A 115,343-nucleotide genomic window follows, 5' to 3' on the forward strand; every position below is an offset into this window, starting at 1 on the left:
CACACCCTGCGGGAGGTGGGGTGGCCGCACTTCGCCGACGTGGTTGACGGGCTGACGGCGGGTCGCCGGTCGCCGGTGGCGGGCGGCGGCCCGCGGTGCCAGGGGGGACCACCGCGGGCCGCCGCGGCGCGTCAGTCCGTGAGCTCGAACCGCGCGGCGATCTCCTCGATGAGCGGCAGGTGCTCGTCCCAGGTCGCGCTGCCCATGCCGAGGATGAAGGCGGCGTTGCCGCGCACGGCGAAGTACTCCCGGGTGCGGTAGATGACGGCGCCGCTGCCGTGCCGGGTGAGGAAGTCCAGCGCGACGCCTTGGCGTCCGCCGAACCGGGCCTCGGTGCGCGTGAAGTCGCCGTAGCCGTGGGCCTCCAGTTTCTCCTGGGCGACGTCCGCGACCTTTTCGGCGGTCATGCCCCGGGCCGGGACTTTGAAGACGATCAGGTTCCGGCCGGGCCCGCCGGTGGCCCGCAGGATCTCCGGACCGTTCGCCGGGACGGGCGGCATCGCCTCCCAGCCGGCCGGGACGTGCAGGACGGCGCCGTACGGGACGATGGCCAGGGGCTTCCAAGCAGTGGTGTCGGACATGGTGCGGGCCTCTCGGGTCGGTGCGGTTCTCGCGTCGCCGGAGGTGATACCGGGAAACCGCGGCGCTGCGAACCTCGCATTCGGCGTGCCGCCCGGTATCGGTAACCCGGTGACAGCAGGACGTGGGCCCGACCCGGGGAGACGGAGCACGATGAGCAACCACGAGGTGCGGGAGCGGCTCGTCACCGCGCACGGTCACCTGGTCGAGCGGGAGGTCGCCCGCTACCGCACCTGGCACCTCGACCGCGCGGACCTCCGCCAGTCCGGCATCCTCGGCCTGCTGATCGCCGCCCACCGCTTCGACCCGGACCGCGGCGCACCCTTCGGGGCGTACGCGCACACGTGGGTGCGGAAGGAGATCCAGCGGGCGATCGCGCAGCAGGAGTTCCCGGCCGTCGTCCCCGCCGACCTGGTCGGCCGGACGGTGGCACTGCGCGGCGCCCTCCGGGACAACGCCGACGACCTCGGCCTGGCGGCGGCGGCACTCGGCATCTCGCCGGGCACGGTGGCCGCGCTCCACCGGCAGCTGCGCACGGTCGCGCCGGAGGAGGACGAGGAACCGCCGGCACCCGGCCTCGGCCTCACCGATCCCGAACGCTCGGCCGTGGAACGGGACTTCGCGACCGTCGCCCGCAAGGCCCTGGCACGCCTCGACCGGCGCGAGGCCGACGCGCTCGTCCTGCGCTACGGCCTGGACGGCGAGCCGGAGCGCTCGTTCCGCGAGGTCGGCCGGGCCCTGGGCGTCTCCGGCCACACCGCGAGGGCGCTCGTCACCCGGGCCCAAACGGAGCTCCGACGGCTCCTCGACTGACGCCGGGCGGGACCGGACCGCCAGTCCCGGGCGTCCCCCGAAGGAGCCGCACGGACGGCGCACCCGCGACGGCCGGGGCAGGCTGGCCGCATGAGGGTCGCTCCGGGGCGCGGTGAGGCGCTCATCGCCGGCGTCATGTTCGCCCTGACCATGGTGGCCGGCGCGGTGGACGCGATCACCTACCTCGGGCTCGGGCACGTCTTCGCCGCGCTCGCCACCGGGAACGTGCTGCTGCTCGGCTTCGGGGTGGCGGGTACGGCGGGGACGCCGCTCGCCGCGCCGGCGGCGGCGCTGGGGGCGTTCACGGCCGGGGTGCTGCTGGCCGATCGCGTGATCGTGGGCCGGCTCCGCGAGGGCCGGCGCTGGTTCGTGTCCATGCTGGGCGCCGAGGCCGCGCTCATCGCCGCCGCCGGGGCCTGCACCATCGCCGCCGACGGCGCCGAGCGGCTGCCCACGCACGGGGTGGGCCTCCTCGTCCCGGTCCTGGCGGTCGCGATGGGCTGGCACAGCCGGATCATGGACCAGGCGCGGATCCCGGACATGCCGACGACGGTCCTGCAGACGGCCCTGGTGAAGGCGATCGTGGACACCCTCGCGTTCCGCCCGGCCGTACGGGCGGTGCCCCGGCTGACCCGGATGCGCCGGGTGGCGACGGTGGCGGGCATCCTGCTCGGCGGCGTCGGCGGGACGCTGCTGCTGCGGCTCGGGGCCGGTCCCGGGCTGCTCGCCGTGGCCGGCTTCGAGGCGGCGGTCGTGGCGCTGTACTCGCGTGCTCCCCGCCTCCGGCCCGCCGACGGTGACGTTCCGACGGCGACGGGCTGAGGACTCCTGCCCTGCCCGGGCCGCTCCGTTCGTCCGCGGTAACGATCCGGTGACGGGTGTGCACGGTGCGTGCAGGCGAGGATAGTTGGATGCGCTAATCTGACTAGCCGCCACCGGACCTGACGCCTCATCAGTCACATGTCTGATCGGACGCGACCGGACCAGGCGCATGTGCACCGCAATTCGACCTCCTAGGGACGTGACGTGCATGGCTGACCCCACCGGCTCCGCGGGCTCCACCGGTTCCACCCCCGAGACGATCGAGGTCCACCTCGGCGACGGCACGACCGTCTACGCCGCCGTCCGCGACCCCCGGACGGGACGCGACGACCGGACGGGAAGCGACTCCGGTGACGCCGGCGCCGTCTCCACCGCCGTGCGGCACACCTTCGACCAGGTGCGCGAGACCGTCCAGGCCGTCGGCCAGTGGGCCAAGGACACCGCGGTGAAGTGCGGCGACCCGTCCTCGTTCGAGGTGGAGTTCGGGGTGACGCTCTCCGTCCAGGCCGGGCGGCTGATCGGCGTGCTGGCCGAGGCGGGCGGCGAGGCGAGTCTGAACGTCCGGCTCACCTGGGACCGCGCCGGCTCCGGCACCCCCACCGCCGCGTAGGGCGGCCCGCGTGGTCCTGAGAGCCGGCGGCCCGCACGACCCCGCCGTCTGGCTCGCCGACGGCGCCACGACCTTCCTGGGCAGCGGCTTCTTCGTCGCCCCCGGACTCGTCGTGACCTGCGCCCACGTCGTCCACGGACGCCGGCCGGTCACGGTGCACGGCGCGCTCGGCGCGGAGGAAGTCCTCTCCGTCGACCTGTGGCCGCCCGACCGGCCCGCCGGCAGCGCCTACTACCCCGCGCCCGACCTCGCCGTGCTGCGCACACCCGTCCGCGAGGGGCGGCCGGTCGCCGTCCTCGCCGCGATGGAGGCACCGGCCGGAACGGAGCTCTCCGCGCACGGCTTCACCACGGCCACCCCGGCGGACGGCGTGCAGCCGGACACCGCTCGGCTGACGGTGGCCGGGCTGTCGGGCGGCTTCGTCCGGCTCGTGAACGGGTGGATCCGGAAGGGGCTCAGCGGGAGCATGGTGGTCGCTCCGGGCAGCGGGCAGGTGGTCGGTGTGGTCAAGGGGACCGAGGACGACGGCGACCCGGTGGGTGGGTGGATGACCCCGGTCGGGCAGCTGCGCGCCCTGCTGGACCTGCCGACGGCTGCTGCGTGCCCGGCTGCCGCGAACCGCATGGCGGGCCGCCAGGAGTGGGCCGACGCGCTGTTCCGAATACCGGCGCTGGACGACGAGCGGGTGCGCCACGACCTCGTCCGCCGGATCAACGACACACTCCCCGCCGAGCAGGGCATCCGCCCACGCGGCGACTCGCTAGCCCTGCCCCACCTGGAACTGATCGCCGGCGCCTGCCTGGACAACCTCGCCCCCTGCGACGCGCTCCGCGCCCTGGTCGGGGCGGTCCGACGGCTGGCCGGCGGGCACCGGGCGGTGGGCGACCTGGAGCTCCTGCTCGCGACGAGCTGCGGAGGGGGCACACATGCGGCAGCTTGACGAGCGCGCGGTGCACGTCCTGGCGGCGGCCTTGAAGGAGATCCCGCTGCTGGAGAACGGGGACCGGCGCGCCGATCTGGTGCACAGCATCCGGGAGGCACCCGGGGTCGTGGAGTTCGAGGTCACGTTCGACAATGCGACGCACACGCACCTCACCCGGATCACCCGGTCGTGCATCCGGCACAGCAACGCGCCCGCCGCCCGGCAGGCGCTCTACGAGGAGGCACGGCGTCTCGCCGGCGGCCAACGAGCGGTCTCCTGGCTGCGGTTCTTCAACGCCGTGCTCGATTCGCGGCACCCGGACGGCTTCAAGGAATGGCTGCTGGACAACGGCGGTCTGCTGCTGGCGCAGGGCTGGGGGAGCAGCACGGCGCCCGGGGTACCCGACCCGCTGAGCGAGTTCACGTGGCTGGTGGTCGGCGGGTCGGAGGCGCAGGTCCGGGAATTCTGCGGTTCCATTCCCGGCCTTCCGAGCTCCGTCACGATCGCCATTCCGACGCCCCACGGCGACGAACCGGAGCCCCGGGAGCCGAAAGCGCGGAGCCGCCGCAGGTGGTGGTCGGCCGGCGGCGTCGGCGCGGTCGTTCTCGCGGTGGTGGTCTGGGCGATCGTCTCGGCGGGCGGCGACCGGCCGGCGGTGCCGGTGTCGGTGCGCTGGAACGGTGAGGAGCTCTCATGGAGCGTTGATGGCACGTCCACCCTCTCCACCAAGGTAAATGTTCCCGCCGGCCGCACGCGCGTGGAGATCCCGCTGAACCTGAGCGACAAGAACCCGGACAGCGGCGAGTGTCATGAGACGACCGTGGAGATGACGATCGGCGGCTGGAAGTCGGGCCCCCGGAAGCCGGGCTCGGTGGTGCGGGCGAATGTGCCCGCGAACCAGTCGAGCGTGGACCTGGAACTGACTCTGAGCCCGACGGGCTGCACGTTGTTGGTCAACATCCACACCGTCGACTTCAAGGACTGAAGGGCTTCGCCGTGATCGCCGGACACCGTTTGCGCATGCTCGCCGTGACCGCCGCCGCAGTCCTGCCGCTCGCGCTCGCCGCCTGCTCCTCCGGACCGGAACGGCCGGCGCCGTTCGATCGGACGGTCCGGGTCGGGTTCAAGACGGCGGCCCCCGGCATGTCCGTCCAGGACCCCAACGGCATCTTCCAGGGCTTCGAACCGAGGCTGGTGGCCAAGGTGCTGGGCGACGCGGGCGTGCCCTACTCCTCCGTCCCGCTCTCCGCGCAGACGTGGCAGGACGCCCTGCTGGACGGCAACACCAACCACAACGGCGCCGACGTCGTCGTGGCGGACATCTCCGACACCGCCGAGCGCGAGCAGAACTTCGACCTCGCCGGCCCGTACCTGAAGACGCCGCTCGGCGCCCTCACCCTGGCCGCGCACCCGGTCGCGGTGCAGCGTCAGGAGGACCTGACCCCGCTGCGGGTCTGCACGATCGCGAAGACCACCGCCCGCGCGCTGATCGACAACGAGGTCAAGCCCAAGGTGTCGGTCGACGCCCTCTTCCCCGACGACTGCCTGAAGGCGCTGAACGACGGCACCGCGGACGTCTTCGTCTCCGACTACCTCGTCCTTCGCGGCATGGCCGTCAACGTCAAGGTGAACGGCCAGGCCCCGTACGCGATGGCGGACGGCCGGTTCGGCAAGGTGCAGACGCTGGTCGCCGCGCTGCCCCCGGGGCACACCTCGGCCTGCCAGTGGCTGCGGGGGCGGCTCGACGCGTACGTCAAGAGCCAGGCGTGGGCGACGGAGCTGCGCAGCAACTTCGCCTTCGGCCCCGACGTGTCGGACGACAACCTGCGCCAGGACTTCCAGCCGCTGATCAGCGCCTCGGACAACCTCTGCGCGAAATGACCGGGACGGTCCGCCGGTTCGTCCACGAGTGATCTTCCAACTCACGTACAGTGACGGGGAGGTGGCGGAACGGTGCGAGGAGGGTGCGGCGGCATGGCCGAGGAGAGCATCGCGGACGCGGTGGAGACGGTGCGGCGGTACTACGGGAGCAGCGAGGTCGACGGGTTCTACTCCGCCGTGTGGGGCGGGGAGAACATCCACACCGGCATCTACCTCGACGCCCACGAGCCGGTCGGGACGGCGTCCCGGCGGACGTGCGAACGGGCGGCGGCGAAGGTCGCGCACCGGCTGCGGACCCCGGGGGTCACGGTGCTGGACCTCGGCTCCGGGTACGGCGGGCCGACCCGTTTCCTGGCCGGGACGTTCGGCTGCCGGGTGACGGCGCTCAACATCAGCGAGCCGCAGAACGAGCGCCACCGCCGCACGAACGCGGAGCGCGGGCTCGACGGACTGATCGAGGTCGTGACCGGCTCGTTCCAGGACATCCCGTTCCCCGACGGGCACTTCGACGTCGTGTGGTCGCAGGAGGCGTTCTGCCACAGCCCCGACCGCGACCGCCTGCTGAGCGAGGCGGCCCGCGTCCTGCGGCCGGACGGCGACCTCGTGTTCACCGACGTCATGGCGGCGGACGGCGTCGCGCCCGAGTCGCTGTACGAGGTGGTGGCGCGCCTCCAGGTGGAGAGCCTCGCCACCCCGGGCTACTACGAGAAGCGGCTGCCCGAAGTCGGCCTGAGCGGCGTGGACTTCGACGACCGCAGCGAGCAGCTCCTCACGCACTACGTCCGGCTGGAGGAGGAGACCCGCCGCCAGGCCGACGCCCTGCGCGACCTCGTCGGCCCGGTGTACCTGGAGGGCCTGCTGGAGAACCTCCCCCTGTGGGTGGCCGCCTGCCGAGCGGGCCGCCTGAGCTGGGGCATCTTCCACGCCGGCCGCGACTGACCGCCCGGGCCCGCGGCCGGCCCCGGTGCGGGGACCGGCCGTGGGCGTCGGGGCCTCGGCGACGTGTCAGTGCTCGTCGTCGAGGTGGATGGCCAGGATGTTCGGGGTCGTCTTCGTGAAGTAGGCGCCGTTGGCCACGTAGGCGGTGCCGTCGTGGATCACCAGGGAGGTGGGGTTCTGCAGGCCGTCGTCCTTGCGGACGACGGTGTAGGTGTGGTCGGGGTGGATCCCGGGGTGGACGCGGACCACCTCGTTGCTGCCGTTGAGCGCGGCCAGGAGCTCGTCGCCGTGGCCGGTGAAGGCGAAGTCGTCGACGGTGGACAGGTTGTCCGCCCGGACCTCGGGCCGCCCGGACCGGCCGTCCCGCAGGATCGGGATCCGCACGATCGTGCCATTGACGGAGTTCGAGACCCAGACCGCGTGGTGGTGGAGCTTCAGGCCGTTGGCGCCGAAGCCCTTGGCCGCGAGCAGGGCGTCGTCCGAGAAGACGGTCGGGGTCCCGCCGGTGGTGGGCACCGTCCAGACCCGGCCGAGGGCGCTGTCGCTGATGTAGAGCAGGCCGCTGCGCCCGTCCAGCGCGATGCTGTTGGGCAGACTGTTGTTGGGGAGCTGGGCGACCTGCTCGGGGGTCGTCGTGTGCGGTCGCAGCCGCCAGACGCCGGTCTGGTCCGTGTCGCCGTTCGCGTACAGGAAGAACAGGGTGCCGTCCTGGGCCCGGACCAGGCCCATGGTGACCGGGTGGCCCACGAGCGGCGTGCCGCCCCCGGTGCCGTCCGGCACGGGCATCTGCACCAGGATCCGCACCCGGCCGTCGGTGCCGACCCGGGCCACCTGCTGGGCGAGCGAGAGCGTCACGTCGAAGGAGCCGTCGGGCTCCTGGACGATGTTCTCCGGCGTCTGCTTCAGCTGGTCGCCGTAGGTGAAGCAGGCCACGACGTCGGGCGAGCCGCAGTCCGTCGCCGCCGCGGAGGCGGGCGCGGCCGCGAACGTCGCGAAGGCTCCGGCGGCCAGGGCGAGAGTGGCCGCCCTTGTCGTCAACTTCTTCAAAGCATCCCCCTGAGACGTGCGGTGACCATGTGTCAGGCCACCAGACTCATACGATGATGCTCAAAGTAGCAGCCGTGACTGATGGGAAAGCCGGGAAGGAGCTTTCCTCGCCTGTCAGGAAGCGGGCGGCGCGGGAGGGTAGTTGACGACGTCGCAGGGCGGGGCGACCTCGTCGTCGCTCTGATGTCCGTGGACGCTGCTCGGCCCCGCATGCTCGGAGGCCCCGTCGGCGGAGCCCGGGGTCGTCATGACACCGGCCGCGCCCAGGGCCGCGAACGTGATGGACGCGGCGGAGACGCCCCGTTGCCAGGGAAATCTCAATACCCCTCCTGCGGGTCGCACCGGTCGGGCCACCTCGACTCGGCTTCGGTGGAGCACAAACCGTACTGCCCGCCCCTGGGACCTCGGGTATTCCGGTCCGTTGATCCCTCGATCGGATGATTCCGCGTTCGAGCGGTTCAGGCGGATTCCCGGCCCGCCGCCGCCACGGCGGCAGCGCGGCGCAGCGCCGTCGTGGCGATGGACAGGAACTCCGGTACGGGGTCCGCCTGCGCGCCCTCCGGGACCGCCAGGCAGGTTTCCACCGGCGAGGAGTCGGTGACGGGCAGGTAGCGCAGGTCGGGCCGGGAGTAGGAGCCGGTGATGCTCAGGGGGACGAGGGCGATGCCCTGGCCGGAGGCGATGAGTTCGAACTTCTCGTCCAGGGAGGAGCTCCGCCGCGTCCGGGCGTCGAGGACCGGTTCGCCGGCGAGGTCGGCGGTGGTGAGGCTGGTGCGGTCGGCGAGCGGGTGGGTCGCGGGCAGGCAGGCGACCTTGGTCTCGCGGCCGATCGGGACGGTCCGCAGACCGGTGGCGTCGAAGGGGTGGCGCAGGTAGCCGACGTGCGCGCGGCCGTCGCGCAGCGGCGCGTCCTGTTCCCACCAGCGCAGCGGGAGGACGTCGACCGTCACGTCCGGGTGGCGCGCGCTGAACTCCCGTATCGCCTCGGACACGTGCAGGCCGGGGGAGAAGGCGACGACGAGCCGCCGTTCGCCCCGCGCGGCCTCCTGGACGCGCCGGACGGCGGTGTCCACCGCCGTCGTGATCCGCCGCGCCTCCTCGTACAGCTGCCGCCCGGCCGCCGTCAGCTCGACGCTGCGCGTGGTCCGGGTGAACAGTTCGCAGCCCAACTCCTGCTCGAAAGCCCGGATCTGCCGGCTGAGGACCGGCTGGGTGATGAACAGCTCCCGGGCCGCCCGGCCGAACTGCCCGTGCTCGGCGACCGCGGTGAAGTAGCGGAGTTTGCGCAGATCCAGGTCCATCTCCGCACGCTATCAATGCACTCCCTGCACCGATGCCCGCGCGGCATCAATGCGGACGGAAGGGCATTGGACGGCTGCCGGGACGCTCCGGAGACTCGGATCATGACCGAAATCCGCACCGACACCCACACCGACACCTGCACCGAAATCCGCACCGACATCCGCACCACCGCCCTCGTCATCGGCGCCTCCCGCACCCTCGGCCTCGGGCTCGCCGCCGAACTCCTCCGCCGCGGCTGGGACGTCATCGGCACCGTCCGCGGCGAGCGCCGCACCGGCCTCCACGACCTGGCCGACGCCTCCGGAGGCCGGCTGGCCGTCGAGTCCCTGGAAATGACCGATCCCGACCAGATCGCGGCGCTTCGTGACCGACTGACCACGGTCGGGCGCACCCTCGACCTGCTCTTCGTCAACGCCGCGATCACCCGCGGCGACCTCCCGATCGGGGACGTCCCGACGGACATGTTCACCGAGGTCATGGTGACCAACGCGCTCGCCCCGATGCGCGTCGTGGAGGTGCTCGGCCCGCTGGTCGCACCGGCCGGGACCATCGGCGTCATGTCCTCCGACCAGGGCAGCCTCAGCCTCAACACCGACGGCGGCCAGGACCTGTACCGGGCCAGCAAGTCCGCGCTGAACCAGCTCATGCGCTGCTATGCTGCCCGCCACACCGCCGACGGCCGGACCCTGATCCTCATGGACCCGGGCTGGGTGCGGACCGAACTCGGCGGCCCCGAAGCCGATCTCAGCGTGGAGGAGAGCGTTCCCGGCGTGGCCGGGACGATCGAGCAGCACCGGGGCAAGCCCGGTCTGCACTTCGTCGACCACCAGGGGCAGGCCGTGCCCTGGTGACCGTCGGCGGAGTGGCCCCGCGGCTCGACCCCGGTCGACCACGTTCGGCCACGGACACAACGGCAGCACCGGAACGCAAACTGGAATCCGTCCGCTGTTGGTCCGACGGTCGCGCGTGTTCTCTACACTGGGGCTACCGCAGATCACTGTAGGTGATGGAATCGCCGGCCCTGCCCGGCCCGTCCGCCTCTGAGCGAAAGGCCGTCCGATGGCCCCGCGTCTGTCCGTCGTCGTCCCGATCTACAACGTCGAGCGCTACCTCGAAGAGTGCCTCGACTCGATCGCGGGCCAGTCCTTCGAGGATTTCGAGTGCGTCATGGTCGACGACGGCTCGACCGACGACAGCGCCCTCCTCGCCAAGGCGTACGCCGAGCAGGACCCCCGCTTCCGGCTGGTCCAGCAGACGAACAAGGGCCTCGGCGCCGCCCGCAACACCGGCTGGCGCCACCTCACCCCCGGCACCGAGTACCTGACGTTCGTCGACAGCGACGACACCCTGCCGCCGCACGCCTACCAGCTCATGATCCGCACGCTGGACGACACCGGATCCGACTTCGCCACCGGCAACGCCATGCGCCTGCGCACCAGCGGACTCACCCCCTCGCACGGCCACCGCCGCCCGTTCCGCGAGACCCGGCTGCGCACCCACGTCAGCGAACTGCCCGCGCTCGTCACCGACCGCACCGCCTGGAACAAGGTCTACCGGCGCTCGTTCTTCGACGGCGCGGGCATCCTCTACCCCGAGGGCCTCCTGTACGAGGACGCCCCGGTCAGCGTGCCGCACCACTTCCTCGCCGAGCGCGTCGACGTCATCTCCGAGCCGATCTACCACTGGCGGGTGCGCGAGGACGGCGCGCTGTCCATCACCCAGCGCAAGACCGACCCGCGCGGCCTGATCGACCGGGTCCGCTCGATGGAACTGGTCCGGGAATGGCTGACGGCCCGCCCCGAGCCGCAGTTCGCCGAGCACCTGCGCGCCTACGACCGGAACTGCCTGGTCGAGGAGATCCCGATGTTCTTCTGGTCCCTCCCGGACGGCGACCGCCCCTACTGGGAGGTCTACCAGCGGCACGTGAGCCGGCTGCTCCTGGCCATCGGCTCCGAGCAGCTGGCCGGGCTGAACGCCCAGCTGCGGCTCAAGTACAGCCTGACGCTGGCCGACCGGATGCGGCGCTTCGTGGCCCTCCAGCGCCTGCACCGCATCGTCCGCCGCACCCGCCAGGCCGCGCGCCGCTGAGCCGGGGGCTGGAGGCCGGGGGCCGGGGCCGGGCGTGGCGTGCGTGCTCCGGCCGCGGGCCCGTCCCGCCCGTACGGCGTAGCACCGAGTGTCGGAGGCCGGACGGCCGGGCGCCGGTGCACATAGTGCGGTCATGACCCGCATGCGCATCGCCGCCCTCTGCACCGCGACCCTGCTCGCCTCCACCCTCCACCTGTCGGCCGGGCCCGCGACGGCCGTCGGGCCCGCGCACCCGCAGCACGGGTGCGCCGCCTCGCCCGACCCGGGGAGCGGGCAGGCCGGGAAGGTGCTCGACGCCGTCCGCCGGGCGAAGGAGGAACTCGACCTCAACTCCGTCCTGCTGAAGGTGACGGTGGACGGGCGGGAGGTGGTCACCGGGGCGGTGGGGGAGTCCATGACCGGGGTGCCGGCCACCGCCGACATGCACTTCCGCGTCGGGTCGGTGGCGTTCTCCTACATGGGTGTGGTGCTCCTGCAACTCGTCGAGGAGGGGAAGGTGAGCCTGGACGACCCGGTGTCGCGCTGGCTGCCCGACCTTCCGCACGCCGAGGAGATCACCCTGCGGATGCTCGGCTCCACCACCTCAGGGCTGCACGACTACGTCCCCGACCCCGTCTTCCAGAACGCCTACCTCGCCGACCCGTTCCGGGAGTGGACCGAGGCCGAGCTCGTCGGCGTCTCCACCGCCCACGACCTCTGGTACGCGCCCGGCACCAACTGGAGCTACTCGCACGCCAACTTCATGCTGCTCGGCGAGGCGCTCGCGAAGATCACCGGCGAACCGCTGGACGGACTGCTGCGCCGACGGGTGATGGACCGCCTCGACCTGCGTCAGACCCGCAACGGCTTCACCCCCGACCTGCCGACCCCCGTGCTGCACGGCTTCACCGCGGCGCGCGGCCGCTACGAGGAGGTCACCTTCTGGAACCCGTCCTGGACCGCCGCGCGCGGAGCGGTCCTCTCCAGCGACATCTGCGACCTGGCCCGCTCCGCGCAGGCCATCGGCGCCGGTGAACTGCTCTCGCCCAGCAGCTACCGGACGCAGCTGAACCCGGGGACGGTCGGCCTCGGGCACGCGACCAAGATCTGCCCGGCGGACATCTGCAGGACCAACACGGAGGCCGAGCACTTCGGCCTCGGGGTGTTCGTGCGGAACGGCTGGGTGCTGCAGAACCCGTTCCTGCCCGGGTACGCCGCCGTCCAGGCCTACCTGCCGGACTGCCGCCTCGCGATCGCCGTCGCCACCACCCAGGGCCCCGCGACGACGGACGGCCAGCCGGCGCAGACCATCGCCGCCCGGATCTCGGAGCTCCTGGCCCCGGACCACCCGCTGGCACCCTGAGGCACCCTTCCCAGCCGTCGGCGCCCCCGTGGCCGCTCCTCCGGAGTCGACCGAAGCGAGCGGCCCGGGTGTGCGCCACCACGCCGGAATGTACGCACGACTCCTTCACAAGGCTCCGCCGTCCCGGCCGGGTTCCGCCCCTGCTGAGGCCCGTATTCCGCCTCGTAGCAAGGCTGTGACAAAGGAGTGACAGGGCTGCGCGGACTTCTGTTCGGTTCTCTCATGTCGTGCACGTATGGTCGCCACATGCGAGAGAAGCGGCGGGGAACAGGTGTGAACAAGCTCGGGGCCGGTGTGCGGCTGCTCGGTGTGAGCGGCATAGCCGGGGTGGTCGTGGCGGGCATAGCCCTGCCGGCCGTGGGGGCCGTCGGCCTCGGGGCGCAATCGGCCGCGGACGACTTCCAGAACCTCCCGGACGACTTCAAGACCCCGCCGCTTTCCCAGGCCTCGACGATCTACGACGCGCAGGGCGGCGTGATCGCCACCGTCTACGACCGCGACCGCACGATCGTCCCGGGGGACCAGATCTCCCCGCTGGTGAAGACGGCCCTCGTGGACATCGAGGACAACCGCTACTTCGAGCACGGCGCGATCGACCTCAAGGGCGTCCTCCGGGCCCTGAACAAGAACGCCGCCACGGGCAGCAGCCAGGGCGCCTCCACGCTCACGCAGCAGTACGTGAAGAACGTCTTCGTCGAGGAGGCGGGCGACGACCCGGCGAAGGTCCAGGAGGCGCAGCGGCAGACGGTCGGCCGCAAGATCCAGGAGCTGAAGTACGCGATCAAGGTCGAGGAGACCCTCAGCAAGGACCAGATCCTCACCAACTACCTGAACATCACGTACTTCGGGCAGCACGCCTACGGCATCGAGGCGGCGGCCCACCGCTACTTCGGCGTCCACGCGAAGGACCTCACCCTGCCGCAGGCCGCGCTGCTGGCGGGCCTGGAGCAGTCCCCGAGCGGCTACGACCCGGTGGCCCACCCGGACGACGCCAAGACCCGGCGCGACACCGTGCTGAAGAAGATGGCCGAGTTCGGGCACATCACCAAGGACCAGGAGCAGCAGGCGATCGCGAGCCCGCTGGGGCTGAACATCCAGTCGTCGCCGCAGGGTTGCATCACGGCCAAGCAGGGCGAGGGCTTCTTCTGCGACTACGCGCGCCAGGTGGTGCTGACCGACCCGGCGTTCGGGAAGAACGCGGCCGAGCGGAAGGCGCTGTGGAACCGCGGCGGCCTGCAGATCCGCACCACGCTCGACCCCAAGGCGCAGGCGGCGCTCAACGACTCGGTGACCAAGGGCGTGAACCCGGGCGACCTGGCGGCGACGGCGATGAGCATCGTCCAGCCGGGCACCGGCAAGATCCTCGCGATGGGCCAGAGCCGCCCGTACGGCGTCGACGACTCCAAGCACGAGACCCAGATCAACTACAACGTCGAGAAGTCGATGGGCGGCGGGTCCGGCTTCCAGACCGGGTCGACGTTCAAGCCGATCGTCGCGGCGGCGGCCCTGGAGGCCGGCATCGCGCCGAACCAGAGCTACACCACCGACTACAGCATCCCGTGGCCGGCGATGAAGGACTGCAACGGCGGCAAGTTCCCGTCGACCGAGTCGCTGCACAACGACAGCCCGAACCTCAAGGGCCAGTTCGACATGAAGACGGCGATGGCGCAGTCGGTCAACACCTACTTCGCGAAGCTGGAGGCGGACGCCGGGCTGTGCTCCGTCGCCCAGATGACCAACAAGCTGGGCATCACCGCGCAGGCCGGCGGCGAGAAGCTCCAGGTGGTGCCGTCGATGACGCTGGGCAGCAACTCCCTGACCCCGCTGGAGATGGCGAACGTCTACGCGACGTTCGCCGCGCACGGCACCTACTGCAAGCCGACCGCGATCACCGCGGTGACCGGCCCGGACGGCAAGCAGCTGGCGGTGCCGGACGCGAACTGCACCTCCGTGATGTCCTCGGACACGGCCGACACCGTCACCACGATGCTCAAGGGCGTGGTCGAGGACGGCACCGGCAAGCCGGCCGGTCTCTCCGGCCGCGACAGCGCGGGCAAGACCGGCACCACCAACGGCAGCCGCCAGGTGTGGTTCGTCGGCTACACCCCCGAGATGGCGGGCGCGACGGTCGTCAGTGACACGGCCGTCCAGAAGCCGCTGGACGGGCAGCGGATCGGCGGCCACGTCGTCGACCAGGCCTTCGGCGGCACGCTGGCCGGGCCGATCTGGAGCGGTGCCATGGACGGCGCGCTGAGCGGTGTGCCGGCGGGCACGCTGACGACGGTGCCGCTGCCGTAGCGGCGGAGTGTTTTAGCTGTTGGATCGCCACGGCCCCGCCGCTCGCCCGTACCGGGGGAGCGGCGGGGCCGTTCCGTCTCTTACGCGTGGGTGGCCTCGTAGTCGGGAGCTGCTGCGGCGGCCGGGGCTTCCGGCACCTTCGGGCGCAACGCGTACGTCAGGACGGCCAAGGCAGCGAAGATCCCTGCCGCGACGGCACCGGTGACGTGCAGCGCGGAGGTGAACGCCTCTCGCGCGGTGTGCAGGAGGTCCGCGGCCCGCCCGGCCGGGAGGTGCTCGGCGGCGGCGACCGCGCCCGCGAGGGAGTCGGACGTGCCGTGCGTGCGGGCGCGGTAGACCGCCGCGGCCAGCGCGCCGAGGAGCGCGAAGCCCAGCGAGCCGCCGAAGTAGTTGCCGGTCTCCGACATCGCCGCGGCCGATCCGGCGCGCTCCGGCGGGACGGAACCCATGACGAGCCCGGTGCCGAGCGCGAACAGCGGGCCGGTGCCGAGCGCCAGGACGGCGACGCCGGTGATGACCAGCGGCAGGCTGCCGGGACCGTCCACGACCGTCAGCAGCAGGCCGCCGAGCGCGGAGAGCGCCAGCCCGCCGGCGATCGCGGTCGACCGGCTCACCCGCCGGGCCAGGAGCGGCGAGGCCATCGTGCCCACCGCCACGGCCAGGCCCATCGGCGCGAACAGCACGGCGGACGCGAGCGGCGAGTGGCCGAGGACGCTCTGCAGGTACTGCGTCACCAGCAGGCCCGTCCCGGCCATCGCCACGCCGGCGAACACCAGCGCGACGAGGACGGCCGTGAACGGGCGGCTGCGCAGCAGGCGGAGGTCCAACAGGGGTGCTTCCAGGCGCAGTTGGCGCCGGACGAAAAGCGCGCCGACCACCGCGCCCACGGCCAGGGCCGCAGAAGGCACGGCGGGCGCGCTCCCGACCGCCAGCTGCTTGAGCCCGTAGACCACCAGGAGCACCGCCACCAGCGACAGCCCCACGCCGGCGAGGTCCAGCCGCCCCGACCGGTCGCCGCGGAACTCCGGCAGCAGGAACGGCCCGGTCAGCAGCAGCACCGCCATCGTCGGCACGGCGGCCAGGAACACCGACCCCCACCAGAAGTGCTGGAGCAGGAACCCGGCGAGCACCGGCCCGAGCGCGCCCCCGGCGAACTGGCAGGTCGCCCACACCGCGATGGCCCGCCCGCGCTGCCGCCCGTCCCGGAACAGGTCGGTGATCAGCGCGAGCGTGGACGGCGCCAGCGTCGCCCCGGCGACGCCGAGCAGCGCCCGGACGGCGATCAGCACCAGCGGGTCGGTGGCGTAGGCCGCCACGACCGACAGCACCGCGAACGCCGCGGCGCCGGTGAGCAGCAGCCGCCGGCGGCCGACCCGGTCACCGAGGGTGCCCATCGTGATGACCAGCGCGGCCACCGTGAGCCCGTAGCCGTCGCTGATCCACAGCTGCTGGACGTTGGTGGCGCCCAGGTCCGCGCTCAGCCGCGGGAGCGCGAGCAGCAGCGCCGTCACGTCCATCGCGACCAGCAGGGTGGGCAGCATCAGGACGGCCAGGGCCGCCCAGGGCCGTTCGACTCGCATCTTCGTAACCTCCGGATCTCCGTACGTTGCGCGGGCTGGTCGGAGCCGGGGGAGCGTTCTTGACATCCGCCGGACGCGCGAAGGCCGTGCGACGGGAAAGTCGTGGGAAATTTCTCCGGGAAACGTCCCGAGCGATGTCAAGACGGCGCCGGCGGCTCCGACCAACCGGTCGAGAGGGCCCCGCCGGGGCCCGCGCACCACGAGGAGCACGCGATGAAGTTCGTGATCGGCCTGCACATCAACCCGGCCGTGCTGGACGCGCTGACCGACGAGGAGAAGGCGGCGATCGGTGCCGGCCACGGCCGGTTCATCGAGGCGCTGAAGGAGTCCGGCGAGCTGATCCTCACCCAGGCGCTGGTCGACCCGTCCCAGGCGGCCGTGGTGACCGTCCGGGACGGGCAGCCGGTGGTGACCGACGGCCCGTTCCTGGAGGCCAAGGAGTTCCTCGGCGGCTTCTACCTCGTCGACTGCGAGGACAAGGAGCGCGCGATCGAACTCGCGGCGCAGATCCCCGACGCCGCGATCCCGGGACTGGGGGTCGAGGTGCGCCAGGTCATGTTCTCCGACGGACACTTGGAGGCATGACGCACGGCACGACCCCCGGCAGTTCGCAGGGCATGACGCACGGCACGACCCCCGGAACGACCCCCGGCCGTCCGCACGGCACGGCGGTGCACGAGTTCGAGGACCTGCTGCGTGAGCTCGCGCCGCAGGTCCTCGGCACGCTGGTGCGGCGGCACGGGCAGTTCGAGGGCTGCGAGGACGCCGTGCAGGAGGCCGTCCTCGCCGCCGCCGTGCAGTGGCCGGACGAGGGCGTGCCGGACAACCCGCGCGGCTGGCTGGTGACCGTCGCCTCCCGCCGCCTCGTCGACCGGATGCGCAGCGACCACGCGCGCCGCGAACGCGAGGCGGCGACGGCGTTCGAGGTGCGGCCCGAGGACGTGCCGGACAGCGACGACACGCTCGTCCTGCTGTTCCTGTGCTGCCACCCGACCCTGACCGCGGCCTCCCAGACCGCCCTGACCCTGCGGGCGGTCGGCGGCCTGACCACGGCCGAGATCGCCCGCGCGTTCCTGGTCCCGGAGGCCACGCTCGCGGCCAGGATCAGCCGGGCCAAGCAGCGCATCAAGGCCGCCGGCAGCTCCTTCGCGCTCCCCGAGGGCGAGGAGCGCGAGGAGCGGCTGCGGGTGGTCCTGCACGTCCTCTACCTGATCTTCAACGAGGGCTACACCGCCTCCTCGGGCACCGACCTCGACCGCCCCGACCTCGCCCGCGAGGCGATCCGCCTCACCCGCACGGTGCACGCCCAGCTGCCCGACGACCCCGAGGTCGCCGGTCTGCTCGCCCTGATGCTCCTCACCCACGCCCGCCGCGAGGCCCGTACGACCTCCGCCGGCGACCTGGTCCCCCTCGCCGACCAGGACCGGACGGCCTGGGACCGCACCCTGCTCGACGAGGGCCTCGCCCTCGCCAAGGCGTCCCTGGCCGGTCCCGCCCTCGGCCCGTACCAGCTCCAGTCCGCGATCGCCGCGACGCACGCGGCGGCGGCGACGGCCGAGGAGACCGACTGGCACCAGGTGCACGCGCTTTACCTGATCCTCGAACGCATCGCCCCCAACCCGATGGTCACCCTCAACCGCGCGATCGCCCTCGCCGAAACCGAGGGCCCCGAGGCCGGCCTGGCCCTCCTCGCCACCCTCGACGCCGACCCGAGGATGGCCACCCACCACCGCCTCCTCTCCGTCCGCGCCCACCTCCTGGAACGCACCGGCGACCGGACCGCCGCCCACGACCACTACCGCCGCGCGGCCAGGGCCACGGCGAGCACCGCCGAACAGCGCTACCTGGAGTCGCGGGCGGCGCGGCTGCGGCCGTAGCTCTGCGGCTGTAGCTCTGCGGGCGGCATCGCCCGTTTGAGTGCAATCCGGGCTTCGCGGGCGGTTGGTTGTACCTCGATCCGGCGTGCCGCTCGCGCCGCGGCTTGGGATTGGTTTCGCGGTACTGTGGGTGCCGGTTCCGGTGGTGGTGCCGGCTGGGCTTCAGGGGCGCTTGACCTGCGTGTTTTTGGGGGAGTGACACATGGCCGTCAGTCTCGACAAGGTCGAGCGGAGTGCACCTGCGCTGGTGAGCCTCTACAAGACGGCCGACGCCTCGGTGGAGCGGCGCGGGCTCAGCGGTCAGCGCGTCGCGGTGTACCTGGTGATCGACTACTCCGGTTCGATGAGGCCCTTTTACAAGGACGGCAGTGTCCAGGCGCTCGCCGACCGGGTCCTGGGACTGTCGGCCAATCTGGACGACGACGGGAGCGTGCCGGTCCTCTTCTTCTCCACCGAGGTCGACGCCCAGACCGAGATCACCTTGGAGGACCACGAGGGCCGGATCGACCGGATCGTGGCCGGCCTTGGCCACATGGGCAAGACCAGTTACCACGTGGCGATGGACGCGGTGGTCCGGCACTACCGCGAGAGCGGTGCCACGGCCCCGGCCCTCGTCCTGTTCCAGACGGACGGCGGGCCGATCAACAAGGGCGCGGCGGAAGCACGCCTGTGCGAGGCGGCGAAGCTGCCGATCTTCTGGCAGTTCATCGGCTTCGGCGACCCGGACAGCAGGCAGTTCGACTTCCTGCGGAAGCTTGACGAGTTGGCGGTCCCGGAGAAGCGGCCCATCGACAACGCCGGTTTCTTCCATCTGGGGCGTGATCCACAGGGGATCTCCGACGCGAAGCTGTACGACCTGATGCTCGCCGAGTTCCCCAGCTGGCTCGCGGCCGCCCGGGCCCAGGGCATTGCGCCGGAGGGTCCGGAGCCGCAGGCAACGGCTGCTCCACGCGCCGAGCGCCCGGGGACCCTGCCCGAAAGCCGGGAGCGCCAGGGCCTCTGGGCAGGTCTGACCAAGTGGCTGGGAAGGTGACGCCGCACCGGCCGGCGGCGTGAGCCCGGGTTTGCGGATCGCCCACGCCCACCTGCACGGTCCCGAAGTCCTGGCGCAGACACCGCGGAGCAAGTAACTCGCCGGTAATTGCTGTCGGGGATCTTGGCGATGACGGTCGGCCATGCCCTCGACCTCTCAGTCTCCAAGATCCCCGACCTCGTCACCCGCGATCAGCTCTGCGTCTCCTCGCGGCGTCCGACAGCGGCCGCATCGGGTACGACGAGCAGCTTGCCGGTGGTACGCCGAGCCTCCAGATCGCGGTGGGCCTGGGCGGCCTCGGACAATGCGTAGCGGCCCGTTACGGTGACCTCAAGCGCCTTGGAGCGCACCCACTCGAACACATCGGCGGCCCGTCGGAGCAGTTCGGACCGATCGGCGATGTAGTGCCCGAGGCTGGGCCGGATCAGGGTCAGCGAACCGCCGTGGGCGAGCCGAATCGGATCGAACGGCGGCACGGCACCACTTGCCGCGCCGAAGAGCACGAGATGGCCGCGGGTTCGCAGGCTGGCGAGGCTCGCATCGAAGGTGTGCGCGCCGACGCCGTCGAAGACGACCGGCAGTCCCTGACCGCCGTTGAGCCGCCTCACCTCGGCTGCGAGATCGTCGACTGCGGAGGAAAGGATCACCTCGGCGGCCCCGGCACGCTTCGCCAGCTCGGCCTTCGCCGTGGTCGACGTCGTGCCGATCACCCTGCCGCCGAGTTGGGTGATGAGCTGGGTCAAAAGCAGCCCCATGCCGCCGGCAGCCGCATGCACGAGCACCGTGTCGCCCCCCTGAACCGGGTAGGCGTCCTTGACGAGATAGTGCGCGGTCATGCCTTGGAGGAGCACGGCGGCGGCTGTCTCGAAGCCGATGTCGTCGGGCAGCGGCACCAGCCGGGAGGAGTCCACGACGGCCCGCTCGGCATACGTGCCGGGAATCTCCACCCAACCGACCCGGTCCCCGACCGCGACGTCAGTGACGCCGGGTCCGACTTCGACGACCGTGCCGGCGCCCTCGGCGCCCGGGGTGAAGGGCAGCGGGACGCTGTACCGGCCTTCGCGGTGGTAGACGTCGAGGAAGTTGACCCCGGATGCGGCGACCTCCACGACCGCTTGGCCCGGGCCCGGCGTCGGTTGATCAATATCGACCAGTCGCAGCACCTCGGGACCGCCCACTTCGGACATCTGAATCGCTCGCATGACCCCTCCTGAAACGGGAAACTTCCCTCACCAACTCCACTCGTGGCGATCCTATTTCCACTCGCGGTGAGGTGTCGTAGCCGTCACGTTCAGGTCAGCGACATGAAGCCGGCCGTGCCGCGGCATCTGCCCTGGAGCCCGAGGCTGCGGCCGAGCATCGTTCAGCGTGCCGGCTCAGGAGGCTCGGTGGGCCTGTCGAAGGAGGTATTCCCGTTCATCAACTGCCAGCGCTCAGACCGCCGTCTGAAGACGTTTGATGAACGCTAGGACTTCGGGGCCTGCGCGCCGAGCGTGGACGCACGCGCGGAGAGATCGTGATCCGCATCTGAAGCGGGGCGCGGCATGGATGGGTCGGTCCGCCTGACGGCGGTGGCGGCGGCCGGCTCCGCCGCGGGGGTGGTCAGATCAGGAGCAGGGTCTTGCCCAGGGCGGTTCGGCTTTCGATCGCGGCGTGCGCGTCCGCGGCGTGCTCCAGCGGGAAGGTCTGTCCGATGACCGGCCGGACCCGGCCCGCGACCGCTTCTGCCATCACCTGTTCGGCCCACCGGTGCATCCGCGGCCGGAACCCGTAGAGCTGCTCGATTCCGATCACCTCGACTCCGCGCCTCTGCGCTTCCGCGGGCTCGATCACCGTCACCTGACCGCTGGAGGCGCCGTGCACGGAGAACCGGCCGTGGCGGGCCGTCACCTCGAACGCGGCCCGGCCGATCTCCCCGCCCACGCCGTCGAACACGACGTCGGCTCCCGCGCCGCCGGTCGCCCGGAGGACCTGCTCGGTCCAGTCCGGTGCGGAGTAGTCGACCGCGGCCTCGGCCCCCAGGCTGCGGATCAGGTCGAGCTTCCGTGCCCCGCGGGCGATCCCGATGACCCTGGCCCCGGCTGCCCGAGCCAACTGGACCAGCAGGCTGCCGACGCCGCCGGCCGCCGCCTCGACCAGCACCCACTCCCCGGCAGCGATCCGCGCCCCCTCGACGAGGCCCGTCGCGGTGCTGCCGTCCGTGTGCAAGGCTGCGGCCTCGCGCGGGCCCAGCCCTTCGGGTACCGGGATCAGGCTCTCCGCATCGGCCGCCACCCGCTCGGCGAAGGCACCCGTCGCCCCGGCGTCGGCCAGAACGAGGCGGCCGATCCAGCTCGGATCCGTTCCTTCCCCGGTCGCGCTCACCCGGCCGGCCACCATGCCGCCCGGTACGTACGGCAGGTCGGGTCTGGCGTGCCACCGGTCGACGCCGCGGCGGATCTGCGTCTCGACGAACGTGATGCCCACGACGGACACCTCGACCATCACCTGGCCCGGTCCGACGACCGGCTCCGGTGCCTCGCCCGGAACCAGAACCTCCGGGCCCCCGAAACGCACCGCCTGCACCGCTCGCATGCTGATCACTCTCCTGTCCGGATGACTACGACTCCGACAACGCGGATTTCCTCGACCACGACCGAGGTTCGGCCCCGGTGAAGTTCATGGCCCCAAGGTAGAAGCTCAAGCCGACTTTAGGTCAAGCGCCGGAGTGCGGGACGAAATCCGCGACCCACGCGGGTGTCCACCTCCCTTCATGGCTCTCAAATAGCCGACTGGGAAGTGTTGTTGCTGCGTCGTGCCACCCGTTCGGCGCCTGCGGCCGTGTGTTCGGCCTCCGGATAGACTTCGAAATCCCCGGCCCCCGTGGCACGCACGAAGAGGGTCGAGAGTCCGTCCGTCCGTTGGCGGCCACTTCAGTACCTCGGCGCGATCCCGCGCGGCCACGCCGCGAATCGCGTGCCGCAAGGCGAGCAGAGAGTAGGCATTCGTGAATCACCCTCAGACCGCTTTGTCCGGCGGACTGCTGGTCGTCGGCAGCGCCGCCGCTGTCGACGCTCCTGGAGCGGGTTTGTGTGCCGTCCGTTACGACGGCACCGGCGCCATGAGCCTCGTCCGGATATTGCCGCTGGACCACCCCTCCTATGCGGCTGTCGATCCGATGCACGGGGTCGTCCACGCCGTCCTGGAACGGGCGGTTGGAGGGGTCGTGTCCCTCCGGGTAGATCCCGACACCGGGTTCCAGGGGCCGCCTTTCGTCGCCGCCAGTGGTGGCGCGGGCCCCTGCCACGTCGCGGTCCACCCCAGTGGTTCGCACGTCTTCGCGGCCCACTACGGCGATGGCGCCCTCTCGGTCGTTCCCATCGGCGCCGACGGCATGGTCGCTGCTGCCGGGCCGGTGCAGATCCTCCGGCATCCGGGCCGGGAGGCGTCCGGGGATTTGCTCACGGCCCCGCACGCCCACATGGCGGCTCCCTCGCCGGACGGGCGGTTCCTGCTTTGCACCGATCTCGGTACCGACCGGGTCTACGTCTACGCCTTCGATCCGGACAGCGGCCTGCTCAGCGCCCACCGGACGGTGCAAATGCCGGCGGGCAGAGGCCCCCGGCACCTCGTGTTCCATCCGTCGGGCCGGTACGCCTACGTTCTGAACGAACTCTCCTCGACCCTCACCGTCTGCACCTGGGACGGGCTCTCCGGCCGCCTCGAACCGGTTGCCGAGGTCGAGACCCGACAGGATCCGGGCGCGCCGAACGCCAACTCCGCCGCCGCGGTCCGGCTGTCCGGGGACGGCCGCTTCCTCTACACGACCAACCGAGGCGACGACGCGATCGCGATCCACGCCGTCCACGACGACGGCGCGTCCGTGGAACTGCTCACCGCCGTTCCCTGTGGCGGCACTTGGCCGCGTGACATCGCACTCACCCCTGACGGCCTTCTCCTCTTCTGCGCCAATCAGCGCTCCGGTACGGTCACGGCCTTCCATCGCGACCCGTCCAGCGGCCGCCTGAGCCCGGCGGGGGAGTCCCTGGTGATCACCGAGCCCACGTCCGTCCTGCCGATCGGCGGCTGAGCGGAGGACGCGGGAGGTGCCTGGTGCGGGTGGGACGCGGGGTGCTCCTCAGGACAGGGCGGCCAGCGCCTGCGCGGCGAGCATCTGCTCCAGGGCCAACAGGGCGCGCGGGGTGTGCCGGGTGTCGATGCGGACGGCGTAGATGAAGCGGGTCAGCTCCGGGTCGGCGAGGGGGCGCGCCACGACCCGGGTGCTGCCGCGGGGGAGGGCCAGCTGCGGCATGACGGCGACGCACAGGCCCGCGGCCACGAAGCCGAGCACGGTGTTGAAGTCGTCGCCCTCGTACTCCAGGCGGGCCTGGAAGCCCGGTGTCTTGGCCATCTGGGCGAGCAGTTCCAGGCGCAGCGCCGCCTCCGGAGCGGCTATCCACGTCTCGGAGGCGAGGGTCGCCAGGTCGATGACGTCCCGGTCGGCGAGGTGGTGGTCGGCCGGGACCACCGCCACGACCGGGTCCCGCGCGATCAGCGTCCGGCGCAGTGTCCGTGGCGCCGGCAGGGGGATGAAGTCGTAGTCGTAGCTGAGGGCCAGGTCCATGTCCCCGCGCTTGAGCCGGTTGTAGCTCGCGTCGGGCTCCAGTTGGGAGAGGCTGACCTGCACATCGGGGTACGTCGTGTGGAGCTGTGCGAGCGCTTGCGGGACGATGCCGGTGGCGGCGGAGGCGAACGCGCCGAGCCGGATCCGTCCGGCCGTGCCCGCGCGCATGGCGTCGAGTTCCACGGACGCCGCTGCCAGCGCGCTCCGGACGCGCTGTTCGGCGTCGAGGAGGACCTCGCCGGCCGGGGTGGCGCGCACGGGTCGGCGTTCCAGCACTCTGAGGCCCGTGCGGCGTTCGAGTTCGGCGACCTGTTGGGAGACGGCGGGCGCGCTGTAGCCGAGCTCGCGTGCGGCGGCGTTGAAGGAGCCGTGGCGGACGACGGCTTCGAGGGTGGCGAGCAGGCGGGGGTCGAGGCTCTGCACGGGGTTAAGGCTCACTTATCTGTCGCGAAGACGTCTTTTCTTGTGCTTAAGGGTGAATGGCAGCAGGATTCTTGCTCGCGGCCCGGATGCGCAAGTGCCGGACGCGCAGGCGCCGTATGCACACGTGTCCGCGTCCGGGTCCGCAGCGAACCCTTCTCCCGTCGTCGGGCGCGTCCGTGCGCCCGCAGCGCCGTGCATCCCGTTCTCCGCCGTCCGCCCGTACCCGCGTCGGGCAGGCGGGCGGCGGAGGAGGCGGCCGTCGACGATCGATTCCCAGGCCCTGAAAGGAAGTGGTATGCCCAAGCCACTTGTCGGACTCACCACCTACCTCACCGACGCCCAGTGGGGAGAGTGGGAGTTGCCCGCCGTGCTCCTGCCCGCGGCGTACGCCAGCGCCGTGCAGGCCGCGGGCGGCCGCGCGGTCCTGCTGCCGCCGGATGCTCCCGAGGCCGCGGCCGACGTCGTCGCGCGACTGGACGCGCTCGTCCTCGCCGGCGGTGAGGACCTCGATCCCGCCCTCTACGGAGCGGAACCGCACCCGCGCTCGGGTGCGCCGGTCCGTGAACGCGACCGGTGGGAACTGGCCGTCCTGGCCGCCGGTCTCGCGCGGGACATCCCGGTGCTCGGGGTCTGCCGGGGGATGCAGTTGATGAACGTGCACGCGGGCGGGACATTGGTCCAGCACCTGCCCGACAAGGTGGGGCACGACGGCCACAACGTGCACCCGGGCCACTTCGGCTCGCACGCCGTCACCACCGTCCCGCGCACCCGCGTCGGGGCGCTCCTGCCGGGAACGATCCAGGTCGCCACGCACCACCACCAGGCGGTGGAGCGGCTCGGGGCCGGTCTGGCGGTGGCGGCCCACGCCGCGGACGGAACGGTGGAGGCGGTGGAGAGCACCCGGCACCGCTTCGCCGTCGGCGTGCAGTGGCACCCGGAGATGGCCTTCGATTCGGCGGTGGTGTACGCCCTGGTGGCCGCGGCGCGGTCCAGCGCGGACGCTCGTCCGAGCCGGGCAGAAGATCGGCCGGCGGGCGATCGGGGAGCGGGCAATCGGGGGGCACGCGCCGCGCGGGCGACGGCGCTTGCCGTCGGTCCGGCGCCGACCCCTTGACACCGCTCGGCCACAACCCTCAGGATCGGCCCGTGAACCTGTCAGACAGCCAGACAGCAGGATCGGCCCCCCGCCGCGTGAGCGCGATGGAAGCGGTGTTCGGCCACCTGCGCGGCGCCATCGAGCGCGGCGAGTACGCCGTCGGGGACAAGCTCCCCTCCGAAGCGGAGCTGTGCCGCACCCTGGAGGTCAGCCGGCCCGTGCTGCGGGAGGCCCTCCGCGCCCTCCAGACCATGGGCCTGACCGTCTCCAAGACCGGCAAGGGCACCTTCGTCGTGGCGAACACGGTCGAGGACCCCACGTTCGGCGACTACGCGGCCAGCGACCTCCTGGAGGTGCGCCGGCACGTCGAGATCCCGGTCGCCGGCTACGCGGCGCTGCGCCGCACCCCGGAGGACCTGGACCACCTGGCGCACCTGCTCGACCGGATGGAGCGGGAGACAGACACCACCGCGTGGGTCGCGCTGGACACGGTCTTCCACCTGGCGGTGGCCGAGGCCTCCCGCAACCCGGTCTTCCGCCGGGTGATCGAGGAGATCCGTGACGCACTGGCGCGTCAGTCCACCTTCCTCAACGAACTCGGCGGCCGGCGCGAGCAGTCGAACTGCGAACACCGGGCGATCGTCGAGGCACTGGTCGACGGTTCCGAGCCCGACGCGGTCGCGGCGATGTCCCACCACCTCCACCGCGTCGAGGCGACCCTCACCGACATCGTGCGCCCCGGGCGCGCGGACACTCCCACGGAAGGCAGATCCGAGGCGTGAGCGAGCAGTTCCTCAAGGACGAGAAGCGCCCCACGACCCGTCACGTCGACGCCGGTGACACCGGCTACAGCAAGTCCCTGAAGCCCCGGCACGTCAACATGATCGCCATCGGCGGTGCCATCGGCACCGGCCTGTTCCTCGGCGCGGGCGGACGGCTCGCCGACGCCGGGCCCTCCCTGTTCGTCGCGTACGCCGTCTGCGGCGTCTTCGCCTTCCTCGTCGTGCGCGCGCTCGGCGAGCTCGTCCTGTACCGCCCGTCCTCCGGGGCCTTCGTGTCGTACGCCCGGGAGTTCCTGGGGGAGAAGGGCGCGTACACCGCGGGCTGGATGTACTTCCTCAACTGGGCGACCACCGGCATCGCCGACATCACCGCCGTCGCCACGTACACCCACTACTGGCACCTCTTCTCCAGCGTCCCGCAGTGGGTGATCGCGCTCATAGCCCTGGCCGTGGTGCTGACCGTGAACCTCATCTCGGTGCGGATCTTCGGCGAACTGGAGTTCTGGTTCGCCATCGTCAAGGTCGGCGCGCTGCTGGTGTTCATGGGCATCGCGATCTACCTGCTGGTCACCCGGCACCCGGTCGACGGCGCCGTCCCCGGGCCGTCCCTGATCACCGGCAACGGCGGGATCTTCCCCAACGGCCTGATGCCGATGCTGCTGATCATCCAGGGCGTCGTCTTCGCCTACGCCTCGGTGGAACTCGTCGGCGTGACGGCCGGGGAGACCGAGAACCCCGAGAAGATCATGCCGAAGGCGATCAACTCGATCATGTGGCGCGTCGGCCTGTTCTACGTCGGTTCGGTGCTCCTCCTGTCGATGCTGCTGCCCTGGAACAGGTACAGCTCGGGCCAGAGCCCGTTCGTGACCGTGCTCTCCCACATCGGCGTCCCGGCGGCCGGCGGCGTGATGAACCTGGTGGTCCTCACCGCGGCCATGTCCTCGCTCAACTCCGGCCTCTACTCCACCGGTCGCATCCTGCGCTCCATGGCCGTGAGCGGCTCGGCCCCCAGGTTCACCGCCCGCATGAGCCGCACCCAGGTGCCGTACGGCGGCATCCTGCTGACCAGCGGCATGTGCGTCCTCGGCGTCGGCCTCAACTTCGTGGTCCCCGCCGACGCGTTCGAGATCGTGCTGAACTTCGCGGCGATCGGCATCCTCGCCACCTGGGGCATGATCATGGTCTGCCACTACCTCTTCTGGCGCAAGACCCGCCAGGGCGAACTGACCCGGCCCGGCTACCGCCTGCCCGGCTCGCCGTGGACCGAGCTCGTGACGCTGGCCTTCCTCGTCTCCGTCCTGGTCCTCATGTACGCCGACGGCGGCGCCGGGCGCACCACCGTGCTGTGCCTGCCGCTGATCGCCGGAGCGCTGGTCGCCGGCTGGTACGCGATCCGCGGACGGATCGCGCGCGCTGCCGCCGACTCCGACAGCTGAACCAGGCATCCAGGCAAGGAATCTGACGGCCCGTCATGCCATCGTCGCGGGCCGCCACCCGTCGGCACACCGCTCAGCAGCACCTCCACCACCGAACGAGGACGTCATGTTCAGCAGTCCCCTCGCGGACGCGCCCGCGATCCGCGAGCCCCGCCACGTGCCCGTCGCCCACGTCACCCGGGGCGCAGTGGTCGAGGGCACCCACCACGGCTCCGTCGTCGTCCTCGGCGGCGACGGCGGGGTCCGGTTCCGGCTCGGCGACATCGAGGCCGCCTGCTACCCGCGCTCGGCCCTCAAGCCGGTCCAGGCCGTCGCCATGGTCCGGGCGGGGCTGCCGCTCGACGGCGAACTGCTCGCCCTCGCCATGGGCAGCCACTCCGGCGAGGAGCGCCACCTCGCCGGAGCCCGGCGGATCCTGGACCTCGCCGGCCTCTCCGAGGACGACCTGCGCAACGTGCCGGACCTGCCGTACGACCCGGCCGTGCGCGACACCTGGCTCCGGGAGGGCCGCCCGCCCTCCCGGCTCGCCCAGAACTGCTCGGGCAAGCACGCCGCGATGCTCTACCTCTGCAAGCTCAACGGCTGGCCGCCGGAGGACTACGACGATCCCACCCACCCGCTCCAACGGGTGATCGCCGCGACCGTCGAAGAGCTCACCGGTCAACGCATCGCGCACGTCACCGTGGACGGCTGCGGCACCCCGCTGTTCGCGGTCTCCCTGCACGGCCTCGCGCGCGCCGCCGCCCGCATCGCCACCGGCACGCGCGGCACGCCCGAGTCCCGGGTGGCGGGCGCGCTGCGCGCGCACCCGGAGATGGCCTCCGGCGCCGGACGGGACGTGGCCGCGCTGATGCGCGCGGTGCCCGGACTGCTGGCCAAGGACGGCTTCGAGGGCGTCCAGGTCGCCGCGCTGCCGGACGGTCGGGCCGTCGCCGTGAAGATCGCCGACGGCGCGAACCGGGCACGCGTCCCGGTGGCAGCGGCCGCGCTGGCCCTGGCGGGAGTCGACCCGCGGTTGCTCACCGGGTTCGCCGGGGAGCCGGCGACCGGCGGGGGCCGGCCCGTCGGCGGTGTCCGGCCGGTGGCCGCGCTGGACCCGTCGGCCCTGCTCGCCCCCGCGTGACCCGACCCGCCATTCCCTGAAGAAGAGGACCCGCACACCCATGACCGCCGCCACCCGCAGTGAACACGACCTGCTCGGAGACCGCGACGTCCCCGCCGACGCCTACTGGGGCGTCCACACGCTGCGCGCCACCGAGAACTTCCCCATCACGGGCACGCCCATCTCCGCTTACCCGCACCTGATCGACGCCCTCGCCGCCGTCAAGGAGGCCGCCGCCCTCGCCAACGAGGAACTTGGCCTCCTGGAGCCCGCGAAGGCCGGGGCGATCGTCGCCGCCTGCCGCGAGATCCGGGCTGGCGAGCTGCATGACCAGTTCGTCGTCGACGTCATCCAGGGCGGCGCCGGCACCTCGACCAACATGAACGCCAACGAGGTCGTGGCCAACCGGGCGCTGGAGCTGCTGGGGCACGCCAAGGGCGAGTACCGCCACCTGCACCCCAACGAGCACGTCAACCTCGGCCAGTCCACCAACGACGTCTACCCGACCGCCGTCCGGATCGCGACCGTGTTCGCCGTGCGCGGCCTGCTCGACGCGATGGCCGTCCTCCAGGACGCCTTCGCCCGCAAGGCCGTCGAGTTCCGCGACGTCCTGAAGATGGGCCGCACGCAGCTGCAGGACGCCGTGCCGATGACGCTCGGGCAGGAGTTCTCGACGTTCGCGGTCATGCTCGACGAGGACCGCAGCCGGCTCGCGGAGGCCGTCGAGCTGATCCACGAGATCAACCTCGGCGCCACCGCGATCGGCACGGGCCTCAACGCGCCCGCCGGATACGCCGAGTCCGCCCGCCGCCACCTCGCCGACCTCACCGGGCTGCCCCTCGTCACCGCGGCCAACCTGGTCGAGGCCACGCAGGACTGCGGCGCGTTCGTCCAGATGTCCGGCGTGCTCAAGCGCATCGCCGTCAAGCTGTCGAAGACCTGCAACGACCTGCGACTGCTGTCCTCGGGGCCGCGCGCGGGCCTCGGCGAGATCAACCTGCCGCCGGTGCAGGCCGGTTCGAGCATCATGCCCGGCAAGGTGAACCCGGTCATCCCCGAGGTCGTCAACCAGGTCGCCTTCGAGGTGATCGGCAACGACGTCGCCATCACGATGGCCGCCGAGGGCGGGCAGCTCCAGCTCAACGCCTTCGAACCGATCATCCTGCACTCGCTGTCCGAGTCGATCACCCACCTGCGGGCGGCCTGCCTCACCCTCGCCGAGCGCTGCGTCGTCGGCATCACCGCCAACACCGAGGTGCTGCGCGCGACCGTCGAGAACTCCATCGGCCTGGTGACCGCTCTCAACCCGCACATCGGGTACACGGCGGCGACCGACATCGCCAAGGAGGCCCTCGCCAGCGGCCGGGGCGTGGCCGAGCTCGTCCTGGAGAAGGGACTGCTCCCGGCCGAGAGGCTCAGCGCGCTGCTGCGGCCCGAGGTGATCGCGGGCAGCGGCCTGCCCGTGGCCTGACGGCGGACGCGGCAGGTGGCCGAACGACGCGCCGCCGCACCGGGGTTCCGGTGCGGCGGCGCATCGTGCGCCCATCGTTCGAGCGGGCGCCGTGGTCGTGCCTGCGCACGGTGAGGGTCGGAGCGCGGCCTCCGGATGCTCCTTCGGCCCGGGGCCCGGGAGGAGCGTGGACCCGCACGCGCGTCGGCGGATCGCTGCGAGGGCGGGTCGTGTCCTCCGAGGGCGGTTCCGTGTCCGCCGAGGGCCGGCCCTCACCGTGCCGGGGCGAAGCCTCCCCCGACGGACGCGGAACCGCCCGCCGACTGGGCGTCCACCCGGTAGCTGTCGTTCGCGGAACTGCGGACGCCGGTGGCGTGGTTGTACTGGCCCGCGAACTCGTGCTGGCCGGCGGGCACGGTACGGCCGGGTTTGAGGACCCAGCGGTAGACCAGTGCGCCGCCGGACTCCTGGGCGGTGACGGTGAAGTCGTCGCTCGGCAGGGTCCGCCAGTTGCCGGTGTCGCGCACGTCGCCGGTCTGCGCGATGCGCAGCTCGACGGTGAGCGAGGTGAGCGGTTGGGCGGTCCTGAGGGTCAGGTTGTCCTGGCCCCAGTAGACGGTGCTGTGCGCGTCGATCGATCCCTCCGACCACAGCGGCCCGTTCTGGGCGCGGCTGCTCGCGGACGGGGTCGGGCGCGGACTGGCCGGGGCGCTGGTGGCCGGTGCCGGTGCCGGTGCCGGTGCTTGAGCCGGAGCCGTGGCGGCAGGTGGGGCCGACGGCGTCGGCGACGGCGTGACCGCCGGCGAGGGGGCCGAGGGCGCGGTCGTCGTGGTGTCCGACGGGGGTTGGGTCCGGACGATGCTCGCCACGGCGAAACCGCCGGTGGCCAGGATGCCGGCGGTGGCGAGGCCGGCGAGCGCGGCCTTGGGCCATGACCGCAGGCCCGACCGCGCGCGGTGACGGGCGGCGGGGCCGGCCGCGCCGCGCTGCACCCGGGCCAGCATCCGCGCGCGGTCGGGCTGGTGGGCCTCGGCGGCCTCGCGCAGCTGCCGGGCGATGTGCTCGTTCACCGGTTCCTCCTTCCTGTCGCCAGTTCGCCGACCGCTCGCGCGCCGAGCAGCTGTTGCAGCTCGGCCATTCCCTTCGAGCTCTGACTCTTCACCGTACCGACCGATATGCCGAGCGCCGCCGCGGTGTCCTTCTCCGAGAGGTCGAAGGCGTGGCGCAGCACCACGCAGGCCCGCTTGCGGAACGGCAGCCGGGCGAGCGCCGCGCGGACGTCCAGCACGGCTGCCACGTCCGGTCCGTCGGCCTTCTCCGGGCTGCGGGTCCAGAACAGCAGGACCCGGCGCCGCTCGCGGACCGCGCTGCGGATCCGTGCGCGCGCCATGTTGGCGACCACCCCGCGGGCGTACGCGAGCGGGTGGTCGGCGGCGCGGAGCCGGTCCCAGCGTTGCCACAGGGCGATCAAGGCGTCCGCGGCGAGGTCGTCGGCGGCGTCCGTCTCACCGGTCAGGAGGTGGGCGAGACGGGCGAGTTCGGCGTAGTGGCGTTCGAAGAAGTCGTGGAACTCCGCGGACGCGTCATCGAGGAGCATGTCCCCCGGTCGCCCTCTCCCTGCAATGTGAGCGTTAACAATCGGCATGAGCGTAGCAGTGCCCGTTTCCCGGACGCGGCGGTGGTCGCCCCGGAGGGGCGTCCCCGACGGCTGACGGGCGAGCAGTGCGGTCAATGCCGGGCGAACTGGACTTGGGTCGGCTGGGCGACGTCCGGCCTCACAGCGATCCCGTCGACGGTGAGCTGCTCCCCGTAGATGTCGGTGATCCTGAGAGCGCCGCCGCACCCGCTGCCGTCCGGGGAGAGGAAGTAGTTGTAGTCGGTGCGGGACAGCTGCCGCCAGCCGCCGCCGGTCCTGACCTCCAGGGCCGCCACCGGGTTCCGGTGGCCGATCACCTGGATCCCGCACCACCACTGGCTTGATCCGGTCTTGTACCGGATCGACATCGTGGCGGGTGCCGTGCCGGGGCTCAGCAGCGTCCAGGTGATCGGGAGGCGGCCCACCGACAGGTCCGCGAGCTTGGCGAAGGCCTCGTGGCTCAGGTCGAGCTGCCCGGGTGCGCAGGGCAGGGGGCAGTCATTGACGATCCGCACCGTGATGCTCGTCCCGTTGGCCGCGCGCACGAGCACGTACGCCCCGCACGCGCCGGACGTCTCGTAGTCGGTGTGGTTTATCGCCGCGATCATGAGGTCGCCGGACGGGCCGAACGAGCAGGCGCCGTTGCCGTCGGCGGCGTCGTAGGACGTCGCGACGCCCTGGTAGCTCGCCCCGGGCTTGACCCGTCCGGCCAGGGATGCGGCGGCCGCCGTTGCGGTGCGGGGACTGCCGGCGGCCGACGGCGAGGGGGAGGTCGTGGTGACGGACGGCCGCGGCGAGGCAGTGGCCGACGGCGAAGGGGTGCCGGTGGCCGAGGGCGAGGGTGCGGGGCTGGTGACCGTCGGCACCGCCGTCGAGGGCGTGGTGGTGGCCGGGACGGCGGCGCCCGGCGGGGTGTCGGCCGGGGTGCTCGGCTCGGTGGCCGCGACGGACGCGCCGGCGGGTATCCCGGCGTCGACGACGACGCCCCCGCCGTCCGGCAGGAGTGCGAGGGTCAGGCACACCAGTGCACCGACCGCGATCACTGCCAACGGTATGCCCAGGGCCAGCCGACGGCTGCGGATCGACAGCGGGGCGGCGTGCTTCGTTGCTTTCATTCCCGTCCATTCGGTAGATCGACTCGGCGTCGCACCCACCAGTGGGCACCGGGGACGGAAAGGTTGCCGTGCGGGAGCAATTATTTTTCGGCGCGGGGCACGCTCAGCCCGACGCCCGGACGACCAGCCGGGTGGGGAGTACGACCGACTCGCCGCGTTCCGGGTGCCGCAGCAGCAACTCCATGGCACGGGAACCGAGTTCCTCCACCGGCTGGCGGACCGTGGTCAGCCCCGGCCGGCACCGCGCCGCGAGGGGGGCGTCGTCGAAGCCGATCAGCGCCACGTCCTCGGGCACCCGCAGGCCGTGCCGCCGCAAGGTCCTGAGGGCCCCCGCGGCCATCTGGTCGGAGGCGGCGAACACCGCGTTCAATTCGGGGCGCTGGTCCAGCAGCCGCTGCATCGCGTGCTCGCCGGAGGCGCTGCTGAAGTCGCCGTACGCCACGGCGGGCCGCATCGCGGCCATCGCGGCCATCGCCTGGTGGTAGCCGGTCAGCCGGTCCGCTCCGGCGGCGGTGTCCGGTGGCCCGGCGATGGTGGCCACCGAGCGGCGACCGGACGCGCACAGTCGCCGCACCGCGTCCCTCGCGCCGACGAGGTTGTCCGCGTCGACGAACGCCACCGCGCCCGGCTCCGGCGGCCTGCCCAGCGACACCACGGGCACCCTGGCCGCGTGCAGCAGCCGGGTGAGCGCGGTGTCCCCCCAGGGCCCGACCAGCAGCACGCCGTCGACATGGCCGCCGCACAGGTAGCGCACCAGCGGCGGCCGCCGGGAGCGCCTGGGCACCGTGAAAACGGCCAGCTCCCGCTCGGCGCCCGGGAGGGAGCGCCGCAGCCCGGCCAGCAGACGTACGGGGAAGGCGTCCGCGTGGTACTGCAACGGATCCGCGAACACCACGATGGCGACGACACCGGTCTCCCGGGTCCTGGCCGCCCGCCGGCGGACGTACGCCAACTCGCGCGCTGCGCGTTCCACCCGGGCCGCCACCTCCGAGGAGACCCGGGCGGAACGGTTCAGCACCCGGGAGGCGGTGGCGGTGGAGACGCCGGCGCGACGGGCGACCTCGGCCAGCGTCGGAGCGGGATCGTCATCGTGAATGGGCTCGGGCATGGGGGGCCGTCCTGGATCGGTCCTCGACACGGGAACTGCACCCCCGGACCTGCCGCCCACTCCGGGCCACCGCCCCTGCCAGCTTGGTCGGTTGAACGACCAGCGTCAAGGGATCCGACACCGTCACGCGCAGGGGTCGGGCAGCGCGCCCCGGCGGATCACCTCCGCGTACCACCGGGCACTGTCCTTGGCGGTCCGGGCCTGCGTGGCGTAGTCCACGTAGTACAGGCCGAACCGTTTGCCGTAGCCGTACGCCCACTCGAAGTTGTCCATCAGCGACCAGAGGAAGTAGCCCCGCACGTCCGCGCCGGCGGCGATCGCCCGCCGGACGGCGTCGAGGTGGCCGCGCAGGTAGTCGATGCGCTGCGGGTCGTGCACCGCGCCCTCCGGTGTCGGCCGGTCGTCGAAGGCCGCACCGTTCTCGGTCACCATCAACGGCAGCCCGGGGTGTTCGCGGTGGAGGCGCAGCAGCAGGTCGGACAGGCCGGTCGGGTCGATCGGCCAGCCCATGGCGGTGCGCCGGCCGGGCGCGTGGTGGAAGAGCACGTCGGCACAGCCGGCGAAGGGGGACTGGGCGCCGTCGCCGTGGCCGGCGTCGCTCGCGGCTGCGGAGTCCGGGGCCTTCCCGTCGGGCAGGGCCGAAGCCACCGCGGGGGTGTAGTAGTTGACGCCCAGCAGGTCGATCGGCCGGGCGATCGTGGCCAGGTCGCCGTCGTGGACCAGCGCCGGCCAGTCGACCAGGTGTCCCGTGTCGGCGAGCAGGTCCTCGGGGTAGCCGCCCTTCAGCATCGGTCCGGTGAAGACGCGGTTGCCCACCGCGTCGACCCGCCGGGCGGCCTCGCGGTCCGCGGCGGACTCCGTGAGTGGCCGCACCTCGTGCAGGTTGAGCGACACGGCGATCCGCGCCTCCCGGGGCAGTGCCGTGCGCAGCGCCTCGACCGCGAGGCCGTGGCCGAGGTTGAGGTGGTGGGCCGCGCGCAGGGCGGCCGACCAGTCGGCGCGGCCCGGGGCGTGCACCCCTGAGCCGTAGCCGAGGAAGGCCGAGCACCAGGGTTCGTTGAGGGTGGTCCAGAGGTTCACCCGGTCTCCGAGCGCGTCCGCCACCAGCGCGGCGTAGTCCGCGAAGCGCTCCGCGGTGGCGCGGGCGGGCCAGCCCCCGGCGTCCTCCAACTCCTGTGGCAGGTCCCAGTGGTAGAGCGTGACGGCCGGCTCGATGCCGTGTTCCAGCAGCTCGTCCACCAGGCGCCGGTAGAAGTCCAGGCCCCGTTCGACGGCCGGCCCGCGTCCGGTCGGCTGCACCCGGGGCCAGGACACCGAGAACCGGTAGGCGCCCAGGCCCAGTTCGCTCATCAGCCGGACGTCCTGCCGGTAGCGGTGGTAGTGCTCGGTGGCGCGGTCGCCGGTGTCACCGCCGGCCGTCCGCCCCGGGGTCCGGCTGAAGGTGTCCCAGATCGAGGGTGTCCGCCCGTCCACGTCGACGGCCCCCTCGATCTGGTACGCGGCCGTTGCCGCTCCCCAGAGGAAGCCGGCGGGGAAGGCGCGGACGGAGGTATCGGCCGGAGCTGACTCGGGCCGTGCGGCAGTCATGACTGTGTTCTCCGTTTCGGTGGGAGTGGGCGTCAGTTCTTGACCGCGCCCGCGGTGATGCCGCCGACGACCTGCCTGCCCAGGACGGCGAACACCAGCAGGAGCGGTGCGGTCCCGAGCAGCGAGCCGGTGAGGATGACGGCCTGGTCGGAGTCGTACGATCCGCCGCCGAGGCCGGCCAGCGCGACCTGGACGGTGGGATTGCTCTGGCTCAGCGCGATCAGCGGCCAGAAGAAGTCGTTCCAGGACTGGACGAAGACCAGCATGCCGAGCACGGCCATCCCGGGCCGGGCGATGGGCAGCACCACGCTCCACAGGATCCGCAGGCTGCTCGCGCCGTCCACCCGGGCCGCCTCGACCAGTTCGACCGGCAAGGCCTCCGACAGGAACTGCCGCATGAAGAACACGCCGAACGCGGCCACCAGATTCGGCAGGATCACCGACTGCAGGCGGTCGGTCCAGTGCAGCCGCGCCATGATCTGGTACAGCGGGATGACGCTCAGCTGGGCGGGCACGGTCATCGTCGCCACCACCAGGCTCAGCAGGGCGTTGCGGCCCCGGAACGGCAGCCTGGCGAAGGCGAAGCCGGCCAGCGTCGCGAACAGCACCGTGCTCGCGGTCACGCAGCCCGCGACCACGACCGAGTTGAGCAGCGCCCGGCCCATGTGGACCTGGTTCCACGCGATGTCGAGGTTGTGCCACAGGCTCCCGCCTGGCAGCAGCGGCGGCGGGGTCTGCGCGATCCGGGCGCCGGAGGTCGAGGCGCCGACCAGGGTCCAGTACAGCGGGAAGAGGGAGAGGACGGCGACGACGATCAGCACCGCGTACGTGAGCGGTCCGGCTCCGGTCAGGCCGCGTGCTCCCGCACGCCGCCGCTGGTTGACGGCCATCGGCGCTCAACCCCCGTTCCGGGCGCGGCGGATGCGGACCAGGGCGAGGTTGAGCGCGCCGATGGCCAGCAGGATCAGCAGCATCGTCCAGGCCACGGCGGCGGCCCGGCCGAGGTGGAAGGCGTACCAGCCCTGGTCGTACAGGTACAGCCCGAGGGTCTGGTACTGGTGGGCCGAACCGCCGCTGTGGCCGGTCGCTCCGCCGCCGAACAGCAGCGGCTCGCCGAAGAGCTGGGTGGCCCCGATACCGGAGACCACGACGGTGAACAGGATGGTGGGCCGGATGGACGGCACCGTGACGTGCCGGAACTGCTGCCACCGGCCGGCGCCGTCGAGCGCGGCCGCCTCGTACAGGTCGTGCGGGACGGCCTGCATGGCGGCGAGGTAGATCAGGGCGTTGTAGCCGGTCCAGCGCCAGGTGACGATCGTGGAGACGGCGATCTGGGAGCTCCAGGTGCCGCCCTCCCAGTCGACGCGCCCCAGGCCCAGGTGGCCCAGCAGCCAGTTGATCATCCCGTAGTCCCGCCCGAACAGCAGCGTGAACACCAGGGTGGCCGCCGCGATCGAGGTCGCGTAGGGCGCGAGCATCGCGATCCGGAAGAAGCCCCGGCCGCGCAGGCGGTAGTTGAGGAGGTGCGCCAGGCCGAGGGCCATCAGCAGCTGCGGAACGGTGGACAGCACGCCGATGGTGACGGTGTTGCGCAGGGCGTTCCGGAACAGGTCGTCGTGGAGCAGCCGGGTGTAGTTGCCGAAGCCGCGCCACTGCATCCGGTCGGGCGTCTGGAGGTCGACGCCGTGCAGCGACACCCAGCCCGTGTAGACCAGCGGGAACAGGCCGAACGCCACGAAGCAGACGAAGAACGGCGCGACGTACAGGTAGGGCGAGGCCTTCAGGTCCCACCGGTAGAGCCGGGCGCGCCAGGGGCTGGGCCGTGGGGGAGCGGGGCGTGGCGTGCCCCGGGAGGTGGCCGGGGCGGCCTCGTCGAGCATGGTGGTGACCTCTCTGGGGGAGCGGACCGGGCGAAGGGCGGGAAGCCGGCCGTCAGTCGCCGACCTTGTCGTCGATCTCCTTGACCGCGTTGCTCCACGCCTTGGCGGGGTCGCTCTGGTGCTGCTCGATGCTGAGCAGGGCGCCGTTGGTGAGGGTGTCCTTGACCAGGCCGTCCCACTCGCCGATCACGGTCGGCCGGATGGACTGCGCGGTGGCGGCGTAGATCTGCCCGGTGGGCGTGTCGCCGAAGAAGTCGAGCCTGGCGTTCTGCACCTCCGGCCGGCTCAGCGCCCCGGAGGTGGAGGGCAGGTTGCCGACCGTCGTGAAGACCCTGGCCTGCTGCGCGGGTGCGGTGAGCCAGGCGGCGAGCGCCTCGGCCTCCTTCCGGTGCTTCCCGGCCTTCGGCACGGTGAGGAAGGAGCCGCCCCAGTTGCCGGGGGCCGGGGCGCCGGCGATGTCCCACTTGCCCTTGTTGGCGCTCCCGGACTTGTCGGCGACGATGGCCGTCATCCAGGACGGGCAGGCGACCGTGGCGAACCCGGAGTTGGCGAACGCCTGGTACCACGGTGTGTCGAACTGCTTGAGCCCGGCGCTGATCCCGGCCTGGACCGCACCGGTGGCCAGGGCCCAGGCGCTCTTGACGCTGGGACTGTTCTTGTAGTCCAGGCGGCCGCCTCCGTCGTCGTACTGCGTGGTGCTGGAGGACACCACGGCGTTGAACAGGCCGCCGGCGGAGTCGGTGAAGAAGGTGCCGGCGGGCGCCTTGGCCTGGTACTGCTTGCCGGTCTCGACGAACTTGGCCCAGTCGCCCTGCCAGAGCCTGGCCACCTCTTCGCGGTCGGTGGGCAGCCCGGCCTGCTGGAACAGGTCCTTGCGGTAGCAGATCGCCATCGGACCGATGTCGGTGCCCAGGCCGATCGTGCGGCCGTCCGCCGTGGTGGCCTGCTGCGACTTCCAGGGCAGGAAGGCGTTCTTGTCGACCCCGTCCGCCTTGCCGAGGTCGACGAACCGGTCCGCCTGCTTCTTCACCACCTGGGCGATCCGGCCGACCTCGATCGCCTGGATGTCGTCCAGGCCGCTGCCGGAGGCGAGGTGGGTCTGCAGGGCGGGGTAGTAGTCGGTCTCCTGCTCGACGGTGTGCTCCACGATGGTGATGCCGGGATGCTCCCGCATGTAGGCGTCGAACAGGCCGGCCTGCTTGTAGCCGAACGTGCCGTAGTCGCCGACGGTCAGGGTGATCTCGGCGCCGGAGGCCCCGGTGCCGGTCGAGCCGGAACCCGCGCTGTCGCAGCCGGCGACCAGTACGGCGCTCAGGGCCACGGCCACGGCGATCGGCAGCGGCTTGCGTACGGGGACGATGGCGGCTGCTCTGCCGCCGCGAGTGGTGCCGGGGTTCCGCATGGCCGAATCTCCTTGTCCAGGCTGGTCCATGGCTGCGCCGCGCACGTGTGGCGGCCGGAGGTGCTCGGAGCTGAGTGCGAACGCTGGGTGGGAACGGTGGTGCGAGCGGTGGTGTGCGCGATGGTCCGCACAGGGTGGGAGCGCTCCCACCGCGATGTGGGAAGATTGCTTCGCCGCGCGAGGCGTGTCAAGGGCGTGCATCGGCTCCGTTACCGGACCGTGTCGTCCGACCGTCCTCGCCGCGGTCGCCGTCGTCCGTCGTCCGCCGGGAGAGCGATCATGAGCCGAGCCGCGCAGCAGCAACCCGCTGCCCGCCCCACCCTGGAGGCGGTGGCAGCGCGGGCCGGCGTGGGCCGGGGCACGGTGTCCCGGGTCGTCAACGGCTCGCCCAAGGTGAGCGCCAAGGCCCGCGCGGCGGTCGAGCAGGCCATCGCGGAACTCGGCTACGTCCCCAACCAGGCGGCGCGCTCGCTGGTCACCTCCCGGACCGACGCGGTCGCGCTGGTCATCCCCGAGAGCGTCGCGAAGCTGAGCTCCGAGCCCTACTTCTCCGACATCATCACCGGAGTCTCCGCCGAACTCGGGGAGTCCGACCTGCAGTTGCTCCTGGTGCTGGTCCGCGACGAGCACGAGCGGGAACGGCTGACCCGCTACCTCACCGCCCGCCGGGTGGACGGCGTCCTGCTGGTCTCGGTGCACGAGGACGATCCGCTCCCCGAGCTGCTGGAGCGGCTGGAGCTGCCCGCCGTGCTCAACGGCCGCCGTTCGGCCGAGGAGTCGCTGAGCTACGTGCACGCCGACAACGCGGGTGGCGCCCGAGCGGCCGTCCGGCACCTGCTCTCCCGAGGCAGGACGGCGATCGGGACCGTCACGGGGCCGCTCGACATGGAGGGCGCGGCGGCGCGCCTGGCCGGCTACCGGCAGGCGCTCGCCGAGGCCGGCGTGCCGGCCGACGAGGGGCTCGTCGCCCACGGGGACTTCACCGAGCGCGGCGGACGCGAGGGCATGCGGGAGCTGCTCGCCCGTCGGCCCGGCCTGGACGCGGTGTTCTGCGCTTCGGACCTGATGGCGGCGGGTGCCCTGCAGGTGCTGCGCGAGGCGGGCCGGCGGGTGCCGCAGGACGTCGCCGTGGTCGGTTTCGACGACTCCGTGGTGGCCCGGCACACCGAGCCGCCGCTCACCAGCGTTCGCCAACCGACCGAGGAAATGGGCCGGTTGATGGTTCGGCTGTTGCTCAAGGAGATCGCCGAGCCGGGCCGGTTCCGCCGGCAGACGGTCCTGCCGACGGAACTGGTGGTGCGGGAGTCGGCCTGACTACGGGCCGGCCAGGTGGGTGCGGTAGCCGGCGCCGAAGGCCGTCGGAGTGCCGTCGTAGGCGCTGATCAGCGCCGGTCCGCTGCTGCAGTCCCAGGTGTTCCAGGCCCACGCGAGGTAGGAGACGCCGTGCTGGTCCAGCCACGGCAGCAGGGTGTCCAGGTAGCCGTGCGCGCAGTCGCTCTCGCCCAGTTCTCCGGTCACGACGGGTACGCGGGCCGCCAGCGGGCCGATCTGCGTGTCCCAGCAGGAGCTGCTGCCGCAGGCGTTGAAGTTGTACGAGTGCCAGGACGCGGCCAGGTTGTGCAGGGGATCGGTCGGCTGGTGGGCGGCCCACTGGGTGAGGTCGTTGGCGTACTCCTGGCCGCCCAGCATCAGGACGTTGTCCGCGCCGGTCGAGCGCACCGAGTCGACCATCGCCTGCATGCCGGCGACCTGGAAGCCGATCCCGGGGCAGCTGCCGCCGTCCCGCCAGCAGGCCCAGCCACTGGCCTCGCTCCCGGTGGCGCGGGACGGGTAGGGCTCGTTGAACAGGTCGAAGACGGTCGCGTCGTCGCCCTTGAAGGTCTGCGCCACCGAGGTCCAGAACGGGAGCGCACCGGCGGCGTCCGGCATCGGCTTCTGGCAGGTGGCGTTGGCGTCGGGGCAGCCGGCGGACGGTCCGGTGTACGCTCCGTCGGTCCAGTGCAGGTCCAGGATCGCCACCAGGCCGTTCCGGTGCAGGAGGTCGACGTAGCTCCGCACCGCGCCGATGTAGGCCGGGCCGGCGTAGGCGGGGTCGACGTTGGGACGGCCCAGCCAGCAGTCCTCGTTGAGCGGCACGCGGACGGCGTTGACGCGCCACGACTTCATCGCGGTGACGGACGCCTGGTCGGCCGGGCCGTCGAAGATGCCGTGGCCCTGGACGCACATGAACTCGGCCCCGGAGCGGTTGACCCCGTGCAGGGCGATCGGGGTGCCGTCGGCCTTCGCCAGCGTGCTGCCCGAGACGTGCACGGCCGGTGCCGGCCCGCTCGGCGGTGGCGTGGTGGTCGGTGTGGGAGTCGGTGTGGGAGTGGGGCCCGGTGACGGGCTCGACTGCGGCCCGCAGGGGGTGCCGTTGAGGGTGAAGGTGGTGGGGGCGGTGTTGGGGCCGTTGTAGGAGAAGTTGGCGCTGGTGGTGTAGGTGGCGCCGGGGTTGATGGTGGTGGCGTAGGCGGGGTTGGTGGCGGTGACGGTCTGTCCGGTCTGGGTCCAGGTGCCGTTCCAGCCGTTCTGGAGGGTCTGGTTGCCGGTGTAGGCGTAGGCGAGGGTCCAGCCGTTGACGGGGGTGGTGCCGGTGTCGGTGATGGTGAGGTTGGCGGTGAACCCGCTGCCCCAGTCGTTGACGGCGTAACTCACACCGCAGGAAAGGACGGCGGTGGGGGCGGCCGTCGCGGCGAGGGGGAGTACGGCCAGGGCGGCGCACGCGGCGGTGGCGGCCGCGAGGGCGGCGGTGCGGGGCGGGACGGTCCGGGGCATGCCGAGCTCCTCGGGGGTGGGGGCCGGGGCCGCCGGTGCGGCCCCGGCCGGCGGAGGTCAGCTCGCGGTGCAGGTCAGGGACGGGGCGGCGTTGCCGCCCGAGTAGGTCGCCTGGAAGCCGAAGCTGGTGGTGGCGTTCGGTGCCAGTGCGCCGTTGTAGGCCTGGCTGGTGGCCGTCACCGCCGTGCCGCTCTGGGCGGTGGTGGCGTTCCAACTGTTGGTGACCTGCTGAGTGCCGCCCCAGCTCCATGTGACGGTCCAGGACTTGGTCGCCGTGGCGCCCGTGTTGGCAACGCTCACATTCGCAGTGAAGCCGCTGCCCCAGTCGTTGCCGACCGAGTAGGTCGCGGAGCAGCCGCTGCTGCCGCCGCCACCGCCCGACGTCGCCGTGGTGGCGGTCACCGCGGCGGAGGCGGGGGAGACGTTCCCGGCGGCGTCCTGCGCGGTGACGGTGTACTGGTAGGCGGTGGCGGCGGAGAGTCCGGTGTCGGTGTAGCTGGTGGTCGTCACGGTGGCGACCTTGGTGCCGTTGCGGTACACCGCGTAGCCCGTCACGCCGGCCGGGTCGGTGGAGGCCGTCCAGCTGAGCGACACGCTGCTGCTGGTGGTGCCGGTGACGGTCAGCCCGCTCGGCGCGGTCGGGCCGGTGTTGCCGCCGGTGCTGCCGAACGCCGGGTAGGCGTTCTGCACGAGCTGCCGGAACTGGACGGGGAACCACTGCCCGGCCGGGATGTTGGAACCGGGGATGGCGTCGGTGGGGTAGGTGTTGCCGTTCCCGTCGCTCTGGGTGCCGTTCGGGTCGCAGTGCGGGTCGCCGTGGGGGTGGGCGGCGTCCGGGTAGTCGCCGTCCGACTCGCCCGGCGGCTTGACCCAGAGGAACGCGATGATCGGGTTGCCCGCGCCGTACGGCACGGACTGCGGACGGGCGCCGATGCCCGCGCCGTTGATGTTGCACCAGTCGCCGCGGAAGGGCTTCTGGTCGACCTTGTTGGCCGCGACGTACGCGTCCACCGTGGTGGGGCTGGAGTTGAGCGCCGTGGGCCGGGCGGAGCCGCCCCAGCCGTTGCGCGAGGTGTCGACCAGCATGCCGATGCTGCTCGGGAACCCGTTGGACACCAGGGTGGAGTACATCGCGGTGTCGTAGTGGTACTCGTCGAACGCGGGGTTGTACTGGTAGAAGTTGGCCGACTTGAGCGGCTGCCCGCCGACGGTGAGGTCGGGGTTGGTCAGGAACGGCTCGGCCAGCGGCGTGGTGTTGGCGGTGTCGCTGATGAAGCCGTCGACGCTCGCGAACCCGGCGGTGGTGGCCTGGGCGACCTTCGCGTACTCCTTGCCCGCCGGCACCATGTTGTTGGACCAGCCGAGCCAGCCCGCGTGGCCGATGTCCAGGTAGTTGTACACGTTGGGGATCGCGTGCAGCTTGTTGAGCGTGTACTCGACGCCCGATTCGTAGAACGGGGTGGCCGTGGCGCAGGCCGGCTTGGACTGGTTGGTCACGGCGTTGGGCAGAGAGTCCGGCTCGATGACGGCCGCGATCCGGAGGCCGGCGTACTTCGGGTTGGCCAGGACGGCCGCGATCGGGTCGACGTACTGCGTCTCGTACGTGGTCAACCCGGCTGCGGTGGCGGGGAGTTCGCCGTTGGAGGCGATGGCGGCGCAGTCCCGTCCCGGCAGGTCGTAGACGACGACCTGGAAGACGACCGGCGTGGTGCCGCCCTGCTGCTGGGCCAGTGCGTGGTCCAGGTGGGCCTGGAGGCCGAGGTGGGTGGCGTCGCCGGTGATCGCGCCGATGTGGTCCATCCAGACGGCGGTGGGGTTGGCGGCGACCTGGGATTCCAGAGCGCCCAGGGAGCCGCCGTCGGAGGCGGCCTGGGCCTTGACCTCGGCCGCGTAGTCGGGGTTGAGGTAACCGGTGGCACCGGCGAACGGGTTGGCGACGTGGTCGGCGGCGGCTCGTGCGGGGGTTGCGGGGGCGGCGTGTGCCGAGGCGGCGGCTCCGACGCTCGGCAACAGGCCGGTGGCGCCGAGCAGCGTGGCGGCCGCTGCCGTGCGCAGGCGACGCAGGACGGGGTGGGGCACGTCCGGGTCCTTTCGGAGGATGGGGATTCCTGACGGGCTGACGGGATCGCCGGAATTCGGGTGGGAATGCGCCCACTTGGGGCCGCGGCGATCCCCTCAACATCAAGCCAGGGACCGAGAAACGGCGTCAATAGGCGCGGGAGCGCTCCCATAAGCCGCTGTAACTTACATGCCGTCGGGCCGGGCGGCCCGCTGCCCCCGGCCCGCGTTCCGCGCTGGTCGCCGCCCTGCTCCCGCCCCGCCGGGCCCGCCGGTCCGTGCCGCCGAGCCCGGCGGGCGCTTCCCAAGCCGAGCACACCACCCCACGATGACGCCACACCTCCGTCCGCCGCGCAGCCCCCACCCGCGCGGCGGTACCCCACCCATCTGGAGGACGTACATGCGACGCAAAGCCCTGCGCTTCAGGGGCAACCGGCTCACCATCACCGCGACGGCCACCGCACTCGCCCTGATCGCCGCGGCGGGCGGCTCCCTCACCGTACCCACCGCAGCGGCGGCCACCGGCCTTTCCTGCAACGTGAGTTACGCCGTCGGCAACGACTGGGGCAGCGGCTTCACCGCCAACGTCACCATCACCGACACCGGCACCACCGCCATCAACGGCTGGACCCTCGGCTACTCCTACTCCGGCAACCAGACCCTCCAGAACGGCTGGAACGGCAACTGGACCCAGACCGGACAGACCGTCACCGCCACCAACCCCGCCTACGCCACCACCATCAACCCCGGCGGCGCCTACACCACCAGCGCCAACTTCTCCTACAGCGGCACCAACACCGCCCCCACCACCTTCACCGTCAACGGCACCCCCTGCCGCGGTGCCAACCAGCCACCGACCGTCTCGCTCACCTCTCCCACCGCCGGGCAGACCTTCACCCCGGGCTCCACCGTGACGGTGTCCGCCACTGCGGCCGACGCCGACGGCACCGTGGCGAAGGTCGACTTCTACGCCTCGACCTCGGCCGGCTCCAACACCCTGATCGGCACGGCCACCACCGCGCCGTACAGCATCGACTGGGCGAACGTGGCGGCGGGCGACTACTCCGTCACCGCCGTGGCCACCGACGACGCCGGCGCCACCACGACCTCCACGCCGGTCGCGATCAAGGTGGCCGGGCCGAGCGTCCTGGTCAGCCCGGCCTCGCTCGCCGTCCAGCAGGGGAGCACCGGCACCTTCACGGTCGCGCTCTCCCAGGCGCCGACCGCCACCACCACGGTGACGGTGGCCCGTTCGGGCAGCGACACGGACCTCGGTGTCACGTCCGGTGCCGCTCTGACCTTCACCCCCGGCAACTGGAACGTCCCGCAGACCGTCACCGTCGCGGCCGGCACCGACGCCGGCCAGGTCGGCGGCACCGCCACCTTCACCGCCTCCGCGACCGGCTTCGGCTCCGGTGCCGTCACGGTGACCGAGGCGGCGAAGACCTCGGGCTACGACCAGTACTTCCTGGACCTCTACAGCAAGATCAAGAATCCGGCGAACGGGTACTTCAGCCCGCAGGGCATCCCGTACCACGCGGTGGAGACCCTGATCGTGGAGGCACCCGACTACGGTCACGAGACCACCTCCGAGACCTACAGCTACTGGCTGTGGCTGGAGGCCGACTACGGCCGGGTCACCGGTGACTGGACGGGCTTCAACAACGCCTGGACGAGTCTGGAGACCCATCTGATCCCCAGCCACGCCCAGCAGCCCGGCCAGAGCACCTACAACCCGGCCAAGCCCGGCGAGTACGGTCCCGAGAAGGCGCAGCCGGACCAGTACCCGGCCAAACTGAACGGCAGCGTGCCGGTCGGCACCGACCCGCTCTCCGCCGAGCTGAGCAGCGCCTACGGCAGCGCGGACGTGTACGCCCCGGCCTGGCTGCTGGACGCCGACAACAAGTACGGCTTCGGCCAGTGCGAGGACGGCACCAGCAAGCCCAGCCTGATCAACACCTTCCAGCGCGGCCCGGAGGAGTCGGTCTGGGAGACCGTGCCGCAGCCCGACTGCGACCTCTTCAAGTACGGCAACAGCAGCTCCGGCTTCCTCAGCCTGTTCAACGACGGCGGCGGCAACTACAGCAAGCAGTACAAGTACACCGACGCGCCCGACGCCGACGCCCGGCTGGTCCAGGCCGCCTACTGGGCGGAGCAGTTCGCCAAGACGCAGGGCAAGAGCGCGGCCATCACCGCGACCCTCGCCAAGGCCGCCAAGCTCGGCGACTACCTGCGCTACTCGCTCTACGACAAGTACTTCAAGCAGGCGGGCAACTGCCTCGGCTCCACCACCTGCCCGGGCGGCACCTCCAAGGCGAACGAGCAGCTCGGCCTGCTCACCTGGTACTTCGCCTGGGGCGGGGCGGCCGACGGCAGCTGGTCGTGGCGGATCTCCGGCTCCGCGGCCCACCAGGGCTACCAGAACCCGATGGCCGCCTGGGTGCTCGCCAACGACCCCGGCCTGAAGCCGCTCTCGCCGAGCGGCGCCACCGACTGGGCCGGCAGCCTGGACAAGCAGCTCCAGTTCTTCCAGTGGCTGCAGTCCACCGAGGGCGGCATCGCCGGCGGCGCCACCAACAGCTGGGGCGGGAACTACGGCGACGACGCGGCACCGCCGGCCGGCGACCCGACCTTCTACGGCCTGTACTACGACTGGCAGCCCGAGTACCACGACCCGGCCTCCAACCAGTGGTTCGGGTTCCAGACCTGGTCGATGGAGCGGTTCGCCGAGTACTACTACACCACCGGCGACACCCGGGCGAAGGCCATCCTCGACAAGTGGGTCCCGTGGGCGATGTCCGTCTCCCGGGCCGACCCGGCCACCGGCACCCTGACCACCCCCGACAAGCTCTCCTGGACCGGCGCGCCGGACACCTGGAGCGCCACCGGCCCCGGCGGCAACGCGGGCCTGCACGTCGCCGCGAGCGGCACCGCCACCGATGTCGGCGTGGCCGGTTCGCTCGCCAAGACCCTCTCGTACTACGCGGCCAAGTCCGGCAGCAGCAGCGCCCGGACGTTCGCCCAGAACGTCCTGGACACCCTCCACGCCAAGTACACCGACGGCCTGGGCTACTCGGCCGCCGAGACCCGCACCGACTACAGCCGCTTCACCCAGGCGTACTCGCCGACCACCCACCAGGGCCTGTACGTCCCGCCCGGCTGGACCGGCAGCTACCCGGACGGCACCCGGATCAGCTCGGCGAGCAACACCTTCCTGTCCATCCGCCCCTGGTACACCCGCGACCCGCAGTGGTCCAAGGTGCAGACCTACCTCGACGGCGGTGCCGCGCCGGTCTTCACCTACCACCGGTTCTGGGCCGAGGCGGACATCGCCACCGCCTTCGACACCTTCGCCCAGCTGTTCCCGACGGTGAACCCGGGCAGTTGAGCAGACCCCGGCTCCGGCCCCGGCTCCGCGGGCGTGCGCGGAGCCGGAGCCGGGGCACGACCGTGCCGACCGCCTGGCCGCCGGTTTTCCGAAACATCGTCGAAACTTTCAACCACGTATTGACGGGTCCCGCACACACCGAGTTATCTGGCCACGGGAGCGCATCCCCACCGGGCGCCGTTCTGCCGGACGGCCGCCGCAGCGCTCCTGTTCCCGAACCGACGGTGCCACCGCCGTCATCGCTCGTGCGCCACGACCCGCCGGTATCGCGGGTGTGCGCCTCCCCCTGGAGCGACATTGGAGGGCGTCCATGCCTCTCGGAAAGATCCTGATCAGGCTTCACCACACCTGGGCCGCCGTGGTGGTCATGGCGCTGGTGCTCGCGGCCGGCGTGACGGCCGCGACGCCCCCGGCCACGGCGGCCGGCAGCACGTTGAAGGCGGCGGCGCAGGCGGACGGCCGGTACTTCGGCACCGCCCTGACGGACGGCGACCTCGGGGTCGGCGGTGAAACCGCCGTCGCCGGCGCGCAGTTCGACATGCTGACCCCGGGCAACGAGATGAAGTGGGACACCACCGAGCCGGCTGCCGGCTCGTACGATTTCGGGCCCGGTGACCAGCTCGTGCAGTTCGCCCGGGCACACGGCATGCGGGTGCGCGGCCACAACCTGGTGTGGCAGGACCAACTTCCCTCCTGGGTGTCGAACCTGCCGCTGAGCCAGGTGCGCTCCGCCATGGAGGCGCACATCACCACCGAGGCCACCCACTACAAGGGACAGGTCTACGCCTGGGACGTGATCAACGAGCCGTTCAACGGCGACGGCTCCCTCGTCCCCGACGTGTTCTACCGGGCGATGGGAACGGACTACCTCGCCGACGCGCTGCGTACCGCGCACGCCGCCGACCCCGGGGCGAAGCTCTACATCAACGACTACAACATCGAGGGCGAGAACGCGAAGAGCAACGCCCTGTACATCCTCGCCCAGTCGCTGCTCGCCCAGGGTGTGCCGCTGGGCGGCATCGGGTTGGAGAGCCACTTCATCCTCGGTCAGATCCCCGCCGACATGCAGGCCAACATGCAGCGGTTCGCGAACCTCGGCCTGGACGTGGCCGTCACCGAACTGGACGACCGGATCCAGCTCCCGGCGTCCGGAGCGGCCCTCCAGCAGCAGGGCACCGACTTCGCCGCCGTGGTGCGGGACTGCCTGGCGGTCTCCCGCTGCGTGGGCGTGAGCCAGTGGGGCATCGACGACGCGCATTCGTGGATCCCCGGCACCTTCCCCGGATACGGCGCCGCCACCATGTACGACGACAACGACCAGCCCAAGCCGGCCTACTCCGCGGCGCTCTCCGCCCTCGGCGGATCGAGCACCGGCGGTGGTGGCGGCACGACGGGAGAGTTGCACGCGGTGGGCGCCGGCAAGTGCCTGGACGTGCCGAACAGTTCGACCGCGGCGGGCACCCAGGTGCAGATCTACAGCTGCTGGGGCGGCACCAACCAGATCTGGACGCACACCTCCGCCGACCAGCTGAGCGTCTACGGCGGCGCCGGCCGGATGTGCCTGGACGCCTCCGCACAGGGCACGGGCTCCGGCACGAAGGTGGTCGTCTGGCCGTGCAACGGCCAGGCGAACCAGCAGTGGCACGTGAACACGGACGGCACCGTCACCGGTGTCCAGTCCGGCCTGTGCCTGGACCTGCCCGGCGCCTCCACCGCCGACGGCACCCTGGTTCAGCTGTGGAGCTGCAGCGGCCGCAGCAACCAGCAGTGGACGCTCGGCTGACACCGAACGGGTGCGGCCGGACGGCACCGGGGCTCCGGGACCATCCGGCCGCACTGCGCCCGCGAGTAATCCCCCCGCCCCCACCGAGGGAAGGAAGCACCGTGCGCCGTGCGCTCCCCAAGCTGTCCCTGCTCCTGGCCCCCGCACTCGCCGGCCTGCTGGTTGCGGTCCACCCCGGCACCGCGTACGCCGCCGATCCCACCACCATGACCAGCGGCTTCTACGTCGACCCGGACTCCAGCGCGCAGCAGTGGCTCAACGCCAACCCCGGCGACGGCCGCGCCCCCGCCATCCGGTCGTCGATCGCCGACGTGCCGACGGCGCGTTGGTTCGGCAACTGGAGCGGCACCATCGGGACGGCGACCGGGTCCTTCGTCGGAGCCGCGGCCGCCCGCGGCAAACTGCCGATCCTGGTGGCGTACAACATCCCCGACCGGGACATCTGCGCCGGGCAGTCCGGCGGCGGCGCGGGCTCCGGCGCCGCCTACGCCAGCTGGATCGCCGCGTTCGCCGACGGCATCGGCAACCGGCCGGCGGTGGTCGTCCTCGAACCCGACTCGCTGGGGGACGAGAGCTGCATGACGCAGACTCAGATCTCCGAGCGCAACGCCCTGCTGCGCAACGCCATCGCGCAGTTCAACGCCAAGGCCCGGAACACCTGGGTCTACCTCGATGCCGGCAACCCCGCCTGGTTGAGCGCCGAGACCATGGCCGAGCACCTGGCCGCGGCCGGTGTGCGCGGCGCCCACGGGTTCTCCCTCAACGTGTCCAACGTCTACCCCACCGCACAGAACACGGCGTACGGCGACGCCGTCAACGCGGTCCTCGGGGCGGCGAAGGGGTTCACCAAGCCGTACGTGATCGACACCAGCCGCAACGGCAACGGATCCGACGGCACCTGGTGCAACCCGGCGGGGCGGCGGATCGGCACGCCCACGCGGGCCGGCGGCGGCGCCGAGATGCTGCTGTGGATCAAGGCGCCCGGCGAATCCGACGGCAACTGCGGCACCGGCACCGGATCGACCGCCGGACAGTTCCTGCCGCAGGTCGCCTACAACCTGGTCTACGGCTACTGAGGCGAGGAACCGGCACGACGACGATGCAGGGGAAGCCGCCCCGCCGCGGCTTCCCCTCACGCCGTTATCCGAACAGGCGTCGCTGGATCTCCCGGCGGTAGTCCTCCAGCGTCCGGTCGAGGTGCACCGCCGTGGCGGCGGCCGCCTCGTCGGGCCGGCCGTCGCGGATGGCCCGGTAGATCGCCTCGTGCTCCTCGACCGCGGCCTTGGTGCCTTCGCTGAGCACGTCGTGGATGCCGATGGCGCTGGACTGGCGCTGCAGCCGGCGTGCATCGCGCACGGCGCTGAGCAGGAAGGTGTTGTGCGCGGCGGTGGCCACGGCCGTGTGGAAGTCGTCGTCCGCCTGGTTGAACACGTCGACCTGGCCGTGGACGAACCCGTGCCGGCACTGCTGCATGGCGACCTCGATGGTGCGCAGCTCGGCGGGTGTGGCCCGGGTGGCCGCCAGGCTGCTCGCGGCCGTCTCCTGGACCTTGCGGAACTCGAAATCCCACGGCAGATCCGGCATCCCGCCATCGCGCCTGGTCACGGCTCCGGACGCAGCCCGATTTCCTTGACGAACCACATGGACGAACCACATAGCGGCACCCCGGGATGCCACGTGCTCCGAAGCGCGCGAAGTTCCTGCTGAGGTGAGGAGTCCCACGGCGCAGGCTGCGGTCTGCCGATGAGTGCGGCTCGTTCACGGGGGCCGGTCTTGCCCCGGCCCCGCCGCCGCATACCTGCCCGTGCCGGCGATGCGCGGCGGCGGTCGGAGCTAGGGATCGACGACCCGTATGTGTGCTCCGCCTCCCGGGCCGCCCAGGGGCTGCCGCCTGCGCACGAGGGTTGCCGCCCCTCCCGGAGTCGGGGTGGGACCGAACCGTGGCCGTCGGTCCGCTGGTGCGCGGAGTATTGACAACTCGCACCGACTGAAGGAGATTTCACCTGAACATGTCAGGCGGTCCGAGTGTCTCCACTGCCAATTGTTAGCGTTAACGGGCAGGGGCTCGGCCGCCGGGGCACACACCAGCCCGCTGTGCCCGGCAGGACCGGCTCGGCCGACGTGTGCGCTCGCACGACGGTCAGGACGAGGCTCCGGTTCCCGATCGGTGTGCAGGAAATCCCCCACCCAAGGAGAACGATCCGTCATGCCACGGCTCAAGAAGAGGCTCCGGCTCCGCAAGGTCCTGACGGCTGCCGCATGCATGGTCGTCGGCTCGGCCACGGCCGTCGCCGCCAGTCCCGCGGCTCAGGGCGCCGGGGCGACCACGCTGGGTGCGGCGGCGGCCGGCAGCGGCCGCTACTTCGGCACGGCGGTGGCCGCGGGCAGGCTCGGCGACCCGGCGTACTCCACCATCCTCGACCGGGAGTTCAACACGATCACCCCGGAGAACGAGATGAAGTGGGACACCACCGAACCCTCCCGCGGGTCGTTCAACTTCGGCCCCGCCGACTCGATCGTCGGCCACGCCGCCGCGCACGGCCAGAAGATGCGCGGGCACACCCTGGTCTGGCACTCCCAACTGCCCGGCTGGGTCGGCTCCATCAACGACGCCAACACCCTGCGCAGCGTGATGAACAACCACATCACCACCGAGATGAGCCACTACAAGGGCAAGATCTACGCCTGGGACGTGGTCAACGAGGCCTTCGCCGACGACGGCAGCGGCCGGCACCGCGGCTCGGTGTTCCAGAACGTGCTGGGCGACGGCTTCATCGAGGAGGCCTTCCGCACCGCCCGGAACGTCGACCCCTCGGCCAAGCTCTGCTACAACGACTACAGCATCGAGAACTGGTCCGACTCCAAGACCCAGGGCGTCTACAGGATGGTCAGGGACTTCAAGTCCCGCGGCGTGCCGATCGACTGCGTCGGCTTCCAGAGCCACTTCGGTGCCGGCGGCCCTCCGCCGAGTTTCCGGACCACCCTGTCCAACTTCGCCGCGCTCGGCGTGGACGTCCAGATCACCGAACTCGACATCGCCCAGGCGCCCGCCGGCGCGTACGCCGACACCGTCCGGGACTGCCTCGGCGTCGCCCGCTGTACGGGCATCACCGTGTGGGGCATCCGCGACGGCGACTCCTGGCGCACCGGCGAGAACCCGCTGCTGTTCGACAACAACGGCAACAAGAAGTCCGCCTACGGTGCGGTGCTCGCCGCCCTGGGCGGCGGCAGCGGCGGCACACCCAGTGGGGGCATCACCTCCGGAGCCGCCTACAGCCTGTCCGACGTGGCCGCCGGACGCGTGCTCGACGAGCCCGCGGGACAGAACGGCAACGGCACCCCCCTCCAGATCTGGGACGCCAACGGCGGCGCCGCCAACCAGCAGTGGAGGGCCGACCAGAACGGCGACGGCTCCTACACCTTCACCAACGTCGCCAGCGGCCGGGTCCTGGACGAGCCGGGCGGCCAGACGGGCAACGGGACGAGGCCGCAGGTGTGGGACGCCAACGGCGGCGCCAACCAGCACTGGAGGGCCGGCCAGAACGGCGACGGTTCCTACACCCTGACCAACGTCGCCAGCGGCCGGGCACTGGAGATCCCCGCCGGTCAAACCGCCAACGGCACCGCCGTCCAGATCTGGGACGCCAACGGCGGCGCCAACCAGCACTGGAACTTCCGGTGATCTGAGCCGCGGGGGCGCGCCCGTGCCACCGCCGGGCCCCTGCACCTCGCCCGCACAGCCGTGTGACAGCTCCATCCGTCGACAAAGGAGGTCCCCATGCGCAGACGAAGGTCCAGCCGCAGGCATCCGTCCGTGGTGCTCACCGCCGTGGTCGCGGCCGTGGCGGCGTTGGCGGCCATGCTCGTCGCCGGCACCGCCCAGGCGGCCACCACCGGCGCCTTGCGCGGTGCGGGTTCCGGTCGGTGTCTCGATGTGCAGAACGCGGGCCGGGGTGACGGCACGTCCCTGCAGATCTACGACTGCTCGAACGGGACCAACCAGCTGTGGACGTCGACGTCCGGCAGCCGGCTGACCGTGTACGGCGACAAGTGCCTGGACGTTCCGGGCCACGCCACCACGCCCGGCACCCGGGTGCAGATCTGGGCCTGCACCGGCGCCGCGAACCAGCAGTGGCGGGTGAACTCCGACGGCACGGTGGTCGGAGTGGAGTCCGGGCTGTGCCTGGACGTCACGGGCGCCGGTACGGCCAACGGCACGGCGGTGGAGATCTGGACCTGCAACGGCGGCGGCAACCAGAGCTGGACCGGCCTGTCCGCGTCGACCCCGCCGGGCGGCAACTGCGCCCTGCCGACGACGTACCGCTGGTCGTCGACGGGCGCGTTGGCGCAGCCGGCGAACGGGTGGGCGTCGGTGAAGGACTTCACCGACGTCGTGTACAAGGGCAAGCACCTGGTCTACGCGTCGAACGTGTCGGGTTCGTCGTACGGCTCGATGATGTTCAGTCCCTTCGCGAACTGGTCGGACATGGCCTCCGCCGGCCAGATCGGGATGGGCCAGGCCGCGGTGGCGCCCACGCTGTTCTACTTCGCGCCGAAGAACATCTGGGTGCTGGCGTACCAGTGGGGCCCGTGGCCCTTCATCTACCGCACGTCGAGCGACCCGACCGACCCCAACGGCTGGTCCTCGCCCCAGCCGCTCTTCACCGGCAGCATCCCCAACTCCGGCACCGGTCCGATCGACCAGACCCTGATCGCCGACGGCCAGAACATGTACCTGTTCTTCGCCGGTGACAACGGCAGCATCTACCGGGCGAGCATGCCGATCGGGAACTTCCCGGGCAACTTCGGATCCTCCTACACGACGGTCATGAGCGACACGCAGAGCAACCTCTTCGAGGCGCCGCAGGTCTACAAGGTCCAGGGCCAGAACCAGTACCTCATGATCGTCGAGGCGACGGGGGCGAACGGGCGCTACTTCCGCTCGTTCACGGCCACCAGCCTCAGCGGTTCGTGGACCCCGCAGGCCGTGAGCGAGAACAACCCCTTCGCGGGCAAGGCCAACAGCGGCGCCGGCTGGACCAACGACATCAGCCACGGTGACCTGGTCCGCAACAACCCCGACCAGACCATGACCATCGACCCCTGCAACCTGCAGTTCCTCTACCAGGGCAAGTCCCCCACCGCGAGCGGCCCCTACGACCAACTGCCGTGGCGGCCGGGCCTCCTCACCCTGCAGCGCTGACCCGCCCGACCCCGGGGACCCCGGCCGCGAACCGGCCGGGGTCCTTCCGGTCAGCGACCGGCCCCGCAGGCCCGCAGCGTGGCGGAGAGGGCGGGACGGATCGGGACGAGGAGCTCGACGTTCCGGTCCCGGACGGTGCCCGCCGACTCCGGACCACCGACGCGGGTCGGTTCGTTGGCGCAGACCTCGCGATGGGCGGAGGCCAGGTCCCACAGGCCGAGACCGGCGCCGGGTTCGAGCGGTGCGGCGTGGTCGATCATCGTGGAGCGGACCACCAGGACGTCCGTGCCGACGAGGAGCTCCAGCATCCGTGCCTGGGACGGCCACTCGCACAGGCCGGACGTGATGACGTGCCAGAAGCCGCCGCCACCCGAACGCCTCCTGGGCGTCACCGAGTTGAGGTGCCGGTGACCCGCCAGCCAGAGTGCCACGTTGCCGAAGCGGTGCAGGAGCGCCTCGACCTCGCCGCCGAGTACGCGCGGCAGGTCCGCGTCCGGGTGCGCCGCCTCGTCCGGCCGTTCGGTGGTGTTGTCGAACACGCCCAGCCCGTGGTGCGACGCCAGGACGACCACCCGGTCCTGGAAGCCCGTGCGGACCTCGGCGCCGGCCGCGTCCCGGTAGGAGGAGTGCACCTCGATCAGGCACTGCTCCAGCCAGTCGCGCTGGCGCCTTCCGATGCTTCCGGTGACGTGGCCGGCGGGGTTGGTGGTGTCGAGGACGATCACCCGGACTCCGGGGACCTCGTCGTAGCAGTAGTAGGTGCGGCCCTCGGCGAGGTCGGACTCGCTGAACCCGTGTCCGCGGGGTGTGCCGGGGCTGTCCAGGTGCGCCCGGATGTACTCGGTCTTGTCGATGATCCGCCGGTCCGCTCGCGGCCGGATGGTCATCGTCGGTCCGCCGGCCAGCACCGCCGGGTCCATGAGGTAGGCGTCGGCCGGCGCCCGGGGCAGTGCGGCGGGTGCGGCGACCGGCCGTCGGTCGCCGGTGAGCACGGCCTGGAAGCCCGGTGTGACCGGTGCGCGCCCCTGCGCGAGGCAGTCGTGGTTGCCGAAGCAGGCCAGCCAGTCGACGCCGAAGCCCCGGGCGGGGAACGGCGCGGCCGCCGAGGCCAGCAGGCCCGGCCGGTCCGGGAAGCCGTACCTCTGTTTGTACCGGTCACGCGACTTCGGCTCCGGGTTGTAGTAGTCGCCGGACACGGTGTACGACGGGATCGCCGCGGTGTCGCCGCTCCCGCTGGCGCCGAATGTCGGGTCCACGCTCCCGCCGCCGTGCATCAGCGTCAGGAACTGGCGGAGCTCGTTGCGTTGGGCGTTGTCGGTGTTGTCCCCGGTGGTGAGCACGAACCGGACGGGTGTGCCCGGATCCCTCGCCAGCCTCGCCACGGTGCGGGCCATCGCCTCGAACGCGTGGGTGGAGACGATCTCCTGCGGACGGTACGCCGGTACCATCCTGGACCAGCCACGCCGGTCGGCGTACCGCTGGACGAAGTCGATCCGGCCGGGCGAGGCGATGTCCGCGAGCTGGTGGTCGGTGACGTGCACGAACCGCAGAAGGGAAAGGAGCGGCCCCGTCCGGCGCCCGGTCAGGTCGTCTCGCGTGACGTGCGGTTCACCGGGCGCCGGGGCGAGCCTGCGGTACGCCCGCTCACTGCCGTGGCCGACCACTGCGCCCGGGACGATGGTGGCGTCGAGCGTGGTCACCACGACATCGGTCGGTTCCGACAAGGGAGGTCGGGCTTCCTCATTGGCCTGGGACTCGCCATGGCGGATGAAGTGCAGGGGCAACTGGGCGTCCTCTGTGCTGGGCGGCGATGCACCGAAACGTGAGGTGCCCAAGTCAATCCCGATGAAGTTGAACCGTCAAGCAAATGTTAGCGTTAACGCGCACGGTCGCCGCAAGGCCCCCCTTGAGCGCAGGTGCTACGTGGCAGGGAAGTGGCGGGCGATGAACTCGTTGCGGAACGTGCCCGCCGGATCGAACTCGCCGAGCAGCCTCCGGAAGTCGTCCCAGCGCGGGTACGACTCCCGGATCACCTCGGGCGTGGTGGTGAAGACCTTGCCCCAGTGCGGCCGGGCGGCGAAGGGGGACAGGGCCTCCTCGACCGTCCTGACCGCCTCCGCCACGGCCGCCGCGTCGGGGTGCCAGGTGAAGTGGTAGGCGACGCAGTCGCGTTCGAACGCGGGGCTGAGCCACAGGGCGTCCGCCGCGACCGTGCGGATCTCGCCGATCTGCAGGGCAGGTGAGATCCGGTCCCTGACGGCGTCCAGCGCGTCGAACGCGGCGACGGCGTCGGTGCGGGCGACGAAGTACTCGGACTGCAGCTCGTCGCCGCTGCTCGGCGTGAAGTCCGGTCGGAAGTGGGGGAGCCGGGCGTGCCACCGGCCCGGAAGGCCCAGCTGCGGCGTGCAGGGTTCGGGCGGACACCCCGGCACGGGATGGCGCGGACCGTCGGCGAGCACCGCGCCGAGCCAGGTCCCGGGGGCGTCGGGGCCGCCCCGGCGCTTGAGCCAGACCTGATCGATGCGGTCCGTCCGCCAGCCCGTGAAGAGGCTGACGCTGTACGCGGCCGCCATGATCTCGTCGAACCGCTCGCGCAGCACGGCGGTCGGCAGCCCCTCGTAGACCCACTGCCGGACCTCGAACGCCGGGACCACGTCCAGGGTCAGCCGGGTGACCGCGCCGAGGGCGCCCAGGGCCACGACCGCGCCGGGGAACTCCGCCGCGTCCCGGTCGATCGTCACCAGGGCGCCGTCCGCCGTGACCAGCTCGACGGCTCGGACCGCCGTGGCGAGGCAGCCGTTGGCGACCCCCGAGCCGTGCGTCCCGGTGGCGCACGCGCCGGCGACCGAGATGTGCGGCAGCGACCCGAGGTTGTGCAGCGCGAATCCCGCCCGGTCCAGTACCCCGGCGAGCTCGCCGAACCGCATCGCGGCGCTCACCGTGACCGTGCCGGCCCGCTCGTCCAGGTCGACCACCCGGGGCAGGCCGGCGACGGACACCAAGTCGCCCGTGGTGTCGGCGATCGCGTTGAACGAGTGCCCGGTCCCGAGGATCCGCACGGACCGGCTGCCCGCGACGATCCGCCGCAACTCGTCCACGGAGCGCGGCTCGTGGAACCGCTCGGCGCCGAACGTGATGTTCCCGGCCCAGTTGGTCGCGGCCACGGTCATGGGCGTTGCCTCCTCGGGTCTCGCGAGCGCACAGGTCGTTGGCGTGCCGGTGTGAGCGCGAACAGAGCCGCGCACCGGCGGGCTCGGCAACGGGGCTCAGCAGCGGGTCAACCGCACCGCGAGGCCGTCGTGGGTGTAGAGCGGCGTCGCCCGGTACCCGTCCGCGTCGACGGTGACGCTGCCGAACCTGCCTTGCAGCGTACGCCCGTTGAGCACCGGCAGCACCACGTCGTCGTCCGGTTCGAGGGAGTCCGGCAGCCGCAGGACGAGCTGCGCGTCACCACCGAGCGTCACCCGGCCCGCGACCGTCAGGGCCGGGGCGTGGCAGTGGTGGAGCGTCAGCTCCAGGCGGGTGCCGGCGGCCTGCAGGTAGTCGCCGCGCAGCCGGACGGGTCCCTGTTCGACGTCCACCCGCAGGGTGCCGCCGTGGACCTGCACGTCGCCGCGTCCCAGGGCGTCGCGGGAGCCGGCCGCGAGGACTCCGGCCGCCACCACGGTGGGGCCCGTGTAACGGTTGGTGCCGGTCAGGGTCAGTGTCCCGGTGCCGCGCTTGGTGAGGCCGCCGGGCCCGCCGATGTCGTTGCGCCAGGAGTCGGCCGCGCAGAACCCGCCGTCGGCGGCGTTCAGCTCCACGGTCACGTCCCGCTCGAACGAGCCGTAACCGTCGGCCGCGGCGAACAGGTCGAGCCGGCCCCACATCTCCGGTCCGTCCAGCAGGACGTAGCCGGAGGGCAGGGCGGTGGTGCGCAGCACCTCGCGGCGCTGGGCGGCGTCGAGGTAGGGCAGGCGGGTCTCCAGCAGGACCTCGGCGCCCTTGGGCACGCTCATCGGGACGTTCGGGCCGCTACGGCGCAGGACGTACGTCAGCCGCGGGGTGACCTGCTCGGCGTTCGCCTCGCGGTCGGCGTACGGGTCCTCGGCTGGAGCGCCTCCGTGGGCGAAGGCGTACAGGGTGTCGGGCGTGGTGCCGGTCTTCGACCGGAAGTACGCGGCCGCCTGGCTCCGGGCGGCGGCCTTGAGGGCGGCGTTGCGCGGGTCGGCGAGCGTGGCGGCGGCGAGCGCCGTGGCGAGCGTCCGGCCGCCGATGACGTCGAGCGGGGAGTGCATGCCGGCGGTGATCCGGGTGTGGCTGAGCTCGAAGGCCCGGGTGACCAGCTCCTGGAAGCGCTCGGGCACCGCGTACGCGAGGGCCAGCGCGGCCAGGTGGAAGGCGTTGGTGTGACCGCTCACAAAGCCGCCGTCGTCGACCGCGGAGCTGCCGCGCTGGCGCAGCAGTTGCGCGGCGACGACGACGTCCGTGTCGTAGACCGGGTAGCCGAGGGCGTCGGTGGCGCCGGTGTCGACCACCGCGCTGTCCTCGTTCAGGCGCCAGGGGCGCGGGTACCGGTACGCGTACTTGGCGGGGTTGCCCGAGGCGTACGGTCCGCGGAGCGTGTTGACCAGGGCGACCACCTGCCCCAGCTCCGAGTCGACGGCCCCGGGGCCGAGCGCGGAGCCGGCGGGCGCGTCGGCGGGGACGGCGTCGTCGACCTTCGCGGGCGGGGTGGCGTCGGGCGCCGTGGTGATCGAGGTGACGGCTCGGGCGCCCGTCCGGTACAGGTCGGCGAGCGGGCCGAGGCCGGCGATGACGGCGTAACTCTGGTGCTGGCGGTCGTAGATGAAGGCCTCGCGGGCCTCCGCGTCGGTCCGCTCGGTGGTGACCTGCACGCAGTAGCGCACATTGGCGCGCAGGACGTCGGTGAGCAGCGGTGAGCCGTCGTTCCAGGAAGCGCCGGTGTGCCAGACCCGGTTCATCCCGGTGAGGATGCGTACGGCCGCATTCCCCTCCGGGCTGAGGTCGGCCATGGTGTTGGTCGCGTAGGAGTCGACGAAGGCGGCGCCCTGGGCGGGGCCGGCCGGCGCGGCGGCGGCCTGCTGTGGGGTGGCCAGCAGGCTCAAGGCGGTGGGCCCGGCGAGAATGCCGACCGAGGTGCCGGCGGAGTTCCGCAGGAAGCGGCGGCGGTCCAGGGTGCGGTGATCGTTCACGTTGGTCTTCCTGCGGTGGTGGGCCCGGCGGGCGGAACGGTGCTCGGGAACGACGGGGGTTCCCCGGCCCGGGTGGCGGCCCGGGCCGGGGAAGTGCGGGGTGGTCAGCGACGGGTGAACAGGAAGCCGAGCTTGTCGACCTCGTCGCCGGCGCGTCCGTGGAACCCGGCGATCTGCCAGCCGGCGGGCGCGGTGCGGGTCACGCAGTCCGCGGTGGTGGTGCCGCCGGCCAGGGACCTGCCCAGGTTGGTGCTGAACGAGGCGTAGAAGATGCGGGTGTGACCGTCGCGCGAGCCCTGGCAGAGGGTGGCAGCGCTCACATACTCGCCGCTGCCCAGGGTGAGCGAGGAGGCGGTGCCGCCGGAGCCGCCGTGCGTGAGCGTGGTGCCGTCGGCGAGGGTCAGCCCGACCTGGTCGACCCGGGCGCCGGAGCGCAGGCCGACCGTGCTGACCCGGGCGCCGGGCGCGACGCGGTCGATGTCGTCGTAGAAGTCGCCGTGCGGGCCGCCGAACTGCTCGCTCGCGAGGTAGGCGGGGTTCCGGCTCCAGGTGAAGCCCACGGCGACCGGGTCGTGGTCGGAGAGCATCTTGCCGGAGCCGTCCAGGAAGTCGGTGTGCTTGTTGGCGTACGAGGTCGCGGTGAGCGAGACGAGCGCGCTGCTGCGGTACAGGACCTTGTCGACGATCTCGCAGGTGTCGGTGGGCGCGTTCTGGTCGCACAGCAGCGGGTCGGCGCCGCGGGTCGGCGCCACGCCGCCGCGCTCCAGCTGTACCCACGCGTCGGTGAGTCGGTTGTCGGCGGCGAAGGCGGCGATGGTGTCGTCGGCGCGCGTGTAGCGCGTGTTGGTGTCGCCCATCACCACGACGGCGTTCCCGGCCGAGTGGGTCCTGATGTAGCCGGTGAGCTGCGCCAGGTTGGCGGCGCGGGCGGTCTCGTCGCCGGGGTTCGTGCCCGCGTTCGCGTGGAGGTTGTAGAAGTCCACGTACACGCCCTCGGTCAGCCGGGTCCGCATGAAGGTGAAGCCCTTGGGGGTGAGGCAGTCACCGGAGTCGAGCTGGCAGTCGTTCCACTTGACGCGCTCGAAGTCGTCGGTGTCGTAGGCGAGTCCGGACAGGGTGTTGAGGCCGCTGCCGATGCCCGCCCCGCCGCTGGTGGCCGTGCGGTACGGGTGGGTGTCGGCGGCGTACAGCGCGGCGTGGTAGTTGAAGTCCTCCTCGACGTGCACGACGTCGTACGGCCCGAGCCGCTGCCCGATGGCGGTGGTGCTGCTCTGCCGCTCCGTCGGGGCGCTGTTCACCGGCTGCGGAAGCCCGGCGACGTTGTACGTCAGCACGGAGAACGACCCGCCCCCGGTGTCCGCGTGCGCGGCCGGCGCGCCGGTCAGGCCGCCGAGCGCGGCAGCCGTGCCGAGCGCGCTCACGAGGAGGGAGCGGACGAGGGTGTGGCGGAGGCGGGACTTCGACATCGGTGTGCTCCGATCGGAGTACGGCGACGGGATCCGGTGCCCGGAGCGTATGAGCGAACCATGAGCGCGTCAACCCCGCCGGAACGCTCATGAAACGCCTCTGACCTGTGTATTTACCAGGCCATGACAGGTCTCGCGGGAAAGTTATGTTAGCGTTAACAAGTTGTTCATGGCGGTGCTCGACGAGCCCAGGTGGTTCAACACGAGATCACGCGCCGCATCGACGGCGTGACCCACCGGTCCTGACCCGGACCCTGCGCCGGGTGGAGCGCAACGGGATGATCGTGCGCCGCGTGCTGCCGACCTCGCCGGTCGGGGTCGAATACTCGCTCACCCCACTCGGGCGGTCCCTGCTGGAACCGTCCGGCCAGTTATGCGCCTGGACGGTCGTCCACGCGGACGTGGTCCGGGCGCGCCAGGTGGAGTGCGACCAGCGGGCCCACCGCGGCGAAGGCCAAGGTGTCGCTGCGCCGGGGAAGTTTGGGGAGCTCGGCGGTCTGATCGCGTGTCACCTCCCGCCCAGGGGTGCATCCGCTTGACGACCGGTCAGATGCTTGACGTGGCAGCGTAGGATGCCTGGTATGTCCACAGTTGCCGTGATCGCGGTTGTCGCGCTCGCCCTCCTGCACGTCTACATCCTGGTCCTGGAGATGTTCCTGTGGACCACTCCCCGGGCCCGGGCCTCCTTCGGGACTTCCGAGGAGTTCGCGCTCGGGACCAAGGCGTTGGCCGCCAACCAGGGCCTGTATAACGGCTTCCTGGCGGCCGGGCTGCTTTGGGGTGCGTTCGCCGCCGACCCGGTCGGATTCCAGACGCGGGTGTTCTTCACGTCCTGCGTCGCCGTCGCCGGGGTGTTCGGGGCCGTGACCTCCTCCCGGAAGATCCTGTTCGTGCAGACCGTGCCGGCGCTGATCGTGCTGGTCCTGGTGCTGCTGGCCCGCTGAAATCCCTGCTCACCGAAAGCCCGAATGACCGGTCCACCAAGGGGTGCCTCTACCGAGAGGCACCCCTCGTGCTTTTCGGTTCCTGTCTTCTCACCGGGCTCGGGAAGTGCCTTGTCGGACTTCGCGCATGGGGAAGTCTGCACGGAAAGGACTTCGGGAGGATGACAAACGGGCGGGGAACGACGCCGTGCCCTCATCACGGTGTGTCGCTCCCCACCCGAGCTCTGGGGGGTTAGGAACCGGCCTTGCGCTTGTTGTAGACGTCGAAGCCCACCGCTGCGAGCAGCACCAGGCCCTTGATCACCTGCTGGTAGTCGGTGCCGACACCGACCAGCGACATGCCGTTGTTCAGCACGCCGAGCACCAGGCCACCGATGATCGCGCCCATCACGGTGCCCACGCCGCCGCTGGCGGAGGCGCCGCCGATGAAGGCGGCGGCGATCGCCTCCAGCTCGAAGTTGATGCCGGCCTGCGGGGTGCCGGCGTTGAGCCGCGCGGCGAAGACCAGCCCGGCGAGCGCCGCGAGGACGCCCATGTTGGTGAAGGCGAGGAAGACGACCCGCTTGCTCTTCACCCCGGACAGCTTGGCCGCGGCCTCGTTGCCGCCGATGGCGTAGGTGTGCCGCCCGATGATCGAGTTGCGCATCAGGTAGCCGAAACCGACCAGCAGGGCGCCGAGGATCAGCAGGACGATCGGCACACCGTGGTAGCTGGCCAGCAGCAGGGTGAACACGAGCACGGCCGCCGTGATCACGGCGAGCTTGGCCAGGAACAGCCCGAGCGGAAGCACCTCCAGCCCGTACGAGGCGGTCTGGCGGCGGCCGCGCACCTCCTGGAGGACGGCGACGGCCAGTACCGCGAGGCCCAGCAGCAGGGTGAGGTTGTGGTAGTTGGTGTGCGGGCCGACCTCGGGGAGGAAGCCGCTGCTGATGCTCTGGAAGCCCTTGGGGAACGGCGCGACCGACTGGCCCTGCAGCAGGATCTGGGTGCCGCCGCGGAACAGCAGCATGCCCGCCAGGGTGACGATGAAGGACGGGATGCCGAGGTAGGCGATCCAGAAGCCCTGCCAGGCGCCGGCGAGGGCGCCGACCACCAGCGCGGCCAGCATCGCCACCGGCCACGGCACGTGGTGCTTGACCATCATCACCGCGGCCGCGGCCCCGACGAAGGCGGCCAGCGAACCGACCGAGAGGTCGATGTGCCCGGCGATGATGACGATCATCATCCCGATCGCCAGGATGAGGATGTAGCCGTTCTGCTGGATCAGGTTGGTGATGTTGAGCGGCTGGAGCAGGATGCCGTCCGTCCAGACCTGGAACAGCAGCACGATCAGCGCGAGAGCGACCAGCATGCCGTACTGGCGCACGTTGCCGCGCAGCGCGCGGGCCAGCACGCCGCCGAGGGAGGGGCCGGGACCGGCCTGCGGTGCCTTCGGGGACGAATCCGGGATGATCTCGGTCGGGGCCATGCCTCACACCTGCTCGTTGCTGGATGCGGCGCTCATGGTCATGAGCCGCATGAGGGATTCCTGGGTGGCGTCGGCCCGGGCCACCTCACCGGTGATCCGGCCTTCGGCCATGGTGTAGATCCGGTCGCACAGGCCCAGGAGTTCGGGGAGTTCGGACGAGATGACGAGCACGGCCTTGCCCTCGGCGGCCAGCTCGGCGATGACGGTGTAGATCTCCGCCTTCGCACCGATGTCGATGCCCCGGGTGGGCTCGTCGAGGATGAGGACCTCCGGCTCGGCGAAGATCCACTTGCTGAGGACGACCTTCTGCTGGTTGCCGCCGCTGAGCGTGCCGGTCCGGGTGAACACCGTCGGGGCCTTGATGTTCATGGTGCGCCGGAAGGATTCGGCGACCTTCGCCTCCTCGTGCCGGTCGACCCGGCCGTTCCGGGAGACCTTGCCGAGCGCGCTCAGCGAGATGTTCCGGCTGATGTCGTCGATGAGGTTGAGGCCGAAGTGCTTGCGGTCCTCGGTGACGTACGCGATGCCGTGCCCGATCGCCTCGGGCACCGTCCGGGTGCGGATCTCCCGGCCGTGCAGCAGCACCCGGCCGGCGGCCCACCGCCCGTACGAGCGGCCGAAGACGCTCATCGCCAGTTCGGTGCGGCCGGCGCCCATCAGGCCGGCGATGCCGACGATCTCACCGCGCCGCACGGTCAGCGAGGCGCCGTCCACCACCATCCGCTGCTGGTCGATCGGGTGCCGGACGCTCCAGTCCTCGACCTCGAAGGCGACCTCTCCGATGTCGGGGGTCCGCTCGGGGTAGCGGTGCTCCAGGTCGCGGCCGACCATGCCGCGGATGATCCGGTCCTCGGAGATGCCCCCGGGGCCGATCCCGATGGTCTCGATGGTCCGCCCGTCGCGCAGGATGGTCACGGCGTCCGCGACCCGGGCGATCTCGTTCAGCTTGTGCGAGATGATGATGCAGGAGATGCCCTGGGCCTTGAGTTCGAGGATCAGGTCGAGCAGCTTGCGGCTGTCCTCGTCGTTCAGCGCGGCGGTCGGCTCGTCCAGGATGAGCAGCTTGACCTTCTTGGCCAGGGCCTTGGCGATCTCGACCAGCTGCTGCTTGCCCACACCGAGGTCGGCGACCCTGGTGTGCGGACTCTCGTCCAGGCCGACCTGCCGCAGCAGGTCGGCGGCGTGGGTGAGCGTCCGGTGCCAGCTGATGATGCCCCGGGTGGCGTGCTCGTTGCCCAGGAAGACGTTCTCGGCGATGGACAGGTACGGCACCAGGGCCAGTTCCTGGTGGATGATGACGATGCCGCGCTGCTCGCTGGCCCGGATGTCCTTGAACCGGCAGGGCTCGCCCTCGAAGAGGATCTCGCCCTCGTAGTCGCCGTGCGGGTAGACGCCGCTGAGCACCTTCATCAGGGTGGACTTGCCGGCGCCGTTCTCGCCGCAGACGGCGTGCACCTCGCCCGCGCCGACGGCCAGGTTGACCTCGGAGAGTGCCTTGACGCCGGGGAACGACTTGCTGATCGACCGCATTTCGAGAACGGGTCCAGCCATGGTTGTGCTTCCGTATCGTTCGGGGGCGGTGCGGTGGCCACGGGTTCTCCGGCCCCGCACCGCCGGTCGGGAGCCGGGCCCGCCGGGCGGGCCCGCCGGACTACTTCAGCTGGTCGGCGGTGTACTGGCCGCTGTCCACCAGGACCTGCCGGTAGTTGTCCTTGTCGACGCTCACCGGCTGGAGCAGCTGCGCCGGGACGGTCTTGGCGCCGTTGTCGTACTGGCTGGTGTCGTTGACCTCGGGCTTCCCTCCGGTCAGCACCGCGTCGCCCATCTGGGCGGCGGCCTTGGCCAGCTGGCGGGTGTCCTTGTAGACGGTCTGGGTCTGCTCGCCCGCGATGATCGACTTCACCGAGGCCAGCTCGGCGTCCTGGCCCGTGACGACGGGCAGGGACTTGGCGGTGCCGTAGCCGACGCCCTTGAGCGAGGAGAGGATGCCGATCGAGATGCCGTCGTACGGCGAGAGCACGGCGTCGAGGTGGGCGGAGGTGTAGGCCTTGCTCAGGAGGTTGTCCATCCTGGACTGGGCGAGACCGCCGTCCCAGCGCAGCGTGGCGACCTGGTTGAAGTCGGCCTGGCCGCTCTGCACGACCAGCTTCTTCTGGTCGATGTACGGCTTGAGCACGCTCATCGCGCCGTTGAAGAAGAACGTGGCGTTGTTGTCGTCCGGCGAGCCCGCGAACAGCTCGATGTTGAACGGGCCCTTGCCGTCCTTGAGCCCGAGCTTGTCGACGATGTAGCCGCCCTGGAGGACGCCGACCTTGTAGTTGTCGAAGGTCGCGTAGTAGTCGACGTTCTTCGTGCCGCGGATCAGCCGGTCGTAGGAGATGACCGGGATGTGCGCGTCGGCGGCCTTCTGCAGCACGTTGGTGAGCGAGGAGCCGTCGATGGCGGCGATCACGAGCAGCTTGGCGCCCTTGGTGATCATGTTCTCCACCTGGGAGACCTGGTTCTCCACCACGTTGTCGCCGTACTGGAGGTCGGTCTTGTAGCCCTTGGCCTGGAACTCCTTGACCATGTTGTCGCCGTCGTTGATCCAGCGTTCCGACGACTTGGTCGGCATGGCGATGCCGACGAGACCGCCCTTGGCGTCGCCCTTGCCCGCGCCGTCACCGACGCCGTTGGCGCTCTGGCCACAGGCTGCCAGGGAGAGGGCGAGACCCGCGGCGACGAGGCCCGCTGAAAGCTTCCGCACAGTTCCTCCAGTGATGTTCCGCGACCGGCACGGCGCCGCCCGGCAGCCGGGCGGCCGGGCGCGGTCGAGCGGGAGCCGGCCGGGAGCGGTCCTCGTGCCGAGGGAAGTGGATCCGCAGGGCTCCGGCCTGGCGTGAAATGTAGTGTTAACGCTCACAACGGTGGCGTCAAGGGGCTTCGGATCACCGTTGGATCGCAGTGCCCCGTTGGCCGCTCCGTGTGAACGCCCACCGCTGGAGGGAGAGTTGCCCGGAAGGCCGGGGTGTGAATTTTGGGTGAATGCTTGGTTTCGCGCGGGCCTCAAAGCGGGCCTCAAAAGAGTGCCCGCCTCCCGCCGGCGGACGGGAGGCGGGCACCCGCTCGGAGGGGCGGTCAGCCGGTGGCCAGGGAGAGGCCGTAGGCCTGGAGGATCGGGTTGACCGGCTGGAAGTAGGTCGTGCCGCCGGAGGTGCAGTTGCCGGAGCCGCCGGAGGTGACGCCCTGCGCCTGGCTGCCCGAGATGAACGAGCCGCCGGAGTCGCCGGGCTCGGCGCACACGGTGGTGCGGGTGAGCCCGGAGACGGAGCCCTCGGAGTAGTTGACGGTGGCGTTGTACTGTCGCACGGTGCCGCAGTGCCAGCCCGTGGTGGAGCCCGACCGGCAGACCGAGGAGCCGATGGGGGCGACCGCGGATCCGGAGACCGTCACCGTGCCGCCCGCGTAGTTGTTCACCTGCGGCTGGGCCGTCCAGCTCGAATCGGCCTGGACCCACGAGTAGTCGTTGCCGGGGAACGTCGAGCCCTGGAAGGTGCCGATGGAGGAGCCGTCCGGGGCGGCGGCGCTGGAGCCGGCCTGGCCGCAGTGGCCGGCGCTGACGAAGCCGGGCTGGCCGTTCGAGGTGACCGGGAAGCCGATCGAGCAACGGGCCGCGCTGTCGATGAAGTAGGCGTCGCCGCCGCGCAGGTCCGCCAGCGGCGCGGGGGAGTCGGACGCCGGCTCCACCCGGACGAGGGCGCGGTCGACACCTGCCTCGCGGAGGAACGCCTCGGTGCGGCCGGTGTCGGTGGACTGGACGACGACGGTGTTCGCGGCGACGTCCACGTACCAGAGGGGGGAGGCCTCGGGGGTGGTGCTGCCCGCGGCACGGTCGAGTGCGTCCTTCGCGCCGTCGAGCGCGGCGAGGCTGTGCCGGACGACGGTGGCGCTGCCGCCGTGGGCGGTGATCTCGCGGGCCGCGGAGGCGTCGGTGGTGGCGACGGTGAGGGTGGCGTCGGACCCGCTGACCCAGGCGCCCGCCCAGCGTTCGCCGAGTGCCTGCCGGAGCGCTTGCTGCACCGAGGCGGCGCGGGCTTCGTGGGCGAGTCGGGCGCCGGCCTCCTGGGGGGTGAGGCCGAGGTCGCGCTGGAGTGCCCGGAGCAGGGGTGCGGCGGGCGGGGCCGCACCGCCCTGAGGGGCCGCCAGGGCGGCGGCTATCGCGGTCCCGTTCGCGTGGGCGCCCGCCGGCGCCACGGTGGCGACCAGGGCGACGGCCGTCAGGGAGCACGCGGCAACGGCCGCGCGGAGTCGGAGCATTGGGGTCTCCTCGGAGTGGGGGTTGCCGGAACTCTAAGGTGCGGATGCATACGTTCGGGACATGTCAAAAACCCCCTGCGTCGGCGTTATGGACCTTCCCGGCGGACCGGTGAATTCGACGGGCCGGTGAATTTGACGGCCGGTGAAGGCGGGGCCACGTCGGGTCAGGGCGCCAGGCGGGCCCTTCGTCGCAGCCATGCCGCATACGCCGGATTCAGCGCCGCGGCGTCCGCGTGCACCGCCCTGGCGTGGCCGACCACCTCGTCCGCGAGTCCCCACGTCGGCGAGTACGGCACCCAGCCGATCACCTGGCGCCAGCTCAGCTCCGGCGGATCCAGCGGAACCGTCACCACCCCGTCGGTCGGCGGGAACGTCGCCCGGCACAGGGACACGGCCCGGCCCGTCCGGACGAGGTGGAGGCACGAGGCCGCATCGGCCTCGTAGACCGGCGGGGGCAGGAAGCCCGCCCGCACGCAGGCGGCCGCGAAGCACTCCGTGAAGCAACCGCCCCCGGGCGGCAACGCCCAGCGCTCACCGGCGAGTTGCCCGAGGTCCAGTTCACGTGCCCGCGCCAGCGGATGGTCCTGGGAGAGCACGGCGAACACCGGGTCGACGGCGACCTCCCGCCACTCCAGCCGTTCGTCGCCCATCACCTTCTGGTGCCCGCAGAGCCCGGTCAGCACGAGGTCCAGCCGCCCTTCCACCGCCCGGCTCACCAAGTCCGATGTCGAGCTGGACGATTGGGTGCTCAGCGCCATCTCGGGCCTGGCCGCCGCCAGGCGGTCGACCAGGGCGCCCAGGAGCGGCCCGTGGGTCGCCCCCACGCGCAGGCCGCCCGTCTCGCGCGCCGTGTTCGCGAAGCGGACGGCATCTTCCTGCAGCTGGCGCATGGCGGGCAGGAGCACCTGGCTGCGCTCCAGCACCAGGACGCCCAATGCGGTCGGCCGCACGCCCTCTCTGCCGCGCTCGAAGAGCCGGCCGCCGAGGGCGTTCTCGATGCGTTTCAGCTGGGTGGAAAGCGCCGATTGGGCGAGTCCGAGACGGTCCGCCGCCTTGGTGACGCTGCCGGCATCGCCGATGGCCCGGATCATCCTGAGATGACGAAACTCCAACTCCATGGCCGCAGAACTATACGGCAGTGAAATGGAGGGACGTGAATCCTCCGGGTGAAGATTCGGAGGGCGGGTCCGAGGTCTCAATTCCGGGCCGCTGAGGGGGATTTCAGGAACGCGGCAAGGCTCTTTCGGTCGCCGTCCGGGGGAAGACGGCTGCCATGCCTTTCCAGCCCGGGGGGAATGCGGGATTGGAACTGGCGTGACCGGAAGAGCCCCTGCGTTGTGTCCGCGAACCGATTACATCACGGGCGGGCGGGGATTAATCTCAGAGTTCGATCAGAATCACCTCAGGATTCGATCGGCGGCCGGGTCGGCAATCGAACGGTGAACCGCGCACCGCGTTCGGACGGCTCGATCCGCACGGTGCCGCCGTGGGCGTCGACCAAGGCCGCGACCAGGCTCAGGCCGAGCCCGCTGCCGGGGGCCGCCCCGTGGGGCCCGCTCCCGTCCTCGTGGCCGGCCGGTGAGCCGTGGGCGCGGAAGAAGGGCTCGAAGACGCGGTCATGGAGGGCCGGGGGAATCCCGGGTCCGTCGTCGGCCACGTCGATGCAGGCCCAGTGCGCCTCGTGACGCAGCCTCACCGTCGTGCGAGTGCCCGGAGGTGTGTGATGGTGCACATTGACGAGGAGGTTGCTCAGCACCTGCCGGAGGCGGTGCGGGTCTCCCTGGACCAGGTGACGCCCCTCGTCGATGACGCAGGAGACCGGCCGGTCCGGGTGGCTCACCCGGGTGTCCGCCACCAGCTCGGTGCAGAGTTCGGCCAGGTCGACGGCGACGCGTTCCAGGGGCCGCCGCTCTCCCAGGGTGGAGAACAGCAGCAACTCGTCGACGAGGGCGGTCATCCGATGGGCTTCCGCCTGCACCCTCGCCATGGCCCGGCGGAGGGCCTGGTGGTCGTCCAGCCCGCCGAGGAGGCCCAGTTGGGCGTAGCCGGCGATCGTGGTGAGCGGTGCGCGCAGCTCGTGGCTGACGGTGGCCAGGAGGTCGTGCAGCTCTTCGTCGGGCCGCCTTCCCCGCCGGCCTTCGTCTCCGGACGCTTCGGAAGGCGTCGTCACCGTCACTCCGCTTGCCGGGCGTGGTCGGCGCGGAGCGCGTAACCGACGCCGCGCACCGTGCGTATGAGTGTCTGGCCGGTGTCGCCGAGCTTCCGCCGGAGGTAGTAGATGTACGTCTCCACGACGCCGGTGTCGCGTTCGAAGCCGTGGCCCCAGACGTTGGTGAGGATGTCCGCCTTGGTCACGACTTCCTCGGGGTGCTCCATGAGGTACCGCAGCAGCAGGAATTCCGTGGCCGTCAGCCGGACGGGCACTCCGTGCAGCCAGACGTCGTGGCTCTTGCGGTCGATCTCGACGCCGCCCGCCTTCAGACGGCGCGGGGCGGTGTAGTCGAGTGAACGGCGCAGCAAGGCGTGGAGCCGCGCGGCGACCTCGTTCAGGTCGAAGGGCTTGGTGACGTAGTCGTCACCGCCCAGCGTGAGGCCGTGGATCCTTTCGCCCACCGAGGTCCGTGCACTGAGGAAAACCACGGGGGTCTGCACGTCGGACTTCCGGAGCCGGTCGCAGACTTCGAAGCCGTCCAGATCGGGCAGCAGGACGTCGAGCAGGATGATGTCGTGCATCCGCGCCAGGCCCAGCGTCAGGCATTGCTCGCCGGACGCCACGGCGTGCGGATCGAATCCGAGGAACCGCAAGCCGGTGGTGAGCATGTCCGCGGCTCCGGCGTCGTCCTCCGCGACGAGGACGCGCGGCCGGAATGTGGAAACGGTGGAATACACAGGTGCTGGCCCCAGGGTGCTGTCCGGCGCTGACGGCATCACGCTAGTTGAATGTTAACGCAAACATCCAGCACGCGGGCTCGGCGCTCGCCCCGCGGACACGGCGAAGCCCCCGCCGGGCCTGGGCGGGGGCGTGCCGGGACGCGCGGGGAACGCCGGCAGGTCGGCGGTCCGGGGCAGGCTCAGGAGCGCCTCGCCACGTGTCCGGTGCACAGGCGGTCGGCCGTGATGGCCAGTCGGAAGGGTGCGCGCATGGATGGTTCCTCTCGATCTCTGCCGGCGGGTGGGAGAGCCGGTGGGAGGCGCGGCGAGTCCGCGCGGACGATCAGGTGTACCGGTGTTGGAGTGTGAGCGCTCACATCGCCCAGCGTCAACCACCGTGCAGCTGCTGGCGGATGACGATTCGTCGGTTCACGCCCCGGCTGTGTCGATCGCGCTGGTCTGAATTCGTCGAAACCCTTGACGGGGCTCGGTCGGTGAGGGCACTGTCACCGGTCCAGGAACCCTCCACCTCCCGCCCGGGCTGAAGCGTGTCGCTGCGGGCAGGATTGTTAGCGCTCACTTTCCTGTGGCCGCGCTCAACGATGAGCAGGGAGACCCCATGAATGACAACAACAGGACGACCCGAGGAGGCGGTGCACTGCGCCGCCTCGCCCGAGCCGGGGCGGCCCTCGCCGTCCTCGTCGGCGCCCTGGCCGGCGCCACCGCGACGAGCGGTGTGGCGCAGGCGGCCGCACAGGGCCCGTGCGACCTGTACGCCGCCGGCGGCACGCCCTGCGTTGCCGCGCACAGCACCACCCGCGCGCTGTACTCCGGCTACGGCGGGCCGCTCTACCAGGTCAGGCGTGCATCGGACCAGGCGCTCCGGGACATCGGCGTGCTGGGCACCGGCGGCTACGCCGACGCGGCCGCGCAGGACGCCTTCTGCGCCGGCACCGCCTGCGTGATCACCGTGATCTACGACCAGAGCGGTCGGCGCAACCACCTCACCCAGGCGCCCGGGGGCGGGGCCGCGTCCGGGCCGGACAACCTCGCGGACGCGACCCTGGCGCCCACCACGCTGAACGGTCACCGGGCCTACGGCGTGTACGTGGCGCCGGGCACCGGCTACCGCAACAACCACACCTCGGGCATCGCGACCGGCGACCAGCCCGAGGGGATGTACGCGATCCTGGACGGCACGCACTACAACGGCGGTTGCTGCTTCGACTACGGCAACGCCGAGACGAGCAGCAACGACACCGGCAACGGTCACATGGAGGCCATCTACTTCGGGAACATCAAGGTCTGGGGCTACGGCACCGGTCCGGGCCCCTGGGTGATGGCCGACCTGGAGAACGGCTTGTTCTCCGGGGAGGGCGCGGGCTACAACGCCAACGACCCGACGGTGAACCACCGCTACCTGACGGCCATGGTCAAGGGCGCGCCGAACCAGTGGGCGATCCGCGCCGGTGACGCCCAGTCCGGCGGCCTGTCGACCTTCTACTCCGGACCGCGCCCGAACGTGGCGGGCTACAACCCGATGCACAAGGAGGGCGCGATCATCCTCGGCATCGGCGGCGACAACAGCAAGGGGGCCCGCGGCACCTTCTACGAGGGCGTGATGACCTCGGGCTACCCGTCGGAGGCCACCGAGAACGCCGTCCAGGCCAACATCGTCGCCGCCGGATACGCCAACTCCACGGCCACCACGGGGGCGTTGCGCGGCACCGGCTCGGGCAAGTGCCTGGACGTCCCGAACGCCTCCGCCACGGCCGGGACGCAGGCGCAGATCTACACCTGCTGGGGCGGGGCGAACCAGGCCTGGACGCGCACCGCCGACGGACAGCTCACGGTGAACGTCGCCGGCAGCACGCTGTGCCTGGACGCGTACGGCGGCGGGACGGCCGACGGCACCAAGGCGGTGACCTGGCCCTGCAACGGCGGTGCCAACCAGCAATGGCGCTTCAACGCCGACGGCAGCGTCACCGGCGTCCCGTCCGGCCTGTGCCTGGACGTCGCCGGGGCGGCCGTCACCGATGCCACGGCCGTCCAGCTGTGGACCTGCTGGGGCGGCGACAACCAGAAGTGGACCCTCGGGTAGCACCCACCCGGCCGGGCCCGGGCTCCGCGCACCCCCGGAGCCCGGGCACGGGCTCCTCGCACCTCCGGAGCCCGGGCCCGGCCCCTGTAGGTCCAGGAGGGGCGGGGGAGCGTGGGAAGCGGCGGCCGTGCCGGAGAGGGGCGGGCGTGCGAACGTCCTTGCCCGGGAGCGGTGCGGGTATCGCCGAGTGGCCGATGAGCCCGGCCGAAGCAGTGGAATCGGTGCCGGTCCGCGTCGAGGTCCGCTATGCCGACGGCCGTGTGGCAGCGCTCACCAGCCCGATCGTTCCGGGCTGCGCACGGCTCCGCGCGTTCGGTCACCGAAAGCGACCGGCCGACCCGATAGGGCGACGATCTGCGGCATCTGCCTCCATGGCGGGCTTGTGAGCGCTAACTTGGCAGTATCGGCAGGTGTCGGCGCCCTGAAGGGCTGGTATGAAGGGGAGCCGCCTGTCGAACCGAAGGTGACGGATTGGCCTGGACCTGGTCGCGTACTGTGGTCCAGAGCCGAGGAGGGGACTGCCAGTGGGAACCGACAGCACCGGGACTGAACAGCGCCAGCCCGTGATGGCGGACGTGGCGAAACTGGCGGGTGTCTCCCACCAGACGGTGTCCCGGGTGCTCAACGGCGCCCCGCACGTCCGGCCCGACACCCGGGACCGAGTGCTGGCGGCCATACGGGAGCTGGACTACCGGCCCAACTCGGCCGCTCGCGCGCTGGTCACCCGCCGCTCGCAGACGCTCGGCGTGGTCAGCTTCGACTCGACCCTCTACGGCCCCGCGTCGATGCTGGACGGGATCGAGCGCGCCGCGCGGAGCGCCGGGTACTTCGTGAGCGTGACCAGCCTGCGCTCCCTGGACGGCCGTTCGGTCCAGGAGGCCGTCGACCGGCTGCGCGACCAGGGAGTGGAGGGCGTCGTCGTGATCGCGCCGCAGACCTCCGCCGTCAGCGCGGTGGCCCGGCTCTCCAGTTCCGTGCCGCTCGTCGCCGTCGGGTCGGGCAACCAGACCCAGGTGCCCATGGTGTCGGTGAGCAACCGCTTCGGTGCCGGCGAGGCCACCGGACACCTGCTCGACCTCGGCCACCGCACCGTGCACCACGTGGCGGGGCCGGCCAACTGGCTGGAGAGCCAGGACCGCGAGGAGGGCTGGCGGCTCACGCTGAAGGCCGCCGGGGCCCCCGTGCCGGAGGTGCAACGCGGCGACTGGAGCGCCCGCTCGGGCTACCAGGCCGGTCTGCGGATCGCCGGACTGCACGACGTCACCGCCGTCTTCTGCGCCAACGACCACATGGCCCTCGGCCTGCTGCGCGCCCTGCACGAGGCCGGCCGGTCGGTCCCCGAGGAGATCAGCGTGGTCGGCTTCGACGACATCCCGGAGGCCGCCTACTTCACCCCGCCGCTGACCACCGTGCGGCAGGACTTCGGGGAACTCGGCCGCAAAGCCCTGGAACTCCTCGTCGGGGAACTGGAGGGCGTGGCGCCCTCCCAGACCCATGTGCAGATCGCCCCGGAGATGGTGCTGCGCCATAGCGTCGGCCCCGCCGGGCGCTGGTGATCCGGTAGCCGGAGCGAGGGGCGGCGCACCACGCCGGGGCGCGGTCGTGCGCTCGACCGCCCCTCGGCTCCCGGCACTGCGGATGAAAGCTGCCTTGACAGCGCATATGTTAGCGCTAACAATTCCTGTGAGCGCTAACAAACAGCGCTCCTCAACTCCGCCGGCGGGCAACGACATCGCCTCCGTCCGTCCGCCGACGGTCCTCCTTCCGCCCTCCTCCGACGGAGCCGGCGGAACGGAGCCTGTCGCCGGTGCGCTCCGCCCTGCCCCGGATTTGGACCGCACCGGCGACAGGCGACAACACCACCCTCCCGCACGAAGGATGAGGAAGTGACCGTGATTCCTGCCGCCCGGGACTCGGAGGGATACGTCGTCGGCGTCGACTTCGGCACCCTCTCCGGCCGCGCCGTGGTGGTCCGCGTGCGCGACGGCGAAGAGGTCGGCACCGCCGTCCACGACTACCCGCACGCCGTCATCGAGCGCGAGCTGCCCGGCACCGGCCGGCCGCTCCCGCCCGACTGGGCGCTCCAGCACCCCGCGGACTGGCGGGCCGTGCTGCGCACCGCCGTTCCGGCGGCGCTCGCCGACGCCGGCATCGACGCCGCCCAAGTCATCGGCATCGCCACCGACTTCACCGCCTGCACGGTCCTCCCGGTGCTCGCCGACGGCACCCCCCTGGCGGAGACGGCCGACTGGGCGCCGTACCCGCACGCGTGGCCCAAGCTCTGGAAGCACCACGCCGCCCAGGGCCAGGCGGACCGGATCAACGCCCTGGCGCACGCCCGCGGGGAGAAGTGGATCTCGCGGTACGGCGGCCGGATCTCCGCCGAGTGGCAGTACGCCAAGGCCCTGCAGGTCCTGGAGGAGGACCCGGCCGTCTACGCCGCCTGCGCCCGCTGGATCGAGGCCGCCGACTGGATCGTCTGGCAGCTCACCGGAGCCGAGAGCCGCAACACCTGCACCGCCGGCTACAAGGGCATCCACCAGGACGGCAGCTACCCGAGCGAGGACTACCTCGCCGCGCTCCACCCGGACTTCGCCGACTTCGCCCGCACCCGCCTGGAGCACCCGCTCGCCCCGCTCGGCTCCCGGGTCGGCTCCCTCACCGCACAGGCGGCGCAGTGGACCGGCCTGCCCGAGGGGATCGCCGTGGCGGCGGGCAACGTCGACGCCCACGTCGCCGCGCCCGCCGCACGGGCGGTCGACAACGGCCAGCTCCTCGCCATCATGGGCACGTCCACCTGCCACGTCGTCAACGGCGCCACGCTGGCGGACGTCCCCGGCATGTGCGGCGTCGTCGAGGACGGCATCGTCGCCGGCTCCTACGGCTACGAGGCCGGCCAGAGCGCCGTCGGCGACATCTTCGCCTGGTGGCTGCGCCAGGGCCTGCCCGCCGACTACCTGGCCGAGGCCGAGCGGAACGGCGAGGACCCGCACCAGCTCCTCACCCGCAAGGCCGCCGCCCAACCCGTCGGCGCCCACGGCCTGGTGGCGCTCGACTGGATGAACGGCAACCGCTCCACCCTGGTCGACCACCACCTCTCCGGAGTGATCGCCGGGCTCACCCTGGCCACCCGCCCCGAGGAGATCTACCGCGCCCTGCTGGAGGCCACCGCCTTCGGCACCCGCGTCATCGTCGAGGCCCTGGAGCTGGGCGGCGTCCCCGTCACCGAGTTCGTCGTCACCGGCGGCCTCAAGAAGAACGAACTGCTCATGCAGATCTACGCCGACGTGCTGCGCCGCCCGGTGTCGGTCGCCGAGTCGGAGCAGGGACCGGCACTCGGCTCGGCGATCCACGCCGCCGTCGCCGCCGGGGCCCACCCCGACGTCCGGACCGCGGCCGCCGCCATGGGCCGGGTGCGCACGGCGGCGTACCGGCCGGACCACACCTCCGCCGACGCGTACGACCGGCTCTTCGCCGAGTACCGGGCCCTGCACGACCACTTCGGCCTCGGTGCCGACAAGCTCCTGCACCGCCTGCGCGCCATCCGCAACGCCGCCCTCACCCCATCGAGCGAGGCCCTGTGAACGCGACCACCGACCTCATCCGCCAGCAGGTCAGCGACCTCCACCAGGAACTGGTCCGCTACGGCCTGGTGGTCTGGACGGCGGGCAACGTCTCCGCCCGGATCCCAGGCGAGGACCTGCTGGTGATCAAGCCGAGCGGCGTCCCCTACGACGACCTGTCGGCGCAGAACATGATCGTGTGCGACCTGGACGGCAACGTCGTCGAGGGCGACCACTCGCCCTCCTCCGACACGGCCGCCCACGCCTACGTCTACCGCCACATGCCCGAGGTCGGCGGGGTGGTCCACACCCACTCCACGTTCGCGTGTGCGTGGGCCGCCCGGGGCGAGGCCGTGCCCTGCGTCCTCACCGCCATGGCCGACGAGTTCGGCGCCGAGATCCCGGTCGGCCCCTTCGCGCTGATCGGGGACGACTCGATCGGCCGGGGCATCGTGGACACGCTCAAGGGCCACCGCTCGCCCGCCGTCCTGATGCAGAACCACGGCGTCTTCACCATCGGCAAGGACGCCAAGGCCGCCGTCAAGGCCGCCGTGATGTGCGAGGACGTGGCCCGCACCGTCCACATCTCCCGGCAGCTCGGCGAGCCGCTGCCGATCGCCCAGGCGGACATCGACAGCCTCAATTTCCGCTACCAGAACGTCTACGGCCAGCCCCCGAAGGCCCGGTAAGGAGTCACCCCCATGACGTCACTCGCGGGACGCGAGATCTGGTTCCTGACCGGCAGTCAGGGACTCTACGGCGAGGAGACGCTGCGGCAGGTCGCGGAGCAGTCGCAGCGGATCGCCGGCGCACTGGATGCCGACCCCGGCCTGCCGGTCGAGATCGTCTGGAAGCCCGTCCTCACCGATGCCGCCGCCATCCGCCGCATCTGCCTGGAGGCCAACGCCGAGGACCGGTGCATCGGCCTGATCGCCTGGATGCACACGTTCTCCCCGGCGAAGATGTGGATCGCCGGCCTGGACGCCCTGCAGAAGCCGCTGCTCCACCTGCACACCCAGGCGAACGTCGAACTGCCCTGGCAGTCCATCGACATGGACTTCATGAACCTGAACCAGGCCGCCCACGGCGACCGCGAGTTCGGCTACATCCAGTCCCGCCTCGGCGTCGCCCGCAAGACCGTCGCCGGACACGTCACCGACCCCGCCGTGACCGCCCGGATCGCCTCCTGGGCCCGAGCCGCCGCCGGCCGCGCCGAACTGCGCGGCCTGAAGCTCGCCCGCTTCGGCGACAACATGCGCGACGTCGCCGTGACCGAGGGCGACAAGGTCGAGGCCCAGCTCCGCTTCGGCGTCTCCGTCAACACCTACGGCGTCAACGACCTGGTCGCGGCGGTGGACGCCACGGCCGACGCCGAGGTCACCGAACTCGTCAAGGAGTACGAGGACAGCTACCACCTCGCGGCCGAGCTGCGGGTCGGCGGGGAGCGCCACGAGTCGCTGCGCTACGCGGCGCGGATCGAGCTCGGCCTGCGGGGCTTCCTGGAAGAAGGCGGCTTCAAGGCCTTCACCACCAACTTCGAGGACCTCGGCGGGCTGCGGCAGCTGCCCGGACTGGCCGTGCAGCGGCTGATGGCCGACGGCTACGGCTTCGGCGGCGAGGGCGACTGGAAGACCTCGACGCTGCTGCGCACCCTCAAGGTGACCGCCACCGGCCTGGCCGGCGGCACCTCCTTCATGGAGGACTACACCTACCACCTGGAACCCGGCCACGAGCTGATCCTCGGCGCGCACATGCTGGAGGTCTGCCCGAGCATCGCGGCCACCACCCCGTCCTGCGAGATCCACCCGCTCGGCATCGGCGGACGCGAGGACCCGGTCCGCCTGGTCTTCGACGCCGAGCCCGGCCCCGCGGTCGTGGTCGGCCTCGCCGACCTGGGCGACCGCTTCCGGCTGGTCGCGAACGACGTCGACGTCGTCGAGCCGCCGGCGCCGTTGCCCAACCTGCCCGTGGCCCGCGCCGTCTGGAAGCCGCGTCCGGACCTCCACACGTCCGCCGAGGCGTGGCTGACTGCCGGTGCGCCGCACCACACCGTGCTCTCCGGCGCGCTCGGCACCGAGGAACTGGAGGACCTGGCCGAGATGCTCGGCGTGGAGCTCCTGATGATCGACGAGGACACGTCCATCCGCCGGTTCACGAAGGAGCTCCGCTGGAACCAGGCCTACCACCGCCTGGCCCAGGGGTTCTGACCCGCCGACCCCCCCGCCGCCCGGCGGCCCCGCCGACGACGCCCGCCCGCACGGCGGGCGTCGTCGTCCCCGCACCGCACCGCACCGAACACAATGGAGTAGGACCCGTGCCGAGAGACGCCCTCATATCCCACGGCGAAGTGACGGTGACCCAGGAGCCCGCCGCGGCGCTGCCGGACGGTCGGCGGATCACCCGATGGACCTTCGGGGCGCCCGAGGGCGTGACGGTGGAGGTGCTGAGCCTGGGTGCCCGCCTCCAGGCCGTGCACGCGCCGGACCGGGACGGGCGGCGGTGCAACGTCGTCCTCGGCTGTGAGGACGTCGAGGACCTGCTCGGGGAGGCCGCGTACTTCGGAGCGACGGTCGGCCGCTACGCCAACCGGATCGCGGGCGGGGTCCTGCCCCTCGACGGCACGAGGCACCGGCTGGCGGTCCAGGACGACGGCCACACCCTGCACGGCGGGCCGGACGGCTTCGCCACGCGGCTCTGGGACGGCGTGGCGGTCCGAGAGGGCCGTCGGGCCGGGGTCCGGCTGCGGCTGCACAGCCCTGAGGGCGACCAGGGGTTCCCGGGCGCCCTCACCGCCGAGGTGATGTACCTCCTCGACCCGGCCGGTGACCTCTTCATCGTCTACCGCGCCGCCGCGGACGCGCCGACGGTCGTCAACCTCACGAACCACGCGTACTTCAACCTGGCCGGCGAGGGCTGCGGAACGGTGCTCGACCACCTGCTCCAGGTCGAGGCCGCCGGGTACCTCCCGGTGGACGGGGAACTGATCCCGCTGGGGCCCGTCCTGCCCGTCGCCGGCACGCCGTTCGACCTGCGCGAGTCCCGGACGACCGCGGACCGCGTCGCCGACGGACACCCGCAGATCCGTCGGGCCGGCCAGGGCTTCGACCACACCTGGGTGCTCGGTGGGAGGGGCTTCAGGAAGGCCGCCGTGCTGAGCCACCCGGCCAGTGGCCGCCGGGTCGAGTGCTTCACGATGGAGCCGGGGCTCCAGGTCTACACCGGGAACCACTTCGACGGCTCGCTGATCGGCCGATCCGGCCGCCCGTACCCCGCCTACGCGGGCATCGCGCTGGAGACGCAGCACTTCCCGGACTCGCCCAACCGGCCCGAGTACCCGTCCACCGTGCTGCGTCCGGGGGAGGAGTACGGCTCGATGACGGTCTACCGCTTCCTGTCCGAGTAGGAGGGCCCGGCCAGGAGGGCCCGAGCGGGAGCACCCGGTCGGGTGGTGAACGGGGGCGGTGGGCTCGGCGGAGCCCACCGCCCCTTCGTCAGCGGGCGACGAACACCCGCACGTCCCAGGCGTTCAGGGAGACCGACCCTCCGGACGCCACCGCGGTGCCGTCCAGGACGTCGGTCAGCTCGACGGGCGCCCGGACGTCGGCGGGCTGCCAGCTCCAGTTGTGGACCACGTGGACGCGGCGTCCGTCCGGGGAGGTCCCGGTCGTCGCGGTGACGGAGGCCGGCAGGTCCCGCCAGCCGCTCGCGGGAACCGGAGCCAGCCAGGCGGCCAGCTCCCGGGCGAGGTCGCGGCCGGGCACGGTGCCCACGTAGGTGACCCGGCCCTCGCCGTGGCGGCGGGTGGTGACGGCGGGCCAGCGGCCGAAGTGGGGGTGCTCGTAGCCGGCCAGCACCGTGGCGTCGGTGGCCGTGAGGCCCTCCACCCAGCGGGTGGCGGTGGCGCCCGCCGGTAGCTCCAGCGGACTGCCCGGGGCGGTGCGCAGCGGGAGGTCCGAGGTCAGGTTGCTGAATTCGTCGTACCGGACGCCGGCGGCGGCCGTGAGGCGCGGCGGGGCGGTCTCGTGGCGGGCCCGGGCCTCGTGGTCGGCGTAGCCGGTGCGGGGGCCGAGGACGAGGTGGCCGCCGGCCTCGGCGTAGGCGGCGAGCCGGTCGAGCAGGGAGTCCTCGGCGAGGTGGAGCCCGGGGACGACCAGCACGGGGTGGCGTCGCGCGGCCTCGGCGGGTGCGAGGCCGTCGTGGAACTGTCGGGCGTGCAGGATCCGCACCTGGCGGCCGGCCTCGAACGCGCCGCGGTAGAAGGGGTCGAAGATGCGGTGGTAGGAGGCCGGATCCGGATCGCCGTTCGTCCGCGCCAGCGGCGGGTACTTCTGCATGAGCCATTTGCTGGGCATCGAGTAGACCATCGCGATGTCGGCATCGGGCTCGATCCCGGCGACCAGCGGCCCCGCACTCTCGAACTCGGCTCCGAGCCGGGCGAGTTCGGCGTAGACCCGGCCGGGCTTGCCGCTGTGCGGCAGGATCCCGCCCCAGTACGTCTCGGCGCCGAAGTGCAGGGTGTGCCAGTGCCAGTACTCGATCATCCGCGCACCGCGGGAGACGAGTGCCCAGGCGGCCTGGCGCCACTGGCCGTCGAAGGCCGGCCGGTTCTCCGAAGTGCCGCTGATCGCCTGGGCGTTGGTCTCGGTGACGAGGAACGGTTCCTGGCGCGAGGAGAAGATCCGGTCGGCGCTCTGGTACAGGGCCCACACGCCGGTGGTCTTCCACCACTGCTCGTGGTCGTCGGGCGTGGTGTCGGGCAGTGCGAGGGCGTCCTGCATGTCGTAGTACGGGTTCCCCGCGGTGACGTCCAGGGCGTCGGTGATCTCGTCGTCCTCCATCGCGGGGTGGTTGTAGGCGAGGCAGGTGGTGACGAACTGGTCGGGGCGGGCGTACTCGCGGGTGATCGCGGCCTGCCAGGCGATGAACTCGGTGGTCTGGCGGGCCTGGAACGCCCGCCAGGCGACGTCGTACTGCGGCTGCTGGTTGTCGTCGGGGTGCCACAGGTCGGCCCAGGTGGAGAGCCGGTGCGACCAGTAGACCAGGCCCCACTCCCGGTTGAGGGTCTCCACGTCGCCGTAGGTGTGGCGCAGGTGGTCGACGAACCGCTGGAAGACGCCGTGGTTGTGGGGCAGCCGGAGGCCGGGTTCGTTGTCGACCTGGAAGCCGATGACGGCGGGGTGCGTGGCGTGGCGGCCGAGGATCGCCCGGGTGACGCGTTCGGCGTGGTAGCGGAAGGCGGGGTGGGAGAAGTCGGCCTCCTGGCGGGCGCCCCAGCCCGTGCGCCGACCCGTCGCCCGGTCGCCGGCGATCTCGGGGTACTGCCGGGCCAGCCACGGCGGCACGGCGTAGGTGGGGGTGCCGAGGACGACCGCGATGCCGCGCTCGTGGGCGCCGTCGAGGACGGGGGTCAGCCAGTCGAGCTCGAACCGGCCGTTCTCCGGCTCCCAGGTCGACCAGACGGACTCGCCGACCCGGATGACGGTGAACTTCGCCCCGGCCATCAGGTCGAGGTCTTCCTTGAGCCGTTCGTACGGCTGGTACTCGTGGTAGTAGGCGGCGCCGAACAGCACGCGCGGGGGCAGCGGGAACATGGGTGCACCTCGGAACGTGAGGGCCCCGGCTGCCGGGGGAGGCAGCCGGGGCGGGGAGGAGTGTGGGTCAGGAGGCGGTGCCGGTGACGGTGTCACCGGTCCTGGTGACGGTGTAGGTGACGGTGTCGCCGGTCCAGAAGCGGAAGGTGAATGTCGCCGGGGCGCCGTCCTTGAGGGACTTGACGTAGTCGGGCTTGAGGGTGGTGGTGTTGGCTCCGTAGTCGGCACGGAGGTTGTCGAACGACTGGTACGTGGTCCAGTCGGCCGGGCCGGCGGCGGTGCCGTCGGCGTAGGTGGACTGGACGTTGGCCATCAGGGAGCCGTTGAACCGGGTGGGGATGGTGAGCCCGTCGACGGTTCCGGTGGCGCCGGCCATGGTCGGCTTGTCGTAGGAGCGGACGAAGAGCTTCCACGGGACGCCGTCGGAGTACCGGACTTCGAGGGTGGCGTTGATCCCGGCGGCGCGGTCCCCGGCGAGGCGGGTGAGGGCGTCGGCGGTCAGGGTGAGCTTGTCGCCGTCGAGGGTGTAGTCGAGGTAGGGGATCAGCGGGCGGTCACCCTGCCAGAGGCCCGTGAACCAGAGGCCGTTGCGGTTGAGGGTGATGCTCTGCGCGGCGACGGGGCCGGACTTCGGCACGAAGAGGTTGTCGGTGGAGGCGGTGCCCGAGCGGGTCCGCCAGGAGCTCTGGATCAGGGCCTTCATCTCGGGGACCATCCACTGCATGGTGGAACGGTTCAGGAAGTCGTTGGCGGCGTCCCAGACGGCGGAGGTCATGCCGTTGCGCCGAGCCTCGTAGTTGACGTGCTCGAAGTACTTGAGCATCTCGCCGCGCTCGACCACGCCGGAGTACGGGGAGGTGAGCAGGCCGTACTCGCCGAGGTAGACGGGGATGCCCTTGGCGACGAGGGTGTCGTGCACCCGGGCGAAGCCCTCGGTCAGGAACGACTGGGCCTTGGCGTCGTACGTCGTACCGTTGGCGATGTTCACGCTGAACGGGTACCAGCTGTAGAAGTGCACGGTAGCGACGAGGTTGCGGTCGTTCAGCGAGGCTATCGTGGTGGACAGGTCGTCCAGCCAGTTCTGGGCGAAGTTGGTCTCCTCCGAGGGCAGGACGAGCAGGCGATCCTTGTTCTTGCCACCGGAGTTGCGCACGATGTCGTGGAACGAGGTGTTGAGCTCGCGCAGGTACTGGGTCTTCTGGGCGTCGGTCGCGGCGTCGAACTGCGGCTCGTTGATGCTCTCCATGAGCAGCGTGCGCGGCTCGTCCTTGAACGCGGTGGCGATCTGCTGCCAGGTCGAGTTGAACCGGGCCATGATGGCGTCGTGGTTGGTGGACATGTACTTGATCCACTGCCACGAGTCGTGGTGGACGTTGATCTCGACGTAGAGGCCGTCCTCCAGGGCGAGGTCGACCACCTGCTTGACCCGCTTCATCCACTTCTCGTCGATGGTGTACGGGGCGGTGGCGGACTGGTGCGGGTACCAGGTGACGGGGATGCGGACGCTGCGGAAGCCCTGGGCCTTGAGGCCGTCGAAGGTCGCCTTGGTGGTGAGCGGGTTGCCCCAGGACGTCTCGTCGGGGATCGCGTCGAGGGTGTTGCCGAGGTTCCAGCTGGGCTGCATGTGCGCCACGGCGGCCATCGGGTCGTGCGGGACCTTCACGCGGGTGGCTTCGGTCACCGCCGGGGCCTGGTCGGCGGGCGCGGCGAGCGCGGTGCCGCCGCAGAGGGCGCTGGTGGTGACCAGGGCCACCAGGAGGCCGGCCGTGCGGTGGAGCCGGCGGCTGCGCGGGTGGGTGGTCCGTCGTGTGTCGTTCACGGTGCGTCCCTTTCAGGTGAACGGGTGGGGAATCCCCTGACGGGTGGTCAGGGGAGGGGGAGTCGGTCAGGAGGCGGTGCCGGTGGCGGTGTCACCGGTCCTGGTGACGGTGTAGGTGACGGTGTCGCCGGTCCAGAAGCGGAAGATGAGCGTCGCGGTGGCGCCGTCCTTGAGCGACTTGAGGAAGCCGGCCTTCACGGTGGTGGTGCCGGCGGCGTAGTCGGGGCCGAAGTCGCCGAACGCCTGGTAGGTGGTCCAGGAGGCCGGGCCGGCGGCGGTGCCGTCGGCGTAGGTGGACTGGACGTTGGCCATCAGGGAGCCGTTGAACCGGGTGGGGATGGTGAGCCCGTCGAGTGTCCCGGTGGCGCCGGACATGGCGGGCTTGTCGTAGGAACGGATGTTGAGCTGCCAGGGGGCGCCGCCGGAGTACCGGACTTCGAGGGTGGTGTTGATGCCGGTGGCGCGGTCGCGGGCGAGGCGGGTGAGGGCGTCGGCGGTGAGGGTGAGCTTGTCGCCGTCGAGGGTGTAGTCGATGTTCTGGATGAGGGGGAGCTGACCCTGCCAGAGGCCGGCGAACCAGAGGCCGTTGCGGTTGAGGGTGATGGTCTGCGCGGCGACGGGGCCGGACTTCGGCACGAAGAGGTTGTCGGTGGAGGCGGTGCCCGAGCGGGTGGTCCAGGACGCCTCGATCAGGTTCATCAGGGTCCGGTCCCGCCACTGGAGGGTGGAACGGTCCAGGTAGTTGGCGTCGTCCCAGAGCGCGGTGGTGAAGCCGTTGACCCGGGCCACGTAGTTGACGTGCTCGTAGAACTTCAGCATCTCGCCGTATTCGACGGTGCCCGAGTTGGGCTCGCTGAGCAGGCCGTACTCGCCGACGTAGACGGGGATGCCCTTCTTGACGAAGGTGTCGTGCACCCGGGCGAAGCCTTCGGTCAGGTCCTTCTGGCTGGTGGCGTCGTAAGTGGTGCCGTTGGCGATGTTCACGCTGAACGGGTACCAGCTGTAGTAGTGCACGGTGGCGACCAGGTTGCGGTCGTGCAGCGAGGTCATCGTGGTGGACAGGTCGTCCAGCCAGTGCTGGGCGTTGTTGGTCTCCTCCGAGGGCAGGACGAGCAGGCGGTCCTTGTTCCTGCCGCCGGAGTTGCGGACGATGCGGTGGAAGGAGGTGTTGAGTTCCCGCAGGTACTGGGTCTTCTGGGCGTCGGTGGCGTTGTCGAACTGCGGCTCGTTGATGCTCTCCATGAGCAGCGTGCGCGGCTCGTCCTTGAAGGCGGTGGCGATCTGCTGCCAGGTGGAGTTGAACCGGGCCATGATGGTGTCGTGGTCGGTGGACATGTACTTGATCCACTGCCACGAGTCGTGGTGGACGTTGATCTCGACGTAGAGGCCGTCCTCCAGGGCGAGGTCGACCACCTGCTTGACCCGCTTCATCCACACCGGGTCGATGGTGTACGGGGCGGTGGCGGACTGGTGCGGGGACCAGGTGACGGGGATCCGGACGCTGCGGAAGCCTTCGGACCGGAGACGGTCGAACAGCGCCTTGGTGGTGAGCGGGTTGCCCCAGGACGTCTCGTCGGGGATCGCGTCGAGGGTGTTGCCGAGGTTCCAGCTGGGCTGCATGTGCGCCACGGCGGCCATCGGGTCGTGCGGGACCCTGGCCCCGGCGGCCTCGGCCGCGGACGGGGCCTTGTCGGCGGGTGCGGCGAGCGCGGTGCCGCCGCAGAGGGCTCCGGTGGTGACCAGGGCGACCAGGAGGCCGGCCGTGCGGTGGAGCCGACGGTTGCGCGGGTGGGCGGTCCGTCGTGCGTCGTTCACGGTGCGTCCCTTTCAGGTGAACGGGTGGGGAATCCCCTGACGGGTGGTCAGGGGAGGGGGAGCGGCTCGTAGTCGAAGCGGTCGAAGTGGACGGTGCCGGCGGCGGCGTACATGCCGATGGCCCGGCCGGTGAAGCCGCCGGCCGCCTCGGTGGAGAGGTAGCGCCCGTCGAGGGCGGCGAGCTCGGCGAAGGTGCCGTCGGGCTCCTCGACGCCGAGGACGACGTCGTCGGGGCCGGTGCGCGGGCCGCGTGGCTGCCGCGGGACGACGTCGACACCGAGCACCACGGCTCCGGCGGGCACCGGACGGGAGGCGACCTCGGTGCGGAGCGAGCCGATCCGGGCGAAGACCTTCACCTCGCCGTCGGCCGCCTCGATCTCGTAGTGGTGGTCCTCGTCCATGCGGACGGCGAGGCCGCCGCGGCCGTCGGCGGGGTCGATCAGGGTGCGGGTCCGGCAGCCGAGGTGCTGCTGGCGGCGGCCGACGAACACCACGTCGTTCTCGTCGAGGGAGGCGCCCGCGGCGTGCAGGGTGAGCCAGCCGGAACGTTCCTTCGTGGTGACCAGGTGCTCGGGACGGCTCCGTACCGAGATCCACTGGGGGTGCAGATCGCTCTGGTCGAAGTCGTCCCGGGCCGGAACGGCGGGAGCCGGGTGCAACGGCCAAGCCGGGAGCGGCAGTTCGGGGGCGACCCGGCCGACCACCGGCCAGCCGTCCACCCACTCGACCGGGGCGAGGAAGGTCTCCCGGCCGAGCACGTACCAGGCGGGGGTGCCGCCGCGCGGCCGGACGGCGAGCAGGACCATCCACCAGGAGCCGTCGGGCGCCTGGACGAGATCGGCGTGCCCGGTGTTCTGGATGGGGCTGTCGATGCCGCGATGGGTCAGCACCGGGTTGGACGGGCACGGCTCGAACGGGCCGGAGGGCGAGGTGCCGCGGGCGATGGAGACGGCGTGGCCGCGCTCGGTGCCGCCCTCGGCGATCATCAGGTACCAGTACTCGCCGATCCGGTACAGGTGCGGGGCCTCGGGGGCCATGGCGCCGGGCGCGCCGGACCAGATCCGCTGCGGCTCGCCGATGGTCTCGCCGGTGGCCGGGTCCAGGCGGACCTGGGAGACGCCGGCGACGGTGCACCAGCAGGTGCCGTCCTCGTCCCAGGCGAGGTCCGGGTCGATGCCGTGGACGCCGGGCAGCCGGATCGGGTCGGACCAGGGGCCTGCCGGGTCGGTGGCGGTGAAGAGCAGGTTGCCGTCACCGCTGACGTTGGTGACGATCAGCCAGAAGCGGCCGTCGTGGTGGCGCAGGGTGGGGGCGTAGATCCCGCCGGAGGACGGGGATTCGGGCGGCAGGCGGAGCTGGCTCGGCCGGTCCAGGGCGTTGCCGATCTGGGTCCAGTTGAAGAGGTCGCGGCTGTGGAAGACGGGGATGCCGGGGAAGTACTCGAAGCTGGAGCAGGCGAGGTAGTAGTCGTCGCCCACGCGGCAGACGCTGGGGTCGGGGTGGAAGCCGGGGATCACCGGGTTGGGGAGGGTGCCGGCGGGCTGGGGCTGGTCTGACATGTGGGGTTCCTGTCCTGTGAGGAGGTGGTGGGCGGTGGTGCCCCGGACCCTGGGCCCTGGAGAAGGTCGGGGCCGGGGCACCACCGGCTCAGCGGGTTCAGCCGATCGCGCAGGAGGCGCCGTTGAACCGGAAGCCGGAGGGGTTGGCGTCACTGCTGGACCAGGTGGCCGTGAAGCCCCACTGGACGCTGCCGCCCTGGGGGACGGAGGCGTTGTAGGACACGTTCCCGGCGTTGACGCTCCGGCGGCTCTGCGACACCGAGGCGTTCCAGCTGTTGGTGATGCTGTTGTCGCCGGGGAAGTCGAAGCCGAGGGACCAGCCGTTGACCTGGCCGAGGCTGTTGTTGACGACGGTGACGGAGCCGACCATGGCGCCCTGCCACTCGTTCTTGTTGTAGACGACCCGGCAGGGCGCGCTGGTCGGGTGCATCTGGACGACCGTGATGCCGTAGGCGGGCACGGTCTGGGTGGTCGGACTGCCGGTCTGGGCCGTGCCGATCCCGTGGGCGTTCTTGAGGTAGGAGTGGACGGTCGGGGTGGCGGAGGACGGGGTGAACCCGGTGTAGGACAGGCTCACCGTGGCGTCGTTGTTCGGGTCCTTGTTGATCAGCATGACGTCCACGTCGCCGTTGGCGCGGCGGACGGCGTGCGCGGTGAGCAGCGAGGACGAGCTGGCGGCCTTGACCAGGGTGTCGCCGGGCGCGCCCAGCCTGCTGATCATCTGGATGCCGTAGTAGGCGGGGAAGGGCGTGTTGGCGGCCGGCTCGCAGGGGGAGCCGCTGGAGACCATGCCGCCGTCGTTGTAGTCGGTGGCGCCCTCGACCGTGGTCACCTTCGTGCAGTCGGTGCCGTTGCGCAGGTCCCACCAGTCCACGTTGAACGCGCCGTTCTCCAGCCAGGTGAGGTAGTTGTCCGGGGCGAACAGTCCGTTGGGGGAGGTGTCGAGGTAGGCCTGGGCGTTCGCCTCGGTCACCGCGATGCCGACGTTGGGGGCGTTGGATCCGGCGTACTGGTTGATCAGCGAGCGCACGGCGCCGGTGATGCCGGCGTTCTGGGCCTGCGGCTTGGTGAGCAGGTCGGCCGGGCTGGTGCTGGTGGGGTAGGCGTGCACGATGGCGAAGTCGATCTTCGAGCCGGCGATCGACAGGACGGTGTGGTTCCAGTCCATGGTGTCGCCCGGACCGACCATGCCGTCCGGCCAGTAGCCGGGGGTGGTCAGCACGGCGCCGATCTTGACGCTCGGGTCGGCCGCCTTCATCGCCGAGACGTACTGGAGCACGTTGTTCGCGTAGGTCGTGGCGCTCTTGCTGCTGTGGGTGTCGTACTCCCAGTTGGCGCCGTACTCGCCGTTGCCGTAGGTCTCGTTGCCGATCTCCCAGTACTTGATGCCGTAGCCCTTGGTGACGTTGGCGTACTGGACCCAGGCGGCGGCCTCCTGGGGGGTGCCCGAGCCGTAGTTGGCGGTGATGATCGGCTGCGCTCCGGCGGCGCGCACGGTGCCCATGAAGGCGTCGAAGCCGGTGTTCGGGGCGACGTACGCGCCGCCCTCGGCGGTGCCGGTCTGCCAGTGGTAGACGTCGGAGTGGCTGCCGCCGGGGTAGCGGACGGTGTTGAAACCGGCCGTGCTGAGCAGGCCTGGGGTGGCGGCGGCGTTCATGGCGGCGTCGTAGACCGGGATGTTCACGCCGACGCCGGTGGCGGGAACGGTGGCGAGTTGCAGGGCGGCGTCGACGGACACCGACACGGTGCTCGCGGCGTGGGCGGGTGGCGCGACGGCGGCGATCGCGCCGGTGAGTGCGAGCGACAGGGCCGCCGCGACGGCTATGGCGCGTTCACGGCAGGACTGGACGGGTGATTTCACTTCGTCCCTCCAGGGGTGGGGGTGCGTGGGGTTCGGATGTGGGGATCGAACTCCCGCGTTCTGGACGGTAGGGCCCGGTGCGGCTGCATGGGTCGGGCCCGGACGCGAAGCGTGTTCCGTACGGATGCGGGCCGGCGCGGTGGGGCGCGGGCGGATATCTGAGGCATCGTCAACTCCTATCGACAGGAATACTGGTGAGGCGCAGGACGACGGCGGACGGTGCCGTCGGCAGGGTCAGGGCGAGTTCGGCGGTGTCCGGCTTCCAGGTGGCGCGGGCCTGACTGGACGCCGGGTAGAGCACCTCGACGCGGACCTCAGCGCCGGCCAGGTGGGGCAGGCCGAGGTCCCTGACGACCTCCTCGCCGGATCGCCGCCAGGCGGTGAGGTAGGTGGTGTCGAGGGTGTGCAGGGCCAGGGCGATCCACGGGTCCTCCCAGCCCGGGAGCCCGAGCGGCCAGGCGGGCAGCGCGTGCGGGAGGTCGGCGCGGATCGCCTTGTGGACGGTGACCGCCTCGTGGACCAAGTCACCTGCTTCCTGGGACAGTTCGGTGATCCGGCCGGAGAGGTGGATGCGGCCGAGGAGCGCGTTGGCCATGGTCAGGGCGACTTCGTCGGGGGTGTTCTCGGGCAGCGGGTACGCCCAGACGGCGCCCTGTTCGGGGGTGACGGCGGTGGGGGCCGCCGCCGCGATGGGCGGGTAGAGGAGGAGGTCCTGCTGGTCGCTGGTGGACTGCAGCTGGAGCCGGGAGAGCAGTGCGTGGTCCATCCGCATGCCGCCCGAGGCGCAGTTCTCGACCACGAGGTCCGGGTGCCGGTCCAGGATGCCGTCCAGCCAGGCGAGTTGGGCCCGGTTGTGGTCCAGCAGCCCCGCTGCCGGGGCCTCGCCGGGGTGGGCACTGGTGCCGGACCCAGGGTCGGTGTTGTGGTCGAGCTTGAGGTAGCCGACGCCCCACTCACCGACCAGGCGGTCCACCACCCGGTCCAGATGGGCGCGGGCGGCCGGATGGCGCAGGTCCAGGTGGTACCGGCCCCCGCCCTCCTCCACCCGCCGTCCGTCGCGGCGGAAGAACGCCTCCTCCGGCAGGGACCGGGCGACCGGACTGTTCACCCCGACCGCCTCCGGCTCCAGCCACAGGCCGGGCACCATGCCCCGCTCCCGGATGCGCTCCAGGACCTCGTGGATGCCCTTCGGCCCGGGGAAGCGGGAGGCCGACGGCTCCCAGGCACCGACGGAGCTCCACCAGTTGCCGCCGTCGTCGTACCAGCCGGCGTCGATGACGAAGTACTCCGCGCCGGCCTCGGCGGCGGCGTCGACCAGGGGCAGCAGCTTGGCCGTGGTGGGGTCGCCCATCAGGCAGTTCATGTAGTCGTTGAAGATCACCGGTAGCCGCCGGTGGTCGGGGTGCGGCCGGCGGGTGGCCCGGCGGTACGCGGTGAGGGCGGCGAACGCCGCGTCCGGTCCGCCGTCCGGGCTGAACGCCAGGGCCACGGGCACGGTCCGGAACCCGGCGCCCGGCTCCAGCGGGTGGCGCCAGCCGTGGTCGGCGTCGTTCGGGCCGTACAGCGCCGCGTACGCGGTGTCGTCGCGCACGCCGCACTCCCAGCGCCAGCCGCCGCCGTTGTGCTCGATCTGCCACACCCAGGTACGGCCGGACTCACGGTCGGTCAGGCCGCCCATCGGCAGGTGGCCGCAGCTGGACCACATGCCCTGGCCGGCCACGGCGCGGGTACTGCGGCCGGAGGTGGTGTGGAAGCGGCCACTGCGTTCGGGCGAGGACACGCGCAGCGGCTCGCGCTGCCAGCGGCACTCGGCGAACCACTCGTTCTCCGCCCACAGCAGGTCCGCGTGGTCCAGATCCACCGGGTGGCCCCCGGTGAGGCAGCCAGCCACGAGCGAGGAGACCGACTCCAGGTGCAGCGTGCGCGGTCCCTCGTTGCGCAGCAGCACCTCGCCGCGCAGCACCGGCAGCCCGTCCGGGGAGCGGTAGACCGCCTCGGCGGTCAGACCGCTCTCCGGGTCGTGGAGTTCGACGGTGAGTACGTGCCAGTCGCCGTCCCGGGTCGCCTGGTGCGTGCGGTGGCGTAACCGTCCGCCGAGGGCGCTGTTGACGAGGTGCCGGCCCGACCAGTAGCGGCCGAGATCCGCAGTCGTCACCTCCACCAGCGGCAGCGGTGCGGCCGGGCGCGGGGTGGTGGTCTTCTCGCCGGGTGCGCCGATGCGGACCAGGCGAGGGGTGCCGTGCTCGCCCAGGGCGATCTCCAGCTCCAGGGCGTCGTGCCCCCAGCGGATCGTCTCGTGCGGGTCGGTCATGGTGGCCTTCCTCGGTGGGACGGATCAACGGGCGTTCACGGCTCTGTTAGCGCTCACACGGTGCGCAGCACGGCGCAGCCGCCGGGCGGCAGCTGGTTCACCGGCCGGTCCGTGAGCAGGTCGTGGCCAGGCTGCGGCAGCGTGACGTCCTCGGTGCGGTGGTTGATCAGCAGGTGCCAGCCGCGGCCGTCCGCCGCGTGGCGGGTGACGGCCTCGACGCCGGTCGGCAGGCCCGGCAGCTCCGGGGCGACCCCGGCCTCCGTCAGGAGCCGGCCGACCAGGTCGGCGTAGCCGGCGTCGTCGAGGCGGGTGGAGAGGTACCAGCCGCGGCCGGATCCGAAGGCGTGCCGGGTGAGCGCCGGGCTGCCGGTCAGCATGCCGTGGGTGTAGGCGGCGGCCGCCTCGGCGCCCTCGGTGCGCAGGGACTCGCTCCAGGAGGTGGCCGTCGAGCCGTCGGAGAGCGCGACCTCCTCGTCCTGCCGCAGCGGGCGGTGCTCCTCGACCCGGATGCCCAGCGCCTCGCGCAGCGGTGCGGCCGGGTAGCCGCCGAGCCGGGCATGCATATGCTCGTCGACGACGCCGCTGAAGTGCTGGACGAGCAGGGTGCCGCCGTCGGCGACGTAGCGGCGCAGGTTCTCGGCGCCCGCGTCGGTGAGCAGGAAGAGGGCGGGGGCGAGGACGACCCGGTAGCGGCTCAGGTCGTGCTCGGGGTGGGCGAAGTCGACCGTCACTCCGGCGTCCCACAGCGCACGGTGAGCGCGACGCAGCGCGGGGTAGTAGCCGAGCTCGGCGGACGGGAGGCCGTCGACGTTCGAAGCCCACCAGGCGTCGGAGTCGTGCAGCACGGCGACTTCGGCCCGGACGGTGGAGCCGGTGAGCTCGCCGAGCCGGGCGACGGCCGCTCCGGCCGCCGTGACCTCGCGGAAGGTCCTGCTGTCCGGCCCGGCGTGCGGGACCATCGCTGAGTGCCACGTTTCGGCGCCGGCCCGGGACTGGCGCCACTGGAAGAACAGCGCGCCCTCCGAGCCGCGGGCGATGTGGACGAGCGAGTGGCGAAGGATGTCGCCCGGCTCCTTCGGGAGGACGCGGTCTCCGGCGTAGACGGTGTTGGTGCCCGATTCCATCAGCAGCCAGGGGGCGCCGCCGGCGAAGGAGCGGGCCCGGTCGGCGTCGAAGGCGGCGTGGGCGGGGGCGTCGATGCCGGGTGCGCTGGGGTAGTGGTTGACAGAGACCAGGTCGACCTCGCGGCCGAACGCCCACAGGTCGAGGTTCTGGTAGCCGGGCACCATGAGGTTGGTCGTCACCGGCCGGTCGCTGTGGGCGCGGATCGCGTCGCGCTGCTCGCGGTAGGCGGCGAGGGTCTCGTCGGACCAGAAGCGGCTGTAGTCCAGGAGGTGGCCGGGGTTGTGGTGCCACTGGCTGGTGCGGGGCGGGAGGACCTGCTCCCACGAGGTGTAGTGCTGGCTCCAGAAGGCCGTCCCCCAGGCCTCGTTGAGGGCGTCCAGGGAGCCGTGGCGGGCGCGCAGCCAGACGCGGAACGCGGCGGCGGTGTGGTCGCAGTGGCAGGGGGTGACGTACTCGTTGTGGACGTGCCAGAGGGCGAGTGCGGGGTGGTCGCCGTAGCGTTCGGCGAGGGCGGCGGCGATGCGGCGGGCGGCCTGGCGGTAGGCGGGGGAGGTGAGGCAGTAGGTGTCCCGGCTGCCGTGGGTCAGGCGGGTGCCGTCGGGGCGGACGGTCAGGGAGTCCGGGTGGGCCAGGGTGAACCACGGCGGTGGGGAGGCGGTGGGGGTGGCCAGGTCGACGGCGACGCCGGCCGCGTGGAGCCGGTCGAGGTGGGCGTCGAGCCAGTCGAAGTCGTAGCGGCCCTCTTCGGGCTCCATCAGGGCCCAGGAGAAGACGCCGACGGTGGCGAGGTTGACGCGCGCCCTGCGCATCAGTTCGTCGTCCTGCTTCCACACCTCGGCGTCCCACTGTTCGGGGTTGTAGTCCCCGCCGAAGGCGAGGCCGCCGAGGCGGTCGGTGAGCCGGCGGATGTCCATGGCGAGATGTCCTTCGGTAGGGGCCTCAACTGCGGTGCGGGGCCGGTGCGGTGCTTTCGCGGACGACGAGTTCCGGCGGCATCAGGAGGAGCTGGTCCTTCACTTCGTCGCCGGCGGTGGTCGCGGCGATCCTCGCCATGACCTGGTCGACGGCGACCTGTCCGAGGTCCTTCTTGGGGCTGGTGACGGAGGTGAGGCGGGGTGCGTGCTGCTCGGCCAGGGCGTCGGGGCAGATGGCGATGACGGATGCGTCCTCCGGCACGGTCCGTCCGCTGGCGCGCAGCAGGCTGAGCAGCGGGCCGATCGCGGCCTCGTTCTGGACGACGAACCCGGTGGTTTCCGGGCGGTCCGCGAGGATGCGGGCCAGGGTGCCGGCGGTGCTCTCGTAGGTGCCCTCGCAGGGCCGGTGGAGGAAGCGCAGGCCGCGCCGTTCGGCGCGGGAGCGGAAGCCGTTCAGGGTGCGCTCGGCGTAGCCGGAGTGGCGCCGGTAGACGCCGCTGCTGTAGCCGATGAAGGCGACGTCGCGGTGGCCGAGGTCGGCGAGGTGGTCGGCGCACAGGGCGCCGGCCGTGGCGAAGTCGTGGTCGACGCAGGAGAGTCCGGTGGGGTCGTCGGGCAGGCCGATGAGTGCGGCGGGGATGTCCTCGGCGCGCAGGACCGGGATGCGGTCGTCGTCGAGCCGGACGTCCATGAGGATGACGCCGTCGGCGAGTCCGGTGGCGGCGACCCGGCGGACGCCTTCGGGGCCTTCGTCGTTGGTGAGCAGTAGGACGTCGTAGCCGTGTTCGCGGGCCGCGACGGTCACGGCGATGGCGATCTCCATCATGGTGGGCACGTGCACCTCGGGGTTGAGCGGCACGACCAGGGCGATGATGTGGGAGCGCTTGCCGGCCAGGGCCCGGGCACCCGCGTTGGGGTGGTAGCCGAGGTCCGTGATGGCCCGTTCGATGCGGGCCCTGGTCTCGTCGGAGATCGGGCGCTTGCCGCTGAGGGCGTAGCTGACCGTGCTCGACGAGACGCCGGCCTGCCTGGCTACGTCGGCGAGTGTCACCATCGCTCTGTCCTTCGTGTCGGTTCCGTTGAGGGCGTGTTCCCGGCCCGGTCCCGGTCCGGCGGGGCGCGCCGGACCGGAGCGGACGGCTCAGCCCTTGATCGCTCCGGTGAGGACACCGGTACGCAGGTGCTTCTGCACGAACGGGTACACGATCACCAGTGGTACCAGGGTGAGGACCACGACCGCCATCTGCAGGGAGAGCGGGGCGGTCTGCACGCTGGTGTTCCCGAAGCCCGAGTTGACCGAACCGGGCAGGCCGTTCGCCCGGTTGACGTAGGTGAGCAACACGTACTGGAGAGGCCATTTCTGACTGTCCGTCGGCATGTAGAGCATGACGTTGAAGAAGGAGTTCCAGTACCCGACGGCGTAGAACAGCGCGGTGACGGCGGTGACGGCGCGCGAGGTGGGCAGGACGACCGACCACAGGATGCGCCAGTCCCCGGCGCCGTCCATCCGGGCCGCGTCGATCAGTTCGGAGGAGGTCTCCTGGTAGAAGGCGCGCAGCACCAGGATGTTGAAGACGGAGACCGCGCTCGGCAGGATCAGCGCCCACCACTGGCCGTAGCCGCCGAGGCCGGTGACGACCAGGAAGCTCGGGATCAGGCCGCCGCTGATGAACATCGTGATGATCAGCAGCAGCAGGACGAAGCGGTGCCCGAGGGAGCGCGGCCGGGAGAGGCCGTAGGCGCACAGGATGGAGACGGCCATGGACAGCGCGGTGCCGACCACGGTGATGCCCAGGCTCACCCCCAGCGCGGTGATGATCGTCGGGTCGCCGAGCATCTGGCGGTACGTCTCGGTGGTCAGGCCGTCCGGCCAGATCACCAGGCCGCCGGCCCGGTTGATGGCGCCGGGGGTGGAGAAGCTGGTCAGGACGATGATCCAGAGCGGGACCAGGATGACGGCGAGCGTCCCGCCGAGCGTGAGGCCCTTGGCGGCCTGGCCGACGGCGGTGGGCGGCTCGTCCCAGGGCGGGCGGGCGGAGTTGGCCCGGCGGCGGGCGGCTGCTGTCGCGGTGCGGCGCTTCTCGCCCCGCGAACCCATGGTGAGTGCGTTCGTCATTTGCGGTACAGCCCGTCCTCGCCGAAGGCGTGCGCCAGCTTGTTGGCGCCCCAGATGAGCAGCAGCGAGACCACGCTCTTGAAGAGCCCGGCCGCCGCGCCGTAGCTGTAGCCGCCGGTGGCGATGCCGTAGTAGAAGGAGAAGGTGTCCAGGACGTCCGCGGCCTCGTGGCCGACGGCGTCGCGCTGGACCAGGAACTGCTCGAACCCGACGGACAGGGCGTTGCCGAGCCGCAGGACCAGCATCAGCACGATCACTCCGCGCAGGCCCGGCAGCGTGATATGCCACATCCGCCGCAACCGTCCCGCGCCGTCGGCGGCCGCGGCCTCGTACAGCTCGCTGTTGATCGCGCTCAGCGCCGCGAGGAAGACGATGATCCCCCAGCCCGCTTCCTTCCAGATCGCCTGGGAGGTGACCAGCAGCGCGAAGGTGTGTGGGTTGGTCATGATGTCCCAGGTGCCGATGTCGTGCTGGCGCAGGAACTGGTTGAGCACGCCGGCGCCGCCCAGCATCTGCTGGAAGATCGTGACCGCCAGCACCCACGAGAAGAAGTGCGGCAGGTAGACCACGGACTGGAAGAAGTTGCGGATCCGCTCGCTGATCACCGAGTTGAGCAGCAGGGCCAGGGCGATCGGGACCGGGAAGAACAGGATCAGCTGGACGAAGCTGAGGTACAGCGTGTTCTTCATCGAGGCCCAGAACGCCGGGTCGCCGAACAGCTGCTGGAACTGGTCGAAGCCGACCCATTCGCTGTGCCAGACCCCGACCAGCGGGTCGTACTCCTGGAAGGCGGTGACGATGCCGAAGAGCGGGACGTAGTTGAACACCAGGAGCAGGACGACCGCGGGCACCGTCATCAGCAGGAGGGACTTGTCGCGCCGCAGCCTGGTCCGCCAGTTGAGCCGCGCGGGGCCGGCCGGCTGCTTCGGGGCCGCGGTGCTCACTGGCCGGTGCCGTACTTGTTGAGGACGTTGTCGGTCATCCACTGCTTGAGCCGCTCGCCGGGGCCGGAGCGCCAGCTGGCGATGGCGTCCTGCACCTCGGAGACCTTCTTCTTGCCGTGGTAGCAGTCCTTGATGGTGTCGTTGACGTTCTGCGCGGCCGATGCCTGGGCGATGGCCTGGGGCATGCTGAGGTTCATGCCCCAGAAGGGCGGCTTGGTGAGGTACTTGACGTTGGCGGCCGACCAGCCCGCGTAGTCCTTGGTGATCTGTTCGCCGCCCGGGTTGCTGGTCACGGAGGGGGCGGCGGCCAGGAACTGGTAGCTCGTCACCTGGACGTCCTTCTTCCCCTCCTCCGTGAAGGTCGGCATGCCGTTCACCCGGGTGTGGTGGACGCCCTCGACGCCGAAGTTGACCAGGGTGTACTCGGCCGTGCCGTAGGGGGCGGCGAGGTAGTTCGCGACGGCGAGCAGTTCCTGGATCTGCTCCGGCTTCAGACTGGCGTTGAGGTAGCTGATCATGCTGGCGGCGGCGCCCATGTAGATCACCGGCGTGCCCTTGCCGTCGGCGGTGATGGCGTTGAAGGCGCCGCGCCGGTAGTTCGGGTCCGCGGCGGTGCCGGACTGGTGGTCGGCCAGGTTCCAGGCGCCCAGTCCGCCGCCTCCGACGAGCGTCTTGCCGCTGTAGAAGCGGGTGGCCCCGTTGGCGACGTCGCCGGCGAGCGCGTCGGGGTGCATGGAGCCCGAGGCGGCCAGGCGGTTGTGCCAGTCGAGGGCCTCCAGGAACTCCTGGGTCTCGAACGGGTGGGCCAGCTTGCCGTTGTCGACCCTCCAGTTCATGGGGACGTTCCAGGTGAACTGGTTGTAGGTCCACACGTCGTCGAAGGCCCACACGCCCCGTTTGGCGTCGGTCAGTTCCTTGCCGAGGTTCATCAGGTCGTCGGCGGACTTGATTTGGTCGGCCGTGATGCCCCGGGCCTCGAGGATGTCCCGGCGGTAGAAGGTGGCGCCGGGGATGCCGAAGCTGGTGGAGAAGCAGGGGATCCCGTAGAGCTTGTCGCCCCAGACGCCGTGCTGCCAGGCGCCGGTGGGCAGGGCGGCCAGGTTGGGGTACTTCTTGATGTTGTCGCCGGACAGGTAGGGGGTGAGGTCCGCGAGCTGAGTGCCGACCAGCCCACCGGTGTTGAAGTTGGCGTTCAGCCAGGCCGGCAGGTTGATCCAGTCCGGCAGCTTCTTGGCGGCGGTCATCGTCGGGATGATGGTGTTGTAGTTGATCCCGTCCGTCGGCTTGACGGTCAGGTCGATCCCGAGTGCCTTGTTCATCGCCTGGTAGAAGGAGTTGCCGACCGGCGGGGCCGTGCCCCACAGCGGGGTGACCGCCGTGTAGCTGCCGCCCTTGCCCGGAACGCCGGAGACGCTGGCGGGCGGGGAGGCCGGGTAGGAGAGGTAGGCCGGGTCGGTCGCGGCGTCGCCCGAGCCCTGCACGGGGGCTATGTCCGGCTTGACCGCGTTGGCGTTGGGTACGTAGGTCGGCAGAGCGGCCTTGAGGCCCTCCTTGGTGTTCGCCCCGGCCTTCTTGTCCGAGCCGCCGCCGCAGGCGGACAGCAGGGGCGCCATCGCGGCGGCTCCCGCGACCGTGGCGGCGGTAGTGAGGAAGCTCCTGCGGTTCAACCCGGATCTCATGGTGGCGTAGCCCTCTCCGTCGAAGCGCTTGGATGTTTCGGTGAGACTAACGACGCGTTACCGGTTGGGCAATAGGCTGAACAAATACAAAATCGTTTGTGCCATGGGGAGTTGACAGGCCCGTGGGAGCATGCCAGCGTCGAAACGCTTCGATCATCCGGTCGCCGAGCCGAGCCCGCCCGAAGGGTGTTCCACGTGAGTTCCGTGCCCGTGTCCGCTGCCGGCCTGCCCGGCTTCCGCAATCCCGCGCTCGCCCTGCAGGAGCGTGTCGACGACCTGCTCCAGCGGCTCACACCCGACGAGCGGCTCGCGATGCTGCACCAGTACGCGCCGGCGGTGCCGCGCCTCGGGGTCGGCCCCTTCCGCACCGGCAGCGAGGGCCTGCACGGCGTCTCGTGGCTGGGCGTGGCGACGGTGTTCCCCCAGGCCGTCGGCCTGGGCGCCAGCTGGGACGAGGAGCTGGTGCGCCGGGTGGCCAAGGCGGTCTCCACCGAGCTGCGGGCCTTCCACCACCACCGCCCGCCGGCCGTCGGCGGCCCCGAGCGCGGGGCGAACTCCCTGCAGGCCTGGGCCCCGGTGCTCAACCTGCTGCGCGACCCGCGCTGGGGGCGCAACGAGGAGGGCTACTCCGAGGACCCGGTGCAGACCGCGCGCATCGGCGAGGCGTTCTGCCGGGGTCTGACCGGCGATCACCCGGACTACCTGCGGACCGCCCCGGTGCTCAAGCACTTCCTCGCCTACAACAACGAGGACGACCGTTGCACCACCTCCTCCGGGGTGCGCCCGCGCGTCCTCCAGGAGTACGACCTCGCCGCCTTCCGGCCCGTCGTCGCCTCCGGCGCCGCGACCGGTGCCATGGCCGCCTACAACCTGGTCAACGGCCGCCCGTGCCACGTCAGTCCGCTGATCGAGACGGAGCTGCGCCGCTGGGCCCGGCCGACCGGCCACGAGCTGTTCGTGGTGAGCGACGCCGAGGCGCCGTCCAACCTGGTCGACCCGGAGCACTACTTCGACGACCACGCCGAGTCCCACGCGGCCGCGCTCAGGGCCGGCATCGACAGCTACACCGACCACGGCGAGGACACGGAGACCGTGGTCGGCCGGCTGCGCGAGGCCCTGGAACGCGGCCTGATCGACCAGGACGACGTGGACCGCGCCGTCCGCCGCCAGCTCGAAGTGCGCTTCCGCCTCGGCGAGTTCGACCCCGAGCTGGACCCATACGCCGCCATCGGCCCGGAGGTGATCGACTGCGCCGAGCACCGCGAGCTGGCCCGGCAGGCCGCGACCGAGTCCGTCGTCCTGCTCAAGAACGACGGCATCCTGCCGCTCGACCCCGCCCGCACGCCCCGGATCGCCGTCATCGGCCCGCTCGCCGACGCACTCTTCGAGGACTGGTACAGCGGCACCATGCCGTACCGGGTCGGCGTCGCCACCGGCCTCGGCGCGGCCCTCGCCCCGCACGGCGGCGAGATCGTCCGGGTGGAGGGCAGCGACCGGATCGCCCTGCGCTCGCGCACCACCGGTGACCTGCTCGGCAAGACCTCCTTCGACGTGACCGACTGGGGCGGTGGCGCCTCCACGCTGCGCGCCGTCCACACCGGCCGCTACCTGACCCTGCAGGACGACGAGGGCCTGGCCGCCGACCAGGACGTCATCAAGGCCTGGTTCGTCAAGGAGACCTTCCGGTTCGAACCGGCCGGCGAGGACACCGTGCTGCTGCGCAACGTCTTCACCGGCCGCTACGCCGCCGTGGACCCGACCGACGGCCGGGTGACGGTCACCGCCGAGACCCCGGAGGCCGCCGAGCGCTGGCAGCGCGAGCTGCTGCGCGACGGCCGCGCCGAGGCGCGCGAAGCCGCCGCGACGGCGGACGCCGCCGTCGTCGTCCTCGGCAACCACCCGTTGGTCAACGGCCGCGAGACGGAGGACCGCGCCGACATCCGCCTGCCCGAGGGCCAGGAGGAGCTGCTGCGCGCCGTCGCCGAAGCCCGCCCGGAGACGGCACTGGTGCTGATGAGCAGCTACCCGTTCGCCGCCGACTGGGCCGCAGAGCACCTGCCCGCCGTGGTGTGGACATCCCACGGCGGGCAGGAAACAGGCCACGCGCTGGCCGCCGTCCTGCTCGGCGAGGCCGAGCCCGCCGGCCGTCTGCCGCAGACCTGGTACCGCGGCGACGACCCGCTGCCCGCCCCGCTCGACTACGACATCATCAAGGCCGGCTGGACCTACCAGTACCACCAGGGTGCCACCCTCTACCCCTTCGGCCACGGGCTGTCCTACACCGACATCGCCTACCGCGACCCGCGCCTGTCGCAGCCGTCGATCGGCCCGGACGGCGAGGTCGACCTCACCGTCACCGTGGAGAACCGCGGCCGGCGCGCCGGCAGCGACGTCGTCCAGGTCTACGTCCGCGCCCTGGACGCCCGCTACGCGGCGCCCCGGCTGCGCCTGGCCGACTTCCGCAAGGTCCGCCTGGAGCCGGGGGAGACCCGCGAGCTGACGTTCCGGCTCCCGGCCGAGCGGTTCGCCCACTGGGACGTCGCCACGGGCGCCTTCGCCGTCGACCCCGGCGACTACGAGGTCATCGTGGCGCGGTCGGCCGAGGACGAGGTGCTCGTCACGCCGCTCACCGTGACCGGGGCGGCGCCCGCTGCCCGCGCCGTCGTCGGACGGACCGTCCGGGCCGTCGACTTCGACGACCACACGGACGTCACCATCGTCGATGCCACCCGCGCCGACGGCGACGCCGTCACGCCCGCCGACCCCGGACAGCCCGCGGCGCTCCTGTTCCGCACCTCCGACGTGACGGGGGCCGTCCGGGTCGAGGTCGAGACCGCCCGCGCGGACGACGCGAACGGCACTGCCCGGCTGGAGGTCCGGGCCGACGGCCGGGTGCTGGCCGAGATCGACGTGCCCGTGACCGGCGACCGCTACGCCTGGACGAGCACCACCGCCGAACTCGCCACCCCGCTCGACGGCGTGCAGGACGTGAGCCTGATCCTGCACGGCGACTTCCGGCTCACCGCCTTCCGCTTCGCCGCGGCCGGCTGACGCCTCCCGCCCCACAGACCGGCGGCCCGTCCTGGGGGAAGACGGGCCGCCACCCGTTCCAGCCCGGCTCACGGCCCGGGCATCCCGCTCGCCACACGGGCGCCGACCCGCAGTCACCAGCCACCCGGAGGCGGCCCGCATGTCACTGCTCACACCCCACCACCTGACCTCGAACTCGCAGCACCCGGAGGAATCCCCCATGCCCGTCACCGACTTCGGTGCCGACGAACTCGCCGGCTACCGGCCCGAGTCGACCGCCCCGCAGGACTTCGACGAGTTCTGGCAGCGCACCCTCGCCGAGGCCCGCTCGCACGGCGGGGCCGTCAAGGCCGAACGCGTCACCGCGCAGTACGGACTGCGCACCGTGGAGGTCGACGACGTGCGCTTCCCCGGCTGGAACGGCGAGCCGGTGGCCGCCTGGCTGCTGCGCCCGCGCGGCGTGGACGGGCCGCTGCCGGTCGTCGTCACCTACATGGGCTACTCCGGCGGCCGCGGGCTGCCCACCGAGCACCTGTTCTGGTCCGCCGCCGACTACGCCCAGCTCGTCGTCGACAGCCGGGGCCAGGGCCACGACACCCCGGACCGGGGCATGGGCGACGGCACCCAGTGGGTCGGCGGCTTCATGACCAAGGGCATCGACTCCCCCGAGAACCACTACTACCGGCGGCTGATGACCGACTGCGTGCGCGCGGTCGACGCCGTCGCGCAGCTGCCCGGTCTCGATACCGACCGGATCGTCGTGGCCGGCGGCAGCCAGGGCGGCGGCCTGTCCCTCGCCGTCGCCGGGCTCACCGGGGACCGCGTGGCCGCCGTGATGCCGGACGTACCGTTCCTGTGCCACTACCGCGAGGGCGCGCAGACCTCCCTGGACGGTCCGTACCAGGAGCTCGTCAGCTACCTGCGCTGGCACAGCCGGGAGCGCGTGCAGCCGACCTTCGCCACCCTCGCCTACTTCGACGGCGTCAACTTCGCCCAGCGGGCCACCGCTCCGGCCCTGTTCAGCGTCGGCCTGATGGACCCGATCTGCCCGCCCCGGACGGTCTACGCCGCCTTCAACCACTACGCGGGCGAGGACCGCACCATGACGGTGTGGCCGTTCGCCGACCACGCCGGCGGCTGCGGCTCCAACCCGCCCGTCCAGCTGGCCTGGCTGCGCGAGCACGGGCTGGCGCCGCAGCTGTGAGCGCCGCGCCCTCCGGCGCCGGGACACCCGTGACCTCCCCGGCCTTCCCGGACCTGCCCGCCGGATTCCGCTTCGGCGCCGCCACCGCCGCCTACCAGATCGAAGGCGCCCACGACGAGGACGGCCGCGGCCCCTCCATCTGGGACACCTTCAGCCACACCCCGGGCCGCACCCTCGGCGGCGCCACCGGCGACACCGCCTGCGACCACTACCACCGCTACCCCGAGGACGTCGCCCTGCTGCGGGAGCTCGGCGTCGACGGCTACCGCTTCTCGATCTCCTGGCCGCGCCTCCTGCCCGGCGGCACCGGCCCGGCCAACGCGAAGGGCCTGGACTTCTACGACCGCCTGATCGACGAACTGCTCGCCGCCGGGATCGCGCCCGCCGCCACCCTGTACCACTGGGACCTGCCCCAGGCCCTGGAGGACCGCGGCGGCTGGCGGGCGCGGGAGACCGCCGAGGCGTTCGCCGAGTACGCGGCCCTCGCCGCCGAACGGTACGGCGACCGGGTCGAGCGCTGGATCACTCTCAACGAGCCATTCTGCTCCGCCTTCGTCGGCTACGCCGAGGGCCGGCACGCCCCCGGCGCCCGGGAGGGCCGCGGGGCATTGGGGGCCGCCCACCACCTCCTCGTCGGCCACGGGCTCGCCGTCCGGGCGCTCCGCGCGGCGGGAGCCCGGGAGGTCGGGATCGCGCTCAACCTCGACCGCCTCCACCCCGCCTCCGGCCGGTCCGAGGACCTCGCCGCACTGCGCCGCGCCGAGGTCCTGCACAACGAGGTCTGGACCGAGCCGCTGTTCGCCGGGTGCTACCCCGCGCACGAGGCCGAGACCTGGGGAGGACTCGCGGACGGTCCGTGGCGCCGGCCCGGCGACCTCGAACTGATCGGCGTGCCACTGGACTTCGTCGGCATCAACTTCTACCGCCCGGTCACCGTCGCGGCCGCCCCGCACCGCGAGTCCGACCCCGAACTGCGCACCGCCACGGACATCGGCGTCACCGAACCGAACCCGTACGGCACCCGGCTCACCACCATGGGCTGGCCCGTCGTCCCGTCCGCGTTCACCGAACTGCTCACCGGGCTCCACGCCCGCTACCCGCGGCTCCCGCCGCTCTGGATCACCGAGAACGGCTCCGCGGAGGCCGACGGCATCACCCCCGACGGCCGCGTCCACGACCCGGAGCGGACCGACTACCTGGCCGGCCACCTCGCCGCCGTCGCCGACGCCATCGCGGCCGGGGTCGACGTGCGCGGCTACTACGTCTGGTCGCTGCTGGACAACTTCGAGTGGGCCCGCGGCTACGAGCAACGCTTCGGCCTGGTCCGCGTCGACTACGACACCCTCACCCGCACGCCCAAGGACAGCTACCACTGGTACCGGGGCCTGATCACCGCGCACCGCGCGCGGACGGAGGAAACCGCCCGATGAAGTTCACCGACGGCTACTGGCTGATGCGCCCGGGCGTCACCGCGCGCTACGCCGCCGAGGTCGCCGACGTCCGGACCGGCGAGGACCGGATGACCCTCTACGCGCCCGTCAAACACGTGCGCGGCCGCGGTGACACGCTCAACAGCCCGCTGCTGACCGTCGAGTGCTGGTCCCCGGCCGAGGGCGTGATCGGCGTGCGCACCACCCACCACGCCGGCTCGGTGCGGCGCGGGCCGGAGTTCGCACTGCCCGGCGCCGAACAGGGCAGCGGGAAGGTGCGCCGGGACGGCGACGTCGTGGAGCTCTGCGCCGGCGAACTGACACTGCGGGTGGACACCTCCAAGCCGTGGCAGCTGGAGTTCACCGCCGGCGGGCGGGTCCTGACCTCGGTGGGCGAGCGCGGCACCGGCTTCGTCACCGACGCAGACGGCCGCCACCACATGCTCGGACAACTCGCCCTGGGCGTCGGCGAGCTGGTCTACGGCCTGGGGGAGCGGTTCACCCCGTTCGTCCGCAACGGCCAGGTGGTGGACATCTGGCAGGCGGACGGCGGCACCAGCAGCGAACAGGCCTACAAGAACGTCCCCTTCCACCTCACCAACCGGGGCTACGGGGTGTTCGTCAACCACCCCGGCAGGGTCGGCTACGAGGTCGGCTCCGAGTCCGTCGGGCAGGTCCAGTTCAGCGTCGAGGACCAGTCGCTGGAGTACTTCGTCATCCACGGCCCGACCCCCAAGCTGATCCTGGAGCGCTACACCGCGCTCACCGGCCGCCCCGCGCTGCCCCCGGCCTGGGCGCTGGGCCTGTGGCTGACCACCTCCTTCACCACCGAGTACGACGAGGCCACCGTCAACCGCTTCGTCGGCGGCATGGCCGAGCGCGGCATCCCGCTGAGCGTCTTCCACTTCGACTGCTTCTGGATGCGCGGGTACCAGTGGAGCGACTTCCGCTGGGACCCGGACACCTTCCCGGACCCGGCGGGCATGCTCGCCAGGCTCAAGGAGCAGGGGCTGCACATCTGCCTGTGGATCAACCCGTACATCGCGCAGAAGTCGGAGCTGTTCGCCGAAGGCATGCGCGAGGGCCACCTCGTGCGGCGCCCGGACGGCAGCGTCTGGCAGTGGGACCTGTGGCAGCCGGGCATGGCCCTGGTGGACTTCACCAACCCCGCCGCCCGCGACTGGTACACCGGCAAGCTGCGCGCCCTGCTGGACGTCGGGGTGGACTGCTTCAAGACGGACTTCGGCGAGCGCATCCCCACCGACGTGCTCTGGCACGACGGTTCCGACCCGGAGCTGATGCACAACTACTACACCCACCTGTACAACCAGGCGGTGTTCGAGCTGCTCCGGGAGGAGCGCGGGGAGGGCGAGGCGCTGCTGTTCGCCCGTTCCGCCACCGCCGGCGGCCAGCAGTACCCGGTGCACTGGGGCGGCGACTGCGAGTCGCACTTCAACGCGATGGCGGAGTCGCTGCGCGGGGGCCTCTCCCTCGGCCTGTCCGGCTTCGGCTTCTGGAGCCACGACATCGGCGGCTTCGAGGGCACCCCGACCCCGGCGGTCTTCAAGCGCTGGACCCAGTTCGGCCTGCTCTCCTCGCACAGCCGGCTGCACGGCAGCAAGTCCTACCGGGTGCCGTGGGACTTCGGCGACGAGGCGGTCGAGGTCACCCGCGAGTTCACCCTGCTCAAGCACCGGCTCGCGCCCTACCTCCAGCGCGCGGCGCAGCAGGCCCACGCCACCGGCCTGCCGGTGATGCGGGCGATGGTGCTGGAGTTCCCGGACGACCCGGCCGCCGCCACGCTCGACCGGCAGTACCTGCTCGGCGACGACCTCCTCGTCGCCCCGGTCTTCACCGAGGACGGCACGGTCGAGTACTACGTGCCCGAGGGGACCTGGACCAACGTCCTGACCGGCGATCGGGTCACCGGCCCGCGCTGGGTGCGCGAGCAGCACGGCTTCCACACCCTGCCGCTGCTCGCCCGACCGGACTCCGTCATCCCGCTCGCGGCGGACGACCAGCGCCCGGTGTCTGCCTGGGCGGAAGGCGTCGAACTGCGGGTCCACGCCTTCGCGGACGGCGCCGAGCGCACCGTCGTGATCCCGCGCGGCGACGGCCCCGGCGAGACCGCCCGCTTCCACCTGCGCCGCACCGGCGACCGCCTCAAGGTGACCACCGACAGCCCGCACCCGTGGCAGCTGAGGATCGGCGGCCCGGACGGCGCCCTGCACATCGGCCCGGCAGGCACCCGGGAAGCCGACCTGCCCTACCCGGCCTGACAACGGCCCCAGGACGCGGGTCCCCGCACGCCACCGAACGGGCGAGCGGGGACTCCGCTCCTCCCCGGACCCGGCCACCCCGGACCCGGCCACCCCGGACCCGGGCCACCCCGACCCGGGCCACCCCGGTCCCACCCGACACCCGGAAGCACGCATGGAGAGCCGCACCAAACGCCGCCTGACGCCCGAGTCGCTCGACGCCTTGCTGCGCGACTCGTCCGGCACCGGGTGTCGACTGGAGCACGAGCTGACCGACGGCTGGTTCAACACGCCGACTGGCACGCGGCTTTCACCGCCATCGTCGAGGACCACCTCGCCTTCTGCCGCCGGATGCTCGCCGACACCGACACCGACACCGTCGCCGGGCTCCGGTCGCTGGGACAGCGACGACAGCCACGAGCACCGGCACCTGGACATCCGCCCGCATCCACCCGCCACGTGAACAGAGGAGCCACCCTTGTCCTACAGCATCCGCGCGGGCGCCCTGGAACGGCACACCGCCGCAGAGATCCTCCGTATCGAGCCCTGGGGACCGGACGCCGTCCGGGTGCGGGCCTCGTCCGGGACCGTCGACCCCACCGCCCCCGGCGCGCTGGAGGACCCGCGGCCCGCCCCGCAAGCCGAGATGTCCGTGTCGGACGACGGCAGTGCCCGCCTGGTCAACGGCGGCATTGCCGTCGAGGCCTCGGCGGACGGCCGGCTGAGGTTCGTCGACGCCGCCTCGGGCCGCGAACTCCTCGCCGAGCGAAGCCCGTACGCGCACCATGCCGGCTCCCGCGTCCACGCGGCGGGCGGCCGGACGGAACAGTCCTTCGAGGCGTACGACGGTGAGCGGCTGCACGGGTTGGGGCAGCATCCGCACGGGCGACTGGACCAGAAGGGCTGCGTGATCGACCTCATCCAGACCAACACCGTCGCCGCCGTCCCGTTCCTGCACTCCTCGCGCGGCTACGGACTGCTGTGGAACAACCCCGCCACCGGCCGGGTCGAGCTGGGCGCCGACACCACCCGGTGGACCGCCGACGCCGGCGGGCGCATCGACTACTGGATCACCGCCGGTGACACCCCGGCCCGGATCCTGAACGCCTACACCCTGGCCACCGGCCGTCCGCCCCTGCTGCCCGAATGGGCGTCGGGCTTCTGGCAGTCGAAGCTGCGCTACCGCACCCAGGAGGAACTCCTCGCCGTGGCCCGGGAGTACAAGGAACGCGGACTTCCGCTGTCCGTCATCGTCTGCGACTTCTTCCACTGGCCGAGGATGGGCGACTGGTGCTTCGAAGAGAGCGAGTGGCCCGACCCCGCCGCCATGGTCGAGGAGCTGTCGGACCTCGGAGCGAGGCTCGCCGTCTCGGTGTGGCCCACCGTCGAGCCCGGAAGCGACGCGTACGACGGGCTCCGCTCAGCCGGGCACCTCGTACGGGACACGGGCGGCGGCCTGCTGACCTTCCCGTGGCCGTCCCGGCACAGCGGGCAGGCTCTGATCCGCCCGATGGCGTACTACGACGCCACCCACCCCGGAGCCCGCGCCGCCCTGTGGCAGCGGCTGAACGACAACTACCGCTCACTGGGAGTGGCGTGCTTCTGGCTCGACGCCTGCGAACCCGACGTGCCCCCGGGCCTGGCCGAGCGCGCCGTCTACGCGGCAGGGCCGGCCGCCGTGGCCGCGAACCTCTACCCGCTGGAGCACGCCCGCGCGGTGGCCGACGGCCTGCGCGCGGCGGGCGAGGACCGCCCGCTGTCGCTGGTCCGCTCCGCCTGGGCGGGCAGCCAGAAGCACGGCGCCCTGCTGTGGTCCGGCGACATCCCCACGACATTCGACTCCCTCGGGCGCCAGATCAGGGCGGGGCTGAACGTCGCGATGAGCGGCATCCCCTGGTGGAACACCGACATCGGTGGCTTCTTCGGCGGCGACCCGGACGACCCGGCCTACCGCGAGCTGATGGTCCGGTGGTTCCAGTACGGCACCTTCAGCCCCGTCATGCGGCTGCACGGCGACCGCGCGCCCAACTACCCCGCCTTCGGGACGGACATGACCGGCGGGCCGAACGAGGTCTGGTCGTACGGGGAGGAGGCGTACGGCATCCTCCGCGACCACCTGTTGCTGCGCGAGCGCCTGCGCCCGTACCTGCACGGCCTGTCCGAGGACGCCCACCGCACCGGCGCCCCGCCCATGCGTCCGCTGTTCTTCGACTTCCCCGAGGACGAGCGCGCCTGGGAGGTGGACGACCAGTTCCTGCTCGGCCCCGACCTGCTGGTGGCACCCGTGTACGAGGCGGGCGTCCGGGCCCGCCGGGTGTACCTGCCGTCCGGCACCCGTTGGTGCGACCCGGCCACCGGCGGTGTGCTGGAGGGCGGAACGACGCTCGACGCCGAGGCCCCGCTGGAGCGCATCCCGGTCTTCGTACGAGAAGGCGCCGACGTCGCGGCCCGGCTGACATCCTCTGCGGCCTGAGGAAGGAGAGAACGGTCGTGCAATCCCTCCGCGCGGCGCGGTACGCCTTCGTCGACCTCGTCATCGCCTCCCGGAGGCCGGCGGCTGCGTCCGGGCCTCAAGCACCAACGCCTGGCCGGGCTGGTTGGCCAGGGCCGGGGCGGCCAGGCCGACCTGGGTCAGGAACCGGCCGGTCAGGGTGAGCGCGGACGCCCGTCGTGCCCAGGCGGGCCAGGTGTGCTCTGGGCAGGAGAGCTCGGGCCGCACCCGCAGGGCGTAATGGACCTCGGGGTCCAGGCCCGCGAGGCGTACGGGCGCGCCGTTCTCGGCGACGGAGGTGTCGAGTTGGACGTACACGAAGACGGCGCGGGTCCGGTCCCGCGAGACGACGCCGTGGACCCAGGCGGCCGGGTCGGGGTGGTCGGTGCGGACGACGTCGCCGCCGTGGAGCAGCGGCCGTAGCTGCTTGTAGGCACCGACCCATGAGGTCAGTGCGGTCAGCTCGTCCTGCGACCAGTTCGAGATGTCGGATTCGATGCCCGCGTGACCGAACAGGGCGGTGGCGCAGCGGAAGGCGAGCGTGGTGTCGCGGCGGCTGATGTGGGCGGGGGCGGAGCCGATGTGGGAGCCGATCAGCTCGGGGGGCAGGAGCAGGCCGGTCCAGCGCTGGATGGCCTGGCGTTCGATCGGGTCGATGTTGTCCGATCCCCAGATCCGGTCGGTGCGTTCGAGGATGCCGAGGTCGGCGCGGGCTCCGCCGGAGGAGCAGGACTCGATCTCCAGCCCGGGGTGGCGGCCGCGCAGTTCGTCCAGGAGCCGGTAGACCGCCGTGGTCTGCGCGTGCACACCGGGTCGGCCGTCGTGGACGGCGTCGGCGAGGTCGCGGTTGTGGTCCCACTTGAGGTAGTCGATGCCCACGTCTCGGACGAGGGCGCTGATCCGCTCCAGTAGGTAGGCGTGGGCGTTGTGGTGCGCGACGTCCAGGACGTGCTGGCTGCGCTGCTCGAACGGGAGGCGTTCGGGGTCGGCGAGGAACCAGTCGGGGTGGGCGCGGGCCAGGTCGGAGTCGCGGTTGACCATCTCGGGTTCGACCCAGAGGCCGAACTGCATGCCGAGGCCGTGGACGTGGTCGGCGAGCGGGCGGAGCCCGTCGGGCCACACCTTCTCGTCGACGTACCAGTCGCCGAGGCCGGCCCGGTCGTGGCGGCGGTGCCGGAACCAGCCGTCGTCCACGACGAACCGTTCCACGCCGACCGTTGCCGCGGTGTTCGCAAGGGCGCGTACCTGCTCGGGATCGTGGTCGAAGTAGACCGCCTCCCAGATGTTCATGGTGACCGGCCGGGCGGAGTTCGGGTGCCGGGGTCGGCTCCGGAGCATGTCGTGGAATCCGCGGCTGATCCCGTCCAGGCCCGTGCCGGAGGTCGCGAAGTACACCCACGGGGTTCGGTACGACTCGTGCTCCGCCAACCGGATCTCACCTGCGTCCAGCAGTTCGCCGCCGCCGAGGACCGTCGTCCCGTCGGCCAGCCGCTCCGCGTACTGGACGTGGTTGCCGCTCCAGGCGGGATGCACGCCCCAGACCTCGCCGTGGCGGAAGCCGAAGCCTTCGGTGCCGGCGAGCAGCAACCCGGCGTCGAAGCCGGTGCGGCCGCGACGGCTCTCCCTCGACCACACACCCTGCCGCAGCGGAGCGCGCTGCGGGGAGCGCTCACGGGCCCAGCGGCCCGCGAAGTCCAGCAGTTCCGCGGTGTGGGCGGGCACCGGCAGTACACACGTGAGGACGTCCAGGGTGTAGGTGTCCGTGGCCGTGTTGGTCAGGGTGTGGCGCAGCCGCACCACGCCCTGCTCCGTCATCTGCAGTTCGGTGTCCAGCGCGAGCCTCGCACCGGGGTCCAGGGCCCGCGCACGGAGGGTGCCGCCCCGGCCGTCCTGGGCGCGTACGGCGGCCGGTTCGGCGAGCTCGAAGCGCAGAGGGCGCACCCGGCCGTCGCGGTGCCCGGACAGGGTCGGACGTCCGAACCAGCCCCAGCCCTGCCCCTGGGAGGGCATCAGACTCCCGGCCTGGTGGCGCGAGGTCCGGGCCATGGCGTCGAGCACCTGCGCGGCGTCGCCGGCACGGAAGCCGGGATCGACGCCCCAGTGCAGCACCCGGGGCATCGCGGGTCCGGTGGTGTCGAGCACGAGGGCCGCGTCACCGGCCGACAGCACGACGAGGTTCGCCTCAGTCATCTAGTCCTCGCTCAGGGGAGTCCTGGTCCAGTGCACGACGGGAGCCGGGCTGTACCGTCGCGGCGCGGCAGCTGTGGGACACGGGGGCGATGCGGTCACCGCTGCGGCCGACGAGCCGTGCCCGGCGCGGAAGCGTCCTCGTCCGTCTGGGGCACGGCCGGAGCCGTCCGGTCACGGGCCTGTCCGGTTCCGTCAGGAGCGCGGTCAGCGTTCGCACATGCGCTGGTCCGCCGCGTTCGCCGGTTCGGGCTCCCTTCGCCGGCGGGTTGGTTCCGTGCTCCCGCCGGACGGAGTGCACTCCAAGAGATAGCACGTTCGCCCTCGCGCTGAACATCCCATGGCCGGGAACAGGCGCAGGAGTCACGATGACAGGCCCGTATCTGCAAAGCTGCTCGACAGGCGGCACTGTCAGGAGGAACGGGGGGATGCACCCGCTCCACGGAGGCCTGCATCGCATCCCATGTCCGATCGCCGGCCGGTTCACCTACACCGCACATTCTGACAGTTGATGACGAGTCGTCAGGTTGCAGGGATGCCACGTCCGGGGTCTGCTTCTGTTCCGCCGGGGCACACTCGCCACCTGGGGGTGGGGCTCGGCGGAAAGCGGGGGCCGGGGAGCGGGCTGGACGAGGCCGGCACCCGTCACCGTGGCCCCGAAGGGCGTCATCGCCACCCCGGGGCTGCGGGCGTCGGCGATCCGTTCGAAGAAGAACTCGTGCTTGAGGGAGGAGACGTCGTACTCGTGACCCGGGTACGGCGGGATCAGCTGGGCGGCCTGGAACAGCCGCCGGCCCTCCCGGAGCGCCGTCACTCCTGTCTCGTACGGCGGCTCGTCGCTGTCGTCGGTGGTGGGAGAGGTGCGGCCGGTGCCGTCGTACCTCGCCCAGCCGACGACGGAGGAGTCCAGTGCGGAGCTGGACCGGTAGAGCACCAGCATCTGCTGCGGGGCCGAATCGGTCGTCATGGCGTCTTCTCCTTGGGACGGTTGGAGACCCTGGTCACCCGGTGGTCGAGGTCGTAGCTGTCGTCGCCGGTCAGCGCCCGCCACGGCAGGATGCGGTTGGACCGCTCCGGTCGACCGGTCGCGGCACGGGAAGTCGTTGCAGCTGTCTTGACGTGCCGAGGTGGGCGGGTATTGACTCCGCTCACGTTCAAGATCTCATCTGCCTCCCACTGGGAGGGCTCCCTTCGACCCTGCATTGTTAGCGCTAACACCCTTGGCGAGCTGCACGTCGCCCCCGCCGACTCGGTGGACGGCAACGCCTTCGCATACGGCGAGTTGGAGGCGCATCCTCCGCCGACCTTCCCCGCAGAGAGAAGCACCTGTGCAGGGCTTCTGAAGTCCGACAGGCAAAGGTGGGGCTTCCCCGCCGGCCGATCCCGACTCCTGGCGCGCGCCGCCAGGTAGCACACGTGTCAACGACAACCGAACCGTGTGACAGCTCCATCCCCACAGATAGGACATCTCGATGCGCAGACGAAGTTCCAACCGCAGACCTCTGTCCGTGGTGCTCACCGCCGTGGCTGCGGCCGTGGTGGCGTTGGCGTCGATGCTCGTCGCAGGCCAGGCTCAGGCGGCCACCAGCGGCGCATTGCGCGGTGCGGGTTCCGGTCGGTGTCTCGATGTGCCGAACGCGAGCCAGACCGACGGAACGTTCCTTCAGATCTGGGACTGTTCGGGCGGGACCAACCAGCAGTGGACGTTGACGTCCGGCAACCAGCTGACCGTGTACGGCACCAAGTGCCTGGATGTTCCGGGCCACGCCACCGCGGCCGGCACGCGGGTGGAGATCTGGGCCTGTACCGGCGCCGCGAACCAGCAGTGGCGGGTGAATTCCGACGGGACGGTCGTCGGTGTGGAGTCCGGGCTGTGCCTGGACGTGTCGGGCGGTGGTACGGCCAACGGGACGGCGGTGCAACTCTGGAACTGCGGCGGCACCGGCAACCAGCAGTGGACCGGCCTGTCCGGGACGGGCGCCACGTGTGCTCTCCCGTCGACGTACCGGTGGACCTCGACCGGTCCGCTGGCGGAGCCGGTGAACGGGGGAGCCGCGCTGAAGGACTTCACCGACGTGGTCTACAACGGCAAGCACCTGGTCTACGCGACCTACTCCGACGGAACGTCGTGGAAGTCGATGGGATTCGCTCCCTTCACGAACTGGGCGGACATGGCCTCGGCCACCCAGACCGTCATGTCCTCGTCCGCGGTGGCGCCCCAGCTGTTCTACTTCGCGCCCAAGAACACCTGGGTGCTGGCCTCACTGGGGTGGGGGACCGCCTGGCCCTTCACGTACCGCACGTCCAGCGACCCCACCAACCCCAACGGCTGGTCCGCGCCGCAGGCGCTGTTCACCGGCAGTCTCCCCACCGGCGGCCCGATCGACCCGACCCTGATCGCCGACGACCAGAACATGTACCTGTTCTTCGCCGGTGACAACGGCAGCATCTACCGGGCGAGCATGCCGATCGGGAACTTCCCCGGTAGCTTCGGCTCCTCGTACACCACGGTCATGAGCGACACGGTGCAGAACCTGTTCGAGGCGCCCCAGGTCTACAAGGTCCAGGGCCAGAACCAGTACCTCATGATCGTCGAGGCCCGGGACGTGAACGAGCACCGCTACTTCCGCTCGTTCACCGCCACCAGCCTGAACGGTTCCTGGACTCCGCAGGCCGCCACCGCGAGCGACGCCTTCGCGAGCAAGGCCAACAGCGGTGCCAATTGGACCAATGACATCAGCCACGGTGACCTGGTTCGCAACAACCCCGACCAGACCATGACCATCGACCCATGCAACATGCAGTTCCTCTACCAGGGCAGGAACCCCAACTCGGACGGCACGTCCTACATCCAGCTGCCGTACCGGCCGGGCGTGCTCACCCTGCAGCGCTGACCCGCCCGGTCCGTCTGAGAACCGGTACCCGACGCCTGGAGGAACCCCGGCCGCGCGCCGGTCGGGGTTCCTCGTCCTGGATGCAGGCGGTTCCTGTGCAGCCACTCCACGGAGCCGTTCAGCGGGTGGTCACTTGACGAACGCCTCCGGCGGCCCGTGCCCCTGGCGCTGCGGATCGGCGGCCCGGACGGCGCGCTGAACGTCAGCCCGGCCGGCACCGTGGAGGCGGAGCTGCCCTACCCGGCCTGACGGCGGCCCCAGGACGCGGGTCCCCGCACGCCACAGCACGGGCGTGCGGGGACTCCCGCCCCGGACCCGGCCGCCCCGGACCCGCCCGACACCCGCCCGACACCCGGAAGTCGTCGTCGCGGAGGCGATCTCACGATTGTGTGCGTTAACAACCAGCCATCTTGACGGTGTCTCAGCGTCTGGCCATAGTGAGGGGCGGCGCAGCCCGGCCAGGAACTTCCTCGGCGTCCCGGGTGCGCTCTTTTCCGGCCACTGTTGTTAACGCTAACAATATTGGAACGCCTTCTTCCTTCCCCCACCCGCGAAGGAGTTCGTTCATGACCATACGATCGTGGCTGAGCCGCGCCCGCCGGGCGCTGGCGGCGGTCGGAACGACCGCGGTGCTGGCCGCCGGTCTGCTCGCCGGCACGGGCACCGCTGAGGCCGCGGCCGAGGGGCCGTGCGACGTCTACGCCGGCGGCGGAACGCCGTGCGTCGCGGCGCACAGCACCACCCGTGCGCTGTTCGCCTCCTACGGCGGCCCGCTGTACCAGGTGCAGCGGGCCTCGGACGGCACGTTGCACGACGTCGGGGTACTGTCCGCCGGGGGCATCGCCGACGCCGCGGCACAGGACTCCTTCTGCGCGGCCACCACCTGCACCATCACCCGCGTCTACGACCAGACCGGCGGCGGCAACACCCTGGTTTACCAGGGGCCCGGCGGGACCGGCGGCGCCGACACGGCGGCCGTCGCGAACACGGAGCCGCTGAGCGTGGGCGGCCACAAGGCGTACGCGCTCTCCATCGAACCCGGCAACAGCTACTTCGCCCACAACTCCGCCGGGGGCGTGCCGACCGGCAGCTCGTCCGAAGGCGAGTACATGGTCACCAGCGGCACCCACGTCAACAACGGCTGCTGCTTCGACTACGGCAACACTGAGATCGACCACAAGGCCGACGGCAACGGCGCCATGGACGCGATCAGCTTCGGCACGGAATGCTGGTTCGGCGGCTGCAGCGGAACCGGCCCGTGGGTGCAGGCGGATCTGGAGAACGGCCTGTTCTCCGGTGGCGGCAAGGCGTGGAACCCCCGCCAGGTCCCGCAGACCAGCCGCTTCGTCACCGCGATGCTCAAGAACGACGGCACCAGCCAGATGGCACTCAAGGGCGCCAACGCCGAGTCCGGGAGCCTGACCGAGCTCTACAGCGGTTCGCTGCCCAGCGGATGGAGCCCGATGCGCAAGCAGGGTGCCGTCATCCTCGGCAGCGGCGGCGACTGCTGCCAGACCAACCGCAACGCGAGCGCGGGCACCTTCTACGAGGGGGCGATGGTCAAGGGCTACCCCTCCGACGCCACCGACGCCGCGGTCCAGGCCAACATCGCCGCGGCCGGCTACCGCACCGACGTCACCGCCCCCTTCACACCGGGCGCGAAGGTGTCGCTGCGGGCCACCACCTCCTGCTGCACCGACGACTACCTGCAGCACGACACGAGCGACGACAGGGTCGTGATCGCGCCGGTGACCTCCGGCAGTTCCGCCATCGACAAGGGCGGCGCCACCTGGATCGTCCGGGCCGGCCTGGCCGGCAGTGGCTGCGTCTCCTTCGAGTCGGCCGACATGCCCGGCAGGTACCTCAGGCACTACGCGTTCCAGCTCCTTCTCCAGCCCAACGCGGGCACCAGCCAGTTCGCCGCCGACGCCACCTTCTGCGCGCAGCCCGGGAACAGCGGCACCGGCTACTCCCTGAAGTCCCTCAACTTCCCGGAGAGGTACGTCCGCCACTACCGCTTCGCCGGCTACGTCGCGAGCGACGGCGGCACCGACGCCTGGGACAGCCCTTCGTCGTGGGCCCAGGACACCAGCTGGCTCGTCGCCGTCCCCTGGAGCTGACCAGCAGCCCCCGTGCAGGGGGTCCGGTGCCCACGAGGGCAGGAAGCCGCACCGGACCCGCAGGCGCCAGCGCAACCCGTGCCGTCCGCACA

General features: G+C 71.6%; 82 protein-coding genes and 3 pseudogenes. 42 read left to right on the forward strand and 43 right to left on the reverse strand.

Going from position 1 to position 115,343, the window contains the following annotated elements; genetic code table 11:
* Window positions 1–131 precede the first annotated feature (131 nt).
* A complete protein-coding gene (locus tag ACFVU9_RS09115) occupies window positions 132–581 on the reverse strand; it encodes a hypothetical protein (protein WP_387591455.1) in 450 nt (149 codons plus the stop codon).
* Window positions 582–732: 151 nt separating this feature from the next.
* Between ACFVU9_RS09115 and ACFVU9_RS09120 the strand changes: the two genes are divergently transcribed.
* The 7 genes from ACFVU9_RS09120 to ACFVU9_RS09150 all read left to right on the forward strand — a co-directional run bounded on the left by ACFVU9_RS09120 (window position 733) and on the right by ACFVU9_RS09150 (window position 6,566).
* Complete coding sequence (locus tag ACFVU9_RS09120; RefSeq protein WP_387591458.1) at window positions 733–1,392, forward strand: sigma-70 family RNA polymerase sigma factor; 660 nt, start codon at window positions 733–735, stop codon at window positions 1,390–1,392.
* A 90-nt stretch (window positions 1,393–1,482) separates the two neighbouring features.
* The gene (locus tag ACFVU9_RS09125; protein WP_387591461.1) at window positions 1,483–2,214 is read left to right on the forward strand and encodes a YoaK family protein; all 732 of its coding nucleotides are present in this window, start codon (window positions 1,483–1,485) and stop codon (window positions 2,212–2,214) included.
* Between the two features lie 208 nt (window positions 2,215–2,422).
* The gene (locus ACFVU9_RS09130; RefSeq protein WP_387591464.1) at window positions 2,423–2,824 is read left to right on the forward strand and encodes a CU044_2847 family protein; all 402 of its coding nucleotides are present in this window, start codon (window positions 2,423–2,425) and stop codon (window positions 2,822–2,824) included.
* A gap of 10 nt (window positions 2,825–2,834) precedes the next feature.
* Window positions 2,835–3,764, forward strand: coding sequence for a trypsin-like peptidase domain-containing protein (locus ACFVU9_RS09135; protein ID WP_387591466.1), 930 nt, complete (start codon window positions 2,835–2,837; stop codon window positions 3,762–3,764).
* Complete coding sequence (locus ACFVU9_RS09140; protein WP_387591469.1) at window positions 3,751–4,731, forward strand: hypothetical protein; 981 nt, start codon at window positions 3,751–3,753, stop codon at window positions 4,729–4,731. The genes ACFVU9_RS09135 and ACFVU9_RS09140 overlap by 14 nt, the downstream gene beginning before the upstream one ends.
* 35 nt (window positions 4,732–4,766) lie before the next feature.
* A complete protein-coding gene (locus ACFVU9_RS09145; RefSeq protein WP_387591472.1) occupies window positions 4,767–5,627 on the forward strand; it encodes a substrate-binding periplasmic protein in 861 nt (286 codons plus the stop codon).
* A 93-nt stretch (window positions 5,628–5,720) separates the two neighbouring features.
* Complete coding sequence (locus tag ACFVU9_RS09150) at window positions 5,721–6,566, forward strand: SAM-dependent methyltransferase (RefSeq protein ID WP_387591475.1); 846 nt, start codon at window positions 5,721–5,723, stop codon at window positions 6,564–6,566.
* Window positions 6,567–6,632: 66 nt separating this feature from the next.
* Here ACFVU9_RS09150 and ACFVU9_RS09155 read toward each other — a convergent pair whose 3' ends face one another.
* Both ACFVU9_RS09155 and ACFVU9_RS09160 read right to left on the reverse strand, forming a co-directional pair.
* On the reverse strand, window positions 6,633–7,613 hold the full coding sequence (locus ACFVU9_RS09155; RefSeq protein WP_387591477.1) for a hypothetical protein: 981 nt from the start codon (window positions 7,611–7,613) through the stop codon (window positions 6,633–6,635).
* A 458-nt stretch (window positions 7,614–8,071) separates the two neighbouring features.
* On the reverse strand, window positions 8,072–8,914 hold the full coding sequence (locus ACFVU9_RS09160; protein ID WP_387591481.1) for a LysR family transcriptional regulator: 843 nt from the start codon (window positions 8,912–8,914) through the stop codon (window positions 8,072–8,074).
* Between the two features lie 102 nt (window positions 8,915–9,016).
* Between ACFVU9_RS09160 and ACFVU9_RS09165 the strand changes: the two genes are divergently transcribed.
* From ACFVU9_RS09165 to ACFVU9_RS09180, 4 genes are all read left to right on the forward strand, one after another.
* Complete coding sequence (locus ACFVU9_RS09165; protein ID WP_387591484.1) at window positions 9,017–9,766, forward strand: SDR family oxidoreductase; 750 nt, start codon at window positions 9,017–9,019, stop codon at window positions 9,764–9,766.
* 208 nt (window positions 9,767–9,974) lie between these two features.
* Window positions 9,975–11,003, forward strand: coding sequence for a glycosyltransferase family 2 protein (locus tag ACFVU9_RS09170; protein ID WP_380438323.1), 1,029 nt, complete (start codon window positions 9,975–9,977; stop codon window positions 11,001–11,003).
* A 133-nt stretch (window positions 11,004–11,136) separates the two neighbouring features.
* The gene (locus ACFVU9_RS09175) at window positions 11,137–12,345 is read left to right on the forward strand and encodes a serine hydrolase domain-containing protein (RefSeq protein WP_387591487.1); all 1,209 of its coding nucleotides are present in this window, start codon (window positions 11,137–11,139) and stop codon (window positions 12,343–12,345) included.
* 246 nt (window positions 12,346–12,591) lie between these two features.
* Window positions 12,592–14,643, forward strand: a complete 2,052-nt coding sequence (locus tag ACFVU9_RS09180) for a transglycosylase domain-containing protein (protein WP_380501876.1) — start codon at window positions 12,592–12,594, stop codon at window positions 14,641–14,643.
* Window positions 14,644–14,723: 80 nt separating this feature from the next.
* On the opposite strand, the gene ACFVU9_RS09185 is transcribed toward ACFVU9_RS09180, so the two are convergent.
* On the reverse strand, window positions 14,724–16,223 hold the full coding sequence (locus ACFVU9_RS09185) for an MFS transporter (RefSeq protein ID WP_387591490.1): 1,500 nt from the start codon (window positions 16,221–16,223) through the stop codon (window positions 14,724–14,726).
* A gap of 213 nt (window positions 16,224–16,436) precedes the next feature.
* Between ACFVU9_RS09185 and ACFVU9_RS09190 the strand changes: the two genes are divergently transcribed.
* The 3 genes from ACFVU9_RS09190 to ACFVU9_RS09200 all read left to right on the forward strand — a co-directional run bounded on the left by ACFVU9_RS09190 (window position 16,437) and on the right by ACFVU9_RS09200 (window position 19,133).
* The gene (locus ACFVU9_RS09190; RefSeq protein WP_380438330.1) at window positions 16,437–16,808 is read left to right on the forward strand and encodes a YciI family protein; all 372 of its coding nucleotides are present in this window, start codon (window positions 16,437–16,439) and stop codon (window positions 16,806–16,808) included.
* 32 nt (window positions 16,809–16,840) lie between these two features.
* A complete protein-coding gene (locus ACFVU9_RS09195) occupies window positions 16,841–18,100 on the forward strand; it encodes an RNA polymerase sigma factor (RefSeq protein ID WP_387591685.1) in 1,260 nt (419 codons plus the stop codon).
* A 202-nt stretch (window positions 18,101–18,302) separates the two neighbouring features.
* Window positions 18,303–19,133 carry a vWA domain-containing protein gene (locus ACFVU9_RS09200; RefSeq protein WP_380438332.1) on the forward strand — a complete coding sequence of 277 codons (831 nt, stop codon included), beginning with the start codon at window positions 18,303–18,305 and terminating at the stop codon, window positions 19,131–19,133.
* A 191-nt stretch (window positions 19,134–19,324) separates the two neighbouring features.
* On the opposite strand, the gene ACFVU9_RS09205 is transcribed toward ACFVU9_RS09200, so the two are convergent.
* Both ACFVU9_RS09205 and ACFVU9_RS09210 read right to left on the reverse strand, forming a co-directional pair.
* Window positions 19,325–20,335, reverse strand: a complete 1,011-nt coding sequence (locus tag ACFVU9_RS09205) for a quinone oxidoreductase family protein (protein ID WP_387591494.1) — start codon at window positions 20,333–20,335, stop codon at window positions 19,325–19,327.
* A gap of 400 nt (window positions 20,336–20,735) precedes the next feature.
* Window positions 20,736–21,707, reverse strand: a complete 972-nt coding sequence (locus ACFVU9_RS09210; protein ID WP_387591497.1) for a zinc-binding dehydrogenase — start codon at window positions 21,705–21,707, stop codon at window positions 20,736–20,738.
* Window positions 21,708–22,119: 412 nt separating this feature from the next.
* Here ACFVU9_RS09210 and ACFVU9_RS09215 point away from each other — a divergent pair, with 412 nt between their 5' ends.
* Window positions 22,120–23,202: a lactonase family protein gene (locus ACFVU9_RS09215; RefSeq protein WP_387591500.1), complete on the forward strand. Its 1,083-nt coding sequence runs from the start codon at window positions 22,120–22,122 to the stop codon at window positions 23,200–23,202.
* 48 nt (window positions 23,203–23,250) lie between these two features.
* On the opposite strand, the gene ACFVU9_RS09220 is transcribed toward ACFVU9_RS09215, so the two are convergent.
* Complete coding sequence (locus ACFVU9_RS09220; RefSeq protein WP_387591503.1) at window positions 23,251–24,159, reverse strand: LysR substrate-binding domain-containing protein; 909 nt, start codon at window positions 24,157–24,159, stop codon at window positions 23,251–23,253.
* A gap of 295 nt (window positions 24,160–24,454) precedes the next feature.
* Here ACFVU9_RS09220 and ACFVU9_RS09225 point away from each other — a divergent pair, with 295 nt between their 5' ends.
* The 5 genes from ACFVU9_RS09225 (at window position 24,455) to aspA (ending at window position 30,046) form a co-directional block, all read left to right on the forward strand.
* Window positions 24,455–25,273 (forward strand): gamma-glutamyl-gamma-aminobutyrate hydrolase family protein, encoded by an 819-nt coding sequence (locus ACFVU9_RS09225; RefSeq protein ID WP_387591506.1) that lies wholly within the window; start codon window positions 24,455–24,457, stop codon window positions 25,271–25,273.
* An 86-nt stretch (window positions 25,274–25,359) separates the two neighbouring features.
* Window positions 25,360–26,037, forward strand: a complete 678-nt coding sequence (locus ACFVU9_RS09230) for a FadR/GntR family transcriptional regulator (protein WP_380438452.1) — start codon at window positions 25,360–25,362, stop codon at window positions 26,035–26,037.
* Complete coding sequence (locus ACFVU9_RS09235) at window positions 26,034–27,473, forward strand: amino acid permease (protein WP_387591509.1); 1,440 nt, start codon at window positions 26,034–26,036, stop codon at window positions 27,471–27,473. The genes ACFVU9_RS09230 and ACFVU9_RS09235 overlap by 4 nt, the downstream gene beginning before the upstream one ends.
* A 106-nt stretch (window positions 27,474–27,579) precedes the next feature.
* A complete protein-coding gene (locus ACFVU9_RS09240) occupies window positions 27,580–28,596 on the forward strand; it encodes an asparaginase (protein ID WP_380490281.1) in 1,017 nt (338 codons plus the stop codon).
* Between the two features lie 40 nt (window positions 28,597–28,636).
* Window positions 28,637–30,046, forward strand: coding sequence for an aspartate ammonia-lyase (aspA, locus tag ACFVU9_RS09245; protein WP_387591512.1), 1,410 nt, complete (start codon window positions 28,637–28,639; stop codon window positions 30,044–30,046).
* A gap of 251 nt (window positions 30,047–30,297) precedes the next feature.
* On the opposite strand, the gene ACFVU9_RS09250 is transcribed toward aspA, so the two are convergent.
* The 8 genes from ACFVU9_RS09250 to ACFVU9_RS09285 form a co-directional block, all read right to left on the reverse strand.
* The gene (locus ACFVU9_RS09250) at window positions 30,298–31,095 is read right to left on the reverse strand and encodes a hypothetical protein (protein WP_387591515.1); all 798 of its coding nucleotides are present in this window, start codon (window positions 31,093–31,095) and stop codon (window positions 30,298–30,300) included.
* Window positions 31,092–31,622, reverse strand: a complete 531-nt coding sequence (locus ACFVU9_RS09255; protein WP_387591518.1) for a SigE family RNA polymerase sigma factor — start codon at window positions 31,620–31,622, stop codon at window positions 31,092–31,094. The genes ACFVU9_RS09250 and ACFVU9_RS09255 overlap by 4 nt, the downstream gene beginning before the upstream one ends.
* A 131-nt stretch (window positions 31,623–31,753) precedes the next feature.
* Entirely contained in the window at window positions 31,754–32,776 is a 1,023-nt protein-coding gene (locus ACFVU9_RS09260) for an expansin EXLX1 family cellulose-binding protein (protein ID WP_387591521.1), read from the reverse strand.
* A 103-nt stretch (window positions 32,777–32,879) separates the two neighbouring features.
* Window positions 32,880–33,884: a LacI family DNA-binding transcriptional regulator gene (locus ACFVU9_RS09265; RefSeq protein WP_380438354.1), complete on the reverse strand. Its 1,005-nt coding sequence runs from the start codon at window positions 33,882–33,884 to the stop codon at window positions 32,880–32,882.
* A gap of 123 nt (window positions 33,885–34,007) precedes the next feature.
* Window positions 34,008–35,471 (reverse strand): glycoside hydrolase family 1 protein, encoded by a 1,464-nt coding sequence (locus tag ACFVU9_RS09270; RefSeq protein ID WP_387591525.1) that lies wholly within the window; start codon window positions 35,469–35,471, stop codon window positions 34,008–34,010.
* A gap of 32 nt (window positions 35,472–35,503) precedes the next feature.
* On the reverse strand, window positions 35,504–36,361 hold the full coding sequence (locus ACFVU9_RS09275; RefSeq protein WP_387591527.1) for a carbohydrate ABC transporter permease: 858 nt from the start codon (window positions 36,359–36,361) through the stop codon (window positions 35,504–35,506).
* Between the two features lie 6 nt (window positions 36,362–36,367).
* On the reverse strand, window positions 36,368–37,351 hold the full coding sequence (locus tag ACFVU9_RS09280; RefSeq protein WP_387591529.1) for a carbohydrate ABC transporter permease: 984 nt from the start codon (window positions 37,349–37,351) through the stop codon (window positions 36,368–36,370).
* 52 nt (window positions 37,352–37,403) lie between these two features.
* Window positions 37,404–38,753: an ABC transporter substrate-binding protein gene (locus ACFVU9_RS09285; RefSeq protein ID WP_387591531.1), complete on the reverse strand. Its 1,350-nt coding sequence runs from the start codon at window positions 38,751–38,753 to the stop codon at window positions 37,404–37,406.
* 279 nt (window positions 38,754–39,032) lie between these two features.
* On the opposite strand from ACFVU9_RS09285, the gene ACFVU9_RS09290 reads away from it, so the two are divergent.
* The gene (locus ACFVU9_RS09290; RefSeq protein WP_387591534.1) at window positions 39,033–40,067 is read left to right on the forward strand and encodes a LacI family DNA-binding transcriptional regulator; all 1,035 of its coding nucleotides are present in this window, start codon (window positions 39,033–39,035) and stop codon (window positions 40,065–40,067) included.
* On the opposite strand, the gene ACFVU9_RS09295 is transcribed toward ACFVU9_RS09290, so the two are convergent.
* Together ACFVU9_RS09295 and ACFVU9_RS09300 are read right to left on the reverse strand one after the other, a co-directional pair.
* On the reverse strand, window positions 40,068–41,567 hold the full coding sequence (locus ACFVU9_RS09295) for a cellulase family glycosylhydrolase (protein ID WP_387591537.1): 1,500 nt from the start codon (window positions 41,565–41,567) through the stop codon (window positions 40,068–40,070). It abuts the gene before it with no gap.
* A gap of 57 nt (window positions 41,568–41,624) precedes the next feature.
* Window positions 41,625–43,646, reverse strand: coding sequence for a glycoside hydrolase family 6 protein (locus tag ACFVU9_RS09300; protein WP_387591540.1), 2,022 nt, complete (start codon window positions 43,644–43,646; stop codon window positions 41,625–41,627).
* A gap of 379 nt (window positions 43,647–44,025) precedes the next feature.
* Between ACFVU9_RS09300 and ACFVU9_RS09305 the strand changes: the two genes are divergently transcribed.
* The 3 genes from ACFVU9_RS09305 (at window position 44,026) to ACFVU9_RS09315 (ending at window position 49,872) form a co-directional block, all read left to right on the forward strand.
* The gene (locus ACFVU9_RS09305) at window positions 44,026–47,013 is read left to right on the forward strand and encodes a glycoside hydrolase family 48 protein (RefSeq protein ID WP_387591543.1); all 2,988 of its coding nucleotides are present in this window, start codon (window positions 44,026–44,028) and stop codon (window positions 47,011–47,013) included.
* Between the two features lie 310 nt (window positions 47,014–47,323).
* Window positions 47,324–48,796, forward strand: a complete 1,473-nt coding sequence (locus ACFVU9_RS09310; protein WP_387591546.1) for an endo-1,4-beta-xylanase — start codon at window positions 47,324–47,326, stop codon at window positions 48,794–48,796.
* Between the two features lie 101 nt (window positions 48,797–48,897).
* Window positions 48,898–49,872 (forward strand): glycoside hydrolase family 6 protein, encoded by a 975-nt coding sequence (locus ACFVU9_RS09315; RefSeq protein ID WP_387591549.1) that lies wholly within the window; start codon window positions 48,898–48,900, stop codon window positions 49,870–49,872.
* A 64-nt stretch (window positions 49,873–49,936) separates the two neighbouring features.
* Here ACFVU9_RS09315 and ACFVU9_RS09320 read toward each other — a convergent pair.
* A pseudogene (locus ACFVU9_RS09320) lies at window positions 49,937–50,359 on the reverse strand (FadR/GntR family transcriptional regulator); the annotation flags it as partial.
* A 643-nt stretch (window positions 50,360–51,002) separates the two neighbouring features.
* On the opposite strand from ACFVU9_RS09320, the gene ACFVU9_RS09325 reads away from it, so the two are divergent.
* Both ACFVU9_RS09325 and ACFVU9_RS09330 read left to right on the forward strand, forming a co-directional pair.
* Window positions 51,003–52,478 carry an endo-1,4-beta-xylanase gene (locus ACFVU9_RS09325; protein WP_387591552.1) on the forward strand — a complete coding sequence of 492 codons (1,476 nt, stop codon included), beginning with the start codon at window positions 51,003–51,005 and terminating at the stop codon, window positions 52,476–52,478.
* Window positions 52,479–52,574: 96 nt separating this feature from the next.
* A complete protein-coding gene (locus ACFVU9_RS09330; protein WP_387591555.1) occupies window positions 52,575–53,999 on the forward strand; it encodes a non-reducing end alpha-L-arabinofuranosidase family hydrolase in 1,425 nt (474 codons plus the stop codon).
* Between the two features lie 50 nt (window positions 54,000–54,049).
* Here ACFVU9_RS09330 and ACFVU9_RS09335 read toward each other — a convergent pair whose 3' ends face one another.
* The 4 genes from ACFVU9_RS09335 to ACFVU9_RS09350 form a co-directional block, all read right to left on the reverse strand.
* Window positions 54,050–55,723: a hypothetical protein gene (locus tag ACFVU9_RS09335; RefSeq protein WP_387591558.1), complete on the reverse strand. Its 1,674-nt coding sequence runs from the start codon at window positions 55,721–55,723 to the stop codon at window positions 54,050–54,052.
* Between the two features lie 195 nt (window positions 55,724–55,918).
* Window positions 55,919–57,169, reverse strand: a complete 1,251-nt coding sequence (locus ACFVU9_RS09340; RefSeq protein ID WP_387591561.1) for an FAD-binding protein — start codon at window positions 57,167–57,169, stop codon at window positions 55,919–55,921.
* A gap of 96 nt (window positions 57,170–57,265) precedes the next feature.
* Complete coding sequence (locus tag ACFVU9_RS09345; protein WP_387591564.1) at window positions 57,266–59,194, reverse strand: phosphatase PAP2 family protein; 1,929 nt, start codon at window positions 59,192–59,194, stop codon at window positions 57,266–57,268.
* A gap of 104 nt (window positions 59,195–59,298) precedes the next feature.
* Window positions 59,299–60,660, reverse strand: a complete 1,362-nt coding sequence (locus ACFVU9_RS09350) for a jacalin-like lectin (RefSeq protein WP_387591567.1) — start codon at window positions 60,658–60,660, stop codon at window positions 59,299–59,301.
* A gap of 278 nt (window positions 60,661–60,938) precedes the next feature.
* Here ACFVU9_RS09350 and ACFVU9_RS09355 point away from each other — a divergent pair, with 278 nt between their 5' ends.
* Window positions 60,939–61,199 (forward strand): winged helix-turn-helix transcriptional regulator, encoded by a 261-nt coding sequence (locus ACFVU9_RS09355; protein ID WP_387591689.1) that lies wholly within the window; start codon window positions 60,939–60,941, stop codon window positions 61,197–61,199.
* 42 nt (window positions 61,200–61,241) lie between these two features.
* Window positions 61,242–61,604: a DUF1304 domain-containing protein gene (locus tag ACFVU9_RS09360; RefSeq protein WP_387591570.1), complete on the forward strand. Its 363-nt coding sequence runs from the start codon at window positions 61,242–61,244 to the stop codon at window positions 61,602–61,604.
* 232 nt (window positions 61,605–61,836) lie between these two features.
* Here the strand turns inward: ACFVU9_RS09360 and mmsB are convergent, their stop codons facing one another.
* The 7 genes from mmsB to ACFVU9_RS09395 all read right to left on the reverse strand — a co-directional run bounded on the left by mmsB (window position 61,837) and on the right by ACFVU9_RS09395 (window position 70,296).
* Window positions 61,837–63,072 carry a multiple monosaccharide ABC transporter permease gene (mmsB, locus tag ACFVU9_RS09365; protein ID WP_387591573.1) on the reverse strand — a complete coding sequence of 412 codons (1,236 nt, stop codon included), beginning with the start codon at window positions 63,070–63,072 and terminating at the stop codon, window positions 61,837–61,839.
* A 3-nt stretch (window positions 63,073–63,075) separates the two neighbouring features.
* Window positions 63,076–64,623, reverse strand: coding sequence for a multiple monosaccharide ABC transporter ATP-binding protein (gene mmsA, locus ACFVU9_RS09370; RefSeq protein WP_387591576.1), 1,548 nt, complete (start codon window positions 64,621–64,623; stop codon window positions 63,076–63,078).
* A 100-nt stretch (window positions 64,624–64,723) separates the two neighbouring features.
* On the reverse strand, window positions 64,724–65,818 hold the full coding sequence (gene chvE / locus ACFVU9_RS09375) for a multiple monosaccharide ABC transporter substrate-binding protein (RefSeq protein ID WP_387591579.1): 1,095 nt from the start codon (window positions 65,816–65,818) through the stop codon (window positions 64,724–64,726).
* Window positions 65,819–66,189: 371 nt separating this feature from the next.
* A complete protein-coding gene (locus tag ACFVU9_RS09380; protein WP_387591582.1) occupies window positions 66,190–67,368 on the reverse strand; it encodes a S1 family peptidase in 1,179 nt (392 codons plus the stop codon).
* Between the two features lie 164 nt (window positions 67,369–67,532).
* Window positions 67,533–68,486 carry a LysR family transcriptional regulator gene (locus tag ACFVU9_RS09385; protein ID WP_380438060.1) on the reverse strand — a complete coding sequence of 318 codons (954 nt, stop codon included), beginning with the start codon at window positions 68,484–68,486 and terminating at the stop codon, window positions 67,533–67,535.
* Between the two features lie 284 nt (window positions 68,487–68,770).
* Window positions 68,771–69,538, reverse strand: coding sequence for a sensor histidine kinase (locus ACFVU9_RS09390; RefSeq protein ID WP_387591585.1), 768 nt, complete (start codon window positions 69,536–69,538; stop codon window positions 68,771–68,773).
* A 2-nt stretch (window positions 69,539–69,540) separates the two neighbouring features.
* Window positions 69,541–70,296 (reverse strand): response regulator transcription factor, encoded by a 756-nt coding sequence (locus tag ACFVU9_RS09395; RefSeq protein WP_380500818.1) that lies wholly within the window; start codon window positions 70,294–70,296, stop codon window positions 69,541–69,543.
* A 562-nt stretch (window positions 70,297–70,858) separates the two neighbouring features.
* Between ACFVU9_RS09395 and ACFVU9_RS09400 the strand changes: the two genes are divergently transcribed.
* The 6 genes from ACFVU9_RS09400 to ACFVU9_RS09425 all read left to right on the forward strand — a co-directional run bounded on the left by ACFVU9_RS09400 (window position 70,859) and on the right by ACFVU9_RS09425 (window position 79,306).
* The gene (locus ACFVU9_RS09400; RefSeq protein WP_387591588.1) at window positions 70,859–72,340 is read left to right on the forward strand and encodes an arabinofuranosidase catalytic domain-containing protein; all 1,482 of its coding nucleotides are present in this window, start codon (window positions 70,859–70,861) and stop codon (window positions 72,338–72,340) included.
* Between the two features lie 566 nt (window positions 72,341–72,906).
* Window positions 72,907–73,896, forward strand: coding sequence for a LacI family DNA-binding transcriptional regulator (locus ACFVU9_RS09405; RefSeq protein ID WP_380490445.1), 990 nt, complete (start codon window positions 72,907–72,909; stop codon window positions 73,894–73,896).
* A 330-nt stretch (window positions 73,897–74,226) separates the two neighbouring features.
* Window positions 74,227–75,924: a ribulokinase gene (locus ACFVU9_RS09410; protein WP_387591591.1), complete on the forward strand. Its 1,698-nt coding sequence runs from the start codon at window positions 74,227–74,229 to the stop codon at window positions 75,922–75,924.
* Window positions 75,921–76,592: an L-ribulose-5-phosphate 4-epimerase gene (locus tag ACFVU9_RS09415; protein ID WP_387591594.1), complete on the forward strand. Its 672-nt coding sequence runs from the start codon at window positions 75,921–75,923 to the stop codon at window positions 76,590–76,592. The genes ACFVU9_RS09410 and ACFVU9_RS09415 overlap by 4 nt, the downstream gene beginning before the upstream one ends.
* 12 nt (window positions 76,593–76,604) lie before the next feature.
* Window positions 76,605–78,110: an L-arabinose isomerase gene (gene araA / locus ACFVU9_RS09420; protein WP_387591597.1), complete on the forward strand. Its 1,506-nt coding sequence runs from the start codon at window positions 76,605–76,607 to the stop codon at window positions 78,108–78,110.
* A 107-nt stretch (window positions 78,111–78,217) separates the two neighbouring features.
* The gene (locus ACFVU9_RS09425) at window positions 78,218–79,306 is read left to right on the forward strand and encodes an aldose epimerase family protein (protein ID WP_387591600.1); all 1,089 of its coding nucleotides are present in this window, start codon (window positions 78,218–78,220) and stop codon (window positions 79,304–79,306) included.
* 88 nt (window positions 79,307–79,394) lie between these two features.
* On the opposite strand, the gene ACFVU9_RS09430 is transcribed toward ACFVU9_RS09425, so the two are convergent.
* From ACFVU9_RS09430 to ACFVU9_RS09480, 11 genes are all read right to left on the reverse strand, one after another.
* Window positions 79,395–81,494 (reverse strand): beta-galactosidase, encoded by a 2,100-nt coding sequence (locus ACFVU9_RS09430; RefSeq protein WP_387591603.1) that lies wholly within the window; start codon window positions 81,492–81,494, stop codon window positions 79,395–79,397.
* Window positions 81,495–81,561: 67 nt separating this feature from the next.
* Entirely contained in the window at window positions 81,562–83,313 is a 1,752-nt protein-coding gene (locus tag ACFVU9_RS09435; protein WP_387591606.1) for a cellulase family glycosylhydrolase, read from the reverse strand.
* A gap of 66 nt (window positions 83,314–83,379) precedes the next feature.
* On the reverse strand, window positions 83,380–85,128 hold the full coding sequence (locus tag ACFVU9_RS09440) for a cellulase family glycosylhydrolase (protein ID WP_387591609.1): 1,749 nt from the start codon (window positions 85,126–85,128) through the stop codon (window positions 83,380–83,382).
* Window positions 85,129–85,175: 47 nt separating this feature from the next.
* Window positions 85,176–86,687 (reverse strand): glycoside hydrolase family 43 protein, encoded by a 1,512-nt coding sequence (locus ACFVU9_RS09445; RefSeq protein ID WP_387591612.1) that lies wholly within the window; start codon window positions 86,685–86,687, stop codon window positions 85,176–85,178.
* 97 nt (window positions 86,688–86,784) lie between these two features.
* Window positions 86,785–88,548, reverse strand: a complete 1,764-nt coding sequence (locus ACFVU9_RS09450) for a cellulose binding domain-containing protein (RefSeq protein WP_387591615.1) — start codon at window positions 88,546–88,548, stop codon at window positions 86,785–86,787.
* 169 nt (window positions 88,549–88,717) lie between these two features.
* Window positions 88,718–90,859, reverse strand: a complete 2,142-nt coding sequence (locus ACFVU9_RS09455) for an alpha-galactosidase (protein ID WP_387591618.1) — start codon at window positions 90,857–90,859, stop codon at window positions 88,718–88,720.
* Window positions 90,860–90,912: 53 nt separating this feature from the next.
* Window positions 90,913–92,898, reverse strand: coding sequence for a beta-galactosidase (locus ACFVU9_RS09460; RefSeq protein WP_387591621.1), 1,986 nt, complete (start codon window positions 92,896–92,898; stop codon window positions 90,913–90,915).
* Window positions 92,899–92,923: 25 nt separating this feature from the next.
* Window positions 92,924–93,952 carry a LacI family DNA-binding transcriptional regulator gene (locus ACFVU9_RS09465; protein ID WP_387591624.1) on the reverse strand — a complete coding sequence of 343 codons (1,029 nt, stop codon included), beginning with the start codon at window positions 93,950–93,952 and terminating at the stop codon, window positions 92,924–92,926.
* Between the two features lie 87 nt (window positions 93,953–94,039).
* Window positions 94,040–95,014, reverse strand: coding sequence for a carbohydrate ABC transporter permease (locus ACFVU9_RS09470; protein WP_387591627.1), 975 nt, complete (start codon window positions 95,012–95,014; stop codon window positions 94,040–94,042).
* The gene (locus ACFVU9_RS09475) at window positions 95,011–95,958 is read right to left on the reverse strand and encodes an ABC transporter permease (protein WP_387591630.1); all 948 of its coding nucleotides are present in this window, start codon (window positions 95,956–95,958) and stop codon (window positions 95,011–95,013) included. Before ACFVU9_RS09475 ends, ACFVU9_RS09470 begins: the two co-directional genes overlap by 4 nt.
* Window positions 95,955–97,625, reverse strand: coding sequence for an ABC transporter substrate-binding protein (locus ACFVU9_RS09480; RefSeq protein WP_387591633.1), 1,671 nt, complete (start codon window positions 97,623–97,625; stop codon window positions 95,955–95,957). The genes ACFVU9_RS09475 and ACFVU9_RS09480 overlap by 4 nt, the downstream gene beginning before the upstream one ends.
* 207 nt (window positions 97,626–97,832) lie before the next feature.
* Between ACFVU9_RS09480 and ACFVU9_RS09485 the strand changes: the two genes are divergently transcribed.
* The 6 genes from ACFVU9_RS09485 to ACFVU9_RS09510 all read left to right on the forward strand — a co-directional run bounded on the left by ACFVU9_RS09485 (window position 97,833) and on the right by ACFVU9_RS09510 (window position 108,032).
* Window positions 97,833–100,688, forward strand: coding sequence for a glycoside hydrolase family 3 C-terminal domain-containing protein (locus tag ACFVU9_RS09485; RefSeq protein ID WP_387591636.1), 2,856 nt, complete (start codon window positions 97,833–97,835; stop codon window positions 100,686–100,688).
* A 139-nt stretch (window positions 100,689–100,827) separates the two neighbouring features.
* Window positions 100,828–101,871 (forward strand): acetylxylan esterase, encoded by a 1,044-nt coding sequence (locus tag ACFVU9_RS09490; protein ID WP_387591639.1) that lies wholly within the window; start codon window positions 100,828–100,830, stop codon window positions 101,869–101,871.
* Window positions 101,872–101,900: 29 nt separating this feature from the next.
* On the forward strand, window positions 101,901–103,301 hold the full coding sequence (locus ACFVU9_RS09495) for a GH1 family beta-glucosidase (RefSeq protein ID WP_387591642.1): 1,401 nt from the start codon (window positions 101,901–101,903) through the stop codon (window positions 103,299–103,301).
* On the forward strand, window positions 103,298–105,580 hold the full coding sequence (gene yicI / locus ACFVU9_RS09500) for an alpha-xylosidase (RefSeq protein WP_387591645.1): 2,283 nt from the start codon (window positions 103,298–103,300) through the stop codon (window positions 105,578–105,580). Before ACFVU9_RS09495 ends, yicI begins: the two co-directional genes overlap by 4 nt.
* Before the next feature lie 154 nt (window positions 105,581–105,734).
* Window positions 105,735–106,022, forward strand: a complete 288-nt coding sequence (locus ACFVU9_RS09505; protein ID WP_387591648.1) for a hypothetical protein — start codon at window positions 105,735–105,737, stop codon at window positions 106,020–106,022.
* A gap of 15 nt (window positions 106,023–106,037) precedes the next feature.
* Window positions 106,038–108,032, forward strand: a complete 1,995-nt coding sequence (locus tag ACFVU9_RS09510) for a TIM-barrel domain-containing protein (RefSeq protein ID WP_387591650.1) — start codon at window positions 106,038–106,040, stop codon at window positions 108,030–108,032.
* A 60-nt stretch (window positions 108,033–108,092) separates the two neighbouring features.
* On the opposite strand, the gene ACFVU9_RS09515 is transcribed toward ACFVU9_RS09510, so the two are convergent.
* The 3 genes and pseudogenes from ACFVU9_RS09515 to ACFVU9_RS09525 all read right to left on the reverse strand — a co-directional run.
* Window positions 108,093–110,240 carry an alpha-galactosidase gene (locus tag ACFVU9_RS09515; RefSeq protein WP_387591653.1) on the reverse strand — a complete coding sequence of 716 codons (2,148 nt, stop codon included), beginning with the start codon at window positions 110,238–110,240 and terminating at the stop codon, window positions 108,093–108,095.
* A 688-nt stretch (window positions 110,241–110,928) separates the two neighbouring features.
* A pseudogene (locus ACFVU9_RS09520) lies at window positions 110,929–111,204 on the reverse strand (hypothetical protein); the annotation flags it as partial.
* A pseudogene (locus ACFVU9_RS09525) lies at window positions 111,201–111,326 on the reverse strand (phytanoyl-CoA dioxygenase); the annotation flags it as partial. The pseudogenes ACFVU9_RS09520 and ACFVU9_RS09525, both read right to left, overlap by 4 nt.
* Window positions 111,327–111,709: 383 nt before the next feature.
* On the opposite strand from ACFVU9_RS09525, the gene ACFVU9_RS09530 reads away from it, so the two are divergent.
* Window positions 111,710–113,131 carry a non-reducing end alpha-L-arabinofuranosidase family hydrolase gene (locus ACFVU9_RS09530; RefSeq protein ID WP_387591657.1) on the forward strand — a complete coding sequence of 474 codons (1,422 nt, stop codon included), beginning with the start codon at window positions 111,710–111,712 and terminating at the stop codon, window positions 113,129–113,131.
* A gap of 566 nt (window positions 113,132–113,697) precedes the next feature.
* Complete coding sequence (locus ACFVU9_RS09535; protein ID WP_387591660.1) at window positions 113,698–115,251, forward strand: alpha-L-arabinofuranosidase B; 1,554 nt, start codon at window positions 113,698–113,700, stop codon at window positions 115,249–115,251.
* The last annotated feature ends 92 nt before the right edge of the window (window positions 115,252–115,343 follow it).

The sequence above is a fragment of the Kitasatospora sp. NPDC057936 genome (assembly GCF_042887525.1).
Taxonomy (GTDB): Bacteria; Actinomycetota; Actinomycetes; order Streptomycetales; family Streptomycetaceae; genus Kitasatospora.

Excerpts from the sequence above, each read along its gene's own strand:
- ACFVU9_RS09115 (WP_387591455.1), bottom strand. The coding sequence starts at position 581 with ATGTCCGACACCACTGCTTGGAAGCCCCTGGCCATCGTCCCGTACGGC.
- ACFVU9_RS09120 (WP_387591458.1), top strand. The coding sequence starts at position 733 with ATGAGCAACCACGAGGTGCGGGAGCGGCTCGTCACCGCGCACGGTCAC.
- ACFVU9_RS09125 (WP_387591461.1), top strand. The coding sequence starts at position 1,483 with ATGAGGGTCGCTCCGGGGCGCGGTGAGGCGCTCATCGCCGGCGTCATG.
- ACFVU9_RS09130 (WP_387591464.1), top strand. The coding sequence starts at position 2,423 with ATGGCTGACCCCACCGGCTCCGCGGGCTCCACCGGTTCCACCCCCGAG.
- ACFVU9_RS09140 (WP_387591469.1), top strand. The coding sequence starts at position 3,751 with ATGCGGCAGCTTGACGAGCGCGCGGTGCACGTCCTGGCGGCGGCCTTG.
- ACFVU9_RS09145 (WP_387591472.1), top strand. The coding sequence starts at position 4,767 with ATGCTCGCCGTGACCGCCGCCGCAGTCCTGCCGCTCGCGCTCGCCGCC.
- ACFVU9_RS09150 (WP_387591475.1), top strand. The coding sequence starts at position 5,721 with ATGGCCGAGGAGAGCATCGCGGACGCGGTGGAGACGGTGCGGCGGTAC.
- ACFVU9_RS09160 (WP_387591481.1), bottom strand. The coding sequence starts at position 8,914 with ATGGACCTGGATCTGCGCAAACTCCGCTACTTCACCGCGGTCGCCGAG.
- ACFVU9_RS09165 (WP_387591484.1), top strand. The coding sequence starts at position 9,017 with ATGACCGAAATCCGCACCGACACCCACACCGACACCTGCACCGAAATC.
- ACFVU9_RS09170 (WP_380438323.1), top strand. The coding sequence starts at position 9,975 with ATGGCCCCGCGTCTGTCCGTCGTCGTCCCGATCTACAACGTCGAGCGC.
- ACFVU9_RS09175 (WP_387591487.1), top strand. The coding sequence starts at position 11,137 with ATGACCCGCATGCGCATCGCCGCCCTCTGCACCGCGACCCTGCTCGCC.
- ACFVU9_RS09180 (WP_380501876.1), top strand. The coding sequence starts at position 12,592 with ATGCGAGAGAAGCGGCGGGGAACAGGTGTGAACAAGCTCGGGGCCGGT.
- ACFVU9_RS09185 (WP_387591490.1), bottom strand. The coding sequence starts at position 16,223 with ATGCGAGTCGAACGGCCCTGGGCGGCCCTGGCCGTCCTGATGCTGCCC.
- ACFVU9_RS09190 (WP_380438330.1), top strand. The coding sequence starts at position 16,437 with ATGAAGTTCGTGATCGGCCTGCACATCAACCCGGCCGTGCTGGACGCG.
- ACFVU9_RS09195 (WP_387591685.1), top strand. The coding sequence starts at position 16,841 with ATGACGCACGGCACGACCCCCGGAACGACCCCCGGCCGTCCGCACGGC.
- ACFVU9_RS09200 (WP_380438332.1), top strand. The coding sequence starts at position 18,303 with ATGGCCGTCAGTCTCGACAAGGTCGAGCGGAGTGCACCTGCGCTGGTG.
- ACFVU9_RS09205 (WP_387591494.1), bottom strand. The coding sequence starts at position 20,335 with ATGCGAGCGATTCAGATGTCCGAAGTGGGCGGTCCCGAGGTGCTGCGA.
- ACFVU9_RS09210 (WP_387591497.1), bottom strand. The coding sequence starts at position 21,707 with ATGCGAGCGGTGCAGGCGGTGCGTTTCGGGGGCCCGGAGGTTCTGGTT.
- ACFVU9_RS09225 (WP_387591506.1), top strand. The coding sequence starts at position 24,455 with ATGCCCAAGCCACTTGTCGGACTCACCACCTACCTCACCGACGCCCAG.
- ACFVU9_RS09230 (WP_380438452.1), top strand. The coding sequence starts at position 25,360 with ATGGAAGCGGTGTTCGGCCACCTGCGCGGCGCCATCGAGCGCGGCGAG.
- ACFVU9_RS09240 (WP_380490281.1), top strand. The coding sequence starts at position 27,580 with ATGTTCAGCAGTCCCCTCGCGGACGCGCCCGCGATCCGCGAGCCCCGC.
- aspA (WP_387591512.1), top strand. The coding sequence starts at position 28,637 with ATGACCGCCGCCACCCGCAGTGAACACGACCTGCTCGGAGACCGCGAC.
- ACFVU9_RS09255 (WP_387591518.1), bottom strand. The coding sequence starts at position 31,622 with ATGCTCCTCGATGACGCGTCCGCGGAGTTCCACGACTTCTTCGAACGC.
- ACFVU9_RS09260 (WP_387591521.1), bottom strand. The coding sequence starts at position 32,776 with ATGAAAGCAACGAAGCACGCCGCCCCGCTGTCGATCCGCAGCCGTCGG.
- ACFVU9_RS09265 (WP_380438354.1), bottom strand. The coding sequence starts at position 33,884 with ATGCCCGAGCCCATTCACGATGACGATCCCGCTCCGACGCTGGCCGAG.
- ACFVU9_RS09270 (WP_387591525.1), bottom strand. The coding sequence starts at position 35,471 with ATGACTGCCGCACGGCCCGAGTCAGCTCCGGCCGATACCTCCGTCCGC.
- ACFVU9_RS09275 (WP_387591527.1), bottom strand. The coding sequence starts at position 36,361 with ATGGCCGTCAACCAGCGGCGGCGTGCGGGAGCACGCGGCCTGACCGGA.
- ACFVU9_RS09280 (WP_387591529.1), bottom strand. The coding sequence starts at position 37,351 with ATGCTCGACGAGGCCGCCCCGGCCACCTCCCGGGGCACGCCACGCCCC.
- ACFVU9_RS09285 (WP_387591531.1), bottom strand. The coding sequence starts at position 38,753 with ATGCGGAACCCCGGCACCACTCGCGGCGGCAGAGCAGCCGCCATCGTC.
- ACFVU9_RS09290 (WP_387591534.1), top strand. The coding sequence starts at position 39,033 with ATGAGCCGAGCCGCGCAGCAGCAACCCGCTGCCCGCCCCACCCTGGAG.
- ACFVU9_RS09295 (WP_387591537.1), bottom strand. The coding sequence starts at position 41,567 with ATGCCCCGGACCGTCCCGCCCCGCACCGCCGCCCTCGCGGCCGCCACC.
- ACFVU9_RS09305 (WP_387591543.1), top strand. The coding sequence starts at position 44,026 with ATGCGACGCAAAGCCCTGCGCTTCAGGGGCAACCGGCTCACCATCACC.
- ACFVU9_RS09310 (WP_387591546.1), top strand. The coding sequence starts at position 47,324 with ATGCCTCTCGGAAAGATCCTGATCAGGCTTCACCACACCTGGGCCGCC.
- ACFVU9_RS09325 (WP_387591552.1), top strand. The coding sequence starts at position 51,003 with ATGCCACGGCTCAAGAAGAGGCTCCGGCTCCGCAAGGTCCTGACGGCT.
- ACFVU9_RS09330 (WP_387591555.1), top strand. The coding sequence starts at position 52,575 with ATGCGCAGACGAAGGTCCAGCCGCAGGCATCCGTCCGTGGTGCTCACC.
- ACFVU9_RS09340 (WP_387591561.1), bottom strand. The coding sequence starts at position 57,169 with ATGACCGTGGCCGCGACCAACTGGGCCGGGAACATCACGTTCGGCGCC.
- ACFVU9_RS09350 (WP_387591567.1), bottom strand. The coding sequence starts at position 60,660 with ATGTCGAAGTCCCGCCTCCGCCACACCCTCGTCCGCTCCCTCCTCGTG.
- ACFVU9_RS09355 (WP_387591689.1), top strand. The coding sequence starts at position 60,939 with ATGATCGTGCGCCGCGTGCTGCCGACCTCGCCGGTCGGGGTCGAATAC.
- ACFVU9_RS09360 (WP_387591570.1), top strand. The coding sequence starts at position 61,242 with ATGTCCACAGTTGCCGTGATCGCGGTTGTCGCGCTCGCCCTCCTGCAC.
- mmsB (WP_387591573.1), bottom strand. The coding sequence starts at position 63,072 with ATGGCCCCGACCGAGATCATCCCGGATTCGTCCCCGAAGGCACCGCAG.
- mmsA (WP_387591576.1), bottom strand. The coding sequence starts at position 64,623 with ATGGCTGGACCCGTTCTCGAAATGCGGTCGATCAGCAAGTCGTTCCCC.
- ACFVU9_RS09380 (WP_387591582.1), bottom strand. The coding sequence starts at position 67,368 with ATGCTCCGACTCCGCGCGGCCGTTGCCGCGTGCTCCCTGACGGCCGTC.
- ACFVU9_RS09385 (WP_380438060.1), bottom strand. The coding sequence starts at position 68,486 with ATGGAGTTGGAGTTTCGTCATCTCAGGATGATCCGGGCCATCGGCGAT.
- ACFVU9_RS09395 (WP_380500818.1), bottom strand. The coding sequence starts at position 70,296 with ATGCCGTCAGCGCCGGACAGCACCCTGGGGCCAGCACCTGTGTATTCC.
- ACFVU9_RS09400 (WP_387591588.1), top strand. The coding sequence starts at position 70,859 with ATGAATGACAACAACAGGACGACCCGAGGAGGCGGTGCACTGCGCCGC.
- ACFVU9_RS09405 (WP_380490445.1), top strand. The coding sequence starts at position 72,907 with ATGGCGGACGTGGCGAAACTGGCGGGTGTCTCCCACCAGACGGTGTCC.
- araA (WP_387591597.1), top strand. The coding sequence starts at position 76,605 with ATGACGTCACTCGCGGGACGCGAGATCTGGTTCCTGACCGGCAGTCAG.
- ACFVU9_RS09430 (WP_387591603.1), bottom strand. The coding sequence starts at position 81,494 with ATGTTCCCGCTGCCCCCGCGCGTGCTGTTCGGCGCCGCCTACTACCAC.
- ACFVU9_RS09445 (WP_387591612.1), bottom strand. The coding sequence starts at position 86,687 with ATGTCAGACCAGCCCCAGCCCGCCGGCACCCTCCCCAACCCGGTGATC.
- ACFVU9_RS09455 (WP_387591618.1), bottom strand. The coding sequence starts at position 90,859 with ATGACCGACCCGCACGAGACGATCCGCTGGGGGCACGACGCCCTGGAG.
- ACFVU9_RS09460 (WP_387591621.1), bottom strand. The coding sequence starts at position 92,898 with ATGGACATCCGCCGGCTCACCGACCGCCTCGGCGGCCTCGCCTTCGGC.
- ACFVU9_RS09465 (WP_387591624.1), bottom strand. The coding sequence starts at position 93,952 with ATGGTGACACTCGCCGACGTAGCCAGGCAGGCCGGCGTCTCGTCGAGC.
- ACFVU9_RS09470 (WP_387591627.1), bottom strand. The coding sequence starts at position 95,014 with ATGACGAACGCACTCACCATGGGTTCGCGGGGCGAGAAGCGCCGCACC.
- ACFVU9_RS09490 (WP_387591639.1), top strand. The coding sequence starts at position 100,828 with ATGTCACTGCTCACACCCCACCACCTGACCTCGAACTCGCAGCACCCG.
- yicI (WP_387591645.1), top strand. The coding sequence starts at position 103,298 with ATGAAGTTCACCGACGGCTACTGGCTGATGCGCCCGGGCGTCACCGCG.
- ACFVU9_RS09505 (WP_387591648.1), top strand. The coding sequence starts at position 105,735 with ATGGAGAGCCGCACCAAACGCCGCCTGACGCCCGAGTCGCTCGACGCC.
- ACFVU9_RS09515 (WP_387591653.1), bottom strand. The coding sequence starts at position 110,240 with ATGACTGAGGCGAACCTCGTCGTGCTGTCGGCCGGTGACGCGGCCCTC.
- ACFVU9_RS09530 (WP_387591657.1), top strand. The coding sequence starts at position 111,710 with ATGCGCAGACGAAGTTCCAACCGCAGACCTCTGTCCGTGGTGCTCACC.
- ACFVU9_RS09535 (WP_387591660.1), top strand. The coding sequence starts at position 113,698 with ATGACCATACGATCGTGGCTGAGCCGCGCCCGCCGGGCGCTGGCGGCG.